Source organism: Pseudomonas sp. B707 (assembly GCF_022496685.1).
GTDB lineage: Bacteria > Pseudomonadota > Gammaproteobacteria > Pseudomonadales > Pseudomonadaceae > Aquipseudomonas > Aquipseudomonas paraglycinae.
Genome location: NZ_WTVE01000023.1, coordinates 57672 through 173014, shown reverse-complemented (window position 1 = coordinate 173014; position 115343 = coordinate 57672). Strand labels below are relative to the sequence as shown.

The following is a 115343-nucleotide window of genomic DNA, read 5'->3' as shown; positions in this document are numbered from 1 at the left end:
TCGGGTTCAGCCAGATAACCAGCAGCGCCCAGAAGAAGCCCAGCAGGGTCTGCGGACCGTGACGCTTGACCGCTTCGCTCCATGGCGTGGAATCGTCGTCACGCTGCGGCGAGTTCCAGGTCGCGGCCCAGCCGAGGAACGCGGCCAGAACGAAACGGGTGTGGAAAATCATCCGCACCGGCGCCAGCAGCATGGAGAACAGCATCTCCAGCAGCATCGACAGGGTCACCTTGAACTTGCCGCCGAACTCTTTCGCGCCCTTGGCCCAGATCAGGATGATGCTCAACAGCTTCGGCAGGAACAGCAGCACGATGGTCGTCGAGAACAGCGCGATCGCCTTGTCCGGGTGCCATTGTGGCCACAGCGGATAGAGCTGACGCGGTTCGAGGAAGTACTGCGGCTCCATCAGCGTGTTCACCGCCAGCAGCGCGGTCGACAACACCAGGAAGAAGAACCACAGCGGCGCCGACAGGTAAGACATCACGCCAGTCAGAAACACCGCGCGGTGCACCGGGTGCATGCCTTTTACCAGGAACAGACGGAAGTTCATCAGGTTGCCGTGGCACCAGCGACGGTCACGCTTGAGTTCATCGAGCAGGTTCGGCGGCAGTTCTTCGTAGCTGCCCGGCAGATCGTAGGCAATCCACACGCCCCAGCCGGCACGGCGCATCAGCGCCGCTTCAACGAAGTCGTGAGAGAGGATCGCACCGGAGAACGCACCCTTGCCCGGCAACGGCGCCAGGGCGCAGTGGTCGATGAACGGCTTCATGCGGATGATCGCGTTGTGACCCCAGTAGTGGGATTCACCCAGCTGCCAGAAGTGCAGGCCGGCGGTGAACAGCGGACCGTATACACGGGTGGCGAATTGCTGCATGCGTGCATACAGCGTGTCCATGCCCGAAGCGCGCGGCGCGGTCTGGATGATGCCGGCGTCCGGAGTGGCCTCCATCAGGCGCACCAGACTGGTCAGGCACTCGCCGCTCATGACCGAGTCGGCGTCGAGTACGACCATGTACTTGTAGTCACCGCCCCAGCGACGGCAGAAGTCGTCGAGGTTGCCGCTCTTGCGTTTGACGCGGCGGCGACGGCGGCGATAGAAGATCTTGCCGAAGCCCTTGGCTTCGCGGCAGACGTCCAGCCAGGCCTGCTGCTCGGCAACGCAGATGTCGGTGTCGTTACTGTCGCTGAGGACGAAGAAGTCGAAACGGTCCAGGTCACCGGTAGCGGCGACCGACTCGAAGGTCGCGCGCAGACCGGCGAACACCCGAGGCACGTCTTCGTTGCAGATCGGCATCACCAGTGCGGTGCGCGCGTCTTTCGGAATCGGCTCGTTGCCGGCACTTTTACCGGAGATCCGGTATTTATCGTGGCCGGTAAGCAATTCGAGGAAGCCCATCAGCGCGGTCCAGAAACCGGCCGACACCCAGCAGAACAGAATCCCGAACATGATCAGGATGCTGGTCTGCAGCGCATATGGCAGCACTTGCGTGGCGGTTTGCAGCAGCGGTTGATGCAGGACTTCTTCCAGATCGACGAACGACCAGCCCTGGTACGGCATGATGCCTTTCATGTACCAGCCGGCGACGATGGTCTGACCCAGCATCAGCACCAGCAGAATGTAGCGACGGATCGAACCGACCGTGCGCCACCGCGCCGCCGGCAGCACATTGGCGTCCTTCGGCGGTTGCGGCGGGTTGGTCCGGCCGGTCAGGCGGCGCCAGCCACGCACCAGAATGTTGGTGCGCCACGGCTCCGGCACGACCTTGGTCCGACGGATCGGCGGCGTGGCCTTCATGCTGACCCGGCCGCTGGCGTCGAGCACCAGCATTTCCGCGTCTTGAAGCTCTTCGGCGGTGCTCAGGATCAGGCGCTGGCCGACCGAAGCCTGGGCGGCTTCGGTCGGCGCGTCAAAGGTCTTGGACGACAGGCGTTCATGCAATTCGCTGAAGGACTGGCAGCCCGCGAGTTCCGCGCGCTGCTCGTCGGTCATCGGCAGATGCGCCAGGTACTCGGACAGAGTCTCTGGCTGTACTTGAGAGTTACTCATCGGCAGGCAACTGATAGCTCCAGGTCTCGGTCAGGACTTCTTCAGTCGGTGCCGATTCCGGTGTGGCTGGGGCCGCGTCCGCAGCGGCTGGCTGCTTGGCGTCTTTGTTGGCCTTGTCCTTGGCATCTGCAACCGGCTTGGCGTCGGCCTGTTTGGCCTCGGCGGCCTTGGCTTCCTTGTCGGCTTTCTCTTGTTGCTTGGCGGCAACCTTGTCGGCCTTGGCTACCGACGAATTGGACGTCGGTACCGAAGACTTGGCCAGATCAGCGGTGACCACTGGCTGCACCAGGGCTGCGCGCATCTCGGTGGACTTGCTCGCGTCCTTGATCTTCATCCGCAGGGTCAGGCGCCAGCCCTTGGTTTCCGGGTTGTAGCGCACGCTGTTCTCGACCAGTTCGGCGTTGTCGCCGACGCTGACCTGGCTGCGAACGTCTGCATCCGGGGCCAGGGCGGCCAGGGACGGGCCCTCGAAGTCGACCAGGTAGGCAACGCTGCCATCCGGCTGACGGATCAGGTTCGATTGCTTGACGTCACCGGTCGAACGCAGGGTCTGGTTGACCCAGGCGCTGTCCGGCGCGTGCAGCGCGGCTTCGTCGATGGTCCAGTGCATGCGGTAGGCGAAGTCCAGCGGCTGGCCTGGCTCCGGCAGTTTTTCCGGGTTCCAGAACGCAACGATGTTGTCGTTGGTTTCGTCGGCGGTCGGGATCTCGACCAGATCGACGGTGCCTTTGCCCCAGTCGCCCTTCGGCTCGATCCAGGCGCTTGGGCGCTTGTCGTAGCGGTCGTCGAGGTCTTCGTAGTGGCTGAAGTCACGGCCACGTTGCAGCAGACCGAAACCACGCGGGTTTTCGACGCTGAACTGGCTGACAGCCAAATGTTTCGGGTTGTTCAGTGGGCGCCAGATCCACTCGCCGTTGCCGGCATGGATCGACAGACCGCTGGAGTCGTGCAGTTCACGACGGTAGTTGAGCACTTTCGACGGCTGGTTGGCGCCGAACAGGAACATGCTGGTCAGCGGCGCGATGCCGAGCTTGCCGACCTTGTCACGCAGGTACATCTGGCCCTTGACGTCGACGATGGTGTCGCTGCCCGGGCGCAGGATCAGACGGTAGGCGCCGGTCGCACGTGGCGAATCCAGCAGGGCGAAGATCACCAGGTGCTTGTCGCCCGGCTTCGGCTGCTGAATCCAGAACTCGCGAAAACGCGGGAATTCTTCGCCGGACGGCAAAGCGGTATCGATCGCCAGACCACGGGCCGACAGACCGTAGGTGTGACCCTTGCCGACAACGCGGAAGTAGCTCGCGCCCAGCATGGTCATGATTTCGTCTTGCTTGTCAGCCTTGTTGATCGGGTACAGGACACGGAAACCGGCGTAGCCCAGTTGTTCGGTGGCCTTAGGATCGAACTGCAGGTCGCCGAAATCGAAACGGCTAGGATCGTATTTGATCTCTTCGACGGTGTTCGCGGTGATTTCGTTGATTTTCACCGGCGTATCGAAGTGCATGCCCTGATGATAGAAGGACAGCTTGAACGGGGTCTTCTGGTCGGCCCATTCGGCTTTTTCGGTGCGGAAACGAATCTTTTGATAGTCCGCGAATTTCATTTCACGGAATTCGTTTGGCAGGTTGCTGCGCGGGGCTTCGAACTTCTGCCCGGCCAGCTCTTTGGCCTTGGCCGACACATCGTCAAGATTGAATGCCCAAAGCTGGCCGGCGCTGAGCAGGCAGAGTACTGCCGAGCCCGCTACCAGAGCGCTGCGCAAGCGTTTGGCAGACAATTTTGCTGCATTACAGGGACTAACAATCACGAGCAACCCTCGCCGAAAACAGATCAATAAACCAACGGCCAGATGAAGTGCCTGTGAGGGATTCGGTACAAAAAAACCGACCTTTCAGGGCACCCTTGCCAAGTTGGCGAGCATTGTTCCGACTCCGCTGGGTCAAAATGATTCCCCAATCGGATCCGGACAAGTCTCTACCTAAGTCAAAATGGACCAACGAACGCTGATCCCCGTAGCGCGCGATTATCTAGTAGCCCGCGTGACAACGCATCAGGGGTAACAAAGTATTTATCGCGAAAATTCCCTGTTTTCAGTCGAAAAGCCCTTAAAAAGATGTTTCAAGCGCTTTCATGTCTGTAACAGGAAGGTTACCGGGCCATCGTTGACCAGGTGCACCTGCATATCCGCGCCGAATCTACCTGATGCCACTGTGCCATGCATCTGTTTCGCTTTGCTTAATAGATAGTCGAATAATTCTTCGCCCAGCGCCGGAGGGGCGGCGGTCGAGAAACTCGGGCGCAACCCGCTTTTGGTGTCGGCAGCGAGGGTGAACTGAGAGACCAGCAGCAACCCGCCGCCCACATCCGCCAGGGACAGATTCATCTTGCCCTCGGCGTCACTGAACACTCGATAGTTAAGCAGCTTATGCAGAAGTTTGTCGGCGCTGGCCGGCGTGTCGTCGGGTTCGACCGCCACCAGCACCAGCAAACCCTGATCGACACTGCCAACCACCTCGCCCGCCACTTCGACCCGCGCGCCTTTCACGCGCTGCAAAAGACCCTTCATGCTTCTTCGGGCGGCAGGTCGAGCAGGCGACGGGCCATTTTGCTGGCGGCGCGCACCAGTGCATCGGTGATGCCCGGTTCGGACGCGGCGTGGCCGGCATCGCGGATCACCTGCAGCTCGCTGTTCGGCCAGGCCTGATGCAGTTCCCAGGCGTTGTCGAGCGGGCAGATCACGTCGTAGCGGCCATGGATGATCACGCCCGGCAGATGGGCGATCTTGCCCATGTCGCGGATCAGCTGGTTCGGCTCAAGAAACGCATTGTTGGTGAAGTAGTGGCATTCGATCCGCGCGATCGACAAGGCGCGCTGCGGTTCGGAGAAACGGTCGACCACCAGCGGGTTCGGCCGCAGGGTCGCGGTGCGCCCTTCCCAGGTCGACCAGGCCTTGGCCGCGTGCATCTGGGCGATCTGGTCGTTGCCAGTCAGGCGTTTGTGGAAAGCGCTGAGCAGGTCGTCACGCTCGTCCAGCGGAATCGGCGCGAGGTAGTCCTGCCAGTAATCGGGGAACAGACGGCTGGCGCCGGCCTGGTAGAACCATTCGATTTCCTGCGGACGGCAGAGAAAGATCCCGCGCAGGATCAGCCCATGCACGCGTTCCGGGTGGGTCTGCGCGTAGGCCAGCGCCAGGGTCGAACCCCAGGAGCCGCCGAACAGCACCCATTTGTCGATGCCCAGGTGTTTACGAATACGCTCGAGGTCTTCGACCAGATCCCAGGTGGTGTTGTTTTCCAGACTGGCGTGGGGCGTGGAGCGACCGCAACCGCGCTGGTCGAAGGTGACAATGCGATACAGGTTCGGATCAAAATAGCGGCGACTCTGGGCGTCGCACCCGGCGCCGGGACCTCCGTGGATGAACACCACCGGCAAACCTTCCGGTGAACCGCTTTCGTCGACGTACAGCGTGTGGGTGTCATCGACGGCCAGATCGTGCCGTGCGTGAGGTTTGATCTGCGGAAACAAAGTCTGCATTGCGCGCTCCGTAAGGGGTCGAGGTCATCCCTGGGGGGACTTCTATTATTCTGCCGTCCGGCATCATAAACCCGATTTACGTCAATGAGCATGCCCGTGCGCTGTCACAATTTGTCAGCCATGAACCCCAGCAGGTTCTCAAAGAGACGATCGACCTCGGCGACCTGATGCCGCGCCCGCAGGCAGCCGTGAACCAGCCCTTCGCCGTAGTACAGCACCGCGTCGACTCCCGCCGCGTTCAGCCGTTCGGCGTAGCACACGCCGTCGTCACGCAATGGATCGAACTGCGCCACGGCAATCCAGGCCGGGGGCAAACCGCTGAAGTCCCCGGCCAGCAACGGCATCGCATAGGCGTTCGGCTTCGCGGTGCCGCGCAGATACAAGGCGTGATAGCAATCGACATCGCTGCTGGCGAGCAACGGCGCATCGGCGCATTCGCTGCGTGACGCTAACTGTGCGTCGCCTCCCATCCCCGGATAGATCAAGACCTGCGCGCCCGGCAGCGGCTCGCCGGCATCGCGCAGCGCCAGGCACAGCGCCGCCGCCAGATTGCCGCCGGCGCTGTCGCCCGCCACCAGCATCCGTCCGGGATCGAACCAGAACGGCCCGCTGCGCAACGCGCGCCAGACGCTCAGGCAATCCTCGAAACCGGCCGGGAACGGATGCTCCGGCGCCAGACGGTAATCCACCGCCACCACCATTGCCCCGAGCGCCATCGCCAGCTCGCAGCAGATGAAGTCATGGGAATCCAACCCGCCGACCACCCAACCGCCGCCGTGCAGATACAACACGCACGGCCAGCCACTGGCCGATGGCCGGACAGGCGGGCGATACGAACGCACCGCCACCCCGTTCAACTGAAAATCCACCACCTCAAGGCCCGCCGGCCGTCCGGGCGAGAAGGCGCGGCACATGTCGTCATAGGATTTGCGCAATCCGCCGAGGCTGCTGTCATCGCTGGCGAAGCTTTCGGTGCTGGCGACGAACGCCGCCATCGCCGGTGAAAGTGGATAGGTACTCATCAGTTTTTCAGGCTGGCCTGAACCGTGGCCACGCCGTCCTTGCCGTCAAAACTGCTGACACCCGCCAGCCAGCGTTGCAGGTCTTCGGGATGCTCGCGCAGCCAGGTTTTCGCCACTTCCTGCGGTGTCTTGCGCTCCATGATCGGCACCATCAACTGGCTTTCCTGGGCGGCGGTGAAGGTCAGGTTTTCCAGCAGTCGATGGACGTTCGGGCAGCGCTCGGCGTAGTCCGGCGCGGTGACCGTGGAAACGGTGGCGGCGCCTTCGTTGGGGCCGTAGACGTCTTCGCTGCCGGTCAGGTAGGTGATCTTCATGTTGATGTTCATCGGGTGCGGGGTCCAGCCGACGAATACCACGAACTCTTTGCGGTTCACCGCTCGCTGCACGGCGGCGAGCATGCCGGCCTCACCGGATTCGATGATCTTGAAATCCTTCAGGCCGAAGTGGTTGGTTTCGATCATGGTCTTGATCGTGGTGTTGGCGCCGCTGCCGGGCTCGATGCCGTAGATCTTGCCGCCGAGTTGATCCTTGAATTTCGCGATGTCGCCAAAGGTCTTCAGCCCCGCCGCCGCCACGTAATCCGGAACCGCCAGCGTCGCCTGGGCGTCGGCCAGGCTTGGTTTGTCCATGACTTTGACCTGATTGGCGGCGAGGAACGGCGCGATGTTCTTGTCCATCGCCGGTTTCCAGTAGCCGAGGAAGATATCCAGACGTTTGTCGCGGATGCCGGCGAAGATGATTTGCTGCACGGCGCTGGTCTGCTTGCTTTCGTAGCCGAGGCCGTTGAGCAACACGTCGGCCATGCCGCTGGTGGCGATCACGTCGGTCCAGTTGACCACGCCCATGCGCACGGTTTTGCAGGAAGCATCGTCGGAAGCCATGGCGCCGGCGCTGAGCAGCGCACTGCCGGTCAGGATTAACGCACAACGAGTGAACAGTTTTTTCATGTGGGATCGTCTCGTGCGGCAGCGGGTTATTGTTCGGATCGGTGTCTTCTTGCACCGTGGTCGAAACATTACGCAGCGGACGAGCGGGAAAAGCGAACTGTGGCGACCGGGATTTGCACGGTGGCGACTTCTCCCGATCGTTCCCACGTCGAGGCGTCGAACCGTCTGCGTGGGAACGATCAGAGCAGACTCAGTTGTAGTGGTTTTTGCCCCAGGCGAGCAGCCCTTCCAGCAGCTCCTTCAACACAACCCGCGTCGGCTCCGCCAGATCGGCGCGGTAGCGGAACGGCTCGAACTCTTCCATGTAGGTGCACTGGCCCAGCTCCAGTTGCACGGCGTGGATGTTCTCGGTCGGGTTGCCGTAGTGACGGGTGATGTGGCCGCCCTTGAAGCGTCCGTTCAGCACATGACTGTAATCGGCGTGGCGGGCGCAGATCGCTTCCAGTTGCGTGGCCAGTTGTGGATCGCAGCTGGCGCCATTGAAGGTGCCGAGGTTGAAATCCGGCAGCTTGCCGTCGAACAGGTGCGGGATGATCGAACGGATCGAATGCGCATCGAACAGCAGCGCATAACCGAACTCGGCCTTCAGCCGCGCCAGCTCTTCCTGCAAGGTGCGGTGGTACGGCGTCCAGATCTGCTCCAGGTACGTCGCGCGCTCTTCTTTCGACGGTTCCTTGCCTTCCTTGAACAACGGAATGCCATCGAACAGCGTCGCCGGGAACAGACCGGTGGTGGCGCCGGCGTACAGCGGTTTGTCGTCGGACGGCCGGTTGAGGTCGATGACGAACCGCGAGTACTCGGCCGCCAGGGTGCTGGCGCCCAGTTCGGCGGCGAAGTCGTAGAGCTGCGGAATGTGCCAGTCGGTGTCCGGCAGGCTTTTCGCGTCCGGGATCAACCCGGCCTCGACCGCCGGAGTCAGGCGCACACCGGCGTGGGGCATGCTGATCAGCAGCGGCACGCGACCTTGTTTGAAGTTCAGAACCTTATCCACAACCGCTCTCCTACAGACTTGATTCAACGCCGTGACGGACGACGCGTTTATCCAGTTCACCACCCAGCCAGTACGCCAGATCCGCCGGGCGGTCGATCTGCCAGGCGACAAAATCCGCGACCTTGCCGACTTCCAGCGAACCGTGGGTATCGGCCATGCCCAAGGCTTGCGCCGCGTGAATCGTGGCGCCGGCCAGGGCTTCTTCCGGGGTCATGCGGAAACAAGTGCAGGCCATGTTCAGCATCAGGCGCAACGACAACGCTGGCGAGGTGCCGGGGTTGAGGTCGCTGGCGATGGCGATTTTCACTTTGTGTTTGCGCAGGGCGTCCATCGGCGGCAACTGGGTTTCGCGCAGGAAGTAGAACGCGCCCGGCAACAGCACTGCGACGGTGTCGGATTCGGCCATGGCGATGGCGTCGGCTTCGTCCATGAACTCCAGGTGATCGGCGGACAATGCGTGATAGCGCGCGGCCAGGCTGGAGCCATGCAGCGACGACAATTGTTCGGCGTGCAGCTTCACCGGCAGACCGAGTTCTTGCGCGGCGATGAACACCCGCTCGACCTGCTCCGGGGAGAACGCCAGGTATTCGCAGAACGCATCCACCGCATCCACCAGGCCTTCGGCGGCCAGCGCTGGCAGCATTTCGGCGCAGATGTGATCGATGTAATCGTCGGCGCGATCTTTATATTCCGGCGGCAATGCGTGAGCAGCCAGACAAGTGCTGCGCACGCTGATCGGCAGTTCGTCGGCGAGGCGACGGATGACCCGCAGGATCTTGCGCTCGCTGGCCAGATCGAGGCCGTAGCCGGACTTCATTTCGACCGTGGTCACGCCGTCGCGCATTAGGCTTTTCAGACGTTTGGCGGCGCTGGCGAACAGCTCGTCTTCCGAGGCCTCACGCGTGGCACGCACGGTGCTGGCGATGCCGCCGCCGGCCGCTGCGATTTCGGCATAGCTGACGCCTTGCAGGCGCTTCTCGAACTCGCCGCTGCGGTTGCCGCCGAACACGGTGTGAGTGTGGCAATCGATCAGGCCGGGGGTGACCCACGCGCCTTGCAGGTCATTGACCGCCGGGTATTCGCCTGACGGCAATTGGCTGCGCGGGCCAATCCACTCGATGAGTGCACCGGACGTCACGATGGCCGCATCCTCGATGATCGAGTAGACGCCTTGCGCCATGGTTGCGACGTGGCAGTGTTGCCAGAGGGTTTTCACTGTGAGCCTCCGTTGGATTCTGTTTGGTGGGCAGCCTTCAAAAGCCCCCTCACCCTAACCCTCTCCCGGAGGGAGAGGGGACTGACCGGGTTGCTCTTTCGAGGTACATCGACCTGAAATTCTTGAGTCGAACTCAGGTTCTGAAAACGATGAAGATCTGCTCCCTTTCCCCCTCTCCCCCTTGGGGGAGAGGGCTGGGGTGAGGGGGATCGGTTTCCCGGACGACAAAAATCCCCCTCGAAAAACGCTTACAAACTAGGCAGCAGTTTCGCCGGAACCAGCTCAGTCAGAACCCGCGACGCCAGCAACTCGGTCGCTGCATTGATATCCGGCGCGAAGAAGCGGTCCTTCTCGTAGAACGGCACTTCGCGACGCAGAATCCCTCGGGCCAGTTCCAGTTTGGCCGAAGTTTTCAGGCCGTTGCGCAGATCAAGCCCCTGCACCGCCGCCAGCCACTCCACCGCAAGAATCCCGCGGGTATTCTCAGCCATTTCCCACAGGCGCTTGCCAGCGGCCGGGGCCATCGACACGTGGTCTTCCTGGTTGGCAGAAGTCGGCAGGCTGTCCACCGAATGCGGATGGGACAGCGCCTTGTTCTCGCTGGCCAGGGCCGCAGCGGTCACCTGGGCGATCATGAAGCCGGAGTTCACGCCGCCATTGGCCACCAGGAACGGCGGCAGTTGCGACATGTGCTTGTCCATCATCAGCGAGATACGACGCTCGCTCAGGGAACCGATTTCGGCAATGGCCAGGGCCATGTTGTCAGCGGCCATGGCTACCGGCTCGGCGTGGAAGTTGCCGCCGGAAATCACGTCGCCTTCGGCCGCGAACACCAGCGGGTTGTCGGATACGGCGTTGGCTTCGACAGCCAGCACTTCGGCGGCCTGGCGGAACTGGGTCAGGCACGCACCCATGACTTGCGGCTGGCAACGCAGCGAGTACGGGTCCTGCACCTTTTCACAGTTCTGGTGCGAGTCGGAGACTTCGCTGCGTTCGCCCAGCAGATCGCGGTAAGCGGCAGCGGCGTCGATCTGGCCTTTCTGGCCACGGGCGGCGTGGATGCGAGCATCGAACGGCGAACGCGAGCCGAGCACCGCTTCCACCGTCAGACCGCCCAGCGCCAGTGCGCCAGCGAACAGGTCTTCACCTTCGAACAGACCACGCAACGCGAATGCGGTGGACACCTGAGTGCCGTTGAGCAGCGCCAGACCCTCTTTCGCCGCCAGGGTCAGCGGGGTCAGACCGGCGACTTTCAGCGCTTCGGTCGCTTCCATCCACTCGCCCTTGTAACGCGCCTTGCCCTCACCCAGCAGCACCAACGACATGTGCGCCAATGGCGCCAGGTCGCCGGAGGCACCGACCGAACCTTTCAGCGGAATGTGTGGGTAAACCTCGGCGTTGATCAGGGCGATCAGCGCATCGATCACCACGCGACGGATGCCGGAGAAACCACGGCTGAGGCTGTTGACCTTGAGTACCATGATCAGGCGCACCAGCTCATCGCTGATCGGCTGGCCGACGCCGGCGGCGTGGGACAGCACCAGCGAGCGCTGGAGGTTTTCCAGGTCTTCGCTGGCGATGCGGGTGGAGGCCAGCAGGCCGAAACCGGTGTTGATGCCGTAGGCGGTGCGGTTTTCCGCGAGGATCTGCTCGACGCAGGCCACGCTGGCTTCGATCTGCGCGCTGGCGCTGTTGTCGAGGGTCAGCTTGACCGGGTTCTGATAAACGTCACGCAGTTGGGCCAGGCTCAGTTGGCCGGGGATCAGGTTCAGCGCAGTCATTTAAATGCTCCTTTTGAGGCATTGTTATTAACTACCAGTCGCTCCGGAGCATTCCGTTATCCGTCGCCTCTCGTCTTTTGGACGATCCGCGCCTTGGCACGCTGGTATGGGTAGTTGTCAGTGCAGATTGGGTAATGCGTTGTGCAGCAGATCCGGGTCTTTCAGAACGCCTGCAGCAGCGGCGATGTCCGGCGCCAGCCAGCGGTCCTGATCGTAGGCCGGGACTTTTTCGCGCAGCAGTCGCCAGGCGGTATCGGTGCCGGCGCCGAATCGCTGTTCCTTGAGGAATTCAAACGCCTGGGCCGCCAGCAGGTATTCGATGGCGAGGATCTGCGTGCAGTTTTCCAGCGCGCGGTGCAGCTTCAGCGCGGCGTTGGTGCCCATGCTCAAGTGGTCTTCCTGCAGGCCCGAGGTGACATAGTTGTCGAGCACCGCCGGTTGCGCCAACTGGCGGTTTTCCGCGCACAGCGACGCGGCGACGTATTGCACGATCATCATCCCGGAGTTCACCCCCGGATTGGCCACCAGAAACGCCGGCAGACCGCTGACGTGCGGGTTGATCAGGCGATCCAGACGCCGCTCGGCAATCGAGCCGATTTCGGCCATCGCAATCGCCAGCAGATCCGCCGCCAGCGCCACCGATTGCCCGTGCGGATTGGCCTGGGACATCACCCGGAAGTCATCCGGCGTGCCCAGCAGCAACGGGTTGTCGGTGCAGCCGTTGAGTTCGGTTTCGATCTGCTTGATCGCGTGTTCCAGCTGATCGCGGGCGGCGCCGTGCACCTGCGGGATCGAACGGATGCTCAGTGCATCCTGAGTGCGAATGCCTTTGCTCGACGCAATCACTTCACTGCCATCGAGCAAGGCGCGCAAATTGACGCCGACCTGCTGCATGCCCGGATGCGGCTTGAGCGCAATGATCTCGGCATCGAACGCGGCGATCTGGCCGCGCTGGGCCTCGAAGCTCATGGCGCCGATCACGTCGGCCCATTGCAGCAGACGCGTGGAGTCGGCGATCGCCAGGCAACCGAGGCCGGTCATGCACGGCGTACCGTTGACCAGACACAGACCGTCCTTCGCCCCGAGCTGAACCGGTTGCAGGCCCTCTTCGGCCAGCGCCTGCTGCGCAGAAACCACCTGCCCGCGATAGCTGACATTGCCCACGCCCAGCAGCGCGATGCCGATGTGCGCCATGTGGGTCAGGTAACCCACCGAACCCTGCGACGGCACTTGCGGGGTGATGCCGCGATTGAGCAGCGCCAGCAGCGCTTCGACCACCCGACGATGAATGCCGGATTTGCCGTGGCTGTAGTTGCGGATCGCGGCGCACATGATTGCGCGGGTCTGCTCGTCGGCCAGTACCGGACCAACGCCGCAGGCATGGCTGAGCAAGGTGTTGCGCGACAGCTGACTGAGCTGCTCGTCTTTCAGCGAAACGTTGCACAGCGCACCGAGACCGGTGTTCACACCATAGGCGCGCTCGCCGCTGGCAACGATACGCTGGACGATGCCCTGCGCGTTTTCAATGCGCGCCCAGGTCTGCGCCGACAGCTCGAGCTGCGCTCCGTGACGGGCGACTGCGACCACATCCTGCCAACGCATCGTAGCGTCGGCGATAACGACTTTTTCAGCCTGGGACATCACTTACCTCAACCATAATTTTGATGCAGCTTCACCGGCCTCATCGCTGGCAAGCCAGCTCCCACAGAATCTCCGCTGCTCACACAATCCCTGTGGGAGCGGGCTTGCCCGCGATGAGGCCAGTCTGTGCACTGCAAAACTCAGATCAGACCACCGCCGCCCGCCGCTGCACGAAGCGGTCGACATATTCGTCCGCCGGCGAGTGCAGGATCTCTTTCGGCGTGCCGACCTGGATCAGGCGGCCGTCCTTGAGGATCGCGATGCGGTTGCCGATGCGCACGGCCTCGTCGAGGTCGTGGGTGATGAAGACGATGGTCTTGTGCAGGGTCTTTTGCAGCTCCAGCAACTGGTCCTGCATCTCGGCGCGGATCAGCGGATCCAGCGCACTGAACGCTTCGTCCATCAGGATGATGTCGGTGTCCGCCGCCAATGCCCGGGCCAGACCCACACGCTGGCGCATGCCGCCGGAGAGCTGGTGCGGGTATTTGTTTTCGTAGCCCTTGAGGCCCACGGTGTTGATCCAGTGCAACGCACGTTCGGCGCACAGCTGCTTGCTCTCGCCGCGCACTTTCAGGCCGTAGGCGACGTTGTCGAGGACGGTCTTGTGCGGCAGCAGGCCGAAGCTCTGGAACACCATGCTGATCTTGTGCCGGCGAAATTCGCGCAGGGCTTCCATGTCGTATTGCAGGATGTCCACGCCGTCCACCAGGATCGCGCCGCTGGTCGGGTCGATCAGGCGGTTGAAGTGGCGCACCAGCGTCGATTTTCCGGAGCCGGACAGGCCCATGATCACGAAGATCTCGCCGGTACCGATGCTCAGGGACAAGTCGTTGACCCCGACCACGCAACCGGTTTCGTTCAGCACCTGATCCTTGGTCTTGCCCTGGCCGACCATCGCCAGGGCGTCCTTGGCGCGGTTGCCGAAAATCTTGAAGACGTTTTTGACTTCGATCTTGCTCACGGTTGCGTTGCTCATTTGCTCACCTCATGCCGTGGCCGACCATACGCCTGGGTAATGCGGTCGATGACCACTGCGAGAATCACGATCGCCAGACCGGCTTCCAGGCCACGTCCGACGTTGAGGGTCTGAATGCCCACCAGCACATCTTCACCCAGGCCACGGGCGCCGATCATCGAGGCGATCACCACCATCGACAGGGCCATCATGGTGGTCTGGTTGATCCCGGCCATGATGCTCGGCAGGGCCAGCGGCAGTTGCACGCCGAACAGTTGCTGCCAGCGGTTGGCGCCGAAGGCGTTGATCGCTTCCATCACTTCACCATCGACCTGGCGGATGCCCAGATCGGTCAGGCGGATCAGCGGCGGCGCGGCGTAGATCACGGTGGCGAAAATCGCCGGCACCTTGCCCAGGCCGAACAGCATCAGCACCGGAATCAGGTACACGAAGCTGGGCATGGTCTGCATGATGTCGAGCAGCGGCATCAGCACCGAACGCAGGCGATTGCTGCGCGCCGAGAGAATCCCCAGCGGTACGCCGATCAGCACCGAAATGACCGTCGCCACCATCATCAGCGCGAGGGTCTGCATCAACTTGTCCCACAGGCCGACGGCGCCGACCAGGAACAACAGACCGACGATCACGGCGGTGGTCACGACTTTGCGCGTCGCATGCCAGGCCACGACGCCGACGATGGCCAGCATCAACCACCACGGCGCGGCGCGCAGCAGGCCTTCAAGATTGACGATGGCCCACAGCAGGGTGTCGGAGATATGGCGGAACACATCGCCGTAGTTGGTGACCAGCGCATCGACCCAACCGTTGACCCAGTCGGCGATGGAAAAGGTAAAGCTTTCGGGAAACATAAGCGGCTCTCAATCAGGAAACTCAATCAAGCGATTGCGGCGAACACCCCGGCCAGCCTCTCGGTTGGCCGGGAGGAATTCGACCTACAGCGCCGCGTCGATTTTCTTGGCAGCGTCTTCACTCACCCACGCATGCCAGACTTCAGGATGTTCCTTGAGGAAGATTTTCGCCAGTTTTGGCGACTCGATACGTTCCTTCGCCATGCGGCCCAGGTTCTGGTTCAGCAGGTCGATCGGCAGGTTGACCTTTTCCAGCACGGCCACCAGTTCCGGCGCTTGCTCGTGGAAGGTCTTGGACAGACCGACCTTGATGGTCACGGTCTTGTCGACGCCCGGTTTCTCTTCCAGTTTCACTGCGTCGATCTGGCCCATCAGCGGGGTTGGCGACCAGTAGTAGAACAGGATCGGCTCGCCACGCTTGTAGCTCGACAGCACCGCCGCATCCAGCGCCGGACCTGTGCCCGGGCGGAAGTTGGTGTAGCTGTTTTCCAGGCCGTAGCTTTTCAGCATTTCGCTGTTGTCCAGCTCGCAGGTCCAGCCGGCCGGGCAGTTGTAGAAGCGGCCTTTGGAAGGCTCTTCGGCGTCCTTGAAGACAGCAGCGTATTTGCCCAGGTCGGCAATGTTTTTCAGGTCCGGCGCCTTGGCTTCGAGTTTGCGCTTGGCGTCGCCTTCGATCACGTAGCGCGGTACGTACCAGCCTTCGATCGCACCCACCACCGGGGCGCCGACACCGACGACCTTGCCGGCCTTCTCGGCCTTGTTCCAGACCTCGCTGCGGCCGACCCATTCTTCGGCAAAGATCTGGATGTCGTTGCTGCTCAGGGCGTTTTCCATGGTGATGGAATTGCCTGGCAGGCTGTCGGTCTTGCAGTCGTAACCTTTCTCCAGCACCACTTGCAGAACGTCGGTCAGCAGCATGCCGCTTTCCCAGTTCAGGCCGGCGAATTTCACCGGTTTGCCGGACTCGCACCAGCCAGCGGCCTGGGTCGCGCCGGCGCTGGCCAGCAGGCCCATGGAAAGCAAGGTGGTCAGCAGGGTCTTGTTCGATTTCATTGTTGTGACGCTCCTAATCATGAATTGGCTTACGGCAGTCAAGAGGCATCCAGCCCTGTCCACGTCCAAATCAGGCCTGCGCCGCAGCGCGACCGGCCCCGCTTGTTTTAGGTTGTACAACGCTGTCCTGCTCGACGGGCAGAATCAGTCGATCGGGTACGGTGCCGTGCCATTTTTTCGCGCAGACGTAGTACAGCGCTGCGGGCAGCACGAGACCGATGATCCACGAAATATCCACATCCCCCAGGGCCGCTACCAATGGACCGGTATAGAACTTGGTGGAAATGAACGGCAGTTGCACCAGCACCCCGAACACGTAAACGCTGATACCGAGGATGTTCCAGCGGCCGTAGCGACCGTTCGGATCCGCCAGCGCCGGTACGTCATAGCGCTCGCGGGTGATGCAGTAGTAGTCCACTAGGTTGATCGCGCTCCACGGCGTGAAAAACGCCAGCAGGAACAGGATGAAGGACTTGAACGCACCGAGGAATGAATGCTGGCCGAGCAGCGCGATCAGGGTCGCCGCGCCGACGATCACCAGCACGAACACCAGACGCTGCATGCGGGTAACCGTCAGGTGGCCACGGAAGCCGCTGATGATGGTCGCGATGCACATGAAGCTGCCGTAGGAGTTCAGGGTGGAGATGGTGACCTTGCCGAACGCGATGCTGAAATACAGCAGCGCGGCGGTGGCACCGGTCCCGCCCAGACCGACGATGTAAGCGACTTCATGACCGGCGAATTGCCCGTTGGCCGAAGCGGCCGCGAACACACCGAGGATCATCGCCACCTGCGCACCAATTACCGAACCGGCACCGGCGGCGAAGAAGGTTTTCACCGAAGACACCTTGCTCGGCAGGTAACGCGAGTAGTCCGCCACGTACGGGCCGAAAGCGATCTGCCAGGAGGCCGCGAGCGACACCGCCAGCAGGAAACTGCTCCAGCTGAAGTGACGGATTTCCAGAAGTGCGCCGACGTCCACCTGACTCATCAGACGGCTGAACAGGTAAACGAAAGCAATCACGCCAATGGCACTGGCGATGCGGCCGATCCAGTGAATCACCCGATAGCCGAGCACCGTGACCACCACGATGACGCTGGCGAAAAGCAGGATGCCGACGGTGTCGCTGACCCCGAACAACTGGCCCAGCGCCTGACCGGACAACACAGTCCCGGTGGCGGTGAAGCCGAGGTACATCAGGCACACCAGCACGATCGGAATCGCCGCGCCGTAAACGCCGAACTGCACCCGGCTGGAAATCATCTGCGGCAGGCCAAGCTTCGGCCCTTGCGCCGCGTGCAGCGCCATCACCCCGCCGCCCAGCAGTTGACCGATCAGCAGACCGATCAACGACCAGAACACATCGCCGCCCAGCACCACGGCCAGGGCCCCGGTGACAATCGCGGTGATTTGCAGGTTGGCACCCATCCACAGGGTGAACTGACTGAACAGACGACCGTGTCTTTCCGCTTCCGGGATATAGTCGATCGAACGCCTTTCGATCAACGGTTTACTGCCTGCACGATCGGTGTTGCCCGCCATGATTCAACCTCTGTGGATTGTTCTGGTTATTGTTGTTGTGGCCCTGCGGGAGCGAGGGTGCCCGCTCCCGCAGATGTTCACTTGCCGGTGATCATCGGCAGGTTCAGCCCTTGTTCCTTGGCGCAGTCGATGGCGATCTGGTAACCGGCATCGGCGTGACGCATGACGCCGGTGCCCGGGTCGTTGTGCAGCACGCGAGCGATACGCTCGGCCGCTTCGTCAGTACCGTCGCAGACAATCACCATGCCCGAGTGCTGGGAGAAGCCCATGCCGACGCCGCCGCCGTGGTGCAGGGAAACCCAGGTCGCGCCGCTCGCGGTGTTCAGCAGCGCGTTGAGCAGCGGCCAGTCGGAGACTGCATCGGAGCCGTCCTGCATCGATTCGGTTTCGCGGTTCGGGCTGGAGACCGAGCCGGAGTCGAGGTGGTCGCGACCGATCACGATCGGTGCCGACAGCTCGCCGCTGCGGACCATTTCGTTGAACGCCAGACCGAGCTTGGCGCGCAGGCCCAGGCCAACCCAGCAGATACGCGCCGGCAGACCCTGGAAGCTGATGCGCTCGCGGGCCATGTCCAGCCAGTTGTGCAGGTGGGCGTCATCCGGGATCAGCTCTTTGACTTTGGCGTCGGTCTTGTAGATGTCCTGCGGGTCACCGGACAGCGCAGCCCAGCGGAACGGGCCGATGCCACGGCAGAACAGTGGACGGATGTAGGCCGGTACGAAGCCAGGGAAATCGAATGCGTTTTCGACGCCTTCTTCCTGAGCCATCTGACGGATGTTGTTGCCGTAGTCAAAGGTCGGCACGCCCATTTTCTGGAAGTCGAGCATGGCTTTGACGTGGACGGCCATTGATTGCTTGGCGGCCTTGACCACAGCAGCTGGCTCGGTCTTGGCGCGGGCGCGGTATTCGTCCCAGGTCCAGCCGGCCGGCAGGTAACCGTTGAGCGGATCGTGGGCGCTGGTCTGGTCGGTGACCATGTCCGGGCGCACGCCGCGCTTGACCAGTTCCGGAAGGATTTCAGCGGCGTTACCGCACAGGGCGATGGAAACGGCCTTGCCTTCGGAGGTGTATTTGGCGATGCGGGCCAGCGCGTCGTCGAGGTCTTTGGCCTGCTCGTCGACGTAACGGGTCTTGAGGCGGAAATCGATGCTGATCTGCTGGCATTCGATGTTCAGCGAGCAGGCACCGGCGAGGGTCGCTGCCAGTGGCTGGGCGCCGCCCATGCCACCGAGGCCGGCGGTCAGGACCCACTTGCCGGTGAGGTTGTCGTTGTAGTGCTGGCGACCGGCTTCAACGAAGGTTTCGTAGGTGCCCTGGACGATGCCTTGGCTGCCGATGTAGATCCAGCTGCCGGCGGTCATCTGGCCGTACATGGCCAGGCCTTTGGCGTCGAGTTCGTTGAAGTGTTCCCAGGTCGCCCAGTGTGGCACCAGGTTGGAGTTGGCGATCAGTACGCGCGGGGCGTTGCTGTGGGTCTTGAACACGCCGACCGGCTTGCCCGATTGCACCAGCAGGGTTTCGTCTTCGTTGAGGTTGGTCAGGCTCTCGACGATCTTGTCGTAGCACTCCCAGTTACGCGCAGCGCGACCGATGCCACCGTAGACCACCAGCTCTTTCGGATTCTCGGCGACTTCCGGGTCGAGGTTGTTCATCAGCATGCGCAGCGGCGCTTCGGTCAGCCAGCTCTTGGCGGTCAGCTTGTTGCCGCGGGCGGCACGGATTTCGACGTCACGAAACTTAGTGGTTTTGTTGTCAGTCACGAAAAAGACTCCTCAGCGATCAATTCAAACCAACCCTGGCAGTGGGCAAGCAGCCTGTGCGCATCAGTGCGCGACAAGCGAATCAGTGGACGCTGCGGAGAGTCTCGATCGACTCATACGCATACGTCTTTACTTGTACATACAAGCATATGCAATCAAGCGGCCAACTTGTTGGAGGGTCGTTCAACAAAAATCCCGGACAGGGCTGGAAAGCGCCTGAATCAAGGGCTCTGGCATTCATGAAATTTTTCGCGGGGTGGATTGAGGGTAGCGAGAGGTTGTTACGAAAGCGTGGTTTTGCGCCACACTGGGGCGTTAGGTAACAAGTTGGTGCGCATTTCGGGAACGTCGGGACGAAAAAAAACCGCTGCGTTCAAAGCAGCGGTTTTTGATCGTTCCCACACAGAGCGTGTGAAGGAATCAGCGTGAGGACAGTTCGATCACGCAGCAGCCGGCATTGACGGCAATCTCGGTCAGCCCGGTGTTACCGTCCAGTTGCAGGCAGTCATGGCGGCCGAGTTGCGAGGCGCTGTCACCGACCGTGACCTCCAGCAGTTCACTGACGCTGAAGACCAGCACGGTGCTCGCCGAACTGAAAAACCGCTGTTCGCCGTCCAGCCATTGCAGGCGTGCGCTGTAACGCTGGGGTGAGTAGATCAGGTTGAAGTCGCGGATTGCGCCACCGAGCAAGGTGCAGGACACCTGGCTCTCGCCGCTGAAGGCAAACGGGTCGAGGGGTAACAACGGCCGGGTATCGTCGCCATCGACACACAGGGTCATGCCGTCGCCCTGCAATACCGTGATCACTCGCTGGTAACCGGCGAAGGTCGAAAAGCCGCCGGATTCGGCGATGTCGGCAATCGACAGACGCCAGCCAAAACCGTCGAGACCGGCGCCGGCGTCACGGGTGATTTCCTCGGTGCTGCCGCCGCCGTTTTTCCACGGCATGCGCGGGTAGCCTTCGGCGCGTAATACCTTCAACTCTTTCATTTATGAAACCGACCTTCCAGACGATGACGAGAACCGGGGTGGATCAGGCGCGCCGCCGTCACCGGCTGACGACCCGACCACGTACGACGGCGGATCAGCAGGCACGGCTCGCCTTTTTCGATCTGCAGCAATTTGCATTCGGACGCTTCGGCAAGGATCGCTTCGACCACGTGCTCGCCTTCGGTCAGCGGCGCGACCTGGTTCAGATAGGCGTAAGGCGTTTGCAGGGTGAAGTCCTGCTTGAGGTATTCCGGGGCGACCAGCGCGTTGACGAAGCGGTCTTCGATCTGCACCGGAATGTCGTTTTCGTAATGCACGATCAGCGAGTGAAAGACCTTCTGCCCTTCGCGCATGTCCAGCGCCAGCGCGCGCTCGGAACCGGCGGCCTCTTCTTCCAGGGTGATTACCTGACAGGTGTGGCGATGGCCACGGGAGGCGATTTCGTCCGCGATGTTGTGCACTTCGAACAGCGCGGACTGGCTCTTCGGCTCAGCAACGAAAGTGCCGACGCCTTGCATGCGTACCAGCAGGCCGTCGGCGGTCATTTCCCGCAGCGCGCGGTTGATGGTCATGCGGCTGAAACCCAACTGGCTGACCAGCTCGCTTTCCGACGGCACGCGGTAATGCGGCGGCCAGTTACCGCTGTCGATCTGCTGGGTGATCATCTGTTTGACGCGGGCGTACAAGGGCGCCGGACTGTCGCCCATGTTCGCGGCCAACGGGGAGACTGGAGGCGGAGTCGGCACGGTGGATCCCTGTTCATTGGATGAAAGTTGCTAGCTTGCCGGAGTTTACCGGGCAGGCAAACGTCTGTATATGTATATACAAATAACACACGATGGGGTGCTGAACCATGTCCGCCTTCTTTGCCGAACGCGCGCTGCTGCCTAACGGATGGGCCAACAATGTACGTCTCGAGGTCAGCGCCGATGGCGTGCTGACCCGAATCCAGGCCGATTCCACTGCAGACGGCGCCGAGCGGTTGAGCGGTCCGCTGCTGCCGGGGATGCCGAATCTGCACTCCCACGCGTTTCAGCGAGCGATGGCCGGACTTGCAGAAGTGGCCGGCAATCCCAACGACAGTTTCTGGACCTGGCGCGATCTGATGTACCGGCTCGTCGGAAAAATCAGCCCCGACCAGCTCGGTGTGATTGCCCGTCAGCTGTACATCGAAATGCTCAAGGCCGGTTACACCTCGGTCGCCGAATTCCATTATGTCCACCACGATCACAACGGCCAGCCTTACGCCGACCCGGCCGAACTGGCGTTACGCATCAGCCAGGCGGCCAGCTCGGCCGGCATCGGCCTGACCTTGCTGCCCGTGCTCTACAGCCACAGCGGTTTCGGCGGCCAGACCCCGAACGAAGGCCAGCGCCGCTTCATCAACAGCACCGAAAATTACCTGAAGCTGCAATCGCGTCTGCAACCCCTGCTGGCGCAGCAAAAGGCGCAGTCGCTGGGCCTGTGCTTCCACTCGTTGCGCGCGGTCACGCCGCAGCAGATCAGCGAAGTGCTGGCGGCCAGCGACCAGCAATGCCCGGTGCACATCCACATCGCCGAGCAGCAGAAGGAAGTCGATGACTGCCTGAGCTGGAGCGGTCGTCGTCCGCTGCAATGGCTGTACGAAAACACCGAAGTCGATCAGCGCTGGTGCCTGGTGCACGCGACCCACGCCAATCCGGAAGAAGTCACGCTGATGGCCAAAAGTCGCGCCATCGCCGGCCTGTGCCTGACCACCGAGGCCAACCTCGGCGACGGGATTTTCCCGGCGGTGGATTTCATCGCTCAGGGCGGGCGCATGGGAATTGGTTCCGACAGCCATGTGTCGTTGAGCGTGGTGGAAGAACTGCGCTGGCTGGAATACGGCCAGCGTCTGCGCGATCAGCGGCGCAATCGCTTGTATGGCGCGGATCAGCCGATGGTCGGCCGTACGCTGTATGACGCGGCGCTGGACGGTGGCGCTCAGGCGCTGGGCCAGCCGATCGGCGCGCTGGAAGTCGGCAAGCGGGCCGACTGGATTGTGCTCGATGGCAGCGATCCCTATCTGGCCACGGCCAGCGGTGACGGGATTCTCAATCGCTGGCTGTTTGCCGGTGGCGATCGCCAGGTGCGCGACGTGCTGGTCAACGGTCAGTGGGTCGTGCGCGAGGGGCGACATGCCGGGGAAGAGGACAGCAATCGCGCCTTTACCCAGGTCCTGCGAGACCTTTTGGGCTGACACAAAAAAACCTGTGGGATTGTCCTCCACAGGTTTTTTTCACCTCTGTTACTGATCGTTCCCACGCTCTGCGTGGGAATGCAGCCCGGGACGCTCCGCGTCCCAAAAGCGGACGCAGAGCGTCCATTGAGGCATTCCCACGCGGAGCGTGGGAACGATCAGAACAGGAGAAGTCAGTTGGACGTCTTGGCCATCTGCTGATCCGAAGTACGCCAGATCAGGCGCGTGGTGTCATAACCCTGCTGACGCGCCTTGCTCAGCAGTTCCTCACGCACCACACCGTTGACGGTCGGCGTGCGGGACAACAGCCACAGGTAGCGACGACTCGGGTCGCCCACGAGGGCGGTCTTGTAGTCATCGCTGACGTACAGCACCCAGTATTGACCCTTCGCCACACCCGGAATCAGACGCGAGAACCAGGTATCAAATTCGACCCACAGCTTGTCGGTCTTGCCCGGCACCTGTGGATAAGCCGTGCCTTTGACTTCTTCCCACTTCCAGTCTGCCGTCAGACAGCGGTTGTACACCGCGATATTACCGTCGGGCTTGAGGGAGTAACGGGCTTCTGATTGCGCGCAATTGCGCTGGAAATACATCGGCAGACGCGCCAGTTCGTACCAGGTGCCCTGGTAACGCTTGAGATTGACACTGTTGACCGTCTTCGGCGCCAGCGGATCTTCACCGGACGTGGCGCAGCCGGCCAATACCAGGCCGGCCAAAAGGACAAGCAATAACCGCTTCATTGTTTTTCTCCCGTGGGCGCGTAGCCCCGGTTTACTTCAGGCCTTGGCCGGAAAACATCAGCACTTTGTCACCGGCGTACTGCACGCTGATAAAGCTGTTCTTGTCGCCCCAGGTGCAACTGGACATGCCGAGCGCGCCCGAGCAATCGGTGGGCTTGCCAAGCAGCGTCTCCACTTCGGCCTTGGCCATGCCGGCCGAGAGCTTCGAATAGTTTTCCTGATTGACCTTGCTGCATGCGGCCAACAGCACGCAAAACGATAGCAGGGCGATAGATCGCAGCGACATGGTGTAACTCCTGGAACGGAAGGGGGATGGCATGGCGCCAACCAGAAGCTTAGAAGAGAAAACCCCTGTCTGGTTCCCTGGGAGACTGGCTATTTGTTAGCCCGCTCGTCCGGCTTTCGCCGGTAAATCAGACAGTTTGTAAGGCTATCGAGCATTTCGTCGCTTTTAGCAAAAAGCGCCTAATCTTTGGCGCGCGGCGGTCGAAATAAGAGCAGCGCAAAGCCCCAGAGTGTGGCAAATTGCCGCCCTTTCTTGACCAGCCCCTTCGCGGTAGCTCACTTAATGACCAGAAACATGAAATTCAGCCACAAGATCTTGTTGGCTGCCGCCCTCGTGGTGGCCGTTGCGTTCGCCTGTTTCATTTTGTTCAACGACTATCGCCAGCGCGAAGCCCTGCAAAGCAGCACCGAAGCGTCGATGCAGGAACTGGGCAGCCTGACCACCAGCAACATCCAGACCTGGCTGGAAAGCCGCATCCAGTTGCTGCAATCGATGGCGCAACAGGTTGTCGCCGACGGCAACGCCCCGGCCAGCCTGAAACGCATCATCGACCTGCCCGCCTACACCGGCAATTTCCAGCTCAGCTACTTCGGCGGCGCCGACGGCGTGATGTTCTCGGTCCCGGCCGGCAACCGCGCGCCGGATTACGATCCGCGCGCCCGTGGCTGGTACAAGGCAGCCAACGCTGCGCAACAGACCATCGTCACCGAACCGTACATCGCCGCCTCGTCGGGCAAACTGGTGATCACCGTCGCCACCCCGGTGCAGCGCCAGGGCCAGATGATCGGTGTGGCCGGCGCCGACATTGACCTGTCGAGCGTCAGTGCGATCATCAACTCGCTGAACTTCGGCGGCCATGGTCACGCCTTCATCGTCGGTGCCGACGGCAAAATCCTGATCCACCCGGACAGCAAGCTGGTGCTCAAGACCCTGGCCGAGGCCTACCCCAACGGCGCGCCGAAAGTCAGCCCGGGTCTGAAAGAAGTCGAGTTCGACGGCAAGACCCAACTGATCTCCTTCACCCGCGTCAACGGCGTGCCGTCGGCCGACTGGTACGTGGCGCTGGTGCTGGACAAGGACACCGCGTTCTCGATGCTCAGCGAATTTCGCACCTCGGCGCTGATCGCCATGGTCATTGCGGTAGTGATCATCATCGCGCTGCTCGGCATGCTGATCCGCGTGCTGATGCAGCCGCTGCTGACCATGGGCCGCGCCATGCACGACATCGCCGAAGGCGAAGGTGACCTGACCAAACGCCTGACCATCCACGGCCACGATGAATTTGGTGCGCTGGGGCTGTCGTTCAACCGTTTCGTCGAGCGCATCCACACCTCGATCCGCGAAGTCTCCTCGGCCACCGGCCAGGTCAACGAAGTCGCCCTGCGCGTGGTCGCGGCGTCCAACTCGTCGATGTTCAACTCCGACCAGCAGGCCTCGCGCACCAACAGCGTGGCCGCCGCGATCAACCAGCTCGGCGCCGCCGCCCAGGAAATCGCCCAGAACGCTGCCCTCGCCTCGCAACACTCAAGCGACGCGCGCAGCCTGGCCGAAGACGGCCAGCAGGTTGTGGATAAAACCATCCACGCGATGCAGCAGCTGTCGGCGAAGATCAGCGACTCCTGCGGCAACATCGAAACCCTGAACAGCAACACCGTGAACATCGGGCAGATTCTGGAAGTGATCACCAGCATCTCCCAGCAGACCAACCTGCTGGCGCTCAACGCCGCCATCGAAGCGGCCCGTGCCGGTGAAGCCGGTCGCGGATTCGCCGTGGTCGCCGACGAAGTGCGCAACCTGGCACACCGCACCCAGGATTCGGCGCAGCAAGTGCAGAAGATGATTGAAGAGCTGCAAGTCGGCGCGCGTCAGGCGGTCGGCATCATGACCGAGAGCCAGCGTGAGAGCGAAAGCAGCGTCGGCATCGCCAACCAGGCCGGCGAACGTCTGGGCAGCGTGACCCAGCGCATCGGCGAGATCGACGGCATGAACCAGTCGGTGGCGACGGCGACGGAAGAGCAGACGGCGGTGGTGGAGTCGATCAACGTGGATATCAACGAGATCAACACGCTGAACCAGGAAGGCGTGGAGAACTTGCAGGCGACTTTGCGGGCTTGTGCGGATCTTGAGCAGCAGGCTGCTCGGCTGAAGCAGTTGGTGGGTAGCTTCAGAATCTGAAGATCAAGAGCTTACCCCCTCATCGGAACGCCGCCCGCCCATCCCTCTCCCCCAAGGGGGCGAGGGGAAAGGGAGCCGATCTCTGTCGCTTTCCAGACCTGAGTTCAACTCGGTATTTCAAGTCAGCGTAACTCGAACATGCAACTCGGTCAGTCCCCTCTCCCTCCGGGAGAGGGTTAGGGTGAGGGCTGGTTTTTCAGGTTGCCGAAAATCGCCCTAAAACCGCGAACCCGGCTCTTTCAAAAACTTCAGTTCCTCAACCGTAGACTCCCGCCCCAACACCGCATTGCGATGCGGAAACCGTCCAAACCGCGCAATCACCTTCTGATGCCGCTCGGCATAATCCAGGTTGTCGGCAAACACCCCGCGCTCCGCTTCCGGCTGTTCCGCCACCAGTTCGATGAATCGCGAGACCGCTTCATTCTGCACCGCGAGGTTTTCGCAGTGTTCGAAGACGAGGTAGATGAAGAGTCGCTGGATCGGTTTCAACTGCCGATCGAAGTCTGCAGCAATCCCCTGGGCAACCAGTTTCTGGGCCCGTAGATCACCGGAAAAAGCCTTGGGCGTATCGCGAAAGATCATTCGCGGGAGTTGGTCGAGCAACAGCACCACCGCCAGCCAACCATCGGGACGTTGCGTCCACTCGGTCAATTCGCCAGCGAGGGCCTGATCGACAAAGACCCCGAAACGCTCACGCGCTTCGAGGTCCTGGCTGTCTTTCTTGCCGAACCACAACCCGCCCTGTTGCGCCGAAACTTCACTGGCTGATTCGGCATGACCGAACCACCAATCGAGCAACGGCTGCCAGGGCGCGGTCATGGTTTATTCCTTGTGGTAAGCCGTGGCGCGGGCGACTTCTTCTTTCGAGCCGAGGAACACTGCTACGCGCTGGTGCAGGCCTTCAGGCTTGATGTCGAGGATGCGCTGGTGACCGTCGGTGGAAGCGCCGCCCGCCTGTTCCACGAGGAACGACATCGGGTTGGCTTCGTACATCAGACGCAGTTTGCCCGGCTTGGACGGCTCGCGGCTGTCGCGCGGGTACATGAACAGACCGCCACGGGTCAGGATGCGGTGTACGTCGGCAACCATCGCCGCGACCCAACGCATGTTGTAGTTCTTCTTCAGCGGGCCCTCTTCACCGGCCAGCAGTTCCGAAACGTAGCGCTGTACCGGGGCTTCCCAGTGACGCTGGTTGGACATGTTGATGGCGAATTCCTGGGTGGATTCAGGAATGGTGATGTCTTCGTGGGTCAGCACGAAGCTGCCCATTTCGCGGTCCAGGGTGAAGCCTTTGACACCGTGGCCCAGGGTCAGCACCAGCATGGTTTGCGGGCCGTAGATCGCATAACCGGCGGCAACCTGCTGAGTGCCTGGCTGCAGGAAGGCCTTTTCATCCAGCGCTTCGTTCTGGCTCAGGTATTCGTTCGGGCAACGCAGCACGGAGAAGATAGTGCCGACCGGGGCGTTGATGTCGATGTTCGACGAACCGTCCAGCGGGTCGAATACCAGCAGGTAGGCGCCTTTCGGGTATTTGCCCGGGATCTGGTAGGCGTTGTCCATTTCTTCGGACGCCATGCCGGCCAGGTGACCGCCCCACTCGTTGGCTTCGAGCAGGATTTCGTTCGACAGCACGTCGAGCTTCTTCTGCACTTCGCCTTGCACGTTTTCCGTGCCCATGCTGCCCAGAACACCGCCCAGGGCGCCTTTGGACACGGCGTGGCTGATCTCTTTACAGGCACGCGCCACCACTTCGATCAGGAAGCGCAGATCGGCAGGAGTGTTGTTGCTGCGGGTCTGCTCAATCAAATAGCGACTCAGGGTAACGCGGGACATGGACGGCTCCGGTGGAATGGGGGGCTAAAAACCCGCGCAGTTTACAGGGAGTCTGAAACCGTAGCGAGCAATGACGCCCGGTAACGTGCGTCGGGTGCAATTCCTGCAATCAGACGTGATCGAACCGAGAGAGTTCAGGCACCGGATTCAGCGTAGTTGGAAACCCGACGGGTGTAGAGGCCACACCCGTCCTATTCAGGACTTGGCCGGCGGCTTGCGCAGCAGACTGAAAGCCATTGCCGCCAGAAACAGCACGCTGAGCAGCAACACCGCCCACAGGCCGAATTTCTTCCAGTTGGTATCCGCCGTGGCCGAGGTGGTGGCCGTCGAAGTCTGGGTCGCCAGCGCTTCGCCCTGCACCGTGGCCTTGCCCAGCGTGGCCAGTTTCTCCGGTTTGAAATCGGGGATCAGCGTGGTCAGCGGCAGGTTCGCCGTCTTCACGGTCGGATTGCCCAGCGCCAGGCTGTACGGCCCGTCACCCCGGGCGAGGAAGATAACCTGAGTGGCGCGCATCGCGTATTTCACGCTCGGCGCCTGCTCGCCGAGACCGCCGCCGCGTTCGTCGACCGTCAGTTTCAACTGCTGCACGGTCTGCCCGTACAGCTGCAATTCGTTCTGCACCACGTCCTGGCCGTTCTGGGTCAGGCGATAGAGCAAGCCGCTGCTCAGCGGTTGCCACGGCAGACTGTTTTCGCGACGCCCCGACAACGTCACCGGTGCCAGGCTGTTGGCCTGTTTCAGTTCGACCTGCACCCGCTCGATGTTCAGCCCCATCGGCAACTGCCAGGTGTATTCGCCGGGCTTGCCGCTGCTGCCGGCCAGCGCCGGCGACCAGACCAATGGCAGCGGCAGGTTGCGCGGGTCGCTGCTTTTCAGTTGCACCGACGTCAGGACCGGCGCCGAGGCCGGTGAATCCCACAGCAGACGCAGATACCGCGCCGATTGCCCCGGCAGCGCCACTTCATGCTGCTCGACCCGTTCGTCGGCAAAGGTCAGGCGCGCGACCTGGCCTTCGCCCCAGGCCTGCCAGTGCTGCAAGTCGTCGCTGGCCTCGATGCTGAAACGCTGGAAGCCGTCGCGCTCGCTGGTCCAGTCGAGGATCAATTGCTGCAACGGCGCCTTGATCGCGCTGGCATCGAGCAGCCAACCGCGCAGCACTTCCTCGCCCGCTTCCAGTTGGCTGGACGGCTGCACTTCCACCAGCGTACCGGTGGTGGTGGATTGCACGCGGACGCTTGGCGCGCGCTCGGTGGCATCCGCCGAGTTGTACAGCGGGAACCACTTCACCTCATGCAACTGACCGTCGTCGCGGGTCTGGGCTGATTCCCGGGCCAGCGCATAGGCCTGCGGTTCTCCGGCGGCGTTGAACACTCGCAGGTCGCTGAGATCAGTCTGGCGCGCCTGCAACTGCACGCTCAGCGGCAGTTCGAGGCGATACCAAGGGCCGGAACCACTGACCGCCAACGGCACCTGCGCGGCGAAGTCCGCCGGTTTTTCCTGGGCGCCGGCCGTCATGGCCACGCCCAGCAACAGCCACCCGAGATTAAGCTTGCGACTCAAGACGACACTCCTTCGGTTTCCGGGGCCGGTTTGTCCGCCGCCGGTACAGCTTCGACGCGTTTGGGCGGCAGCGGCGCAAAATAGCCCACAACCAGCAGCAACACGCCGACGCCGATGAACGAGACAATCCGGGCCAGTCCGCCACGGTTGCTCAATTCGACAAAAATCAGTTTGGCCACCACCAGCGCAATCAGCGCTGCGCCGATCAACCACACTTCGCGGCGATGACGCAGGTGCCCGCCGATCATCAGTCCGAGCGCCATCAGCGTCCAGACGATGGACAGACCGGCCTGCACCAGCATCGATTCGAGCAGCAGATCGAGCTCGAACGGAATCCCCGCCCAATGGTGCGCGGCGCGGGTGACCAGCGCAGTGCAGAACGCAAACAGCGAAACACCGGCGATCAGTTGCGTCGCATAAGCCGCGTAGTCCTGGCGGATCAACAGCTCGGCCACGGCGCTACGCGACCAGACGTAGACACCGAACAACGCAAACAGCAGACCCAATTCCAGCGGGTTGAGCAGCGGCACAAAAGGCAGCGGCTCGGCATTGCCATCGCTGACGCCATTGGCCAGCCAGAACCAGACCAGCATCAGCACCGTCAGCGGCGCCGCCGCGTACAGGCGATATTCACGAGGGAACGCTGCCACCGGCCATGGCCATTGACGCGGTGCAGCCATCAGCAACAGATACACGCTCGGCAGAATCGCCCAGCCCAGCCAGCGCCAGGCGTTGTACTGCTCGGACAACAGCAGCAGGCCGTAGCGCAACTCCAGCGCCAGCACGCCGATCAGCAGCCAGCAACCGAGCACATGGGCCGTGCTCAAGGCCCGCGCCGGCAGCATCGGTGCCAGACGCCGCAGGCTGATGAAATGCACGACGAACACCGCAGCCCAGGCCAGCCAGCCGAAATCCGCCGCCGGGTGATAACGCAAGTGCCACGCGCCGAGCAACACCAGTCCAGCCGCCGGAATCAGCACGGTGCAGAGCAACCCGAGCGAAGGCCATTTCAGACGCAAGACCAACAACGTCCACAACGCGACGCTCAGCGCGGCGACCAGCAGCAACAGCGTCGCTTGCAGATTCAGCGGCGCAAACCGCATCACTTCGCTGAACCACGCCAGCGCCCACCAACCGGCGCCCCACACCAGCAACACTTCGGACAGGCGATGCAGGCTCAGCACATCGAACGCCGAGGCGTGATTGCCCAGTTGCAGGCGCCACGCTCCGATCATCGCCGCCAGGCCCAGCACCAGTGGCGTCCAGAATCCGCCATGGGCCAGCGGTCGCAGCCCCTCGCTGGACAGCGGCCCGAGCAACTCGGGGCCGGCCAGCAAAAACGCTGCGCCGCCGATCAGTTGCAACAGCAGACCGAACACAAAACTCACGCGCTGCTTGAGGTACAGACTGAGCCAGATGATCAGCAAGCCACTGGCCGCCCACACCGCGCTCGCGGTCTGCCACGGCAGCACAAACAACACCGCCAGATTGATCAGCACCAGACCCGCCAGCAGCACCACCGACAAACCGCGCAGCAGGCGAACATCGCTGCGCACCATCTCGTCGCGCGCCGCCAGCAGCATGCCGGCGATCAGCGCCAGACCGATCAACGAGGCGCTGAGCAAACCGCTCCAGCCAGCGCTGAACACGGCCGCCGAATCCTCGCCCGCCCCTTGCAGGCGCAACAGGAACAACGCTCCGCCGAGCAGTTGCACGGCAAACGCGGTGAACAGGAACGTGCGCGATTGCAGGCGCAAGCCGACGAACAAGGTCGCCAGCCCGGCCAATGCCCAACTGATCGCCGTGCCCTGAATGAAGAAGAACAGCGGCGCCAGCAGATACAGGAAGGTCAGCCCCAGACTCGCCAGCACTGGCAGCCCTTGGCGCTCCCACGGCGAGGTTTGCTCCGGCAACGCCTTGCGCAATTGGTAGAAGCTGAACAGCAACGCCGCGCCGAGCATCAATGCGCCCAGCGGCGCTCCGTCGAGCAGGCTGCTTTCGCCAACGCGCAACTGACTGAGAAACGCCAGCGCCGAACCGAGTTGCAGCAGTAATGCGAAGGCCCGGGCCAACGGCCGTTGCTGACGCAAGCCCAGCCAGAAAATCCCCGCACCCTCCACCGCCCAGGCCGCGGACGTCCAGCGCGCATCCAGCCCCAGCGGAATCGCCAGGCTGGCGAAAATCACCCCGAGCGCCAGGCAAGTCTCGCCCAGCAACATCGCCCGACCGCCCATCAGCACTTTGGCCAGGGCCATGTAGATCATGCCCAGCGCCAGCGCACTGTACGCGGCAGCGAATTCCAGATGCTGGACCAGCGCGAATTGCAGGCCGAAACCCACCAGCGGCGGACCGAACAGCATCGTCCCGTCGACGTAGTCGCCCTTGCGCGCCGACCAGTGCAGCAGCGCCTCGCGATCGTCATCCGCCGGGGCGTCCGGCATGTCCAGCAACTTGCGCCGGGCGAACAGCAGACCGATGGCCAGGTACATCAGGAAGAACAGAATGAGGAACGGTTCGGTGCTCCACAGCAGTTCCGGCGTGTACGAACGCAGGCCCCAGGCGAAACCGATGCCGAAGGTGCCCACGAAGCCGATCAGGTTGAGCAGGCGCCAGGCCTTGAACCAGGCGATGGCCAGAATGCCGGCGTTGAGCAGCGCGAAATAACTGAACAGCGCGACGTGGTTGCCGGCCCCGGTGGAGGTCAGGATCGGCGCGGCGAAACCGCCCAGTGCGGCGACGCAGGCCAGGGCCAGGGAATCCTGGGTGATGGCCAGAATGGCCGAAAACACCGTCACCGCCACCAGCAAGCCCAGCGCGGCAGACGGATCGAGCAGCGGATGCAGACGCATCGCCGCAAACACCGTCAGGTACAGCACCGCGATCCCCGTGCCTTGGAGCATCAAGGCGTAGCTGTTGTTGCGATGGCGCAACCACCAGCCCAGCGCCAGCAAGCCCAACGCTGCTGCCGCAACTCCGGCGTAACGCAATTCGATCGGCACCACCATGCCTTCGGTGGCGTAGCGCAGCAGGAACGCCAGACCGAAGAACAACAGCACCACGCCGACCCGCAGCACGGTGTTGCCACCGAACAGCCAGTTGCGCGCAGCGCTGATGCCGCGCTCGATGAGATTCGGGCCACGGGGCTCGGCGGGTTGTCGGGGTTCAGGTTCAGGCGTAACGGCGTCCAGACGCCAGACATCGACCGGCAGCGGCTGGCCGGGTTCGCTGGCGGCGACCGCAACAGGTTCGAGTTCGGGTGGCAGTTCCCAGACCAGCTCGGGTTCTGCGGCAGCGGGTTGTTCAAATACCGTGACGGGTTCAATGATCGTTTCGCTGGCCGGCGCGACGCTCGGCGGCGCTGGCGAATGCGCCGGAGCGCCCTCCAGCAGAAACAGTCGCTGTTCGACGCCCTGCAACGCAATCTTCGCGTGATCCAGCTGACGCTGTTGCTCGACAGCCTGTGAACCGAGCCGCGCGATACGCATCGCCTGCCCGATGGCGAGCCCCAGCAACGCGCCCAACAGCGCATCGCTGAACGACTCGTCGAGCAGCCAGCCGAGCAGCAGCCCGATCAACATGAACATCCATTGCATGGTCGATATCCCTGAGCAGCCCCGTGGCGGGGCGGAACCAAGGCTCAGTATATCGGCCCGACCCAACAATCGTGGGGCCGGGCGCACATTTGTCGCTAAAAGTTACTCCAGTGCCTTCCAGATATCCGTGGCGTACTCGCGGATCGTCCGGTCGGAGGAGAACCAGCCCATGCGCGAAGTATTCAGCACCGCCGAACGCCACCAGTTATTGGCGTCGTGCCAGAGCGCATCGACGCGCATCTGCGCCTCCCAGTAGGAGTCGAAATCGGCGCAGACGAAGAACCGGTCGTAATCCACCAGCGAATCGATCAGCCCGGTGTAGCGCGACGTGTCGTCCGGCGAGAACACCCCGCTGCGAATCGCCTGCAACACATCATTGAGGCGATGGGACGCGGCAATGTCCGGCACCGCGCTGAACTCGTGGTTCTGCTTGCGCGCTTCGACCTGTTGAGCGCTCAGGCCAAAGATGAACATGTGCTCGGCGCCGATGCTCTCGCACATTTCCACGTTGGCGCCGTCGAGGGTGCCGATGGTCAGCGCGCCGTTCAGGCCGAACTTCATGTTGCTGGTGCCCGAGGCTTCGAAACCGGCGGTGGAGATCTGCTCCGACAGGTCCGCCGCCGGAATGATGCTCTCCGCCAGGCTGACGTTGTAGTTGGGCAGGAACACCACTTTGAGCAGGCCACGCACGGTCGGGTCGTTATTCACCACCCGGGCGATGTCGTTGGTCAGCTTGATGATCAGCTTGGCCTGGTGATAACTCGCCGCGGCTTTGCCGGCGAAGATTTTCACCCGCGGCACCCAGTCGATTTCCGGCTCGGCGCGGATCGCCTGATACAGCGCGACGGTGTGCATCAAATTGAGCAACTGACGTTTGTATTCATGGATCCGTTTGACCTGCACGTCGAACATCGCCGCCGGGTTGACCGCGATCCCCAGCCGTTCATGGATCAGATAGGCGAGGGCTTTTTTGCTGTGCAACCGTTGCTCGGCGAAGGCTTTGCGGAAGGCGGGTTTCTCGGCGAACGGTTCAAGATCGAGCAGACGCTGTTCGGGGTTATCCAGAACATCCGCGCCGAGGGAATCGACCAGCATCGACGTCAATTCCGGGTTCGCTTGGTACAGCCAGCGGCGGAAGGTGATGCCGTTGGTTTTGTTGTTGATCCGCTCCGGATACAGCTTGTGCAGTTCGGCGAACACGGTTTTGCGCATCAGCTGCGTGTGCAGCCCGGACACGCCGTTGACGCTGTGGGAACCGAGAAACGCGAGATTGCCCATGCGCACCCGGCGGCCGTTGTCTTCCTCGATCAGCGACACCGCGCGCAGCACGTCGAAATCGTGGATGCCCTTGGCCCGCAGCGAATCGATGTGCTGGGCGTTGATCAGATAAATGATCTGCATGTGCCGCGGCAGCATGCGTTCCATCAGCCCCACCGGCCAGGTTTCCAGCGCTTCGGGCAGCAGCGTGTGGTTGGTGTACGACAGCGTATCGACGGTGACTTGCCACGCCGCGTCCCAGGCCACGTCGTAGACGTCGACCAGTTGGCGCATCAGTTCGGCGACAGCGATCGAAGGGTGGGTGTCGTTGAGCTGGATCGCCGCGTGATCGCCGAGGGTCAGCACCGAGGTGTGCATGTTGCGATGACGGCGCAGCAAATCCTGAAGCGACGCGGCGACGAAGAAGTATTCCTGACGCAGGCGCAGTTCCTGCCCGGCTTCGGTGCTGTCCGCCGGGTAGAGCACGCGGGAGATACTCTCGGCCCGGGCCACTTCGGCGACGGCGCCCAGGTGGTCACCGGCGTTGAAGCGCTCCAGATGCAGGTCCTCCATCGCCCGCGCCCGCCACAGGCGCAAGGTGTTGACGCTCGCCCCGCGCCAGCCGACCACCGGGGTGTCGTAGGCAATCGCCCGGACGGTTTCCGCCGGGTGCCAGACTTGCCGGGACTTGCCGCTGGCGTCGGTGACGGTCTCGACGCTGCCGCCAAAGCCGATCGGATAGACCACCTCTGGCCGCTCGAACTCCCAGGGGTTGCCGAAATCCAGCCAGTGCTCGGTCTGTTCCTGTTGCCAACCGTCGACAATCGCCTGACGGAACAACCCGTGCTCATAACGAATGCCGTAGCCGTGGCCAGCGATACCGAGGGTCGACATGCTTTCCATGAAGCACGCCGCCAATCGTCCGAGGCCACCGTTGCCCAGCGCCGCATCCGGCTCCAGGATACGGATGCGCTCCAGATCGACGCCCAGCTCGGTCAAGGCTTCACGGGCGACGTCCAGCAAACCGAGGTTGCTCAGGCTGTCGTAGAGCAAACGGCCGATGAGAAATTCCAGCGAGAGGTAATACACCCGCTTCTGGCCTTTGCGGTAGATCTGCCGGGTATGGTCCATCCAGTGCTCGACCATGTGATCGCGCGCCGCCAGGGCGATGGCTTCGAACCAGTCATGGTCGAAGGCGTGATCCGGGTCTTTGCCCACCGCGTAGGTGAGTTTGGTCAGGACGGCGTCGCGGAATGCGGCCACCTCTGCTTCGCGAACTAGTGGTTCTTGAGTCATCGATAGGACCTCGAGCGAGCGGGGAGTTGTCAGAGCCTAGACGGTCTGACCGACGGTAAGGGCTCTGGTTCGGCAGTTTTTACCGAGAGTGTGAGATCGACCGGCAATACTCTGGCGAATGCCTCAATGAATGCAGGGGCCGTGCCGAATTGTCGGACGATGTGCGCGCATGAAGAAAAAATCTGGCGAAAGGTTGTTCAAAAATCCACCAGTCCCGGTATGATCGCGCGCCCTGACGCACACGCCTGGTAAACACCGATGATGAAGCCCAACCTGATCGCCGCAGCCGAGATCGACCGTCTCGATACCTGGGCCAAATATTCGGCCCCGATGTGCGGCTCGTGCGTTTCCAGCTGCTGCACGCTGCCGGTCGAGGTCAAGATCAAGGATCTGGTGCGCATCGGTGTGGTCGACGAGTTCGAACTGGGCGACCCGCCGAAGAACATCGCCAAGCGTCTGCAAAAGGAAGGTCTGGTCGAGCGCTTCAATCAGAAGTCGGGGATCTTCACCCTGCAGCGCATGAGCAACAACGATTGCTACTACCTGGATCGTAAGAGCCGCCTGTGCACCATTTATGACAAGCGCCCGGACACCTGCCGCAACCACCCGAAGATCGGCCCGCGCCCTGGCTATTGCGCGTACAAGCCGAAGGAAGTGGAACGGGTGCAGAATTCGCGGTCGATCGAGAAGTTCTGATCTGCCCTGAGATGTTCGGCGGCTGATCGGCCGCCTTCGCTGGCAAGCCAGCTCCCACAAAGGTTACTGGTGATCAAGTAACTTGTGTTCCCCCCAAAACCCTGTGGGAGCTGGCTTGCCAGCGATGGGGCCCGCACAAACACCGCATAAATCCCGGACAAACAAAAACGCCCCCGGTCTCTCGACCGGGGGCGTTTTTTCAAGCCTGGGCTAAATTACGCCTTGGCTTTCTTGGCAGCGCGGGTACGCTCGCTTTCGTCCAGGATCTTCTTGCGAAGACGGATGGACTTAGGCGTAACTTCGCACAGCTCGTCTTCCTGGATGTATTCCAGAGCCTGTTCCAGGGTGAAGCGAACAGGTGGGACCAGAGCGATGGTTTCGTCTTTACCCGAAGCACGCATGTTGTCGAGCTTCTTGCCTTTGGTCGGGTTCACACCCAGGTCGTTGTCGCGGGAGTTCTGACCAACGATCTGACCGTTGTAGATCTCCTGGCCGTGTTCTACGAACAGCTTGCCACGAGCCTGCAGGGTTTCCAGGGAGTAGGTCAGTGCCTTGCCGGTTTCAACCGAAACCAGAACGCCGTTCTGACGGCCGGACATGTGGCCCGACTTCACTGGAGCGTAACGGTCGAAGATCGAGGTCAGGATGCCAGCACCGTTGGTCAGGGTCAGGAACTGGTTACGGAAACCGATCAGACCGCGAGCAGGGATGTTGTATTCCAGACGAACACGGCCTTTGCCATCCGGCACCATGTTGCTCAGGTCGCCTTTACGCAGACCCATTTCTTCCATGACCTTGCCCTGGGATTCTTCAGGGATGTCGATGGTTACGTTTTCGAACGGTTCCTGCTTCACGCCGTCAACTTCACGGATGATCACTTCAGGACGGCCCAGCGCCAGCTCGAAGCCTTCGCGACGCATGGTTTCGATCAGTACCGAGAGGTGCAGCTCACCACGGCCGGATACCTTGAACTTGTCAGCCGAGTCGCCTTCTTCAACGCGCAGTGCAACGTTGTACAGCAGCTCTTTGTCCAGACGATCCTTGATGTTACGGGAGGTCACGAACTTGCCTTCTTTACCGCAGAATGGCGAGTCGTTTACCTGGAAGGTCATGGAAACGGTTGGCTCGTCAACGGTCAGAGGCTTCATCGCCTCGACGTTGTTGATGTCGCACAGGGTGTCGGAGATGAACAGCTCGTCGAAACCGCTGATGCAGACGATGTCGCCGGCTGCTGCTTCTTCAACGTCAACGCGGTGCAGACCGTGGTGACCCATCAGCTTCAGGATACGACCGTTGCGGCGCTTGCCGTCGGCGCTGATAGCAACAACCGGAGTGTTCGGCTTGACGCGACCACGAGCGATACGGCCAACACCGATAACACCCAGGAAGCTGTTGTAGTCCAGAGCGGAGATCTGCATCTGGAACGGACCGTCACGGTCAACAGCCGGAGGCGGAACGTGGTCGACTACCGCCTGGTACAGCGCGGTCATGTCTTCGCCCATGGCGGTGTGGTCCAGACCGGCGATGCCGTTCAGGGCAGAAGCGTAAACAACCTGGAAGTCCAGTTGTTCTTCGGTAGCGCCCAGGTTGTCGAACAGATCGAAGATCTGGTCCAGAACCCAGTCAGGACGCGCGCCCGGACGGTCAACCTTGTTGATGACCACGATTGGACGCAGGCCGGCTTCGAAAGCCTTCTTGGTCACGAAACGGGTTTGCGGCATAGGGCCGTCCTGGGCGTCGACCAGCAGCAGCACGGAGTCAACCATGGACATTACGCGCTCGACTTCGCCGCCGAAGTCGGCGTGGCCCGGGGTGTCCACGATGTTGATGTGGTAGCCGTTCCAGTTGATGGCGGTGTTTTTCGCCAGAATGGTAATGCCGCGCTCTTTTTCCTGGTCGTTGGAGTCCATCACGCGCTCGTCGTTGAGCTCGTTGCGCTCCAGAGTGCCGGATTGACGCAGGAGTTTGTCTACCAGGGTGGTCTTACCATGGTCAACGTGGGCAATGATGGCGATGTTGCGTAGATTTTCGATCACTTGTGTATCTCGATCAGAGGATTCGGTTTGCTGACAAGTCTTGGCAGCGATTGACAGTAGTGTCCGGCATGGCCGTTACAGCTTGACGGCGGTGTCGGGGGGCCGGTGACGCAGGCCACAGGCAAACAGCCCCGGGCACTTAGCTCGGTCGATAAACGCGCACATTGGCATGCCCCTCACTGAGCAAATGGTGGGCATGCAGGCGACTCATCACGCCTTTGTCGCAATACAGCAGGTACTGGCGAGTAGGGTCCAGTTCCTTGAAACGAGCGTTCACTGCGTAGAACGGCATCGTCTGTACCTCTATGCCGGCGAGTTCCAGCGGGTCATCCTCGGCGGCATCCGGGTGGCGGATGTCGATGACGATCTGACCGGCCAGCGCTTCGCTGACTTCTTCGATCTGCAAATCCTGGCCCAATTCGTCGATCACCCGATCGATCGGCACCAGTCTGGCGTTTGCGAGCGCACGCTCGAGCACCGCCATGTCGAATTCCTGCTCTTCGTGCTCGACCCGGCCACGCTTGGCGGCGGTCTTCGGGTTGACCGAGATGACGCCGCAGTATTCCGGCATGTGCCGGGCGAAATCACCGGTACCGATCTGGTCGGCCGTGTCGATGATGTCCTGCTTGTGGGCGACGATCAGCGGTCGCAGCACCAGCTTGTCGGTGACGCAATCGATGACCGACAGGTTCGGCAGCGTCTGGCTCGACACCTGGGAAATCGCTTCACCGGTGACCAGCGCATCGATGTGCAGGCGTTCGGCAATGTTCGACGCCGCGCGCAACATCATACGCTTCAATACGACGCCCATATGACTGTCGTCGACCTTGCCGAGAATTTCGCCCAAGACTTCTTCGAACGGAACACTGACAAATAGCACGCGTTGCGAGCTGCCGTACTTCTTCCAGATGAAATGCGCGACTTCCATTACGCCCAATTCGTGGGCACGACCGCCCAGGTTGAAGAAGCAGAAGTGCGTCATCAGACCCCGACGAAGGATCTGGTACGCGGCAACCGTCGAGTCAAAACCGCCGGACATCAATACCAGCGTCTGCTCCAGCGCACCGAGCGGGTAGCCGCCGATGCCATTGTGCTGGCTGTGGATCACGAACAACCGTTTGTCGCGAACTTCGATGCGGACTTCGATTTCCGGCTGTTTCAGGTCGATTCCGGCAGCGCCGCACTCACGGCGCAGCTTGCTGCCGACGTATTTTTCGACGTCCATCGAGCTGAACGCATGCTTGCCCGCACGCTTGCAGCGCACCGAAAAAATCTTCCCGGCCAGCGCATCGCCGTAGTGCTGCTTGCACTTCTCGGTGATGTCGTCGAAGTCGCCCAGCGGGTACTCGTCGATCTGCAGAAAATGCGCGATGCCCGGCATGCAGGTCAGGCGTTCGCCCATCTCTTTCAGGGCCTTGGGGTCGGTGACGCGGGTTTCCAGCTCGAGATTGTCCCACACACCGTTCACCACCACGGCCGGGTCCAGGTCGCGGAGCACGGTGCGGATGTTCTTGGCCAGCTGGCGGATGAATTTCGTCCGGACAGGTCGGCTTTTGATGGTGATCTCGGGGAAGACTTTTACGATTAGTTTCATGAAAACAGCGCGCGCAGGGCCAGCCGAAAAAGGGGGGCGCGGATTATAGCGGAAATTGCTCAAGGTTTAACCAGTTAATGTGCAGAAGGTTTTGCGCGCACCAAAACGGGTCATTTTTCGATTTGAGCGCTACATTAAAGGGCGAGATTTTCGCCTTTAAGGCGCTTTCGACCTTTAGAAGCGTGAATTTGGGGCAAAAAACCCATGCTGGGGCACTGGCATGCAATTTGCTCCCTTGTGAGGCAGGTTGCCTTGGCAGAGTATTCGCGCCGGCATCACCACTATTAAGGGCATCCACTACCCGCCCTAATTCACCCGGAGGACACTATGTCGAAGTCGGTTCAACTCATCAAAGATCATGACGTCAAGTGGATTGATCTGCGCTTCACGGACACCAAAGGCACTCAGCACCACGTGACCATGCCGGCTCGCGATGCGCTGGAAGACGACTTCTTCGAAGTTGGCAAGATGTTCGACGGTTCCTCCATCGCTGGCTGGAAAGGCATCGAAGCCTCCGACATGATCCTGCTGCCGGACGACGAAACCGCCGTTCTGGACCCGTTCACCGAAGAGCCGACCCTGATTCTGGTCTGCGACATCATCGAACCTTCGACCATGCAAGGTTACGATCGCGACCCGCGCGCCATCGCCCGCCGCGCCGAGGAATACCTGAAGACCACCGGTATCGGTGACACCGTATTCGCCGGTCCAGAGCCAGAGTTCTTCATCTTCGACGAAGTGAAGTTCAAGTCCGACATCTCCGGTTCGATGTTCAAGATCTACTCCGAGCAAGGCTCGTGGATGTCCGACCAGGACGTGGAAGGCGGCAACAAAGGCCACCGTCCAGGCGTGAAAGGCGGCTACTTCCCGGTTCCGCCGTTCGACCACGACCACGAAATCCGTACCTCCATGTGCAACGCACTGGAAGAAATGGGCCTGACCGTTGAAGTTCACCACCACGAAGTGGCAACTGCCGGCCAGAACGAAATCGGCGTCAAGTTCAACACCCTGGTGAAGAAAGCCGACGAAACCCAGACCCTGAAGTACGTTGTGCACAACGTTGCCGACGCCTACGGCCGCACCGCGACCTTCATGCCGAAGCCGCTGTACGGCGACAACGGTTCGGGCATGCACGTTCACATGTCCATCTCCAAAGATGGCAAGAACACCTTCGCGGGTGAAGGTTATGCCGGCCTGTCCGACACCGCCCTGTACTTCATCGGCGGCATCATCAAGCACGGTAAGGCCCTGAACGGCTTCACCAACCCGGCCACCAACTCGTACAAGCGTCTGGTGCCAGGCTTCGAAGCTCCGGTAATGCTGGCCTACTCGGCTCGCAACCGTTCCGCCTCGATCCGTATTCCTTACGTCAACAGCCCTAAAGGCCGTCGTATCGAAGCCCGTTTCCCGGATCCGGCTGCCAACCCGTACCTGGCTTTCGCAGCACTGCTGATGGCCGGTCTGGACGGTATCCAGAACAAGATCCACCCAGGCGATGCTGCCGACAAGAACCTGTACGACCTGCCGCCTGAAGAGGCGAAAGAGATCCCGCAAGTTTGCGGCAGCCTGAAAGAAGCCCTGGAAGAGCTGGACAAGGGCCGCGCGTTCCTGACCAAGGGCGGCGTGTTCTCCGACGACTTCATCGACGCTTACATCGCGCTGAAATCCGAAGAAGAAATCAAGGTCCGCACCTTCGTGCACCCACTGGAATATGAGCTGTACTACAGCTGCTGATCCGGTAGCGCCGCGCTACGCGGCGTGACAAAAAGAGGCCTCCTTCGGGAGGCCTTTTTTGTGCCCGCTCATCCGTGGATAATCCGCCGCTTTCGCGCCATGACCGGCGCCTTGACGAAGGGATTCGCATGAAGTGGTTACGGGCTATCGCCCTGATGGCCGGCCTCACCTGCTCGACAGTCGGCGCAGCCGAGTTCTATGAAAACAAGCCGCTGGCTCACCCGCTGATCCAGGGCTTGCAGGAGAGCTCGATGACTCTGGCGTTCATCAAGGAAACGAACGGCGTCAAAGGCTATTACTGCCGTTGCGACACGCCGGGCGAACGTCCGCAATTGCTTGATGACTTCGGCCAGGCGAGCATCGAGTCGGTTTTTCTCATGTCGCTCGACAGTGAAGATCCGACCCGCTTCGTGCTTTTTCGGCAAAACGACCGCTACAAAATCTACGCCTACAAATACAACGCCAACGACCACCTCTACAGCCGCGTCACGCGATTGCAGCTGGCGCTGGACCGCATCGCCGAAGGTCGCAAACACCTCGACGCCCTGACCATCAAGAAGGCTCTGAGCCAAATCACCCCGCTCAACTACAGCCTCTTCCTTGAAGCGTCCGGCATACCGGAATTCGACCAGCTCGATTTCAGCCAAGGAAAACTGGTGAGCTTTTACGGCCAGTACTACGACCCACTGAGCGACCCGACGCCAGATGACGAACCTTACTTCTTCAAGAAGACCTATCAGGAAAAAAACGGCCGGTTCCTTACCGTTACTTTCTGGCGATGGCTCGACGAGACGCTCGCCGAGGGCAAGCGCACGCTCTACAACTATCGGGTGAGGCGTATTGCCTGGGAAACCGAACCGGCTAAATTCACCGGCAGCGAAGACGGCCAATCGGTGTCTTATGATTCCGGCTCGCTCTCGGCCCAAGGTGCCTACACGCAGGGTGTGCGGATCGGCCCGTGGTCTTCTTCCAAAGACGAGAAATATTCGGAGTCCGGCAATTTCGTAGAGGGCAAACGAGAGGGCCAGTGGACGCTGTACCAGGATGGGCAAACGTTGGAGGGCGAATTCCACAATGATTTGCGCGAGGGTCGTTGGCAGCTTCTCAACCACGACGACATGGAATGGGTCGCCACCGGATTCCAGACCTATGCCCACGGCCAACTCAACGGCCTCAGCGAATTGACTGTCCGTGGCACTACCGAGCGCGGTGAATATCGCGATGACAAACGCCAAGGCCTCTGGGTGACCAGGCTCGACAATGGCCACATCCTCAACGTCAACTTTGTTGACGACGTAAAGGAAGGCGAGTTGCGCGAAGTCGACACCAAGGGTGCGCCGGTCCTGATCGAGCACTACAAGGCAGGCGTCCTGTCCGGCGCCCGCGAGAATGCCGTTACGCCTGGCGCCGCACAATAAATCCTGAACGGTTTGTGTGAGCGGATATTGTCCCGATTGGGCTTACCGCCGCCCCTGGCCTATGCTGCAAGCCAATTTCATTGTTGATCGGTCGAATCCATGGGTCGTGGTTTTTTCTTCCTGCTGCTGATCGCCCTGCCCGCCGCCGCGCAGATCTACAAGTACACCGACGCCAGCGGCAACACGGTGTACAGCGATCACGCGCCGGATGGTGTGCAGGCGCAGCCGGTGGAGTTGCCGCCGCTCAACAGCGTGCAGCCGCAGGCACCGAGTGCGCCCTCTTCAGACACGCCCAGTCGCGAGCCTGCGCGCAATGCCTATGAAGTGCTGGAGCTGACCGGCCTGCCCACCGAGGAGGCCCTGCGCGCCAACAACGGCACGTTCACGGTCAGCGTGCTGATCAAGCCGCGCCTGCAACCGCCGCATCAATTGCGTCTGCTGCTGGACGACGCGCCTTATGGCCAGCCGAGCAACGTGCCGATCCTGCAACTGGTAAACGTTGACCGGGGCGAGCATCGGCTGGCGGTGCAGGTGATCAACGGCGAGGCGATCATTCAGCAGAGTCCTGCGGTGGTGTTCACCGTGCAGCGGGTGCACAAGCCATGACGCAGGGATTGATTGCCCTGTGCCTGTTTCTGATCGCGTTTGGCGCATCGGCCGAGGTGTTCACTTACATCGACGCCCAGGGCAATCGTGTCTATACGGACCAACCGCACGGCAACGCCAAGCGTGTGCCGCTGGCCACCAGCAATCGCATGGCCTCGAATCCGACCGCCGCTGCACCGGTCACACCGTCGAAGAAATCAGCAGAGCCGCCACTGTTCCACTACGACATGCTGCGCGTGCTGATCCCCGAGCCTGATGCGACCATTCGCAGCAGCGCCGGTGAGCTGATCGTCAGCGTCACCAGCGAACCGGGCCTGCAAAGAGGTCACCTGTATCGCCTGCTGCTGGATGGTCAGGCCGTCGGCGAACCCGGTCTGAGCCCGGTGTTCCCGCTGAGCAACATTGATCGCGGCAGCCACAACCTGTCGGTGGAGATCCTCGATGCCCAGGGCCGAACCGTGGAGAAAACCGCCAACCAGCCGTTCCACATGCAGCGCATTTCCCTGGTGCAGAAACGTCAGGTCAAACCGTGCGTCAGCGCCGACTATGGCGTGCGCCCGGAATGCCCGCTGAAAGACAAACCCGCCGAACCGAAAAATCCTTTCCTGCGTTTCTTCTGACGTCGTTCAGCTTTGCGCACTATATTGGTGCAATACACTGCACCGTTCTCACATTCCAACCCATTTTGGTTCGAAAGTACCCGCCAGAGCGGTTTGACTGCCACGCAAACGAGCGTCAAACGCCCGTTTCAGGGGTTGAACGCTTCTTTTCGGAGCCTTGGTTTGGTTTTTGCATTTTCCTCGCATCAGCGCTGTATCCCTGCGCGCGCCATGCTCCAAAAGAGGTCCTCATGACCATCAGTGACGCACTGCATCGCTTGCTACTCGACAACCTGACCACCGCCACCATCCTGCTCGACAGCGAATTGCGCCTCGAGTACATGAACCCGGCGGCGGAGATGCTGCTGGCCATCAGCGGCCAGCGCAGCCATGGGCAGTTCATCAGTGAGCTGTTCACCGAGTCCACCGAAGCGCTCAACTCGTTGCGCCAGGCGGTGGAGCAGGCGCACCCGTTCACCAAGCGCGAAGCGATGCTCACCGCCCTCACCGGCCAGACCCTGACCGTGGATTACGCGGTGACGCCAATCCTCAGCAACGGCGCGACCCTGCTTTTGCTGGAAGTCCATCCTCGTGACCGCCTGTTGCGGATCACCAAGGAAGAGGCCCAGTTGTCGAAGCAGGAAACCAGCAAGATGCTGGTGCGCGGCTTGGCCCACGAGATCAAGAACCCGCTCGGCGGCATCCGCGGTGCCGCACAACTGCTGGCCCGGGAGCTGCCGGAAGACAGCCTGCGCGACTACACCAACGTGATCATCGAAGAGGCCGACCGCCTGCGCAATCTGGTCGACCGCATGCTCGGCTCGAACAAACTGCCATCGCTGGCCCTGTGCAACGTCCACGAAGTGCTGGAGCGCGTCTGTCAACTGGTCGAGGCCGAAAGCCAGGGCTGCATCACGCTGGTGCGCGATTACGACCCAAGCATTCCCGACGTCCTGATCGACCGCGAACAAATGATTCAGGCGGTGTTGAACATCGTGCGCAACGCGATGCAGGCCATCAGCAGCCAGAACGAGCTGCGCCTGGGCCGCATCAGCCTGCGCACCCGCGCCATGCGCCAGTTCACCATCGGCCACGTCCGTCATCGCTTGGTGACCAAGATCGAGATCATCGACAACGGTCCGGGCATTCCGGCGGAACTGCAGGAAACCATCTTCTTTCCCATGGTCAGCGGCCGTCCGGACGGTACCGGGCTGGGCCTGGCCATCACCCAGAACATCATCAGCCAGCACCAGGGCCTGATCGAGTGTGACAGCCATCCAGGCCACACCACGTTCTCGATCTTTCTGCCACTGGAACAAGGAGCCACATCGACATGAGCCGTAGTGAAACCGTGTGGATCGTCGATGACGACCGTTCTATCCGTTGGGTTCTGGAAAAAGCCCTGCAACAGGAAGGCATGACCACCCAGAGCTTCGACAGCGCCGATGGTGTGATGAGCCGCCTCGCGCGCCAGCAGCCGGACGTGATCATCTCCGACATCCGCATGCCCGGCGCCAGCGGCCTGGACCTGCTGGCGCGGATCCGCGAGCAGCACCCGCGGCTGCCGGTGATCATCATGACCGCTCACTCCGATCTGGATAGCGCTGTCGCCTCCTACCAGGGCGGCGCGTTCGAGTACCTGCCCAAGCCGTTCGACGTTGACGAGGCGGTTTCGCTGGTCAAACGCGCAAATCAGCATGCTCAGGAACAACAGGGCCTGGAAGTCGCCCCGACCCTGACTCGCACCCCGGAAATCATCGGCGAAGCGCCGGCGATGCAGGAAGTGTTTCGCGCCATCGGGCGCTTGAGCCACTCCAACATCACCGTGCTGATCAACGGCGAATCCGGCACCGGTAAAGAATTGGTGGCTCACGCCCTGCACCGCCACAGCCCGCGCGCGGCCTCGCCGTTCATCGCGCTGAACATGGCGGCGATCCCGAAAGACCTGATGGAATCCGAGCTGTTCGGCCACGAGAAAGGCGCGTTCACCGGCGCGGCCAACCTGCGTCGCGGCCGTTTCGAGCAGGCCGACGGCGGCACGCTGTTCCTCGATGAAATTGGCGACATGCCGGCGGACACCCAGACCCGACTGCTGCGGGTGCTGGCCGATGGCGAGTTCTATCGCGTTGGCGGGCACGTGCCGGTCAAAGTCGATGTGCGGATCATCGCCGCAACGCACCAGAATCTGGAAACCCTGGTTCACGCCGGGAAATTCCGTGAGGACTTGTTCCACCGCCTCAACGTGATCCGTATACATATTCCGCGCCTGTCGGACCGTCGCGAAGACATCCCGACCCTGGCCAAGCACTTCCTCAGCCGCGCCGCGCAAGAACTGGCGGTGGAGCCGAAGCTGCTGAAAAGCGAGACCGAGGAATACCTGAAGAATCTGCCGTGGCCGGGCAACGTGCGCCAGCTGGAAAATACCTGCCGCTGGATCACCGTGATGGCGTCCGGGCGCGAGGTGCACATCAGCGACCTGCCGCCGGAACTGCTGAGCCTGCCGCAGGACTCGGCGCCAGTGACCAACTGGGAACAGGCGCTGCGTCAGTGGGCCGATCAGGCCCTGGCGCGCGGTCAGTCGAGCCTGCTCGACAGCGCGGTACCGGCGTTCGAGCGGATCATGATCGAGACAGCACTGAAGCACACTGCCGGGCGTCGTCGTGACGCTGCGGTGCTGCTGGGCTGGGGCCGCAACACCTTGACCCGCAAGATCAAGGAGCTCGGCATGAAGGTCGATGGCGGGGATGACGATGAGGGCGATGAAGGCTGAGATTCAGCGCCAGCCTGCACCGCCGCAAGGCACCGTGACCCTTAATCGGGCACAGCCACTGGCTCAGGCTTGCACTGTAAACCGCTGAAAATCCCATCCTGTGAAAAGACGAAGGCCCCGTATTACGGGGCCTTCGTCGTTGTGCCGGGCTTTTTTGTTTCAAAACGCGAAAACCTGGCACGCCCCCTGCAATAACTCCTACAGGTGATTCGATTCACCCACCCTTTCGGGGGCCTTGGTACAGGCAGGCCGGGGATTCCCCTCTTTACACAGGACTCGATGAGTCCACCCTTTTGGGGCCCTTGATACAGGCAGGTCAGGGGTTCCTTCTTTACACCGGCTCAGAACGCGATGCGATGAGCCCGCCCGTTTCGGGAACCTTGGTACAGGCAGGCCGGGGATTCCCTCTTTTATTGCTCCCGGAGATGGATCTCCAGCCGCCAGCGGTCATCGATCGCCTGGCCGGCCCAGTCGCCCTGCAGCGGCCGCGCCGCCACCAGCGTCAGCAACAATCCCCCGTCACTCAACCGCGTCCGCCAGTTCACGTCCTTGCCGTTGAACTTGAGCTGGCCTTTCTGCGCCTGGCCTTCGGCCTCGAACAGCAGCGCGATGCTGCCATCGACGATCTCGCCATGCAGCTTCGGCTCGTTGTTGAACCAGACCGCAAGACCGCCATCGATCACCTCGACCTGCTGCAAGACGGTCGGGTCAGGCGTGGTCAAACGACCGATCATCATCCCGACCATCACACCGACGATCGCCAGCGATGCCATCACCCGCGGGAATAGTTTCGAACGCGGATCCGCTTGCGGCGTAGAATGCGCGTCATCTTTACCTTCGGAGCCGTGCATGTTTCACGTCATCCTTTTTCAACCGGAAATTCCGCCGAACACCGGTAACGTTATCAGGCTGTGCGCCAACAGCGGCTGCCACCTGCATTTGATCGAACCGCTGGGCTTCGAGATGGACGACAAGCGCCTGCGCCGCGCCGGTCTCGACTACCACGAGTATGCCACTTTGCAGCGCCATGCCGACCTCGCCAGCTGCCTGGAAAGCCTCGGTCATCCACGGCTGTTCGCCTTCACCACCAAGGGCTCGCGGCCGTTTCACGATGCCGCGTTCGTCCCCGGCGATGCGTTCATCTTCGGCCCGGAAAGCCGTGGCCTGCCGCCGGAAGTGCTCGACGCCCTGCCCGGCGAACAGCGCCTGCGCCTGCCGATGCGCGAAGGCTGCCGCAGCCTGAACCTGTCCAACACCGTAGCAGTGGCCGTGTACGAAGCGTGGCGGCAGAACGACTTCAAGTAATGCCACTCGATCGCCCAAGAAAAAAGCGCCTGTAACGGCGCTTTTTTTCGTTGTTGCATCGACCGCTTACTGAACGGTCGGGGTCTCGCCGGATTCCTGCATGCGCTGCAGCTCTTGCGCGTACAGGGCGTCGAAGTTCACCGGGGCCAGCATCAGGGCCGGGAACGAACCGCGGGTCACCAGGCTGTCCAGGGTTTCGCGAGCGTACGGGAACAGGATGTTCGGGCAGAACGCACCCAGGGTGTGGCTCATCGAAGCCGCGTCCAGGTTCTTGATCAGGAAGATGCCAGCCTGCTGCACTTCAGCGATGAAGGCCACTTCTTCACCGTTTTTCACGGTGACGGACAGGGTCAGCACGACTTCGTAGAAATCACCTTCCAAGGCTTTCTGGCGGGTGTTCAGATCCAGAGCGACCGCCGGATCCCACTGCTGGCGGAAAATCGCCGGGCTTTTCGGGGCTTCGAAGGACAGGTCGCGTACGTAGATGCGCTGCAAGGAGAATTGCGGTGCGGTTTCTTCTTCGCTGGCTGCAGTGTTCTGTTGGTCAGTCATCTCAGATCCTTTCTGATCTTGGGTCTTTTAGGGTTCTTGGTTTGCAGGTGCAGCAGTTCAGGCCTTGAGCAGCGCGTCGAGCTTGCCGGCGCGCTCCAGGGCATACAAATCATCACATCCGCCGACGTGGGTATCGCCGATCCAGATCTGCGGCACGGACGTGCGTCCGGCCTTCTGGGCCATGGCGGCGCGCACCTGCGGCTTGCCATCGACCTTGATCTCTTCGAAGGCCACGCCTTTGTTCGCGAGCAGGTACTTGGCGCGCGAGCAGTAAGGGCAGTAATCGCTGGAGTAGACGATGACGTCGCTCATGTCACTTCACCAACGGCAGGTTGTCGCCTTTCCAGCTGGAAATCCCGCCGGACAGCTTGGCGGCGGTGAAGCCGGCCTTCATCAGTTCGCGGGCGTGGGTGCCGGCGGTCTGGCCCAGGGCGTCGACCAGAATGATGGTCTTGGCCTTGTGTTTTTCCAGCTCGCCGATGCGGGCAGCCAGTTTGTCCTGGGGAATGTTCACCGCGCCAACAATGTGACCGGCGGCGTAGTCCTTGCTCGGACGGATGTCCACCACCACGCCGGCTTCCTTGTTGACCAGTGCGGTCAGCTCGCCCGTGCTCAGGCTTTTACCGCCGCCCTGCACCGTATGCGCCAGCAGCAAAGCCAGCAGTACGACGAAGATACCGACAAGAATGTAGTGGTTAGTGGCAAATTCAATCAGGTGAGCAACCATCGAAGGAGGTTCCAGGGCGTTAAAATGTCGGCCAGTATACACAGCCACTATGGTCGGCCAAACCCCGTCCGGCGGTGACGCCGCCGGAACTTCGCTTTAAACTCCAACTCCCTTTTCCATCGCCCTCTTCTTATTAGCCACGAGTGGATTCCATGACTACCACGCCTAAACCTTTGGTCCTGATGATTCTCGACGGCTTCGGTCACAGCGACAGCCCCGAATCCAACGCCGTCTATGCGGCCAAAAAGCCTGTGCTGGATCGCCTGTGGGCCACCGTGCCGAACGGCTTGATCTCGGGCAGCGGCATGGACGTCGGTCTGCCGGACGGCCAGATGGGCAACTCCGAAGTCGGCCACATGAACCTGGGCGCCGGGCGCGTGGTGTATCAGGACTTCACGCGTGTGACCAAAGCGATCCGCGACGGTGAGTTCTTCGAGAACCCGACCATCTGCGCCGCCGTGGACAAGGCCGTGGCCGCCGGCAAGGCCGTGCATTTCATGGGCCTGCTGTCGGACGGCGGCGTCCACAGCCACCAGGATCACCTGATCGCCATGGCCGAACTGGCCTTCAAGCGCGGCGCCGAAAAAATCTACCTGCACGCCTTCCTCGATGGCCGCGACACCCCGCCGAAAAGCGCCGCTTCGTCGATCGAACTGCTCGACGCGACCTTCCAGGCGCTCGGCAAGGGCCGCATCGCCAGCCTGATCGGCCGCTACTACGCCATGGATCGCGACAACCGTTGGGATCGCGTGTCCCAGGCCTACAACCTGATCGTTGATGGCAATGGCGAATTCAACGCTGCCACCGCCCAGGAAGGTCTGGAAGCCGCTTACGCCCGTGGCGAGAGCGACGAATTCGTCAAAGCCACCAGCATCGGTGAGCCGGTGAAGGTCGAAGACGGCGACGCCGTGGTGTTCATGAACTTCCGAGCCGACCGCGCCCGCGAGCTGAGCCGCGTGTTTGTCGAAGACGGTTTCAAGGAATTCGAGCGCGCGCGCCAGCCGCAAGTGCAGTACGTGGGCCTGACCCAATATGCCGCCAGCATCCCGGCCCCCGCCGCCTTTGCCCCGGGCAGCCTGGAAAACGTGCTCGGCGACTATCTGGCGAAAAACGGCAAGACCCAGCTGCGCATCGCCGAAACCGAGAAATACGCCCACGTGACCTTCTTCTTCTCCGGCGGTCGTGAAGAGCCGTTCCCGGGCGAAGAGCGCATCCTGATCCCGTCGCCGAAAGTCGCCACCTATGACTTGCAGCCGGAAATGAGCGCGCCGGAAGTCACCGACCGCATCGTCGAGGCCATCGAGAACCAGCGCTACGACGTGATCGTGGTCAACTACGCCAACGGCGACATGGTCGGCCATAGCGGCGTGTTCGAAGCCGCGGTGAAAGCCGTGGAGTGCCTGGACACCTGCGTGGGTCGCATCGTCGAAGCACTGGAAAAAGTCGGCGGCGAAGCGCTGATCACCGCCGACCACGGCAACGTCGAGCAGATGGCCGACGAATCCACCGGGCAAGCCCACACCGCGCACACCACCGAGCCGGTGCCGTTCATCTATGTCGGCAAGCGTGACCTGAAAGTCCGCGAAGGTGGCGTGCTGGCGGACGTGGCGCCGACCATGCTGAAACTGCTGGGTCTGGAAAAACCGGCGGAAATGACTGGCACTTCGATTCTGGTCTGATATCAAAAACGCCCTGTAATCAGCCTGAAACGGCTTTTTATGACGAACGCCTCAAAGCAGTTGGCTTTGAGGCGTTTTTTTTGCCGCGTCGGGCGGGCATACTAGGCCGTCCCTTACCCTGGTGCCGCCCGCCTCTATGCTTCGCGTCCTGATCGCCCTCGCTCTGACATGCCTGCTCCAACCGGCCTTCGCGGATGAGCGCGCGCAAACCCAACAGCAACTGGACGCCACGCGCCAGGACATCGCCGAGCTGAAAAAACTGCTGGGCAAGCTCCAGGAAGAAAAATCCGGCGTGCAAAAGGAGCTCAAGGGCACCGAAACCGAGATGGGCAAGCTCGAGAAACAGGTCGAAGCCCTGCAGAAAGAGCTGAAGAAGAGCGAATCCGAGCTGCAGCGGCTCGATGCGGAGAAAAAAAAACTCCAGAGCGCGCGCACTGAACAGCAGCGACTGATCGCCATCCAGGCCCGCGCCGCCTACCAGAACGGTCGCCAGGAATACCTCAAGCTGCTGCTCAACCAGCAGAATCCCGAGAAATTCGCCCGCACCCTCACCTATTACGACTACCTGAGCCAGGCTCGCCTGGAGCAGCTTAAAAGCTTCAACGAAACCCTGCGCCAACTGGCCAACGTCGAAAAAGACATCGGCGTGCAGCAGGCGCAGTTGCTGGCGCAGCAAAGCGATCTCGACACTCAGCGCGAAGCGCTCGACAAGGTCCGCAAGGAGCGCCAGCAGGCCCTTGCCAAACTCAATGACGACGTGAAAGCCCGGGACCAGAAACTGGCCGCCCGCGAGCAGGATCAGGCAGACCTGTCTAAAGTCCTTAAAACCATTGAAGAAACCCTGGCCCGCCAGGCTCGTGAGGCAGAAGAAGCGCGGCAGAAAGCGCTCATCGCCCAGCAGGAAGCCGAAAAAAAGCGCTTGCGTGAGGCCCAAGCCCGCGCCGATGCGGACTCGGACACCAGCGACGCCCCGCGAAAACAAGCCAGACCCACACCTGGCGCGCTGGTTTCCAGCAGCGGCGAGACCTTCGGTGGCCCTTTTGCGTCAAGTCGGGGAAAACTTCCATGGCCGGTTGATGGTCGACTGCTGGCACGCTTCGGTGAAACCCGTGGCGACGATGCCCGCACCAAGTGGGACGGCGTGATGATCAGCGCCTCCGCCGGCAGCCAGGTGCATGCCGTACACGGCGGGCGCGTGGTGTTTGCCGACTGGCTGCGCGGTGCCGGGCTGCTGGTGATCCTTGATCACGGCAACGGTTTTCTGAGTCTTTACGGTCACAACCAGACGCTGCTCAAGTCGGCGGGTGACGTGGTAAAAGCCGGTGAGTCCATCTCCACTGTGGGTAACAGTGGCGGTCAGGACACACCAGCGCTGTATTTCGCAATTCGTCAGCAGGGTCACCCGAGTGATCCGGCGCAATGGTGCCGCGCGCAAGGATAAGCGCGCCGCCTAATTCAGGAGTTCGTTCGACATGCTGCATTTGTCCCGCCTTACCTCGCTGGCCCTGACGATCGCCCTGGTGATCGGCGCGCCTCTGGCGTTTGCCGCTCAACCGGCCCCGGCTGTCGCTCCGGCAGGCACTGCCGCCACCAGCAAGGCGCCGTTGCCGCTGGAAGAGCTGCGCACCTTTGCCGAGGTCATGGACCGGATCAAGGCGGCCTACGTCGAGCCGGTGGACGACAAGACCCTGCTGGAAAACGCGATCAAGGGCATGCTCAGCAACCTCGATCCGCACTCCGCCTACCTCGGCCCTGAAGACTTTGCCGAGTTGCAGGAAAGCACCAGCGGCGAGTTCGGCGGCCTGGGCATCGAAGTCGGCGCCGAAGACGGCTTCATCAAGGTCGTGTCGCCGATCGACGATACGCCAGCATCGAAGGCCGGCATCCAGGCAGGCGACTTCATCGTCAAGATCAACGGCGCGCCGACCCGTGGCCAGACCATGACCGAAGCCGTGGACAAGATGCGCGGCAAGATCGGCCAGAAGATCACCCTGACCCTGGTCCGCGACGGCGGTACGCCGTTCGATGTAACCCTGGCTCGCGCCGTGATCCAGGTGAAGAGCGTCAAGGCGCAACTGCTGGAATCGGGCTACGGCCTGATCCGCATCACCCAGTTCCAGGTCAAGACCGGCGAAGAGGTCTCCAAAGCCCTGGCCAAGCTGCGCAAGGACAACGGCAAGAAGCTCAACGGCATCATCCTTGACCTGCGCAACAACCCGGGCGGCGTGTTGCAGGCAGCGGTCGAAGTGGTCGACCACTTCATCACCAAAGGCCTGATCGTCTACACCAAGGGCCGGATCGCCAATTCCGAACTGCGCTTCTCCGCCACCGGCAAGGACGAAAGCGAAGCGGTGCCGATGGTCGTGCTGATCAACGGTGGCAGTGCCTCGGCCTCGGAAATCGTCGCCGGCGCCCTGCAGGACCAGAAACGCGCCGTGGTCATGGGCACCACCAGTTTCGGCAAGGGCTCGGTGCAGACCGTGCTGCCGCTGAACAACGACCGCGCGCTGAAGATCACCACGGCGCTGTACTTCACGCCGAACGGCCGCTCGATCCAGGCCCAGGGCATTGTTCCGGACATCGAAGTACGCAAGGCCAAGATCACCAACGAAGCGGACGGCGACTACTTCAAGGAAGCCGACCTGCAAGGTCACCTGGGCAACGGCAACGGCGGCGCGGACAAACCGACCGGTTCCGGCGGCAAGGCCAAAGCGATGCCGCAGGATGACGATTACCAGCTGGCCCAGGCCCTGAGCCTGCTCAAAGGCCTGAGCATCACGTCCGGCCGTTGAGGATGTCTTTGCGTTTCGTCTTTGTCCTGCTGTGCTGTCTGGCGGTTGCTGCTCACGCAGAACCTGCCAGACCAACACCTCAAAAAGCCTACCTGACGCTGATCATCGACGACCTGGGGCAGAACCTGCCCCGGGATCGCCGCGTGCTGGCCCTCCCCGGGCCGGTGACTACAGCGATCATGCCCGACACCCCGCACGCCACCGAATTCGCCCGCGAAGCCCATCGCGCCGGCAAAGTCGTGATCCTGCACATGCCGATGGACCCGGCCACCGGCCCGTTCGCCTGGCATCCCGAGCTGCCCATCGAAGAACTCGAGAAACGCCTGAACGCCGCGTTCAAAATGGTCCCCTACACCGCCGGCATCAACAACCACATGGGCAGCCGCATGACTGCGCAGCCGGTGGCGATGGCGTGGTTGATGGGCGAGTTGCAGCGGCGCCACAAGTTCTTCGTCGACAGCCGCACCAGCGCCCAGACCGTCGCTGCGCAACAGGCACAGAAGATTGATCTGGCGAGTGTTTCGCGGGATGTGTTTCTCGATGACGAGCGCACAGAAGCGGCGATCCTGACTCAATTGCAGACAGCGATCAGTCTGGCGCACAAACAGGGTTCGGCCGTGATGATCGGCCACCCTTATCCGCAGACACTGGCGGTGCTGGAGCGCGAACTACCCAAATTGAAGGCTCAGGGCATCGAGTGGATCGACATCAAGCAGATGATCAGTGTGCGCAGCAATCGCGCTACAGCCGCTCACGGCCACAACGGCATTTACCGGTAGCACCCCGCCATACCCGATAAATAGTTACCGCCCGTCCCCTTGGCCAATTCCGGATATTGAGACCTGCAACAGGTCGCGACCACGAGTCGCCTTTCACTATCAGGAATGACCATGAACAGCGAAAACAGTGAAACCACGGCCGACAGGCCAATGGAGTCGATCCAGGTCGATAACCTGCTGATCAACTTCACCACCGAATTCCAGCGGATCTGGAACTGCAATGGCTCGGGCTCGACACCCTGCGCGCTCTGGCGTCCGGTGCCATCCCCCGACTCGCTGCCTGGCTTTTACCCCCTCGGGGACGTCGCCATCTCCGGCAACGGCAATATCAATGGCAGCAAGATCGTGGCCGTTGTCCGCGAAGGCCCAGCCGCAAACGGCAAAACCGCGCAAACAAATGCACTCAGTCCACCGGATGATTTCGAAGAAATCTGGAGCGATGCAACCTCGACGCCGGCGGGGGGGACGCTATGGCGGCCGATCGCGCCTGAGGGGTATGTGGCACTGGGAACGGTGTGCTCCATCAACCACGAAAAGCCTTTACTGAGCTCGGTACGTTGCGTGCGCGAAGATCTGGTGATTGAGGCCAGTGTCGCCGAGTTGATCTGGAATGATCGGGGAGATCGTTCCCGCCAGTATTTCAGCGCCTGGAGCATCGCGCCTCCGGTTGCCGATGCAGGTGCGATCAACTTCACTGCAGGCACGTTCATCGCTTCCGGCAACCCTGACAGCCCCGAGAATGAAGCCGAAGCCTATTCATTGCGAATGCAGATTACGGTACAGAGCAATCCAGCGCCTGAACTTCCGGAACTGTCAGGATTCGAAGCGCCGGAACCGCTCGAACCCTCGCAACCGACCCACACTGCCAGGCTGCCCTGGTTTGCGGTGGAAGACCACGGTCAGCCATCACTGAAGAGATTCCGCCAATCGCCCTACTATTACCTGCAAAGGACTGACCGGTATGTGCTCATCGGCTCCAGCCATAATACGACTGACAAGAGCAGCCTGTTTCACTGGACGTTGCCTCGTGTTCTGAGCCGCCGCGATCTGCGGCTTTTCAACCGCATCAGTGCAATACAGGTCCCGGGGGTTTGGCCAGCGAGCGACTCAACGGTTGAACGGCCGATAAGGTTCTCGGCAAGGCTGGGCGAAACCTTCACCCACACCGAAACCTCGAGCATCGGATGGACCACGCCGGACATCGTGGCGGTCGCCGCCAACGTGACGAAACACAAGATGATGGCGCTGTATCAACTGCAGAGTAACTACGATCTCTGGCGGGACAACCGAACGGAAACCGCCATCAACTTCAGGTACTCCGACAGAAACAGCCTGCACTGGCTCGAATACCCGCCAGAAGTCGCGAGTGACGCCATGGTGCCACTCCCGTCAGTGCCGGAACAGCCGGAATCTCCCGAGTTACCAGAGTCGCCAGAAATTACAGATACCGCCCCATGATCTCGTCGACCACGCCGTCCTTGCGCATCTGTTCGAGCGCCGCCTGAAGCTTGGCAACGGCTTCGTCCGGCACGTCCTTGTTCAGCGCCAGATACAGTTCGGCGCTGTTGAAACGCAGTACGGTTTTCAGGCCGGTCACGCCATCCTGCCGCGCCAGATAACGCCCGGCAGGATCGCCGGTGGCCCAGAGGTCGATCTGGCCGCTGACGAGTTTCTTGGCGTTGTCCTGATCGCGCAGCACCACCACCGGCTTCAGACCCTGCTTGGTCAGAGTCTCGGCAATCGCATCGCCCTTGTAGGCGCCGATCTTGTATTTGCGCGCGTCATTGAGGGTTTCGAGAGTGATCTTGCTGTCGGCCCTGGCCAGCATGACCCAGTCGTCCGGGCCGATCGGGCCGACCCACTTGAAGAGCTTTTCGCGATCCGGCAGGCGCGCCATGACGAACGCACCGTAGCCGGGATTCTCCAGCGCCAGCTTGTAGACCCGCTCCCATGGGAAACGCAGGGTCAGGCTGTAAGTGATGCCGGCACGCTTGAACATCTCGCGCACGATGTCCGTGGCGATGCCGTTGATGTTTTCGTCCTGGGCGAAATTCTTGCCGTTCTTCGCCATGTTGTACGGCGGGAAGTTTTCGGTGAGGAGCACCAGATCGGTGTCGGGACTTTCCTCGGCGTGGCCGGTGTTGATCAACAACACGGAGGCACTGGCGAGGGCGAGAAGCAGGCGTTTGATCATGTCGGGCTACCGAAATCCATGGCGTGCCCAAGAGTGCCTTGGGTACGCCATGCTGTCTACTGGCGTTATGACTTCATACCGATCAGGTCTTCCATTCTGGAAAACCAATCCTTGGGTAGTAGATAACTACCACCGCGCCGCTCTTGATCCCTGGTTTATTGGCGTAATCCAGCACCACCGTTGTGCTTTAACCAATAAACCCAAGAGCGTTAACGATGTATTCAATCAAATTACTGTTGTTCTGCACATTAGGACTCTTCTTTTCCACCTGCATCGCGGCCAGTCACGACTATGGCGAAGGCGTTAAGCGTCTGTTACCTGCAATCCCCCTGGATAACCGCGATGGCTCACGCGATCACTGGCAGGGTATCGGTCGCCTGACGACCGGCTCCACTTGCACCGCTACCTTGCTTGATACGCTGGAAACAACAGGCGTCCAGCGCCCTCCGGCTTATGTTCTGACTGCTGGCCATTGCATCAACCTGTCCAACGGCCAGATCATGCAAAACCAACCCATACAAGGAACCATGACCTTTAATTACTTTGACGATGTCGAAAAACATAAAACCTACAACCTGAAAAACGTGAAATGGCGCAGCATGCAAGGTGTCGACATCGCCATCGTCCAACTTGATGTCAGCCTGAAAACACTTATGGAGGACGGGATAAAACCTCTGAAGCTGGCCACGGGCACACCCGCCCTCAATTCGGACGTTCTGGTTGTGGGAGCGCCACAGTATCGAACGCTTGAAATGACAGCCTGCACGCTCAAATCCTCTCCGGACATCATTGAAGGAGATTGGGTGTGGCGTAATAACTTCAAGACTCGTTGCAAGAGTAATAAAGGAGGTGTCTCAGGAGCACCGCTGCTTGATCGCTACACCAATGAAATCATCGGTGTCGTGGGTACTGGTAACGAGCATCCGCCCATAGCTCCTTGCGACCTGAACGAACCCTGTATACCAACGAGAAAAGGTTACTCTGCAATCCAAGGCAATCTTTACGGAAGTCTCGTACCCCACCTGAGAAGTTGCTTCCGATCTGGCTTTCTATTTGAAAACTACTGCGAACTCTATCCGACATTCAATGTAGAAACAGACAAGCCAACCTCCGCCAAATACAAGAAAATCAAGATATCGGAAAGCGGCCATGCCATAGCACCGACTTGGGATTACCGGTTCTCGATCGACACAGCGTTCTATCGTCACAAGACAGTACGCGTGGCAAAACAATGCGAAAACCCCTTGCACTATTCCGCCGCGATCAGTGCCGAAAACTCCATCATCAATACCAAGATAGGTTCCAGAACCGGGCGTTATTTCCTTTGCATCATTGGCACAAACTCTTCCAGGTCAGAGTTACCGCCAGGACTCTTACGAAATGCCTTGTCGCTGCCTATCGTTCTGATTGAGGACGAAATCGTTCCGCTTCCTGATCTCAGCCTGAAAAAAAGACCCGCTTATATTTTGGTGACTTCGGAAGGGGCAAGCAAAATGTACTCCTACAAAGTCGGTCCATCCGACAGCACTGACTGTCAAGCCCCCGATGGATTCAGCCCAAAGTCGGAGTATATGGAAGTCTATCTTCTCAAAAAGGATTTGCCTGCCACACTATGCAGTGTTGCGTATGACCGATCAGATGACAGGTCAGAGGTAAGGGTTGACCAGCTCAACACGCTTTAACTCACCAGACCTGCAGCCCCTTTGAAGCTACTCCTCCAAAGGGGATGCTTGCTAGCGCATCACGATGCCGCGGTGCGCCATGTAGGCCTTGGCTTCTTGAACGGTGTATTCGCCGAAGTGGAAAATACTCGCCGCCAGTACTGCACTGGCGTGGCCTTCAAGAATGCCGTCAGCCAGATGCTGCAGGTTGCCGACGCCGCCGGAAGCGATCACCGGAATGCCCAGCGCATCGCTGATGGCGCGGGTCACGCCGAGGTCAAAGCCGTTTTTCATGCCGTCCTGATCCATGCTGGTCAGGAGGATTTCACCGGCACCCAGGCCTTCCATTTTCTTCGCCCACTCGACGGCGTCGAGGCCGGTCGGTTTGCGACCGCCGTGGGTGAAGATCTCCCAGCGCGGGGTTTCGCCCGGGCCCGAAACCTTCTTTGCGTCGATGGCGACGACAATGCATTGCGAGCCGAAATGCTGCGCCGCTTCGCCGACGAATTCCGGGTTGAACACAGCAGCGGTGTTGATCGACACCTTGTCCGCACCGGCGTTGAGCAGGTTGCGGATGTCCTGCACGGTCCGCACGCCACCGCCGACGGTCAGCGGAATGAACACCTGACTGGCCATGCGCTCGACGGTGTGCAGCGTGGTGTCACGGCCATCGACGCTGGCGGTGATGTCGAGAAAGGTAATCTCGTCGGCACCCTGCTCGTCGTAGCGACGGGCGATTTCCACCGGGTCGCCGGCGTCACGGATGTTCTCGAACTTCACACCTTTGACGACCCGGCCGTTGTCCACGTCCAGGCAAGGGATGATGCGTTTGGCCAGCGCCATGGTCAGTCCTCAGCCTTGGTACGAATCGCAGAAAGCTTGCGCTTCGGCGACGTCGAGAGTGCCTTCGTAGATCGCCCGGCCGGTGATGGCGCCGATGATGCCCGGTGCCTTGGCGTCGAGCAGCGACTTGATGTCACCCAGGTTGTGAATGCCGCCGGAAGCGATCACCGGGATCTTGGTGGCAGCCGCCAGCGCGGCGGTGAACGGAACGTTGCAGCCCTGCATCATGCCGTCTTTGGCGATGTCGGTATAAACGATCGAGGACACGCCGTCGGCTTCAAACTGCTTGGCCAGGTCGATGACTTGCACGGTGCTGATTTCAGCCCAGCCATCGGTGGCGACAAAACCGTCCTTGGCATCCAGACCGACGATGATCTTGCCCGGGAACGCGCGGCAGGCTTCAGCGACGAACGCCGGATCCTTCACCGCTTTGGTGCCGATGATCACGTAGCTGACGCCCGCCTTGACGTAGTGCTCGATGGTTTCCAGCGAACGGATGCCGCCGCCGATCTGGATCGGCAGGGTCGGGTAGCGCTTGGCGATCGCGGTCACCACTTCGCCGTTGACCGGCTGGCCTTCGAAAGCGCCGTTCAGGTCGACCAGATGCAGACGGCGGCAGCCGCCCTCCACCCACTTGGCAGCCATGCTCACCGGGTCATCGGAGAACACTGTGGAATCTTCCATGCGGCCCTGGCGCAGACGTACGCAGGCACCGTCTTTAAGATCGATAGCGGGAATAATCAGCATGCTTTTTCCTTCGTCAAAAGAGCTGCAAGCTGCAAGCCATAAGCTGCAAGCGCGCACGCGTGTGTACTTCTTGCAGCTTGCAGCTTGAAGCTTGCCGCTGCCCTAATTCTTCTCGAGCGCCCACAGGTCGCTTTCGATGCTTTCAAACCGCTCCTTGAGGTGGGTCTGCACATCGAAAATCGCCCTGTTGTAATAGTGCGGAGCAATTTCGCGGGTAAACAGCTCAAGAATTTCCGCCGCCTCGAACGAACCCAGGTCCAGTTCGAAACGATCCTCCATGAACCGCTGAATCTTGCGGTTGGCTTCACTCTCCTGCTCGGGAGTGAGGGTCAGGATCGGCGGCTTGGATTTCTTGACGGCCATTTACCAGCGACCGTCCCACGCCGCGAAGTTCTGCAGCAATTGCAGGCCATGGGTATGGCTCTTCTCCGGGTGGAACTGCACGGCGAAACGCGAACCTTCGGCCAGCGCCGCGGCGAAATCGACGCCGTAATGACCGCTGCCAACCACCTGCCGCGGGTTACCGGCGGCGATGTAATAGCTGTGCACGAAGTAGAAACGCGCCAGGTCCGGAATGTTGTGCCACAGCGGGTGATCCACCGCCTGCTTCACTTCGTTCCAGCCCATGTGCGGGACTTTCAGGTGCTCGCCGTCTTCATGCAGGTCTTTGCCGAAGAACTTCACCGCGCCCGGGAACAGGCCGATGCAGTCGACGCCGTCGTTCTCTTCGCTGCTGTCGAGCAAGGCTTGCATGCCGACGCAGATGCCGAGGAACGGACGATCCTGACTGACTTCACGCACCAGCGAATCGAAACCGAGGCGACGGATCTCCGCCATGCAATCGCGAATCGCGCCGACGCCGGGGAAAACCACCCGGTCGGCTTCGCGGATCACTGCCGCATCGCTGGTGATCAGCACCTTGCCGGCACCGACGTGCTCGAGGGCCTTGGCCACCGAGTGCAGGTTGCCCATGCCGTAGTCGATAACTGCAACCGTCTGCATTACAGGACGCCCTTGGTCGAAGGCATCTGGCCGGCCATGCGGTCATCCAGCTCGACGGCCATGCGCAGTGCGCGGCCGAAAGCCTTGAACACGGTTTCGATCTGGTGGTGGGTGTTGGTGCCGCGCAGGTTGTCGATGTGCAGGCTGACCAGTGCGTGGTTGACGAAGCCCTGGAAGAATTCCTGGAACAGGTCGACGTCGAAGCCGCCAACGGTGGCGCGGGTGTACGGCACGTGCATCTGCAGGCCCGGACGGCCGGAGAAGTCGATCACCACGCGCGACAGCGCTTCATCGAGCGGCACGTAGGCGTGGCCGTAGCGACGGATGCCTTTCTTGTCGCCAATGGCTTGCGCGAAGGCCTGGCCGAGGGTGATACCGACGTCTTCCACCGTATGGTGGTCGTCGATATGCAGATCGCCCTTGCATTCGATATCCAGGTCGATCAACCCGTGACGGGCGATCTGATCCAGCATGTGCTCAAGAAAAGGAACACCGATATTGAATCGGGCCTTTCCGGTGCCATCAAGGTTGATCGAGGCTTTGATCTGGGTTTCCAGAGTGTCGCGCTCGACAGACGCCTTACGTTCGGCCATCACCAGCTCCGCAAAATCATTGGGCGAAAAAGGCAGCCATTATAGGGGCGCGGGGCCGAAACAGAAACACGAGAGGTGGAATGACTGACGGATAGAACCCCGTGCTGTCGGGGATAGACATGTCCATACAAGCATCGAAAGGCGCTGATCGCTCCCACGCTCTGCGTGGGAGTGCAGCCCCGGACGCTCTGCGTCCACTTCGAATGTGACGCAGAGCGTCACAGGGAGACATTCCCACGCAGAGCGTGGGAACGATCAGGTGTAAACGAACTTAGTGAAACAGAACCGCCGTCTTCTGCAGGGTCACCCAAACACCCCACGCCAACGGAATCCCCACCACCAGCCACGCAGCGATCGCCAATGGCTTGCTGCCCGGCGCGGCTTTCCACTCCAGAACGGTGCTGCCGTCAGCACCCTTGTCGTGGCCCAGCGCCTGTTCGGCGGCCAGTTCGGCGTCGGTCATGAAGTACTTGTCCGCCACCGGGCGCACCAGCAAGTTGCACAGGAAGCCCAGTACCAGCAGGCCGGCGAGGATGTACAGCGTGATGTCGTAAGCGGCGGCGCGTTCAACGCCGATGCTCAGCTGATACTCACGCAGGTAGTTCACCAGCACCGGACCCAGCACGCCAGCGGCGGCCCAGGCCGTCAGCAGACGACCGTGGATCGCGCCCACCATCTGCGTACCGAACAGGTCGGCCAGATAAGCCGGAACGGTCGCGAAACCACCGCCGTACATCGACAGGATGATGCAGAACGCCGCCACGAACAGCGCAACGTTGCCCAGGTGACCGAGGTTCGGGATCAGTGCGTACAGCGCAAAACCCAGTGCGAAGAACACGAAGTAAGTGTTCTTGCGACCCAGGTAGTCCGAGAACGACGCCCAGAAGAAACGACCGCCGATGTTGAACAGGCTCAGCAGACCGGTGAAACCGGCCGCAATCGCTGCGATGGAAGCCAGTTGACCGGCATCCAGCTGACCGAACGGCAGATCGTTGCCCAGCAGCTTGCCACCGAACACTTCCTGCAACAGTGGCGAAGCCATGCCGAGGATGCCGATACCGGCAGACACGTTCAGGCACAGCACCAGCCACACCAGGCGGAATTGCGGGGTCTTCCACGCCACATTCACGTGAACGTGACGGTGGGTGATCATCGCGTTCGAGGCTTTCTTCGCCGGCGCGGTCCAGCCTTCAGGCTTCCAGCCGGTTGGCGGTACGCGGTAAGCCAGCGCGCCACCGATCATGAACACGAAGTAGATCGCAGCCATGGCCACGAAGCTCTGCCACACGCCCACGCCAGTCGGCGAAGCGAAATGGCTCATCAGAGCGGTCGCCAGTGGTGCACCAACCATCGCGCCACCACCGAAACCCATGATCGCCATGCCGGTCGCCATGCCGCGCTTGTCCGGGAACCACTTGATCAGGGTCGAGACCGGCGAGATATAGCCCAGGCCCAGACCGATACCGCCGATCACGCCGGAACCGATCCACATCAGCCAGATCTGGTGGGTATAGATCCCCAGTGCGGAAATCAGCAGGCCGCCGCACCAGCACAGTGCCGATACAACACCGGCCTTGCGTGGACCTGCGTGTTCGAGCCAGCCACCCCAGATCGCTGCCGAGCAGCCGAGGAAGATGAAGAACAGGGTGTAGATCCAGCCGAGCATGGAGATCGGCCAGTCGCATTGCGACGAGAACACTTGTGCGATGAAGCTCATGTCCGGTGCGCAAGCCACCGGCGCGGTGACGCCCAGCGCCTTGGACAGCGGCAACCAGAACACCGAGAAGCCGTAGGCCATGCCGATGCACAGGTGAATGGCCAGAGCGGCCGGCGGGACCAGCCAACGGTTGAAACCGGGCTTGGCGATGATGCGTTCCTTGGACAGGAACCCGGGCTGATCGGCTTTGAAGCCGTCCGCCGTAATGGTCGTGCTCATTGTGTATCCCCCAATTATTAGTATGGTTCGCCAGCCACTGCCCACCCCGGCCTTTATGCACGCAGGCATGACCGTTTTTTTGCGGGTGAAGCTCCTTGAAAGCGCGACGTTAAGTCGCAGATGGGCGTACGAACGGGCGAAGGTTACCATTTGCACGTGACAGAAAAACCAAACTGATATCACCTTTTTTGAGTCATCTGATCTCCTGATGCCGGGGAACCCCGATGCCGATCGTTGTCGAAGCGCTGTACATCAAGGTTCAGCAGGCTGCACGGGACACCGCAACAGCGCGGGTTGATGCAGCGCTATACTCCCCGGCTAAATTACGAATTCGACTACTTACAAGGACTCGCCCATGAAAGCGTTCGGCAAAATCCTGGGTCTGGTACTTCTCGGGCTGTTGCTGATCATTGTGGCGGCGGGCTTCGCCCTGACCCACCTGTTTGATCCCAACGACTACAAAGACGAGATCCGCCAGATTGCCCGCGACAAGGCCCACATCGAGCTGACGCTCAATGGCGACATCGGCTGGAGCCTGTTCCCGTGGCTCGGCCTGGAACTGCACGAGGCCAGCGTCGCGACCCTGGCCAAGCCTGCCGAACCGTTCGCCGACCTGCAGATGCTCGGCCTGTCCGTTCGCGTGCTGCCGCTGCTGCGCCGAGAAGTGCAGATGAGCGACGTGCGCGTCGAAGGCCTGAACCTGCGCCTGAACCGTGACAAGAATGGTCATGGCAACTGGGAAGACATCGGCAAGGTGCCGCCCAAGGCCGGCAGCGCCCCGGCGCCAACCACCACGGCCGAAACCGCCCCCGAGGCCCCTGCGCAACCGGAAAAACCGGCCCAGCCGATCCGCCTCGACATCGACAGCCTGACCGTCAACAACGCCCGCGTGGAATACAACGACGAGCTGACCGGCAAGCAATTCAGCGCCGAAAGCATCCAGCTGAGCACCGGCGCGGTTCACGATTCGACCAACATCCCGGTCAAAGCCACCGCGTTCCTCGGCACCAACCAGCCAGTGCTGCGGGTGCGCACCGAGCTCAACGGCGAGCTGCGCTTCGAGCGCGCCCTGCAACGCTACAAGTTCGAAGACCTGAAGCTGTCCGGCGAGGTCGCCGGCGATCCGTTGCAAGGCAAGACCGTGACCTTCGCCGCTCAAGGCCAACTGTTGCTGGACAAGGCCGCCAACGTCGCCGAATGGACTGGCATCAAGCTCTCGGTCAATCAGCTGCGCGCCCTGGGCGAACTGAAGGCCAACGACCTGGACAAGACGCCACAGATCACCGGCGGGATTTCCATCGCCCAGTTCGACCTGGCGAAATTCGTCGACAGCATCGGCCAGACCCTGCCGGCCATGGCCGAAGGCAGCCTGAGCAAGGTTGAACTGGTCAGCCGTGTCGCCGCGACGCCGACCAGCGTGTCGCTGGACAACATCAACCTGAAACTCGACGACAGCAGCTTCAGCGGCCGCATCGCCGTCGAAGATTTCGCCAAGCAATCGCTGCGAGCGGTCCTCAAGGCCGACACCTTCAACGTCGACCGCTACCTGCCGCCGAAATCGGAAAAAGCCAATAACGCTACCCAGGTCCGTCAGGCCGAAGTCGCCAGCACCGAGGCCGATGCGATGGCCGGGGCCGGCAGCACACCGCTGCCGGAGAAACCGAGCAAAAGCGCCTGGAGCACCGAGCGCCTGTTTCCTGTCGAGCGCCTGAGCAAGCTCGACGTGAACGCCGATCTGACCTTCGGCCAGTTGACCCTCGACAAGCTGCCAATCCAGAACGCCGCACTGAAAGCCACCGGCCAGGGCGGCCTGCTGACCCTGGAGAACCTGCGCGGCGAGCTGTACAACGGCGACTTCGATGCCAAGGGCACACTCGACGTGCGCCAGACCGCGCCAGTGCTGAACCTGCAAACCCGGATCAACCGGGTGCCGGTAGAGAAAATCCTCGAAAGCCAGGGCAAGAATCCGCCGGTCAAGGGTCTGGTCAATCTCACCAGCACCGTCACCGGCAGCGGCAACAGCCAGCAGGCGCTGATCGAAACCCTCAACGGCAACGCCAGCTTCGTGATCAACAACGGCGTGCTGCTCAACGCCAATCTTGAACAGCAACTATGCAAAGGCATCGCCACCCTCAACCGCAAATCCCTGAGCGGCGAGCCGCGCGGCAAGGACACACCGTTCCAGGAGCTCAAGGGCAACCTGACCTTCCGCAACGGCGTGGCCAGCAACCCGGACCTGAAAGTGCGCATCCCCGGCATGAGCGTCAACGGTGACGGCGATATCGACCTCAAAGTGCTGGGCATGGACTATCGCGTCGGCATCATCGTCGAAGGTGACACCAGCGCCATGCCGGACCCGGCCTGCCAGGTCGGCGACAAATTCGTCGGCATCGAATGGCCGCTGCGTTGCCGTGGCCCGCTGGAACTGGGCGCCAAGGCCTGCCGCGTGGACAACGAACGCATGGGCCAGGTCGCGAGCAAACTGGCCGGCGACAAGATCAGCGAAAAAATCGACGAGAAACTGGGTGACAAAGTCAGCCCGGAACTGAAAAACGCATTGAAGGGGCTGTTCAAGCGATGAGAGCGGAGCAGTTTTCCACGGCGGTGCTGGAATGGTTCGACCGCCACGGACGCCATGATTTGCCCTGGCAACAGAACATCAACCCGTATCGGGTGTGGGTGTCCGAGATCATGTTGCAGCAGACTCAGGTCAGCACCGTGCTCAATTACTTCGACCGGTTCATGGCGGCACTGCCGACGGTCGAAGCCCTGGCCGAAGCGCCGGAGGACGAGGTGCTGCACCTGTGGACGGGCCTGGGTTACTACACCCGCGCGCGCAACTTGCAGAAGACCGCGAAGATCGTCGTCAGCCAGTATGGCGGCGAGTTTCCGCGCGATGTCGAGAAGCTTACCGAGCTGCCGGGCATCGGCCTGTCCACCGCTGGCGCGATCGCCAGCATCAGCATGGGCCTGCGCGCGCCAATCCTCGACGGCAACGTCAAACGGGTGCTGGCGCGCTTTACCGCGCAGGAGGGCTACCCCGGCGAGCCAAAGGTCGCCAAACAGCTGTGGGCCAACGCCGAGCGCTTTACGCCGCAGGATCGGGTCAACGCCTACACCCAGGCGATGATGGATCTGGGCGCCACGCTCTGCACCCGCAGCAAGCCGAGCTGCCTCCTGTGTCCGCTGGAAAAGGGCTGCGAAGCGCACATGCTCGGCCTGGAGACGCGTTACCCGATCCCCAAACCGCGCAAGGCTATCCCGCAGAAACGCACGCTGATGCCGCTGCTGGCCAACGAGGACGGCGCGATTCTGCTTTATCGCCGCCCGTCCAGCGGATTGTGGGGCGGTTTGTGGAGCCTGCCGGAACTCGATGGCCTCGACGACCTGCAACACCTCGCTGTGCAGCACTCGCTGGAACTGGGCGAGCAGCAGGCGCTGCCGAGCCTTGTCCACACCTTCAGCCACTTTCAGCTGTCCATCGAACCCTGGCTGGTTCAGGTGCAGGAGGCCGGCGGTCACGTGGCCGAGGCCGACTGGCTCTGGTATAACCTCGCCACCCCGCCGCGCCTGGGCCTCGCCGCCCCGGTCAAGACCTTGCTCGAACGCGCGGCCACCGTCTTGAATGCAGGAGAGTCGACATGACCCGCACCGTAATGTGCCGCAAGTACAAAGAACAACTCGAAGGTCTGGAGCGCCCGCCGTACCCGGGCGCCAAGGGCCAGGACATTTTCGAACACGTCTCGGCCAAGGCCTGGGCCGACTGGCAGAAACACCAGACCCTGCTGATCAACGAAAAACGCCTGAACATGATGAACGCCGAAGACCGCAAATTTCTTCAGGGCGAAATGGACAAGTACTTCTCCGGCGAGGAATACGCTCAAGCGGAAGGCTACGTTCCGCCTGCAGAGTAAACCCCGCGAAATCGGGGGTCGGATCGTAAGCGACGGAATTAATTTAAGAAATTTTAAAAAAGTCGTTGACGTAAATCCGAAAAACCCTTTTAATGCGCCCCGTTGCCCAGATAGCTCAGTCGGTAGAGCAGGGGATTGAAAATCCCCGTGTCGGCGGTTCGATTCCGTCTCTGGGCACCAAATACCGAAAACCCTGAATCGCAAGATTCAGGGTTTTTTTATGCCTGCGATTTGATGACGGCCCGATCCCGCCCTTCTTGCAGGCCGGAATTGGCGATACGTTGCTCAACCCTTACGGAAGAGGGTCATCACCGCGATGAACCAGAAAAGAACCCGCGTCCCCCTGCCCCATCCTGCGCCACCCGTAAAACGCACCGACTGGTTGATGATCGCTCTCGGCACCGTACTGACCCTCTGCTTAGGCCTGATCACTTATGAAACGGTGAACGGCCTGATTCAGGGACGCATCAGCAACATGGCTCGGGGGAAACACTTCGCCGTGTATTCACAGGCCGAACAGTCCTTCGACTTCTGGTTCACTGTTGCCACGCACTGCCTCTTCGCACTCTTCCTGTCGGGCGCTGCCTGGCTTCTGATCTGGATGGGACGCACCGCGACGGTCACGCCACCCGGGCGTGACCGTCGGCGACGTTAGGTGTTGTCGCTCCAGTGGAACACCAGATTGCGCGCAGCACCGCCGCCTACTTGCGCCACATCCCGACGCGTTTCACCCTTGCGGGTGGCGACGACCGTGTACTTGCCTGGCGGTAACTGAACGTACACCAATGGCCCGGTCTGATTCAGCGTCAGCACGGTTTGACCGGGGGCTTTCTGGATCGCCACGTCGACATCGGCGGTGTATTCGTTTTGCGTACCGACAGCGAAGGTCATGTGCAGGTTGTAGCCCGCGGATTGCTGAATGGCTTTCGACTCATCTTCACCAATCCCGCCGGCCAGATAACGAACACCGTTTTGCTCTTGCTGCTGAACCTGCACAGCGGAACTGTCGATCGGCTCCAGACTCGCAGCCTGCGCCATGATCGGAAACAGCAGCACCGCCGCAGCGGCAACGGGCAGCACGAAGGAAAGAATGCGTTTCATGAGGACGACTCCCGGGCTCTCGCGGAACCCAATCGTTACCTCTTTTTAGATTTTGTCTTGCGGGGTGGGTTTTAGAACGATTGGGAGTTGCCTTGAATGCGAAAAGGACTACAGAAGTATCTTCCGGCCAATTCATGACGCACTGCGTCACGGATTGGCGACCGCCTAATCGAACCGTCAATCCGGTACGCACTGCGTACCAAGTCATTGCATTACATCCCGCGTGAAGTTCATTCTCGACCCGTTCTAGCCAGGCTCGAAACCCATGAACCTACAAACTGCGCCACCTCCACTTGGCCAAGCTTCCGACATTGAAAGCGAGCCCTTCCAAGAGCCCGCCGCCGACGGCTATCTGCTCGGCGGCTTCACCTGGCGCCAAGCTTCGCCCGACCCACAACGCCCGGTGGTGATCATCAACGCCGCCACGTCCGTGCGCTGCCGCCACTACTCGCGCTTCGCGGCGTATCTGTTCGCCAACGGCTTCGACGTGATCATTTACGACTACCGGGGCATTGGCGAATCGCGGCCGAAGTCGATGAAGCGTTTGCAGGCTTCGTGGACGGATTGGGGCGCGCGGGATTTCGAGGCGATGCTCAAACGTGCGCAGCGGGAGTTTCCCGGGCAGCCGATCGATGTGGTCGGGCACAGCTTCGGCGGCTGCGCAGCAGGCCTGGGGGCGTCCGGACAGGTAATCCGACGACTGGTGACGGTCGGCGCGCAATTCGCTTACTGGCGCGATTACGCGCCCGAGCACCGCTGGCGAATGTTCGGCAAATGGCACCTGCTGATGCCGCTGGTCACGCTGTTCTGTGGCTACTTCCCGGGCAAACGAATTGGCTGGCTGGAAGACACGCCTGCCGGTGTGGTGCGCGACTGGAGCACGCCTGCCGCGCGTTACGAGCGGCGCCCGAGCGGGAGAACCATGGCGGACTTGCCCTTCGCCAACGTCCGGGCCAAAGCCCTGGCAATCAGCATCAGCGATGATCCCTACGGCACGATTCCCGCCATCGAACGCCTGCTCGCCTACTTCCACAACGCGCAAAAGACCCACCTGCGAATCGAGCCGCAGGACATCGGCGAACAGCAAGTCGGACATTTCGCCTTTTTTCGCAGCGCATACCAAGCCACACTATGGCCCATCGCTCTGACCTGGCTGCAGACTGGCGAACTGGCCTCCGACACACCGGGGCGCAAAATCCCACGCAGCCAAGCCCTTTAACGCACCACGGAACACACACCATGGCTTCCGCCAACAAGCAGCAAAAACGCGCCGCCCGGGCCAAGACCAAGGCCAAGCAGAACCGCACCAAACGTGCGGAAGCGCCGGTCGAGCTGGACCCGAACGACGACCGCATCGATTTTGAGTCGGTGGACCTGACCGAACTGTTCAAGAAAATGATCGACGCCGAAAAGATCAGCCAGCAGGCCCTGTGCACCGCGTTCCTCGAAGACCCGCTGCTGGAGCTGGTGTACGAGCAGGAAGGCGAAGAAGGCGCGATGGACTTCATCCTCGCCGCGCTGATCGAGTACCGCCAGTGGGCCACCGAGACTGACGAGGCTGGCGCTCTGGCGTGGATCGAATCGCCGGATTTCCAGAAAGACTATGTGGCCGCGTCCGACGCAATCGCCGCACAAACCCAACAGAAAAACTGAGTTCCCATGGCATCCCTGAACAAGCAACAGAAACGCGCCAAACGCGCCAAGGCCAAAGCCAAGCAAATCCGCATGGTCGGTCGCAAACCGCTGGCCCAGGACGATGACCTCGGTCACCTCGCCGAGCCGATCCCGGAATACACCCTGGCGATGTTCAGCAAAATGCGCGACGCCGAAGCCGTCAGCCGCAACGAAATGCTCCTGACGCTGCTGCGTGAACTGGCGTTCATCATCGTCGACCATCCTGAACTGCTGGACATGGAAAACGCCGAGAACGAAGGCATGGCCGCCACTCACCTGGCCGCCGACATGCTGATCGACTACCGCATGTGGGCCGATGGCATGGATCGCGAGACCGCCCAGGCGTGGCTGAGCGAACCGCAGTTCATCAGCGATTTCGGGATTGCGCTGGACACCTACGGTCAGTCGGTGGAAGCGCAGGAAGAAAAGAGCGAATAAACCGCTCGCAGTAACAAAAACGGCCGCTTGTCATCACTGACAGCGGCCGTTTTGCGTTACGTGTTGCGGATCAGTTCAGAACCGCTGCGCCACGCTTTTCCAGATTGCGGCGGCGAGCCACCAGCAGGCCGGCAGCAACCACCAGCAGGCTGAGCAGGCCGGTCGCGAGGATTTCCACGCGGTGGGCGTCCTGGAACAGCATGATGGTCAGGGCCGCGACGATGAATACGATCACCGCGTAGGTCAGGCCCGGGAACAGCCACATGCTGAAGACGATTTTCTCGCCGCGAGCCATGCGTTGTTTACGCATGCGCAGTTGCGAAATCGCGATCACCAGGTACACCAGCAGCGCGATGGCGCCGGAGCTGGCCAGCAGGAACTCGAACACTGCAGCCGGGGCCACGTAGTTGGCGAAGGTGCACAGGAACGCCGCGCCGGTGGACAGCATCACTGCCCAGTAAGGGGTGCCGCTCTTGTTGGTGCGGGTCGACATGGCCGGTGCATCGCCGCGCTTGCCGAGGGAGAACAGCATGCGCGAAGAGGTGTACAGCGCCGAGTTCAGGCAACTGGTCACCGCAACCAGAACCACGATGTCGACGATCATCTTGGCGTTCGGGATGCCCATGCGCTCAAGCACGGTCTGGTAGGAACCAACGCTGGCCAGAACCGGGTCGTTCCATGGCACCAGGGCCACAACGATGAAGATCGAAACGAGGTAGAACAGGCCGATCCGCCAGATCACCGAGTTGGTCGCCTTGGAGATCTGCTTGCCAGGGTTCTTCGATTCCGCGGCCGCGATGGTCACGATCTCGGTACCCATGAAGGAGAACATGGTGGTCAGGATCGCGCCCAATACTGCGCCCATGCCGTTTGGCAGGAAGCCCTGGGTGTCGAAGATGTGCGAAACACCGCTGACCTGGCTGTTCGGCAGGAAGCCGAAAATGGCCGCAACGCCAAGAATGATGAAACCGATGATCGCCACGACTTTGAGCAGGGCGAACCAGAATTCGAACTCACCGTAGTTTTTCACGCTGAACAGGTTGGTCACCGTCAGCAGCATGGTGATGATCAGCGCGAAGGCCCAGATATCCACACCAGGGAACCATGCGTGCAGGATGGTTGCGGCGGCGTTGGCTTCCAGCGGAATTACCAAGACCCAGAACCACCAGTACAGCCAGCCGATGGTGAAACCGGCCCAGTGACCGATAGCGCGGTCGGCGTAAGTCGAGAAGGAGCCGGTGTCAGGCGAGGCAACCGCCATTTCGCCGAGCATGCGCATGACCAGCACAACCAGCGCGCCAGCAGCGGCGTAAGCCAGCAGAACAGCGGGACCGGCGGCGGCGATGGCGTGGCCGGAGCCGACGAACAGACCTGCACCGATCACCCCGGCGATCGACAGCATGGTCACATGACGCGGTTTGAGCCCCTGTTCGAGGCCATTGGAGCTTTGGGTACTGCTCATTGGAACTACCTTTGCGAGGAAAGCGATTGCGTCCGGCCCGTCTGGCGTTCCTTCTCGTAAAAAGAATCCAACGGGGCGTTCCGGATTCTGCACGCAATAAATGCGCCAAAATGTTTCAAACTCTTCTGGCCTGCGGTTTTCAGCGCGACCGGACAGTCACCGCAAGTCCTTGAGAATAATGGCCTTTCGCCAAAGCGTTACCCTGCGACTCACTTTCTAAACGAATCGGCGCACCAGAAACACACTGAAAAAGTACGGGATGCACAATAAAAGGGCGAATGAGGAACGTTCGGCCGGATAGCGCTTCCAACACCCCGCCAAAGGTGGCAACATCGCGCCTTTTTTTACGCGACACCCACGGGAATTCACGTTCAAACACCCGTTCGGTTGTTGATGGGGCGACAGTCTGCTGCGCCGATGCGACAACCTGCCACAGGCCATCCGTTTACCACTCGTAGCGCTGTTGGCTGCCATTGAAACGCTATGCTAGCTTGGCCGCCTCGCCAGGAAGGCCGGCCAACAGCAGGAGCGCAACATATATGAGGAACGCACATGGCTGAGGCCACGCCCGCGCTTGAAATCCGCAACTTGCACAAACGCTACGGACAGCTTGAGGTGCTCAAAGGCATCTCGCTGACCGCCCGCGACGGCGATGTGATCTCGATCCTGGGTTCCTCCGGTTCCGGCAAGTCCACGTTCCTGCGATGCATCAACCTGTTGGAAAACCCGCATCAGGGCCAGATCCTGGTGGCCGGGGAAGAACTCAAGCTCAAGGCCGCCAAGAATGGCGAACTGGTTGCCGCCGACGGCAAGCAGATCAATCGCCTGCGCTCCGAGATTGGTTTTGTGTTTCAAAACTTTAATCTGTGGCCGCACATGAGCGTGCTCGACAACATCATTGAAGCCCCACGCCGCGTGCTCGGCCAGAGCAAGGCCGAAGCCATCGAAGTCGCCGAAGCGCTGCTGGCCAAGGTCGGCATCGCCGACAAGCGCCACGCCTATCCGGCGCAACTGTCCGGCGGCCAGCAACAGCGCGCGGCGATTGCCCGCACGCTGGCGATGCAGCCCAAGGTGATCCTGTTCGACGAGCCCACCTCCGCCCTTGACCCGGAAATGGTCCAGGAAGTACTTAATGTCATCCGCGCATTGGCCGAAGAAGGCCGCACCATGCTGCTCGTGACCCATGAAATGGGCTTCGCCCGTCAGGTCTCCAGCGAAGTGGTGTTCCTCCACCAGGGCCTGGTAGAAGAGCAAGGATCGCCACAGCAGGTGTTCGAAAACCCGCTTTCGGCGCGCTGCAAACAATTCATGTCCAGCAACCGCTAACGGAGCTACCCGCATGCAGAACTACAAAAAGGTCTTCCTGGCCGCCGCCGTCACCCTCGCGTTCAGCGCCGGTGCAATGGCCGAGACCCTGAAGATGGGCATCGAAGCGGCTTACCCGCCGTTCAACAATAAAGACGCCAGCGGCAACGTCGTCGGCTTCGACAAAGACATCGGCGACGCCCTGTGCGCCAAGATGAAAGTTGAATGCTCCGTGGTCACCTCCGACTGGGACGGCATCATCCCGGCCCTGAACGCCAAGAAGTTCGACTTTCTGATCTCCTCGATGTCGATCACCGACGAGCGCAAGCAAGCGGTGGACTTCACCGACCCGTACTACTCCAACAAGCTGCAATTCATCGCGCCGAAGGATAAAGAGTTCAAGACCGACAAGGACTCCCTCAAAGGCAAAGTGATCGGCGCCCAGCGCGCGACCCTCGCCGGCACCTTCATGGAAGACAACACGCCGGGCGTCGAAGTGAAACTCTACGACACCCAGGAAAACGCCTACCTCGACCTGACCTCCGGTCGTCTGGACGGCATCCTCGCCGACAAATACGTCAACTACGAGTGGCTGAAAAGCGACGCCGGCAAAGCCTATGAATTCAAGGGCGATCCGGTGGAAGAAAGCGACAAGATCGGTATCGCTGTACGTAAAGGCGACCCGATCCGCGAGAAGCTGAACGCTGCGCTGAAGGAAATCGTTGCCGACGGCACCTACAAGAAGATCAACGACAAGTACTTCCCGTTCAGCATCTACTGATCCTGACCTGCCGGATCGGCGCCGCCACATGACGGCGCCGATCCCCGGCCTTGCCTGCCGCGATTTGAAAAGAAATCCATGATTATCGACCTCTACGGATTCGGCCCGGCGCTATTCGCCGGCGCGCTGATGACCGTCAAACTGGCACTCTCGGCCCTGTGCCTGGGGCTGGTGCTCGGTCTGCTCGGCGCCTTGGCCAAGACTTCCCCGTACAAGCCGCTGCAGTGGCTTGGCGGAACCTATTCGACCCTGGTGCGCGGCGTCCCGGAATTGCTCTGGGTGCTGTTGATCTACTTCGGTACGGTCAACGCGATGCGCGCGTTCGGTGAATTCCTCGGCAACCCCGAACTGGAACTCAGCGCCTTCGCCGCCGGCGTCATTGCGCTGGGTCTGTGCTTCGGCGCCTACGCCACGGAAGTGTTTCGTGGCGCGATCCTCGCCATTCCCAAAGGCCACCGCGAGGCTGGCGTGGCCCTGGGCCTGTCGAAATCGCGGATCTTCACCAGACTGATCATGCCGCAAATGTGGCGCATCGCCCTGCCCGGCCTGGGCAACCTGTTCATGATCCTGATGAAAGACACCGCGCTGGTGTCGGTCATCGGCCTGGAAGAAATCATGCGCCACGCGCAGATCGGCGTGACCGTGTCCAAGCAGCCATTCACCTTCTATATGGTGGCGGCGCTTATGTACCTGTGCCTGACCGTGCTGGCGATGATCGGCATGCACCTGCTGGAAAAACGCGCCGCACGCGGCTTCGCGAGGAGCGCTCAATGAATTGGGAAGTCATCATCAAGTGGCTGCCGAAACTGGCCCAGGGCGCAACGCTGACCCTGGAACTGGTGGCCATCGCCGTGATCGCCGGTTTGCTGCTGGCGATTCCGCTGGGCATCGCCCGTTCTTCGAAGCTGTGGTACGTGCGCGCTGTGCCCTACGCCTACATCTTCTTTTTCCGTGGCACGCCGTTGCTGGTTCAACTGTTCCTGGTCTACTACGGCCTGGCGCAGTTCGACGCGGTGCGTAACAGCTCGATGTGGCCGTACCTGCGCGATCCGTTCTGGTGCGCTACCGCGACCATGACCCTGCACACCGCGGCGTACATCGCCGAGATCCTGCGCGGGGCGATCCAGGCGATTCCGCCGGGCGAGATCGAAGCGGCGCGGGCGCTGGGCATGTCCCGGCCGAAAGCGCTGTTCTACATCATCCTGCCGCGCGCCGCGCGCATCGGCCTGCCGGCCTATAGCAACGAAGTGATCCTGATGCTCAAGGCCAGTGCCCTGGCCAGCACCGTGACCCTGCTGGAATTGACCGGCATGGCGCGCACGATCATTGCCCGCACTTACCTGCCGGTGGAGATTTTCTTCGCCGCTGGCGTGTTCTATCTGGTGATGGCCTACGTGCTGGTTCGCGGCTTCAAACTGCTGGAACGCTGGCTGCGCGTCGATGCGTGCCAGGGACGCTGATTCTTCCGACGTGCTGACGGGCGAGGCCCTACTCGCCCGCTTCACGGCACTGGATACATTTCTCACAACGCATCAGGCGCTGTGGAAACCCCGCCCGTTCACTCATCTGCAACTGCCATGGGAAGCGTCCTACCCTGAATTGTCCTCGTGGCTACGCGGGCGGTCGCTGGAAGATGCGGAAAACGCCCACAACCAACCTGCCGAAATCTTGAATGCGCCGGAGCCATTTGCTTCGTTGGCGGCGTTGTCGCTTGAACTGAGTGCGGTGGGTGAACTGCCTGCACATTCGCTGGAAGCCGCCGGGCATCGTCTGAATGTCGATGTGCCGGGGCGCAAATGGCAGCAGATTGAGGCCTTCGCCAGCCGTTTGTCGTTTGCCGCGCAACCGAAGCACTGGCTGGACTGGTGTTCGGGAAAAGGGCATTTGGGACGGCGTCTGCTCGGCGCTGGCCAGCAACTCACCTGTCTGGAATACGACCCGGCGCTGGTTGCCAGCGGTCAGGCGCTGAGTCAGCGGCATCACCTGCATGCGCTGCATGTGGAGCAGGATGTGCTCGCGGCGAACACCGCTTTATTGCTGAACGCCGAACACACGCCTGTTGCCCTGCACGCTTGCGGTGATCTGCATGTTCGATTGATGCAACTGGCCTCTGCCGCTGGCTGCCGACAATTGGCGATCGCCCCGTGCTGCTACAACCGGATCAGTCGCACTGAATATCAAGCGTTGTCCTCCGCAGGTGCGCGATCAGACCTACAGCTCTCGCTGGAAGATCTTTCACTGCCAATGAGCGAAACCGTCACCGCTGGTGCCCGCGTCCGACGTCAGCGTGACACCTCCATGGCCCGGCGACTGGCCTTCGACCTCCTGCAACGGCAAGTGCGCGGCGTCGACGAATATCTGCCAACGCCTTCTCTGCCAACCGCCTGGCTGGACAAACCGTTTACTGATTACTGCCGCGACCTGGCAGCGCTGAAAGAGTTATCCACAATCGGCTCGCCAGATTGGGTAGCACTGGAAGCCGCCGGTTGGCAGCGGTTAGCCGAAGTTCGCAATCTGGAATTGCTGCGCGGACTGTTCCGACGGCCGCTGGAGCTTTGGCTGAATCTGGATCGGGCACTTTTCCTCACCGAACAAGGATACGTCGTACGTCTCGGCACCTTCTGCGAAGCGCCGCTCACACCGCGCAATTTGCTGTTGCTGGGCGAGCGCGTTTAATCTTCCACAGCCTGTGGATAACTCTGTTGATGGAATTATCGTGGATCCAATATCCACGGCTGTTTCAGGCCACTATCAGCGCTGGTCATTTTTTGTTCATATGAATAAAAAACCGGCAAAACAGGGATTTGCGATTCAAATGAGAACCCGTCCACAAAAACCTGCCTAAGCGCGCCCTCTTCAGAGCCTGTTGTGCATAAGCCCTCGACCAAAAGGACATAACCGCCGAATCGCGGACGCCGCGAACGGGCAATTGCGCCTGCCATCCGCCCTTGCTATACAGACCTACGCCGTGCAGGTAGCGCAGGCCCGAACAAGAAAAATCTGACCGACAGGAAGCGACCGTGACGTTCATTTCTTACGCACAGAATTTCGAGGACGTTCGCCTTTGGCGCGCCCTGCAGTATTTTGAAAACGGTTTTTATATCGACGTCGGCGCCAATGACCCGATCCACGACTCGGTCACCAAGGCCTTTTACGATCGCGGCTGGCAAGGCATCAATGTCGAACCGATGCAGAACTACCACGACGCACTTCGCAAACATCGCCCCCGCGACACCACGCTGCAATGCGTAGCCAGCGACCAGGCGGGCGAACTGACCTTCTACGGCATTCCCGACACCGGGCTGTCCACCGCTGACCCGGTCGTTGCGCAAGAACGCAAAAACCTCGGCATGGACGTGCAAAGCCTCACCGTCAACGCACGCACACTGACCTCGATCTGCGAAGAACACGCCGCCGAGCGGCCAATCCACTTCCTGAAAATCGACGTCGAAGGCCACGAAGAAACCGTCCTGCGCGGCATGGACTTCAGTCGCTTCCGCCCCTGGATCATCCTCATCGAAACCCCATGGGAGCGCGACCACACCTGGGAACACCTGGTGACCGACGCCGGCTACACCAACGTCTTGTTCGACGGCCTCAACAGCTTCTTCCTGGCCAACGAACACATCGCCCTCAAACCCGCGTTCGACCTGCCACCGTGCAACCTCGACAACTTCCAGCTGTGCAAAGGCCACAACCTCGCCCACCCGATCAACCCTGCACTGGAAACCGCCCTGCAACGCGCCGAACAAGCCGAAGCCGAACTGCGCGCCATGCAAAACAGCCGCGCCTGGCGCACTGTACAAAAACTGCGCAACGTCCTGCGCCGGGCGTGAATCGCAGGGGGCGCAAAAATAGTCTGAATTCAGGGGTTTACAGAAGCACCCGAGTCGCTATAATCGTCGCCCACACGCCGGTATAGCTCAGATGGTAGAGCAACTGACTTGTAATCAGTAGGTCCCGGGTTCGATTCCTGGTGCCGGCACCATACAAAACAAAGCCTCTGCAGAAATGCAGGGGCTTTGTTGTTTCTGGGGTTTGGAGAATGCTCTTGCCGCAATGGGGGAGATTTTTTCACTGAGAATAAGTGACTCGTTTGCTCCTCGCTCAAGTAGCAATCCACAGAGACAGAAGATCTGTCACGCTTTCCGGAATCACCTTTTCTACATAAATGAACGAAATTGGTCACTCGAAACTGCAACTCAACCCAGTTTCGAAACCACACGCGAATACCTCTCAAGAGTGGTTGAAGAAAATAAAACCAGAGCTAGAAATCCTTAACTTATTGATTATGAAAGACTTTCTATACAAACGTTATCAATGGATACTATTTCTGATCCTCGATTGAATTTCTGCGGGGACCTCTCTAGACAAAACAGGTTTTATCTGAGGTTGTACACCTGTCGCACATAGTGGCACACTAACACTAGAGAGTTAGTGGAAAAATTCCACTCCTAGCCATATCACCAAACTATAGAAATTTTAGTTTATTCAAAAAGGAGAGGATGCCGCCATGAATTATAAGGATTTCCCGAAAGAGCACTCTCTCTTAATACAAATACCTTCATTAACGGTCAGCTCTTCGCCAACAGCACCGAATTCTCCTACAAGATCCAGAGTAGCAACATCAAAAACAACTTTAAAAATATTAGTAATTTTTATGATCTTTGGCTTCTCCATTTCTGCGAATTCACTAAAAGCAGAAAGTGAGATACATGATTCAAAAAAACAAAATTTTACGCCGCACAATAACCTAGAAGACTATCTTTTCATTCAGCATGTTGTTCAATCAATCATTTCCAAACCCAACTCCAAAACACAAGCTCTCGAACTAGAAGTAAAAATCCAAGCTGAAAAAATAAAGAATTTGGAAAAAGAAATATTACAACTCAGACAACCCGAAGAAAACAGTGTAGCGACTATCCTGCTGACTGCTGTGTCCGTAATTATAACTACACTTGCCGTTTTGATCGCAGTCCTTGCAATACCTGGCTATCGCAATATAAAAAACAAAGCGATTAAAGAGGCTCAGAAAACTGCGAAGGAAACTGTAAAAAATGTAGCAAAAGAAGAAATCCCAAAAGCAACCGAAGAAAATATAATAAAATTAATCAACGAAAATAGATTTGATAAACTTATTGAAAACGCTGTGGAAAACATTGTTTATCGAGATACTACTATGTTGGATGACATGATAGACGAGGAGAACCCAAATTGAGAACTTCGTCAGAGTGGAATTTCCTGAGCGACGACCAGAAAGCCATTATATCTTCGCATCAAATAAATCTACCAGTGCCTGTTGGAGCAATTGCTAAGGATCTTGGCTTGGTCATTTTGAAATCTACTATGCCTGGATCAATATCAGGTGAAATTAGAGAAGCCGAGGGTATTGTTACGATAAAAGTTAACCGCCACGATGTAAAAGAGCGCCAGCGGTTTACTATCGCGCATGAAATTGCTCACTTTTTATTACATCGCGAACGTCTCGCTGGTGGAATTACAGACGATGTACTTTATCGCTCAAGGCTTTCGGATGATCTGGAGAGAGAGGCAAATAGACTAGCCGCAGATATAATAATGCCTACCACATTAATTCAAGAGGCGTTGATTACACACAGTACTTTAAAGCCAGAAGACAGATACAAAAAAATTGCAGAATTAGCTCAGGTATCACTTGCAGCGATAAAAATCAGAACAGGGAAGAAATAAGCTATGCAAGGACCATTTCAAAATTTCAATTATATACCGATTCTTGCGATAAGCCCGGCCGAGATGGCTGCTATCGGACAACTCCCTGATAAGGAAAAAGATAGAATCATTCCTGTTTTCCCCCTAAGGGGATGGGTTACTGCTCATCGTTTAGAAAACACTCTCAAGAAAATTGAGGAATCCATAGGAAACCGCCTCTGGATCTCCGACATTGATGAAAAATTCCTCTCCGAGAATAAAGTTTTTCTATTTACTGGGGAGTATCCCGACAAGCCAGTTTATCAGGAGCTCGCAGAATTATTAGACTCCAACAATAGTTACGAAAACTGGTATCAATTTATAAAACACCAAACGAACGCAATCCCTTGCATTCGACACGAAAGCCTAGATGGCCTTGAGGATCAGATAGAAAAACTTTCATCCCTTGGAAGGGGGATTGTTTTAAGAATCCAGCCAAATGAAAAAAACATCGGCAAGCATGACCACCTAATCACCGCTCTGAACAAAGCCAAGGTTAAAAACATTTTAATCGTCTACGATTTAGGCGGAATAGATGTAAACTTCCATGAAAGGTTGCCACTTCTAAAATCATTAATGCTAAAGGCAAAGCGCGAGATTGAAGATGTCACCCTATCAATAAGTTCATCATCTTTTCCTTCCGGCTTTGCAGGACAACATAGAGGAAGCAATTCTATATATGAGAGAATCCTGTTCAACTCGATAACGGATAATCATAATTTCAGTCCAGTTATATATTCCGACAGGGGAAGTGCGCGTGCAGAAAAACAAGAGGGTGGCTCGGGAGTTCCACCTCCAAGGATCGACTATCCATTAAAAAAAGACTGGAAATTCGTTAGGCGTGAAGTTGATGAAAATGCACCCGATTCAAAAACAAAGCGCAAAGCCGCGTATATAGAAATTGCAAAAGAGATAGTCAACAGCGATTATTGGATTCCGGAGCTAAGGCTTTGGGGAACACAGCAGATTGAAATCACCGCTGAGAATAGCGATTTTGGAATCTACAGCGCTCAAAAAGCCACCGCAGCACGTATTAACATCCATCTTTTCAACCAGCTACACTACAACTCTGTTGATAGCGAAATCAATACAGATGAAGAATGGATAGATTAATCCTCCTCAGAAAACATTGGCCACATGCTTTACATATGGACTTAGCAGAGTTATATCACATGGCCTTATGTTTTCGATGGAACAGACCTTATCCAAAAAACGATGCGACGGCATACTAAATCTTTTAGATATGCCCTCGATAAGCGTTTTCTTAACGTCAGACTTGGAGATTTTATCTAAACTTGATATAACTGCTAATTTCAGTTCATACATTGCCAGATCAGCGGAAATTATGCCTGCACGCCTAGCTAAAAATGACACCTCTCGCTTGGTCATTAGCTCGACGTAATTTTGCTTTGATATATTTTTTATTAATCGGCCCTTACGAACAACCCGTATTCCGTTAGAATCAACCTCCCATACAGCAACATCATCGTCAGCAAGAGCCAAAACCCCCTCTACATATTTTCCCGCAACAGCAACTATTACACGATCAAAATACTTTCTGTACTCCTCAAGCTGCCCAGCCAATCGAAATAGTGAGTCTTTTTCGCTCTTAATTTCAATCGCAACCATTTCCTGCCCGCGAATATAGCCAAGATCAATTCGACGAGACTTTCTAGCCAAGTTCATCTCGCTAAAAACAATGGACGAAATATCAATCTGCCCTATTTTTAGAAGCCTGTTAAGAACTGCAGCCTTAATTTCTTTCTCACCCATTCCCAAATACCACTTTAATATATTAGATCAGTAAAACAGAACAATCATCGAGGGCTACGATCTCAATCTACATGGCTTACTTAATCTGAACTTTGATTGGCTGACAGATTATTATTAATTTCCATGCTGAGGTTCTAATAAGCAGGCTGTAGATCCCGCAATGCTTCCGGATGCTGGCTAGCAACACGTAACAATGTCTGTGCCGCGCCTGTCGGCTGCCTGCGACCCTGCTCCCAATCCTGCAACGTCCGCAAACTCACGCCGATCAACTTGGCAAATGCGCTCTGTGAAACGCCCACCTTGGCCCGCGCTTCAGCGGCCGCCGAGAGTGGCACCTCTGTCACACGAGCAGCTTTTCCCGCCTTCATCTGGCGGACAGAGTCCAGCAAGTCCTGCTGAAATTGCTCCAGTTCATTGACCATCGCTGATTTACTCCTTCAGTTGCTTAAACTGTGGGCAGGTTGTCGAATTTGACCCTTGGTGTAGGCAATCAGCAACCAAATTGAGCCTTCGGAAAGCGTGTGTAATAGATGACACGTGTACCAACTCGCTTGCCCATGCCGCTACGAGACCAGCGAACCTTGCGCAGGCCTCCGCTACTAGGAACGACGTCACCGACCAGCGGGTTTGCGGCAAGCCAGGTTATGAATTCATGCCGCTCACCATCGGCCCAGATACCGTCAGCATAGCGCTTGAAAATTTCGGTTTCGATAATGATATATATGGGCGGAACTATACGGCATTGCCGTATAGTTAAGCAATGCGCGTTTGTCTAATACAGAATCTAGCAGCTTCGGAAGAATGGTGTTTAGGCGACTTGTCCGGGCCGATGCACGTTGCTCAAACCAAATTTAACGCACGGGAGGCTTGCCAGTATCGAGTATTCGAAAAATGGATCTGTCACCTTGTCAAAAACTACAAGTGAAAGATAAATAGATCTGCATTAATTAATTACCCCCCCTCAAACTATTAACTTTCTTACAAACAAGCTACGGGAAGACCTTTTCTATTTGACAGAAATCCTGGAGTCAACTCTCAATGAATAATCAAAAAAGAGAATCAACCTTATGCAAGTCACTTCCATCGCAAAAAGCAACACGACCAACACTCTTACCGAACAGTAAAAACCTATCAACTTCTGGCACGGGTGGTAAAACTTCAAAAAACTGTCCACCCTGCCTAACAGTTTCTCGCAACTCCATCAACAGCCTGCCGAGGACGTTCGCACCCACTAACTTCCCTTCAACGGGCACTGCTCCCCAAAATCTATCCTTACGCGACTGTTCGACAATTGGTAGATCTCCTGTATTTAACAACAGCTCAGAAAATCGAGTCCAATTCTGCACTAGCTTACACGCGATACACCATCGCATAACCCGGACACGAACCTGTAGCCAGTCCTCTCTAGACTCGTTTAACATTGGCTTGATTCTCATTTTTGCAGTCATGGGACTTGTCTGAGAAACTATGAGTCTCTGAAGCTCAGGGAGATGAGGAAAGCGGCACGACTGGTAGAGAGCTTCCGAAGTCAAAAAAACAACATCATTGACTATAATTGGATACCCCCCTGCCATATTCGACAGCCCCCCAAAAACTTCTTTAGTTTTCAAAAAAACTAAACTTTCTGACGGAGCATAAACACGGATAGCCACCTTCCTCATTCCCATCACTCCCTACCCCTTACAGCTCACCAATTCTCAAACATTCTACGAATTTTAGCATCATTATTGGTGGCCCGTGGCAAGAGAGGATACCAAGGATCGCCCACCCACAATGCCAAGGGGGCATTGTTTGGGCAATTACGGTAGGTCACAATCATGGATCCAAAACCTAATGTCTCGAGACCGCTATATCCCAGCGGGCGGTGCTGATCTTTCAGACTTGTACATTTACTTCGAATATCGACACCTTTTACAAGAAACTCTTGCTCTAACAAGTTACGCGCTGCCTCGGAAGAGAAAATATCCAGCTCCCCCTTACCTCCCGCAACACGATATACCGGCTTATGCACCATTGATTCAATATAGTCATTTACAGCTTCGCTATCTGGAGCCGATACTGGCCGCAGCACATCCGCATTGTAATTACATGACTTTCGATCTTCAGGCTGTATACACCAAGCCCATTCAACCTTAATATTCTTACCACAACTAGCTATTACTGACTTAATTTTCTCACTTACGCGCCAATACCCATATGTATGCAGCACGACAAAATACAAATTTAGCTGACACTCACTAGGGGCCACCCCTTCAATCCAAGCAGTCAAATCTTGGATAGCTCGACTTCCAGAGCATAAATTATCGTCAATATAATAGAACCGTAGATTGTCCATCTTATTGATAGATACTTCCACACCATATTTTTCATTTACTACGTTCTTTAGCAACTGTGCGAGCTCGTGCTGACTATTACCACCTTTTTGAATATCTAATACCGTAGCGGTACTCCAGTGATTCCTTGGCGTATCGCCCACAAACGGCTTAAACTCAGCAACAGAACTTAGAGCCCCGATCATAGAGGTTCTTGAAATATAAGTCTTTTTAAATACATGCAAAACTTCAGAAAGTACCGCTTCTTGCTTATCAGAATCAAACTGCGCGAGCCAGGTATCAACATGCTTAGAGTCTGGCTTATTTATCTCACCTGTTCTGTAATCAGAGATAATATTCACAAGTTCCAGAACAAGCTCATCACGTGTTGACATACGGTTCTCCCTTACCTATGTGAGTGAATTGGCAGAGTGCCACTATTCTGGCCCGCCCATCAAGCCACAAAAATTTTCTGTTTTGCATTAATACCTTTGGAATCGCTGCATCTGCTACACCTCGGGATACACTCATGTTCTTTTCATCTCCCCTCAGCACCTAACGCCCAGAATCACCGCTGACACATAACGGCAGCTGTGGGGGGACTGTTCGAGTGCAGCATGGCAGGAGGCAGAAGACTGCTGGATATGGGCCAGATTATCTCTACATGGGGCGGCCAATGCTGTGTTGACCTAGGTTGCTGAATCGCCACCAGCTAGCCACGATTGCGCCCAACCCTCCCCTACGCTACCGTCGAACCCGTCGCTGCCAATCCAGCGACCGGGCCTGATAACCCGCGTAAGATACAGGCGCACCAGCGCCCCAACCCACGTTTGTCGGCGCTTTTTCATGCCTGCAATTCCGTGTAATGGCGGCCGTGCGTGGGAGACCTTCGGGTCTGCCGGGTTCCTGTATCTCCGGTTTATCAGCCTGCGCATAGCTGCCACCCCATTCGCCTGATAACGAATTGGCAGCCCTCATTTGATACAGGGAGTTTCACAAATGATTAGCATCGATCCGTCCAAAGTCTGCCCTTTCCACCTCCCAGCAAACGGTAGGTGAAGCCATGACCCATCCCCACGATCTGAAAACCCTCGGCCTTACCCATTTCTCCTTCCAGTCCAGCCACGCACTGTTCCGCACCAACTCCGGCGTCCCGGTCGTTACCGCCCTCTCCCACGCATCCCACCTGCTGCACATTTCCAAACTGCTCACATCAGATACTTCTGCCGCCAACGACCCGGAACTCCACGCCTGCGCCTCGCAATACTTGCAGGAGTTGAGCAAGGCGCTGGTCGATGACGCGGTCAAAGTGCTGAGCCCCGATCCGTAAACCGTCGCCCGTAAAAAAGCCCTCGCATCGCTGCAAGGGCTTTGAGTTACCACATCAATCAGTGCCCAGCACTCTGCCCACCATCCACATGCAGAATCTCGCCGGTCACAAACTTCGCGTTATCGAGATACACCACCGCCTGCGCAATGTCGTCGATCTCGCCCATGTGCCCAACCGGATGCAGCGCACCCAGCGCCGCGTGGGTTTCCTCGCCGTGCATCGGTGTCTTGATGATGCCCGGCGATACCGCGTTCACCCGGATTCCGCGCTTGGCGTATTCGATGGCCAGGGATTTGGTGGCGGCGTTGAGGCCGCCCTTGGTCAGGGAAGCGAGGACCGAGGGCACGCCGTCGATGGCGTGGTCGACGAGGCTGGTGGTGATGTTGACCACGTGGCCCTTGCCCTGTTTTTCCATCTCGGCGATGGCCAGTTGGGTTATGTAGAAGAAGCCGTTGAGGTTGACCGACAGCACCGCTGCGTAATCTTCCGGGGTGTAGGCGGTGAACGGTTTGGCGACGAAGATGCCGGCGTTGTTGACCAGGGTGTCGATGCGGCCGAAGCGGGCCACGCCTTCGCTGATCACGCGTTGAGCGGTGGCCGGGTCGCCGATGTCACCGGCGATGGTCAGGATCTGCGGGTCGTTCGACGGTTTGATCGAGCGCGAAGTAGCGATGATGTTGTAGCCCAGCTCACGGAAGGCCTTGACCATGCCTTCGCCCAGACCTTGAGAGGCGCCAGTGATGACGACGGTTTTTTTCGAATTGCTCATGATGAAATCCTCAATCAATAAGTGGGTGTTGAATCAGGCGCTAGCCAGTTGTTTCAGCATTTGTTCGTAGTACTCGACCGATTGCGAACCGGACACCAGGTGCTTGCCGTTCAGGATCAGCGCGGGCACCGAGTTGATCCCGTGCTGCCGGTAGAACGCCTGCAGTTGCCGCACTTCGCTGGCGAATTCGTCGTTGGCCAGCACCTTGCGGGCCCTCGCCGCATCCAGTCCTGCTTCGGTCGCCAGACGGATCAGCGTCGGGTGATCGTTGGGGTTGTCGCCGTCGCGGAAGTAAGCGCGCAGCAGGATCTTTTTCAGCGCGATCTGCCGCCCTTCCTGCGCCGCCCACATCAGCAATCGATGGGCGTCGAAGGTGTTGTGAAAGTGCGTGCGTTTCTCCAGATCGAACTCGAAACCGATGGCCTTGCCGCGTTCGATCTGCATCTTCTTGCCGGCGGCGACGTCTTCGGCGGTGCGGCCGTATTTACGCATCAGGTGCTGCACGGCCGGTTCGCCTTCAGCGGGCATGTCCGGGTTGAGTTCGAAGGGCTTGTAGGTCAGCTCCACCGAAACCTCGCCGGCCAGATTGCCGATCGCCTGCTCCAGCGCTGTCGCCCCGAGTGCGCACCAGGGGCACACCACGTCGGAGACGAAATCGATGGTCACGGTCGGGGTCATGACTGGCCCCGTTCCGCCAGTTGTCGGCGGTATTCGGTGGTGGTGATGCCGGCGTAACCCCAGTTATCGGTGTCGACTTCTTCGATCACGATGTGGGTCAGGTCCGGGCGTTTGTTGAGGACGCGTTCCAGGGTTTCGGTGATTTCGGCGATCACCTGAGCTTTCTGCTCACGGGTAACACCGTCGCGGGTGATGCGTACGCTGACAAATGGCATGACGACTACTCCAGTGACCTGCCCTCGGGATGATGGTCAGGTGTTGGAGCTCAATTTAGGCGTGTGCCGGGAGGGGAAAAAGTAGGGGTGGGGTACTTCATTTGTGAGGTGGTGTAATGAATAGCCTGTAAAAATCGCGGCAAAACTCCTTTGAAAAAACCCGCAGACGCACCCAAACCGTGCACTTTTTTTGACCCCAATCACCCCCACGTCACCAAAAAACCCGATCCTGTGTCAGCCTCCAGCCATCGGCGGGGACATCAATTCGCTACTAATTGCGCGACAACTATGCTCAGGTGCAGGAATATAGCCGGCAAATGGCGCCGTTCAGGTCGTCACGTACACAACAATACCCAGCCCACTTCAGAGGGCATTACCCATGGATAGCAGAACCTTACGCAACCTCATGCGCATCGTGCAGACCGGCTCGTTGTCGGCCGCAGCCGAGCATTCGTGCCTGACCGTGCAGGCCCTGGCCGCACAGTTGAACAAGGTCGAAGAGCAGTTCGGTTTCCGCTTGTTTAGACGATCCAACAAGGGGCTGACGCTGACGCCGCAAGGCACCGAGCTGACGCCCTATATGGACAGAGTGCTGATTGCCACGCGGCAGATGGAAGAGAAAGTCGAAGCCTTGAAGGTGCCGGGGCAGCGCACGTTGAAAGTGGCGTTGAACACCACGCTGGACCCGGACTTCAACCGGCGATTGATCGGACGCCTGATCGATGTGTTTCCCGACTACCAGATGGAATTCAGTTACGCCGAGTCGATGGAAAATCTCAGCAAGCTGAAGAACGAGGACTTCGACCTTGCGGTGTTGATCGGCCCGCAGCGTCCGGGTTTGCCGAGCATTGTCCTGCCTGAAGTGCAGGTGCAGGTGGTCGGCGCGCACTGTGGTCAGGAGAACGATCCGCTGACGTTGCTTGGTAACAAGTTTCAGGTGCGTCCCGCAGAAGATTGTCCGTATTCCCACAGCTTTTTACGTTTTCTCGACGCCGGGCTGGGCAATCACGAGAACAGTCAGCGGACGATCTACTCCTGCAGCGAAACGCTGACTTTGTCGCTCATCACCCAGATGGACGCGGTCGGCATGGTCTCCCGCGAGGCCGCGCAGAAGAACGGCCTGACGATTTTCCCCGGGTTCGAGGATTTCCTCGAAGTGCGCCTGGCGGTGAACAACCCGGATCTGTCCGGCCAGGCGTTGAACGACGTGGTCGATCTGCCGCTACATGAACGAGCCGAGCGCAATGTACGCAGCCGTCCCAACCGCCACACTGAGAAAGAGGTTTTTGCTGAAATACGCACATAACAGCGTCGGAATCGCGGCATAGAATTCCGGGCGATCGAGCTGTATGTGCTGATCCTTGATCAACAAGGGTGTCAGGCTGATCGCAGCGACGATCGCCACCGGCAAGTATTCCAGCGCCCGGGCGACGAAGGGCGGCCAGTGCTCGGTGTTGACCTGCAGCGGCAAGGCCCGTGGCAGGAAGGTCACGGCCATCATCAGCGCGACCACCAGAATCAGGAACGTTTGGTCAGGCATACACCCACTCCGCAGCCCACAAACGTGGCGATGAAAACGTTGAATGGCGAGCTGCCCACCAGACTCAGTGCGCCCATGCAGACCACTGCAGCCATAGCGGCGATGAGTTTGTTGCGGGTATTGCAGAGCGAAACCAGCACGTAGAGCATCATCGCGGTCAGCGCGTAGTCGAGCTGGTATTTGATCAGGTGCGACGCGTACTGCGCACACAGGGCGCCGAGCAATCCGCCGATCACCCAGGAGGTGTGGCAGAACAGGTTGAAGCCGATCAGATAGCGAATGTTCACCGGCGCACCAGTGCCCAGTTTGACGCTGTGGAAGGCGAACGATTCATCGGTCAGACCGCCGGCGTAGCACCAACGCTCCATGCGGCTCAGGCCCAGCGCCCGCAGGGCCTTCGCCATGTAGACCGACATCAGCATGTGCCGCGCGTTGATCAGAAACGTGGTCAGCACGATGGTGGTCAGCGATGCCCCGCTGCTGATCAGCGCCAGCGCCGCGAATTGCGAAGCCCCGGCATACACGAACAGACACATGGCCACCGGCAGCCACAGCGGTAGCCCGGCGTTGACGGCCATCAGCCCGAACACGAACGACACGGTGAAGTAACCGGCCACCACCGGGCTGGCTTCGGCAAAGGTGCGCGATGGCTGACGGTCGACCATCAGCGGCGCACTGCCGGATGTTTCATTCATAGATCCCTCTCAAATGTCCGCTCGCCGTGAGGTTCGCAAAAACCCTGGGCCGTCCAGAAACGCTTGCCCGCGAGGTTAGCATCGTCGACGAACAGAAACATCCGCAGCACACCGACCCGTTTCATGTCGGCCGACGCCGCTTCCACCAGCCGCTGGCCGACACCCTGGCTGCGATAGCGCAGGCTGACCGCCAGATGGTTGATCGTGCCGCGACTGCCCAGCATGCCGCCCAGTACCGCACCGACGATCTCGCCTTCGACGTCGAAGGCGAGATAGGCCGTGGTGGTTTTCTGGATCAACACGCCGCGCAGGCATTTGGCGTCCTGCCATTCACAGAACGACACTTCGTCGAACTGGCGGAAGAAGCGCTCCATGCGCTGCGCGTCCTTGGCCGTTGCGCGCCGCAGCACCACCGGCGTCGAGCATTCGACGCCGTCGATTGGGGTGATCTGATTAGCGAACAATGTCGAAAGCGGTCCCGGGCCGCGAGAAGGAAATCGCCAGGATCTGCCGGTACGCCATGGCATGGGTATGGGTATTGCGCGCCGGGGTCACGTAGTGGCGCATGTCGCGGTCGAGGAAGTAAGTTGTGTCGAGGATTTCCTGGTAGGTGGTCGACGCCAGTTGATGCTCGTGGATGTCGTACAGACGACTCTCCGCACCCTCGACATTGTTGCGGCCCCAGAAGTGCACGCCGCTGAACGGATAACCGTCGCAGTGAATCCCTTCCGGGGTGATTTCCAGTTGTTTGCCGGGTTTGATCTCGATGCGGATCTGATGGATCTGGCACTGCCAGATTTCATCGTGCAGTTCTTCCGGCAACACGCTTTTGTACACTTCAAAATCGGTGTCGATCAGGCTGCGCATTACCGGCGAGCTGATGACTTCGTCCGAGAAGTCCTGGAAGTGCCGCACCACGCCGCCCACATAGCTGTTGTTGGCCTTGGACTGCACGTACGCGCGATGTTCCAGTTGCTTCAGTTCGCGAGTCTTGGGGTTGTATTCAAAGTCGCTGTAACGACGGTAACGCATGCCGGCTTCGGCCTGACCGTAGTAACTGTCAGGCTCCATGTTTTCCCAACTTTTGGTCAGTCTGACGAAGTCGGCGAAATGACCGTAGAGATTGAAGTCAGCACCCTGCACATTGGCGTACTTGTCGCGCCGTAGCGATTCGCCCACTTCTCTGGTTAAAACGATCATTACCAAATTCTCCGCTGCATTGAGCGGCCTAATCTATTAGGTGGAGAATTTGCGTCCATGAGAAAGAATTTCAGGCATTTAAAGCCCTGTTTGAAACGCGATTTGAAACGGCTTGAAAGTGCATTTCAAATGACAAAAACACGGGTTTTTATGCTGTTTTTTCAAAAAGCGTCAAAAAAAAACCCCGAACCAGTCGGGGTTTTTCTGTCGCGTTTCGCGGGTTCAATCGATCATCAGAAGATGTTGATCGGGTAATCCACGAACACACGCAGCTCATTGCCGCTGACGTTGTATTCGCTGGATTTCTGCGAAACACGCAGGATCGAGCTGCGCAGCTTGATGCTCAGATCTTTGGCCGGGCCACTTTGCACGACGTACTTGAACTGGTTGAAGATCTCACGCTCGGTGCCGCCTTCGCTGGTGGACGTGGTGATGTTGTCGCCACGCACGTACGCGAAGTTGTAGCTCAGACCCGGTACGCCGAATGCGCTGAAGTCCAGGCCGTAGCCCAACTGCCAGCTGCGCTCGTCTTCAGCGTTGAAGTCGGACCAGTAGGAGTTGGCCAGGTAGATGGTGTTGCCACCGTCCCCGACACGATGTTGATCTTTCTGGTAGCCGCCGTAGGCGTAGCCCAGGTTACTGTCGCCGGTGGAACGCTGGTGCGCCACGGTGAACGAGTGCGGACCAGTGGCGAAGGTTGCTGCCAGGCTCCAGATTTTGTTGTCGTCACCAGTGACGATACTTTTACCCGGTACAGTGTTCTCGCGGATGTAGGAGTCTTCCAGCTTGGTGCGGTAGCCGTTGAAGTCCAGGGTCAGGGACTGATCCTTGTTGAACGGCAACACGTAGTTGGCGTTCACGTATTGCTTCTTCAGCACGTCTTCGACATCGGAAGCGTACAGCGCGCCCTTGAAGTTTTCGGTGAACTGGTAGCTACCGCCCAACACGTTGATCGACTTCAGACCACCGCTGTCACGGCCTTCATCGCTCTTGCGCGATTCCGCGGTGAAACGGCCAGCATCCAGCTGCAGACCTTTGATCTCTTTGGAAGTGATCAAGGTACCGGTGTAGCTCTCTGGGAGCAGACGGGAGTTGTCGTAGTTCAGCACCGGCAGGGCCGGCATCTGGTCACCGTAGGTCAGCACGGTGTTGGAGAAACGGAATTTGACTGCCGCGCCGCCCTTGGCCAGATCGTCAGCCGGGTTGCCGTTGTTGTCTTGCTTGAAAAAGTCGATACCGCCGGCGCCGCTGCGGCCCTTGCCGCCGTCCAGACGCAGCGCGTACAGACCGAACGCGTCCACACCCACACCGACGGTGCCCTGGGTGAAACCGGACGAGAACGTACCGATGGCCGCTTGGCCCCACTCGGCTTTATCGTCGTTACCGTTTTTGTAATCACGATTGATGTAGGCATTGCGCAGCAGCACTTTGAGGCTGCTGTCTTCCACAAAACCCTTGGACTCGGCCTGGTCGTTAGCCATGGCCGAAGTGGCACTCAACATCCCCAGTGCGATCAGACTGATTCGCTTGTTCAACATTTTGTTTTCCTTATTACGGGTTGAAACGCGCTGTGTCGAACGGCTGAAACGGCGCTTATTGCACTCTTTTATTCACCCCGAAACAAAAAGACCCGCTCAAGACAATGTCATGGCGGGCCTGCTCCTAATTTTGAGTCATGGCGGTTAGCCACAGGCGTTGGGCCGAATCGTAGCCGCGCCCTCAACAATGTGTCAATTTCAAGAATCGTCTTTAAATAGGCGAAAAACGTCTAAAAAAAGTAAATTTTGCGATGGCTTCGTGCACGGAATTGCTCGCAGTCAGGGATTTTGATGCGGGATTACGCGCAACCATCTAGGCCACAGACCTGCAAGGTTTCAGTCCCTGGCGCAGGCGTAAACGACTCACTCAACCATTGGGCGAAGGCTTCTGGCTTGCCCAGCCACGGCCCGATATCTACCAGTGTGAACTGACCGTCCTGTTCCAGTGCGAAAGTTGGAAAACCCTGCCCACCCAGTTTTGCCAACAGGGCACGGCTGTTCTTTATATGTTGTTCGGTGTCGACGGACTTCACGGCGTTCAAGAACATATCGGCGTTGTAGCCCTGCTCTACCGCGTATTCCACAAGCACACTTTCGTCGGCAATTCGCCGCCCTTCGACATAGTGCGCAGTCTGCAAACGGCCAAGCAGCTCCAAGCCACGACCGTCGATTTTTTCCGCTGCCATCACAGCGGCAATCGGTGGTGCCGAATCAAACACCGCCGAGTGATCGCGCAACAGGCCTTCGAAATAAGCTTCGCCGAAGGGCTGACCGGTGTATTCGGCAATGCGTCGGTCGTGAGGCATCACGTAATTGCGCAGTTGCGGTGAAACGTTCTGGCGGTTGGCGCCGGTCATCATGCCGCCGGCGTGGGCGATCACGGGCAGCACTTGCTGGGCGGCCTGCACCAGTGGTTTGGCGCCATAGCACCAGCCGCACAGCGGGTCGTAGATGTAATGAAGAGTCATCGGAAAGCTCCGCTCAGAAGGTGGGAAAAACGATGTCGGCACATTAGTCCCTCGGTCGTTGCGGAAAAACGCCGGAATGGCTTTCAGTCTGTTTCGGCAATCGGTCAAATGCGCTTGTTGTCCGCTCCGACACAAACATGAAATAAATTGACACAATCAAACCACGGAACCTTTCAGGAATAATTAACGGGAGTAAATGCAAAGCATTACCATTCGCGCGCTCGAATTCTTTCACCCTTTCGGATGCGCTTTTCAATGCCTGCCCCGTTCCGTCTCACGCCCGTCACGCTTGGGCTTTCTGCCTTTTTGTCCTCCGGTTTCGCTTACTCCGCGACCGAGCTTCCCGCCACGTCGATCAGCGCAGAAGCGCAGGTTGATGATCCGCGCGTAAAGGTCAGCAACACCGCGACCCGCACCTCCACCCCGGTGCGTTACGTGCCGCAGGCGATCGATTCGATCAAGACCGCCAATGTCGCGGATTACGGCATCAATGACATCGAAGATGCCCTGAGCGGTATTCCCAACGTCAGCAGCGGCGGCGACACGCGCTTCGACAGCCTGCGCATCCGCGGCTTCGACGCCAGCAACGACTTCTATCTGGACGGCATCCGCGACGACAGCCAGTACAAGCGCGACCTGCACAACATCGAACGCGTCGAAGTGCTCAAGGGCCCCGCCGCTGTGTTGTATGGCCGTGGCAGCCAGGGCGGGATCGTCAACCGCGTCAGCAAGGCACCCGAATTCGGTCGCCGCTCGACCATCGAGGCCCAGGGTGGCAGCGAAGACCTGCGCAGCCTGTACGCCGATCTCAGCACTGACCCGAGCGACAACATCAGCCTGCGCCTGAACATGGGCAACATGGACGAAAACAGCTTCCGCGACGGCGTCAGCGGCAATCGCCAGCTGTTTGCACCGTCGATGAGCTGGCAGCTCACGCCTGACCTGAACTGGCTGGTGCAATACGAATACAGCCGCTACAACCGCACGCCGGATCGCGGCATTCCCGGGGTCGGTGGACGTCCGGCAGATGTCGGCCGGGACACGACCTACGGCAACGATCACGATTTCATCGACGACAAAACGCAATCCCTGCGCTCGAAACTGGCTTATGAAATCAACGACAACTGGCAGCTGCGCCACACGCTCGGTGTGTTCAAGCTCGACAGCGATTTCGACAACACCTACCTCACCGGTTACACCCCGGCGACGCAGAAGGTCACCCGCCAGCACTGGCAGCAGGACCTGACCACCCGTAACGTGTTCAACAACGTTGAGCTGGAAGGCGGATTCGAAACTTTCGGCCTCGAGCACCGCCTGCTGACCGGCCTCGAAACCGGCAGCCAGCGCCGCGACCCGACGCTCTACAACGCCGCCACGTCCGGGCGCGGCAGTTCCGCCGTGCCGTCGCTGGATCTGTACAACCCCAACCGCGACCTGCGCCACACCGGGCGCATGCAGGTGTCGAGCAGCAGCCACACCGAAGTCGAAAGCCGCGCGGTCTATGTTCAGGATCAACTGCGCCTGAACGATCAATGGCAATTGCTGGCCGGCCTGCGCTACGACACCTTCGATATCGAGTCGACCAACAAGCTGCGCAACATCTCCGAAGACCGTGACAGCCACAGTACCAGCCCGCGTTTCGGCGTGGTCTGGACGCCGCTGCAGAATCATTCGTTCTACGCCTCGTGGACCAAGACTTTCTCGCCGGTAGGCGGTGGTCTGATCGGTATCACCCCGGGCGCGGCCGGTAACACCAATGACCTGAGCCCGGAGCTGACCAAGCAGAAAGAAATCGGCGTGAAGAGCGACTGGCTCGACGATCGCCTGAGCACCACCCTCGCCGTCTATGAGCTGGAACTCTACAACCGCCGCACCACCGATCCGAACGACCCGACCCTGACCGTGCTCAGCGGTCTGCAACGCTCGCGCGGGATCGAGCTGACCGGTACCGGCAAGATCGTCGGCAACTGGTATGTGCGCGGTGGTGTCGGCGTGCAGGACGCGACCATCGAGAAGGACAACAACGGCCTGGAAGGCAAACGCGTGAACAACGTGGCCAAGCGCAACGGCAGCCTGTTCCTGACCTGGAAACCGGAAATGGGCTGGTACGCCGAAACCGGCCTGACCCTGGTCGGCCAGCGTTATGCCGACAACGCCAACACCACCGTGCTGCCGGGGTATGGCCGTTGGGACGCACTGGTCGGCTACCGCCACAAGGACTGGGACCTGCGCGGGGCCCTGAACAATATCACCGACCGCGAGTATTACTCGTCGGCCACCAGCGCGTTCCAGATCCAGCCGGGCGCACCGCGCAGCCTGGTAGTCACCGGCACCTACAGCTTCTGATTCGCGCCCATAAAAAAAGCGCTGCCATCCCGGCAGCGCTTTTTACAATCCTTGTTTGTTCTTCTTATCCTTCCATCACATCCCACAGTGCTTCCAGTTCGGCCTCGCTGAACAGGCCAGCGGGGTAACGCTCGATCATCATCCGGCGCGGATCAGGTTCCCTGATCTGACGCGTTCCATTGGACTTCAACCAGTGCGCGACAATCTGGAGCGACTCACTATTTACCGTCATGGGATGCAACGTCCGCTCGCTGATTACGTTCACTTCGGCGTTCATTTCAGCGCTCTCTCCCCGTTCGTGAGCGGCTACGTTATCCAAGGTTTATGACAGAACTGTTGAAGTTCTCCCCCCTCCCTAGTGCGTAATGAGCGATACAAGAGCTATGCCAACGTCATGAAATAGTCGACCAGCGGACATAAAGAAACCCGCAGTCCTGACGGGCTGCGGGTTTCTCTTCAAGCGTGGGCAACGAATGACTGACCGGTCGATTTTTCAATCAACTCAAGCTGTTACATCCGCACTCACTCTTTGTGCGGCGCGGGTTGCTGTTGGGTAAGGCAGTGAATGTTGCCGCCGCCCAGTAACAGTTCGCGGCCCGGCACCATCACCACTTCATGTTGCGGGAACAGGTTCTGCAGGATCTCCCGCGCCGGCGCGTCCATCGGATCGTCGAAGCTCGGCGCGATGATGCCGCCGTTGACGATCAGGAAGTTCACGTAGGAACCGGCCAGACGCACGCTCGGGTTACGTTCCTGAGTGCCGTCCACCGGATCCACGCCCGCGCACTCTTCTTCGGTGGCAAACAGCGGCCCCGGAATCGGCATCTTGTGCACCGTGAACGGGCGGCCCTTGGCGTCGGTGCTGCTTTCCAGCACTTTCATCGCGGCCTGGCAGCGCGGGTAGTTCGGATCCTGCGGATCGTCGGTCCACGCCAGCAGCACTTCGCCCGGACGCACGTAGCAGCAGAAGTTATCCACATGGCCGTCGGTTTCGTCGTTGAACAGGCCATCCGGCAGCCAGATGATCTTGTCCACCGACAGGTTTTCGCTGAGCACCGCTTCGATCTCTTCGCGACGCAGGTGAGGGTTGCGATTGCGGTTGAGCAGACATTCTTCGGTGGTGATCAGGGTGCCTTCGCCGTCGACGTGAATCGAGCCGCCTTCGAGCACGAAGCCTTCGGTGCGATAGCGCGGGCTGCGCTCGATTTCGAGGATCTTGCCGCCGACCTGAGAATCACGGTTCCACGGCGAATACAGGCCGCCGTCAAAACCACCCCAGGCGTTGAAGTCCCAGTTCACGCCGCGCACTTCGCCGCTGTTGTTGATCACGAAGGTCGGACCACTGTCGCGAACCCAGGCGTCATCGCTGGACATCTCGACCACGCGGATATTCGGCACGTCGAGGCGAGCGCGAGCGTTTTCGTACTGGCCGGCGGAGACCGCCACGGTGACCGGTTCGAAACGCGCGATGGCCTTGGCCACGGCGGCGTGAGCGGCCTGCGCCGGCTTGCCGCCCAGACGCCAGTTGTCCGGACGCTCGGGCCAGATCATCCAGGTCTGGGTTTGCGGTGCCCATTCGGCCGGCATGTAGAAGCCATCGGCGCGTGGTGTGCTTTTCAATGTGGTCATGTCGATCAGACTCCAGGGAACCGTCGAGGGTTTTCAACACGCCGTACAGGGTTGGACGACGGACTATGGCGACTTTATAAACGATAAATATCGGCTTTAGAAGCCATAAATAAAAAACAATCTCGTTTTAACCCGACAAATACCGATACAAATCGGTATTTGCCCGTTCCGGATCGCCTCAGAGCCCTTCTTCCAGCACCTTCGCCAGCATGTCGACAAAGAAATCCACGCTCTGACGCGAGGTGACCATCGGCGGCTTGATCTTCAGGACGTTCAGATAATCGCCGGTTGGCTGCATGAAAATCCCCAGCTCCCGCAGGCGATCACACAACCGCGTGGTTTCCTCGGTCGCCGGTTCCAGGGTTTCCCGATTGCGGATCAGCTCGACCCCCAGATAGAACCCGGAACCGTGCACCGCGCCGACCAACGGATATTGATCGATCAACGCCTCCAGCCGGGCCTTGAAATGAGCGCCGACCACCTGGGCGTTTTCCCAGAGTTTTTCTTCTTCCATGACGTCGAGCACCGCCATGCCGATCTGGCAGCTCACCGGACTGCCGCCAGCGGACGAGAAGAAATAGCCCTCGGCCTCCAGCGCCTCGGCGATTTCCCGGCGGGTGATCACCGCGCCCAGCGGCTGGCCGTTGCCCATGCCTTTGGCCATGGTGATGATGTCCGGCACCACGCCTTGCTCTTCGAAGCCCCAGAAGAAGTGGCCCATGCGCCCGTAACCGACCTGCACCTCATCGGCGATGCACACGCCGCCCCGGGCGCGCACCAGTTCATAGACTTTCTTGAGGTAGCCCGGCGGTAGCGAGATCCCGCCCGCATTGCCGTAGACCGGCTCGCAGATGAACCCGGCGAGTTGGCGTTTCTGCTCGTCGATCTTCGCCAGATGATGTTCGACACTGCGCACATAATCCGGCGCCGAATCCGGGCCGCGAAATTCGCCGCGATAGGTGTTGGGCGCGGTCACCGCATGCACCCAGTCCGGGCGACTGCTCAGGGCCTTCGGGTTATCGGCAATCGAGGTCGACACTGCGTCCGCGCCCACCGTCCAGCCGTGATAGGCCTCCAGCACGCTGATCATGTCGCGCCCACCGCTGGCGGCCCACGCCAGGCGGATCGCCAGATCGTTAGCCTCGCTGCCGCTGTTGACCAGGAACACCCGATCCATGCCCTCCGGCGCCAGTTTCAGCAAGCGCTCGGAAAACTCGGCGACCGCCGCATAGTTGAATCGCGAGTTGGTATTGAGCAGCGACCACTGCCGGCTCGCGACCGCCGCCATGCGCGGGTGACCGTGGCCGAGCACCGCGACGTTGTTGAGCATGTCGAGGTAGGAACGGCCCTGCATGTCGATCAGGTGATTGCGCCAGCCGCGCTCGATGCGCGGCGGGTCGACGTAATAGTGCTTTTGGGTGCGGGCAAAACTGGCGTCGCGGCGCGCAAGCAAGGTAGCTGCGTCCAGCTCGGGTTCGGCGTCGCAGGCCAGGCCCAGCAGTGCGGCCGGCGAGGGGGACAACGCCTGCCACGCCAACGCGCGTGATGGTGTACAGAACAGCGGCGCTTCCAGCTGTGCGCCGCGAATCAATTGCACGATCAAGGGACCGTCCACCGAACCCAGTACCTGGCCTTTGACCAGCGCTGCGCCACTGTGCAATGAAGGTTTCACGCCCAGCAAGTGCAGGCTCAATTGCGGGCCATCGAGTCGCAGCGCGCCGTCGGCCGACAGGTGAAGTATGCCAGCAAACGGCGCTTCCACCGTCGAACCCTGGGGCACATGCAATTCAACGTGCAGCGGGAATGTCTCTGGCTCATCGGCGCTGTCGGGCCGGGTGCGCGACAACCGGTATTGCCCGTATCGACTGGCCGCCAGACCGTGAATGGCCGCTGCTTCACTCAACAGGCGCTGATCGATGCCAGGCTGCTCCCAATTGCCCGCCTCGAAGTGCGCGCTCAACACACCCAGATCGATCAACGCGAATTCGCGCCCGACCAGACCGGGCAACAACGGCGCAAAGCCTTCACTGTCGATGGTCGGCAAGGTCTGGCCGACCGCCGTGAGAATCGCCGCCTCCATCAAGGCCAGAGGCACAGAGGTGGCGACCCGGAAGATCTCCCACTCGTGGTTCAGATTATCGCGGCTGTAGGTATTGCCCGGATCGATGCTGACCTGTTGCTCGCCACTGAGCACCAGCACCGCCGCCCGCGCCACGATCAGCGGCCACAGCGCCAGCAGTTCTTCGTGTTGCAGCGGATTGACCGCGTGATAGGCCTGCACGGCCGGCAGGATCACAAACGGATCGCCGGCGGCATGATGCAGCAACGCGGCGCAGGTGACCGACAGATCGGTGATACGCCAGGTGCGCACCAGATCGCCGAAATCGATGACGCCCTGTAACTGCCAGTGCCGCCGGGCATCACGCTGCCAGACTACGTTGTCGTCGGTGATGTCCATGTGGATCGCCTGCACCGGCAGCTTTTCCAGCAGCGGCTGCAAACGAAGCCTGGCCTGTGCGGCAGCCTCGGCGATCAGCGCGCGTTGGCGTTCGTCTTCGATGACCGGCAGCAGGTGCTCGATCAGTGCGCTGGCATGGCGCGCGTCCCATTGCAACGTGCGCTCGAGTCCCGGATGGTCGAACCCGGCCAGGGCCAGATCCATTTCGCCGCAGAGCCGGCCGAAACCGGCGACGACATCGTGGCCAAGGTGATCGAGAGCTGTCAGCGGCTGGCCCTCGATGTAATCGAGCAGACGTACATGCACCGCTTCGCCGCCGATCTCCAGCGACAACAGGTCCTGGCCGTCGTTGGCCGGGATCACCCGAGGAACCTGCACAGCGCCATGATCGGCCAGGTACCTCAGCCCCGCGTGCTGGGCCTGCAGTTCCACCAGCGAATAGTCGCCCCGGCAGATCTTCAGCACGAATCGCCCGCGTTCGCTGTCCACGCGATAATTGAGGTCCTGCTGGCTGCCCAGCGCCTGCAACTTGCCGCTCAGCCCGTAATGCTGCGTCAGAACCTGCAAGGCCTGCTCTGCAGTGACCTGTGGGCCCGGAAGACTGGCGCGATGAATCAACGTGGCGAACGACATGGAACGACCCCTGAAATTTTATTAGGCGCCTATATCGCCACTGCACCGATGGATAATCAACCCCCCGTAAACCCCGCGCCGATCACTGCCCTGTTTCACTCGGCCGCCGCTGCTCCATTGGATGGAGTGCGCCCGGCTTCCGTACGTCGAATACCCGCCGGCACAGAGCTGCGCGGACAAAATACCGCGGGCAACCCTCTTGTGCCGCCCCTCCCCTGCCGACAAGCTATGCTCCACTCGCTTTATAGTCTTACGGAAAAAGGCCAACCTGCATGCGTATTCTCGTCACCGGTGGTGCCGGCTTCATTGGCTCCGCACTGGTTCGCCACCTGATTTGCAACACGGCTCACGAGGTGTTGAACCTCGACAAACTGACTTACGCCGGCAATCTCGAATCGCTTACGAGCATCGCCGACAACAGCCGTTACGAATTTGTGCAAGCCGATATCGTCGATCAGTCCACAGTGAGCACCCTGCTCAAGCGCTTCCAGCCTCATGCGATCATGCATCTGGCTGCCGAATCCCATGTCGACCGATCCATCGATGGGCCGTCGGACTTCATTCAGACCAATATCGTCGGTACTTACAGCCTGCTGGAAGCGGCCCGTGCCTACTGGCAGGGCCTGGCCGAGCCGGAAAAAAGTGCCTTCCGCTTTCACCATATATCGACCGACGAGGTCTACGGCGACCTGCATGGCATCGACGATCTGTTCACCGAAACAACTCCCTACGCCCCCAGCTCGCCCTATTCCGCAAGCAAGGCGGCGTCCGATCATCTTGTCCGGGCGTGGCACCGCACTTATGGACTGCCCGTCCTGCTGACCAATTGCTCGAACAATTACGGGCCCTACCACTTTCCGGAAAAGCTGATCCCGCTGGTGATTCTCAACGCACTGGCCGGCAAGCCACTGCCGGTGTATGGCAACGGTCAGCAAGTCCGTGACTGGCTGTTCGTCGACGATCATGCCCGGGCGCTGTTGAAAGTGGTCACCGAAGGCGCGGTGGGTGAAACCTACAATATTGGCGGACACAACGAACAAAAGAACATTGAGGTGGTGCACGCCATCTGCTCATTGCTCGAAGAGTTGGCACCGAACAACAAGCCTCAGGGCTTCGCTCGATTCGCTGACCTGATCACTTTCGTCAAGGACCGTCCCGGTCACGACCTGCGTTACGCCATTGACGCCGGCAAGATCGAACGCGAACTGGGTTGGGTCCCTGAAGAAACGTTCGAGACCGGCCTGCGCAAAACCGTTCAGTGGTATCTGGACAACCGTCAATGGTGCCGACGCGTTCAGGACGGCAGCTATCAGGGCGAACGCCTGGGTTCCACCGACATCAAGGATCTGCTCGCATGATGAAGGGCATAGTTCTCGCCGGAGGTTCCGGCACACGTTTGCATCCAATCACGCTCGGCGTATCCAAACAGCTGTTGCCGGTCTACGACAAACCGATGATCTACTACCCGATCTCGGTGCTGATGCTGGCCGGGATCAAGGACATCCTGATCATCTCCACCCCGCAGGATCTTCCGCAATACCGCAACCTGCTGGGCGATGGAAGCCAGTTCGGGGTCTCGTTCAGCTATGCCGAGCAGCCATCCCCCGACGGACTGGCCCAGGCCTTTCTGATCGGCGAGCAGTTCATTGGTAATGATCCGGTGTGCCTGATTCTCGGCGACAACATTTTCCACGGCCAATCCTTCAGCGAACAGTTGAAGAAAGCCGCCCGCAAACCTCACGGCGCAACAGTGTTCGGCTATTGGGTCAAGGATCCAGAGCGCTTCGGCGTGATCGACTTCGACCGCGAAGGGCGCGCCCTGTCCATCGAAGAGAAACCCGCAAAGCCCAAGTCCAGCTACGCGGTGACGGGTCTGTACTTCTACGATAACGACGTGATCAGGATCGCCAAGGCAGTCAAACCATCGCAGCGTGGCGAACTGGAAATCACCGACGTCAACAACGCGTATTTGCAGCGTGGCGATCTGCAGGTCGAGCGTTTCGGACGCGGGTTCGCCTGGCTCGACACCGGTACTCACGACAGCCTGCTTGAAGCCTCCCAGTATGTGCAGACCATCGAACACCGCCAGGGCCTCAAAGTCGCGTGCCTGGAAGAGATTGCCTATCTGAACAGGTGGATCAGCCGCGAACATCTGCTCGAGCGCGCGCAGTACTTCGGCAAGACCGGCTATGGCCAGTACCTGTATTCGATTGCCGGAGAAAACCAATGAACGTGATCGAAACCGATCTGCCCGGCGTCATGGTCATCGAACCCAAAGTGTTTGGTGACGAACGCGGCTTTTTCTACGAGAGCTTTAATTCCAAGGCGTTTGCCGAAGCGACGGGCGTGAATGCGCAGTTCGTACAGGACAACCATTCGCGCTCGCAGAAAGGCGTATTGCGTGGTCTGCACTATCAGTTGGAAAACACCCAGGGGAAACTGGTGCGAGTGACCGTCGGTGAAGTGCTCGACGTTGTCGTGGATATCCGGCGCAGCTCGCCGCACTTCGGCAAATCGCTCACCCTGCGCCTGTCGGCAGACAATCGTCGCCAACTCTGGATACCCGAAGGCTTCGCCCACGGTTTTGTCGTGCTGAGCGAGGTTGCCGAATTTCTCTACAAGACCACCGACTATTACACGCCGTCTGCCGAGCGATGTATTCGCTGGGACGACCCGACGCTGGACATCGACTGGCAACTCGAATCTGCTCCGCAGCTCTCGGCCAAGGATCAGAACGGTAAAAGCCTGAACGAGGCTGACCTGTTCCCATGAAAATCCTCATCTGTGGACAGCAGGGTCAGGTCTCGAAAGAGCTGCAGTTGCGCCTGGCCGATACAGGCGATCTGATCGTGCTCGGGCGTGACCGGCTTGACCTGGCTCAGCCCGCGCAAATCCGCCAGCAGGTCAGACAGATCGCTCCCGATCTGATTATCAACGCTGCGGCCCATACTGCAGTCGACCAGGCAGAAAGCGAGCCCGAGCTGGCTTTCGCCATCAATGCGACAGGGCCCGGTGTCTTGGCCGAGGAAGCAGCACGGCTTGGTGCGCCGCTGATTCATTACTCCACCGATTACGTCTTTGACGGCAGCCAGCCAGAGCCCTACAACGAATCCGATGTACCAGCCCCGCTGAGTGTCTATGGCAAAAGCAAGCTGGCAGGCGAGCAAGCCATCGCCGACGTTCAGGGGCAACACCTGATTCTGCGAACCAGTTGGGTTTACTCCACCCATGGCCGGAACTTCCTGTTGACCATGCAGCGATTGCTCCAGGAAAAACCACAATTGCGGGTCGTCGCCGATCAGGTCGGAGCCCCCACCTGGGCGGGCACCATTGCCCAGAGCACCCTGGCACTTATCGAACGCTGGCAGTCAGGGCAACCCGGGGTCTGGGGCACCTACCACCTGACGGCCGGCGGGCATACCTCGTGGTTCGGTTTCGCCCAGGCTATTGGCGCAGCGCTGCGTGAACAGGGCAAACCGTGCGCAGAACTGATACCGATCCCTTCCAGCGACTATCCGACGCCTGCTGCACGTCCCTTGAATTCGCGTCTGGACTGCAGTCGCCTGCAGCGTGAGTGGGGCGTCAGTCTGCCGGACTGGCAAACCGCGCTGCACGAGTGTCTTGCCGGGCAAGCCTAGGCATAATGCGCCTGTACCCACAGGCGCCCGATGCTCATGACTCCGACTCTTCCCCGTCGCCCCCGCTGGCGCAGCCTCGCCCTGCTGGCCCTGTGTCTGGCTCCGCTGCTGTGGCCGCTGGAGCATCTCGCCGAGCGCTATTACCGCAGCGAACTGGCCGGCCAGAACCGCCAGACCCTCGACCTCTACGTCGCCAACCTGCTGGGCACCCTGCATCGCTACGAAGTGCTGCCGCAAATCCTCGGCGACCTGCCGGCCCTGCGCGCGGTGCTCGGGGCGCCGGACGACGGTGTGACCCAGGGCAACGCCAACCGCCTGTTGAAGAACATCGCTGCGCAGACCGGCGCCGAAGTCATGTACCTGATGGACACCAACGGTCAAACGCTCGCTGCATCGAACTGGGACAAGCACGACAGCTTCGTCGGGCGCAATTTCTCTTTCCGGCCGTACTTCAGCGAAGCGATGGCCGGCCGCCTCGGGCGCTTCTTCGGGTTGGGCACCACTTCCGCCAAACGCGGCTATTTCTTCGCCGCAGCGGTGCGCAACGGCGAAAAAATCATCGGCGTGCTGGTGATCAAGGTTGACCTCGACCACACCGAAAGCCTGTGGGGCAAAACCCCGGAACAACTGCTGGTGACCGACCACAACGGCGTGGTCATCCTCACCTCGCGCCCGGAATGGCGTTTTCGCGCGACCCGCACCCTGAGTGATACCGAGCGCGCGGCGATCACCGCAATCCAGCCCTACCCGACCCGCGAGCCACGCCCGCTGAACCTGAGCCCGACCGCGTGGTTGCCGCAAACCCAGGAGATCGCGGAAACCGGCTGGAGCGTGAGCATTCTTGCCCCGCGTACCTTGATCGACCGACCGGTGCGCACGGTGGTGGCGATCGGCGGCGCCACCTTGCTGGTAGTCATGTTGTTGCTGGGCCTGATGATGCAGCGTCGTCGTCATTACCTGGAACGGATCGCCTTCGAAGCCAAGGCCCGGCGGGAACTTGAGGGCCGGGTTGCCGAACGCACCAGCGATCTCGAAGGCCTCAACCGGCGCCTCAAGCAAGAGGTGCTGGAACGCGAACAGGCCCAGCAGGAACTGGTGCGCGCCCAGGACGATCTGGTGCAGGCCGGCAAACTGTCGGCGCTGGGGACGATGTCGGCGAGCATCAGCCACGAACTCAACCAGCCACTGGCGGCGATCCGCAGCTACGCCGAAAACGCCGAAGTGCTGCTCGACCACGAACGCACCGAAGACGCCCGAGGCAACCTCAAACTGATCAGCGAGCTGACCGGGCGCATGGCCTCGATCATCGCTCACCTGCGCGCCTTCGCTCGTCGCGACCGCCACGCCCCGGAAAGTGTCGCCCTGCAACCGGCGCTGGACGACGCACTCGCCTTGCTGGCCAAACGTCGCCGGAGCATGGATGTCGAGCTGATCCGCGACTTGCCCGCCGCAACATTGTGGGTCGAAGCCGGGGAAACCCGACTGCGCCAGGTGCTGGGCAACCTGCTGGCCAACGCTCTCGATGCCCTGACCGAGAAAGGCCCGCCGCGTAAATTGTGGCTGAGTGCCGAATCCACCGATGACGGCGTCAACCTGTACATTCGCGACAATGGCCCGGGTTTCTGCATGGAAGCCCTGGGCCGTGCCAGCGAACCGTTTTACACGACCAAGACCCGCACTCAAGGCCTGGGTCTGGGGTTGGCCATTTGCGAAACCCTGATGCGCGCCTTCGGCGGTGAACTGTCGTTCGCCAACCACAAGCAAGGTGGCGCCTTGATCACCCTGCGGCTGCGCGCCGGCGCGCCCGGGGTCAGCCTGCAACCGTCCGAGGATCGAAGCGCATGACCATCGACAACCGCATTCAGGTGGTGCTGATCGACGACGACCCGCACCTGCGTCAGGCCCTCGGCCAGACTCTGGATCTGGCCGGCCTGAAAATTCTCCCGCTGTCCGAAGCCAAGGGCCTGGCCGCGCAACTGGAGCGCGACTGGCCGGGCGTGGTGGTCAGCGACATCCGCATGCCCGGCATGGATGGCCTGGAGCTGCTGAGCGAACTGCACGCTCAGGATCCGGAATTGCCGGTGCTGCTGATCACCGGCCACGGCGACGTGCCACTGGCCGTGCAGGCCATGCGCGCCGGTGCCTATGACTTTCTGGAAAAACCTTTCGCCAGCGACGCCCTGCTCGACAGCGTGCGCCGCGCCCTGGCCCTGCGGCGTCTGGTGCTGGACAACCGCAGCCTGCGCATGGCCCTGAGTGATCGCAACGAACTGAGCGCGCGGCTGGTCGGCCAGTCCGCGCCGATGTCACGCCTGCGCGAGCAGATCGGCGCGCTGGCGGCGACCAAGGCCGACGTGCTGATCCTCGGCGAAACCGGCGCCGGCAAGGAAGTCGTCGCCCGCGCCCTGCACGATCTGTCGAGCCGGCGTAACGGCCCGTTCGTGGCGATCAACGCCGGCGCGCTGGCCGAATCGGTGGTCGAAAGCGAATTGTTCGGCCATGAGCCCGGCGCCTTCACCGGCGCGCAAAAGCGCCGGATCGGCAAGTTCGAATTTGCCAATGGCGGCACGTTGTTCCTCGATGAAATCGAGAGCATGAGCATGGACGTGCAGGTCAAACTGCTGCGCATGCTGCAGGAGCGCGTGGTCGAGCGTCTGGGCGGCAATCAGTTGATCCCGCTGGACATCCGCGTCATCGCCGCCACCAAGGAAGACCTGCGCCAGGCCGCGGATCAGGGGCGATTCCGGGCGGACTTGTATTACCGCCTCAATGTGGCGCCGCTGCGCATTCCACCACTGCGTGAACGGGGCGAAGACGCGTTGATGCTGTTCCAGCATTACGCCGACGAAGCCAGCGCCCGCCATGGTCTGCCACCGCATGAACTGCAACCGGCGCAACGGGCGTTGCTGCTGCGGCACTCATGGCCGGGCAACGTGCGGGAATTGCAGAACGCGGCGGAGCGTTTTGCCCTCGGTCTGGAACTGGCACTGGACAACACGCAGCCCGATGGCAGCCCCGGCACCACCGTCGAAATCACGGCGGGCGGGCTCAGCGAGCAAGTGGAAAACTTCGAGAAATCCCTGATCGCCGCCGAACTGGCCCGTTCTCACGGTTCCGTGCGCAGTCTCGCCGAAGCCCTGGGCATTCCGCGCAAGACCCTGCACGACAAACTGCGCAAGCACGGTCTGAATTTCGCTGGCAGCGGCGGCCATTCCGACGAATCCGAATGAAGCACGCTCAATTCACTTTTCTGCCGCAAGAGGTCCGGGCATGAAGCACGACAGTCGTTATCTGGAATCGGTCCTTCACCACGATATCCCACTGACCCGGGACATAGGCCTCAAGGTGCTCGACTGGCAGGAACAGCAACTGCGCCTGCATCTGCCGCTGGACGCCAACGTCAATCACAAGAGCACCATGTTCGGTGGCAGCCTGTATTGCGGCGCGGTGCTGGCCGGCTGGGGCTGGCTGCATTTGCGTTTGAAAGAGGAAGGCATCGAAGACGGGCACATCGTGATTCAGGAAGGGCAGATCAGTTATCCACTGCCTGTGACCGGCGATGCCATTGCGATCTGCCCGTCACCGAGTGCAACGCAGTGGAAGAAATTTCTGGCGATGTATCAGCGTTACGGACGGGCGCGATTGACTCTGCATACGCGGGTCATCAATGCCGGTAGCGATGAGGATGCAGTGACCTTCAGCGGGCAGTACGTCCTGCACCGCTGAAGACTGAGCGCGCTTACGAGCGGGCGAGTTCGAGCAGCTTCGCCCGCCATGCTGCTTTCGCCGGCAACGCCAGGAAGAAACTGTTCAACAAAGACTCCCGAGCTGGATAACAGAACGCTGCGCCACTCAGATCGAGCACTTCACCGCCCGCCCCTTCCAGAACGCCCTGCGCCGCCGCCGTGTCCCACTGCGAAGTCGGCGCCAGACGCGGGTAGCAATCGGCAGCACCTTCGGCCAGCAGACAGAACTTCAGCGAACTGCCGATGTTGGCCAGTTGCAACTCTCCAAGGCTGGCACTCAATCCGGCGAGCAAGCGTTCCTGCTCCGGGCTCGAATGACGGCGGCTGGCAACCACGGTAAACGCTTCGCCAGGTCCCGGCACGTCACGAACCTGAATTGCCACCGGCGTGCCGCCCGTGTCGCCGCGCCAGGCACCAAGCCCGGCTCCGCCGACGTAGAAGCGACCGTTGGTCGGCATCGTCACCACACCGAACACCACCCGGCCGTTCTCGATCAGCGCGATGTTGACGGTGAACTCTTCGCTGCCGCTGATGAACTCCTTGGTGCCATCCAGCGGGTCCACCAGCCACCAGCGCTGCCAGCCGGCGCGCACGCTCTGCGGGATGTTGGCGTCCTCTTCGGACAGCACCGGAATGCTCGGATCCAGCGCTGTCAGGCCGGCCACGATCACGTGATGCGCGGCCATGTCCGCCGCCGTCACCGGCGAATCATCGGACTTGGCGGTGACGGCCACACCGGCACGCCAGAACGGCAGGATCGCCTCGCCGGCCCGCAGTGCCAGCTCGACCACCGGCGCCATCAACGGATGGGGAAAATTCATCGATATCTCACTCATGCCTGAAAAAATCCGCGCTGGGTAAGCAGGTCGCGGGTCAGGTATAACGCCGCCAGGGCGCGGCCCTCACTGAAATTCGGATTCTGCGCCAGCGCCGACAGTTCCCGCAGGTTGACCTTGTCCACACGCATCGGCTCGGGCTCATCGCCTTCGAGGCGCTCTTCGTACAAATCGGTGGCCAGCACCACCTGAATTTTCTGGCTCATGTAACCGGGGGACAACGACAGCTCGGTCAGATGCTCCAGTTGTCGCGCGCCATAACCGGCTTCTTCCTTGAGTTCGCGTTCGGCGGCAGCCAGCACGTCTTCGCCGGGTTCGATCAGGCCTTTGGGCAGCGACAGTTCATATTCGTCGGTGCCGCCGCAGTATTCCTCGACCAGCACCGCGTGCTCGGCATCGAGCATCGCTACTATCATCACCGCGCCATAGCCGGCGCCCTTGCCTACCAGTCGCTCGTAGGTACGTTCAACGCCGTTGGAGAAACGCAGCTTCAGCTCTTCGACGCAGAACAGCCGGCTGGTGGCGACGATCTCGCGGGCAAGTACGGTGGGTTTCTGGCGCATGCAAAGCTCCTTGGCGTGAACGCGCTACTATAACGCGGCTTTTCCGATTGTTTGCGTCGGATATCTTTCTACCGTTCGAGACGTTGCCATGCCTTCATTACCGTGGTCCGACATCGATACCGTTCTGCTGGACATGGACGGAACGTTGCTCGACCTGCACTTTGACAACCACTTCTGGCTGGAACACCTGCCGCAGCGCTACGCCGAACTGCACGGCGTGAGCCGGGCGATGGCGGAAATGGAATTGCAGCCGCTGTTCGAGCGCCATGCCGGTCAGTTGCAGTGGTACTGCCTGGACTTCTGGAGCGCGGAGCTGAAGCTGTCGGTGCGTGAACTGAAACTGGAAACCGCCCACCTGATCGCCCTGCGTCCGGACGCCGACACCTTTCTGGAAGCGATCAAACGAGCCGGCAAACGCGTGGTGATGATCACCAACGCGCACCGCGATTCACTGTCGCTGAAACTGGAACGAATCGAACTGGCGCCGTACTTTGAAAGGCTGATCAGCTCTCACGATTACGGTTTTCCCAAGGAGAATCCGCAGTTCTGGGACGCGTTGCAGGCCGATATCGGTTTTGACCCGGCACGCAGCCTGTTCATCGACGACACCTTGCCGATCCTGCGCAGTGCGCGGAATTTCGGCGTGACGCATTTGTTGGCCGTGAAGGAGCCGGACAGCCGCAAAGGGCCGAAGGACACCGGGGAATTTGCGGCGGTCGAGGATTATCGGGATTTGATTGCGGGCCTGTAGACCGCATCGTCCCCATCGCGAGCAGGCTCGCTCCCACAATAGAAATGCATTCCAATGTGGGAGCGAGCCTGCTCGCGATTGCGATATCTGCGGTTATTCAGGAATACGCAGCGTCTGCCCCGGATAAATCTTGTCCGGATGTGACAGCAGCGGCTTGTTGGCCTCGAAGATTTTGTTGTACTGGTTGGCGTTGCCATACACCGCCAGGGAAATCGCGCTGAGGGTGTCGCCCTTCTTCACGACCACAAAACGCGCCGCCGCCACAACCGGCCCGGTCACGGTGATCTGGTCATCGACGCTGCCGACACCGGCAATGTTGCCCACTGCCAGAAGAATCTTCTCTTTCTCTTCCTGGCTCGCCACTTCACCGGTGACCGTCACCTTGTCACCGTCCACGGTCGCCTGAACATTCGGGTTACCCAACCCGACCTTGCTGATGTGCTCCTTCAATTGCTCGCTGGCATTGGCGTTGCCAGGGGTCAACAGGTCTAGCAACTTCTCACCGGCCTCTTTCACAAAGCTCAAAAGACTCATAGCGCACACTCCTTGATTTAAGTTCCAGACGCCCAAGCCTAGACCACCCCGGACAAACCCGGTTGCGGCCCGACCAATGACCCTGCCCCCGCGCAAGCGGTAGAATCGCCCACCCTTGCCAGCGCCCCGGAGCGAAGATGGACATCAAGCAGCTGAAATTCCTCATCGCCCTCGACGAAACCCGCCATTTCGGCCAGGCCGCCGCCCGCTGCCACATCACCCAGCCGACCCTGTCGATGCGCCTGCGCAGCCTTGAGGAAGAACTCGACCTGCCACTGGTCAACCGTGGCCAGCGCTTCGAAGGCTTTACCGCGCCGGGCGAACGGGTGCTGGCTTGGGCGCGCACAGTGCTGGCGGCCTACGACGGCTTGCAGGCGGAAGCGGCGGCGTGTCGCGGCAATCTGATCGGCACCCTTCGGCTGGGCGTGGTGCCGTTGTCGAGTTTCGACGCGCTGCCCCTGATGCAACGCCTGCACGCGCAACACCCGAACCTGCGCTTCGAACTGTCTTCGCTGAGCTCGGAACAGGTTCTGGAGCAACTGGCGAACAATCGGATCGACATTGGCGTGTCTTATCTGGACCGCCTCGACGGCGAGCGGTTTGAATCCCTGGCCTTCAGTGAAACGCAGATGGGCCTGCTCTACGACCAGCGGTTCTTCAGCTTTGGCGAAGCGCCGCTGAGTTGGGAATCACTGATCGAACTGCCCCTGGGCATGCTCACCAGCGGCATGCACTTTCGCCAGTCCATCGACCATAACTTCCACAGTCGTGGCCTGACGCCGCAACCGTTGCTGCAAACCGACGCCGTCCACCAATTGTTGCAAGCGGTGCACGGCGGGCTGTGCTGCGCGGTGATGCCACTCGATGGCGGCCTGGAAAACCTCACGGATAACCTGCGTCTGCAACCCATCGAAAACGCCCAGACCCTCGCCCGCCTGGGCCTGATCATGCGTCGCGGCGCCCCACGATCGGCGTTGGCCGAGGCCTGTTTCGCGCTTTATCAGAAATCACCAGCGGAGGCTTGATCGACGGCATCTATCGAAGGATCGACACTAGCGATTAGACGCGACAACTTGCCGCGCCTAGTCTTAACGTTGATCAATCCGTCGGTGATGCCATGAACGCCAAGCGCCCGGCCTGCGCGGCGCCTGCTCTCGAAACGCCCGCGCCTGCCGCCAGTCAGACCTACAGCTACAGCGATCTCCCCCTCGCGGAATCGGCCAGCACCGCGCTGGCCGAAGAAGTCGCGTTGGCGATTGCCTACAACGGCATCAGTCAGGCCGTGATGCTGGTGACGCCGACCGACCTTGAAGACTTCATCGTCGGCTTCAGCCTCGGCAGCGGCATCATCGAAGACGCCTCGGACATCTACGACCTGCAACTGACCGGCTCGGGCTCGGCGCAATACGCACAAGTAACCATCGCCAACCGCGCCTTCTGGAACCTTAAACAGCAGCGCCGGCAACTGGCCGGCACCAGCGGTTGCGGGTTGTGCGGCGTGGAAGCGGTAGAGCAGGCGCTGCCTGACCTCAAGGTTTTGCCCGGCGCCCCCTTGCCGCCCATCGAATGGCTCGACGGTCTGCGCCAGCGCATCGGCGCGTTTCAGCCGCTCGGCCAGCATTGCGGTGCGGTGCACGCGGCGGTGTTCATGAACGCCAGCGGTGAATTGCTGCTGGGCCGCGAAGACATCGGCCGGCACAACGCCCTCGACAAACTGATCGGCGGCCTGATCCGGCAAAAGATATCCACAGCCGGCGGCCTGGCGATTGTCACCAGCCGTTGCAGCCTCGAATTGATCCAGAAAGTTTTGCGGGCCGGGATTCAGACCCTGGTCAGCCTGTCCGCGCCCACCGGCCTCGCCGTGCAATGGGCCCGACGCCATAACCTCAATCTCATTCACCTGCCGCAGAAAAACGCGCCGCGGGTGTATAGCCCAGAAATGGAGAAACACCCGTGAGCCAACATCATCAAGCCGACCAGAAACCCGTTCCGCGCTACAAGCCTTACAAGGGCCCGGCCGGTGGCTGGGGCGCCCTGATCAGCGTGGCCCAGGCCTGGTTGACCAGCGACAACGCCCTGAAAAACCTGCGCATGATGCTCAAGACCAACCAGAACGGCGGCTTCGACTGCCCGGGCTGCGCCTGGGGCGACTCGCCGGAAAGCGGCATGGTCAAATTCTGCGAGAACGGCGCCAAGGCGGTGAACTGGGAAGCGACCAAGCGCCGGGTGGACGGCAAATTCTTCGCCAAGCACAGCGTCACCGCGTTGCTCGAACAGAGCGACTACTGGCTCGAATATCAGGGTCGCCTGACCGAGCCAGTGGTGTATGACGCCGAAACCGATCGCTACAAGCCGATCAGCTGGGACGATGCCTACGCGCTGATCGGCAAACACCTGCGAGCGCTGTCGAGTCCGGATCAGGCCGAGTTCTACACCTCCGGCCGCGCCAGCAATGAAGCGGCGTACCTGTATCAACTGTTCGTGCGCGCCTTCGGCACCAACAACTTCCCCGACTGCTCGAACATGTGCCACGAGGCCAGCGGCGTGGCGCTGGCGCAGAGTGTCGGCGTCGGCAAAGGCACCGTGACCTTCGACGATTTCGAACACGCCGACGCGATTTTCGTCTGGGGCCAGAACCCGGGCACCAACCACCCGCGCATGCTCGAACCCCTGCGTGAAGCGGTGAAACGCGGCGCTCAGGTGGTGTGCATCAACCCGCTGAAAGAGCGGGGTCTGGAACGCTTCCAGCATCCACAGCACCCGATCGAAATGCTCACCAACGGCGACAAGCCGACCAACACCGCGTATTTCCGCCCGGCGCTGGGCGGCGACATGGCGGTGCTGCGCGGCATGGCCAAGTTCCTGCTGCAATGGGAACGCGAGGCGCAGAAGGCCGGCGCACCGGCGGTGTTCGATCACGACTTCCTCAATGAACACAGCGTCAACGTGCTGGAATACCTCGGCGTCGTCGATGACACGCCGTGGGAGCAGATCGTCGCGCAGTCCGGCCTGACCCTGGTGGAAATCGAGCAAGCGGCGCGCATGTACGCCAAAGGCAAGAACGTGATCATGTGCTGGGCGATGGGCATCACCCAGCATCGTCACTCGGTGCCGACCATCCAGGAAATCGCCAACCTGATGCTGCTGCGCGGCAACATCGGCAAACCCGGCGCCGGACTGTGCCCGGTGCGTGGCCACAGTAACGTGCAGGGCGACCGCACCATGGGCATCAACGAGCGTCCGCCGGTGGCGTTCCTCGATTCCCTCGAGCGTCGCTTCCAGTTCAAGGTTCCACGTCACAACGGGCACAACGTGGTCGAAGCGATTCATGCGATGGCCGAAGGTCGCGCCAAGGTGTTCATCGGTCTGGGCGGCAACTTCGCCCGGGCCACGCCGGACAGCCCGCGCACCTTCCAGGCCCTGAGCACCTGCGACCTGACTGTGCAGATCAGCACCAAGCTCAACCGCAGCCACCTGGCTCACGGCAAGGACGCGTTGATCCTGCCGTGCCTGGGCCGTACCGACATCGATATCCAGACCGAAGGCCCGCAGGCCGTCACCGTGGAAGACTCGTTCAGCATGGTGCACGCCTCCAACGGTCAGTTGCAGCCGCTGTCGAACCAGATGCGCTCGGAGCCGTCGATCATCGCCGGCATCGCCGCCGCAACACTGGGCAGCAAACCGGTGGACTGGAACTGGCTGGTGGCCGACTACCGGCGTATCCGCGAACTGATCGCCGATACCATCCCGGGCTTCAAGGATTTCAACGAGAAGGTCAAGAACCCGGGCGGTTTCTACCTCGGCAACAGCGCCGGCGCGCGCAAGTGGAACACCACGTCAGGCCGGGCCAACTTCAAGCCGAACATGCTGCCCAAGGACCTGATCCACGAGCGCACTCGCGCTACCGGCAAACTGCCGGATCTGATCCTGCAATCGATGCGTTCCCACGATCAGTACAACACCACGATTTATGGTCTCGACGATCGTTATCGCGGGGTGAAGGGGCAACGTGATGTGCTGTTCGCCAACGAGGCGGACATCATTCGCCTGGGCTTCAAACCGGGGCAGAAGGCTGACATCGTGTCGCTGTGGGACGATGGTCGCGAGCGTCGGGTGAAGGGCTTCACGCTGCTGGCGTTCGATATCCCGGCGGGGCAGGCGGCGGCTTATTACCCTGAAGTGAACCCGTTGGTGCCGCTGGAGAGTACCGGCGATGGCAGCCATACGCCGACGTCGAAATTCATCGCTATCCGGTTGGAAGCGGCGAGTGAGACGGGGCTGATCATGGCCAAGTCGGCCTGATTCTGATCGCTCCCACGCTCTGCGTGGGAGCGAAGCCGTGGACGCTCCGCGTCCGAAAGTCAGACTCGATAGATCTCGCAGACACTTTTCAAACGCCCACAAAAAAGGCCGCTTTGTGATCAAAGCGGCCTGTCCGAAGTAGCTAAAGACCGGCGAAAATCGGTTAAGTTCCGCCCAAAAATCAGCAACTTGCAGAATTGTATACAGGTCGTGCTATTCGTCGGATTTTGATTGTCACGCCCATTCCAGAGCCTCAGGATCGCGCCGTCATCCCTTTGAGGCTCCTCTATGAAGTTCTCCTCGATTCTCTTGTTGTCCCTTGGCCTGGTCAGTGGCTTCGCTTCTGCCGGAGGCACCACCGAAGCAGGTGTGGGCGGCGCATTGGGCGGGGTTCTTGGCTCGGTCGTCGGTCAATCGCTAGGCGGCAGTACAGGTTCAACCATTGGCGCAGCCCTGGGCGGCGCGGGTGGTAGTGCGGTGGGCGCCGACAAGCGCAGCCGTGGCGAAGCAGCCATCGGCGGTGCGCTGGGCGCAGCCGGCGGCAACGTGGTCGGCCGCAGCATGGGCGGCACCACCGGCAGCCTGATCGGCGCAGCAGCCGGCGGCGGCGCGGGTGGCGCGCTGGGCAACTACATGGGCAACAAGAGCGATGACGACGATCGTCATTACGATCGTCGCCATGATGATCGTCGCTACTACCGTGACCGTCACCCAGGTCGTGGCCATGCCTATGGCCATCGCAAGCACCACCGCTACTATCGCGACTGAGGCCTGGCCTCGTTAGCTGATACCCCCAGATCGCAGCTCCCCCGGGCTGCGATTTTTTTTGTCCGTCACACCGTCAGGCGTTCCAGCGCTTCGCGCAATCGGGCCGGAATCGACACCGGCTGATTGGATGCCCGGTCGACGAATAC

The 115343-nt window shown here is 60.0% G+C and carries 106 protein-coding genes and 2 tRNA genes (2 of these 108 cut by a window edge); 49 read left to right on the top strand and 59 right to left on the bottom strand.

Features of this window, described 5'->3' with window-relative positions:
- The 17 genes from mdoH to hutC form a co-directional block, all read right to left on the bottom strand.
- Window positions 1-2047 carry the 5' portion of a glucans biosynthesis glucosyltransferase MdoH gene (gene mdoH, locus GQX66_RS11210; RefSeq protein WP_085746402.1) on the bottom strand. 524 nt of this gene lie to the left of the window's left edge, so only the first 2047 of its 2571 coding nucleotides appear in the window; the start codon lies at window positions 2045-2047; its stop codon lies beyond the left edge, outside the window.
- A complete protein-coding gene (locus GQX66_RS11205; protein ID WP_085611241.1) occupies window positions 2040-3854 on the bottom strand; it encodes a glucan biosynthesis protein G in 1815 nt (604 codons plus the stop codon). The genes mdoH and GQX66_RS11205 overlap by 8 nt, the downstream gene beginning before the upstream one ends.
- 321 nt (window positions 3855-4175) lie before the next feature.
- Window positions 4176-4613 (bottom strand): D-aminoacyl-tRNA deacylase, encoded by a 438-nt coding sequence (gene dtd / locus GQX66_RS11200; RefSeq protein ID WP_064592873.1) that lies wholly within the window; start codon window positions 4611-4613, stop codon window positions 4176-4178.
- Entirely contained in the window at window positions 4610-5581 is a 972-nt protein-coding gene (gene pip, locus GQX66_RS11195; protein WP_007952436.1) for a prolyl aminopeptidase, read from the bottom strand. The genes dtd and pip overlap by 4 nt, the downstream gene beginning before the upstream one ends.
- A 104-nt stretch (window positions 5582-5685) precedes the next feature.
- Window positions 5686-6603 (bottom strand): alpha/beta hydrolase, encoded by a 918-nt coding sequence (locus GQX66_RS11190; RefSeq protein WP_240868920.1) that lies wholly within the window; start codon window positions 6601-6603, stop codon window positions 5686-5688.
- On the bottom strand, window positions 6603-7550 hold the full coding sequence (locus tag GQX66_RS11185; protein WP_041475116.1) for a choline ABC transporter substrate-binding protein: 948 nt from the start codon (window positions 7548-7550) through the stop codon (window positions 6603-6605). Before GQX66_RS11185 ends, GQX66_RS11190 begins: the two co-directional genes overlap by 1 nt.
- Window positions 7551-7740: 190 nt before the next feature.
- On the bottom strand, window positions 7741-8541 hold the full coding sequence (hutG, locus tag GQX66_RS11180) for an N-formylglutamate deformylase (protein WP_240868917.1): 801 nt from the start codon (window positions 8539-8541) through the stop codon (window positions 7741-7743).
- Window positions 8542-8551: 10 nt separating this feature from the next.
- Window positions 8552-9757, bottom strand: coding sequence for an imidazolonepropionase (gene hutI / locus GQX66_RS11175; RefSeq protein ID WP_129972277.1), 1206 nt, complete (start codon window positions 9755-9757; stop codon window positions 8552-8554).
- Window positions 9758-10005: 248 nt separating this feature from the next.
- A complete protein-coding gene (gene hutH, locus GQX66_RS11170) occupies window positions 10006-11538 on the bottom strand; it encodes a histidine ammonia-lyase (RefSeq protein WP_085746396.1) in 1533 nt (510 codons plus the stop codon).
- A gap of 117 nt (window positions 11539-11655) precedes the next feature.
- On the bottom strand, window positions 11656-13179 hold the full coding sequence (hutH, locus tag GQX66_RS11165) for a histidine ammonia-lyase (protein WP_129972275.1): 1524 nt from the start codon (window positions 13177-13179) through the stop codon (window positions 11656-11658).
- 145 nt (window positions 13180-13324) lie between these two features.
- Window positions 13325-14155: a glycine betaine/L-proline ABC transporter ATP-binding protein gene (locus tag GQX66_RS11160; RefSeq protein WP_052266509.1), complete on the bottom strand. Its 831-nt coding sequence runs from the start codon at window positions 14153-14155 to the stop codon at window positions 13325-13327.
- Window positions 14152-15003: a proline/glycine betaine ABC transporter permease gene (locus tag GQX66_RS11155; protein WP_007952475.1), complete on the bottom strand. Its 852-nt coding sequence runs from the start codon at window positions 15001-15003 to the stop codon at window positions 14152-14154. Before GQX66_RS11155 ends, GQX66_RS11160 begins: the two co-directional genes overlap by 4 nt.
- A gap of 84 nt (window positions 15004-15087) precedes the next feature.
- Window positions 15088-16056, bottom strand: coding sequence for an ABC transporter substrate-binding protein (locus GQX66_RS11150; RefSeq protein WP_230734829.1), 969 nt, complete (start codon window positions 16054-16056; stop codon window positions 15088-15090).
- Between the two features lie 70 nt (window positions 16057-16126).
- Window positions 16127-17599: a cytosine permease gene (locus GQX66_RS11145; RefSeq protein ID WP_074689534.1), complete on the bottom strand. Its 1473-nt coding sequence runs from the start codon at window positions 17597-17599 to the stop codon at window positions 16127-16129.
- A gap of 77 nt (window positions 17600-17676) precedes the next feature.
- Window positions 17677-19359: a urocanate hydratase gene (gene hutU / locus GQX66_RS11140; protein WP_039764719.1), complete on the bottom strand. Its 1683-nt coding sequence runs from the start codon at window positions 19357-19359 to the stop codon at window positions 17677-17679.
- 420 nt (window positions 19360-19779) lie between these two features.
- Window positions 19780-20349, bottom strand: a complete 570-nt coding sequence (locus tag GQX66_RS11135) for a HutD family protein (RefSeq protein WP_085746393.1) — start codon at window positions 20347-20349, stop codon at window positions 19780-19782.
- The gene (gene hutC / locus GQX66_RS11130) at window positions 20346-21056 is read right to left on the bottom strand and encodes a histidine utilization repressor (RefSeq protein WP_170844914.1); all 711 of its coding nucleotides are present in this window, start codon (window positions 21054-21056) and stop codon (window positions 20346-20348) included. Before hutC ends, GQX66_RS11135 begins: the two co-directional genes overlap by 4 nt.
- Before the next feature lie 146 nt (window positions 21057-21202).
- Between hutC and GQX66_RS11125 the strand changes: the two genes are divergently transcribed.
- Window positions 21203-22567 (top strand): formimidoylglutamate deiminase, encoded by a 1365-nt coding sequence (locus tag GQX66_RS11125; protein ID WP_236187867.1) that lies wholly within the window; start codon window positions 21203-21205, stop codon window positions 22565-22567.
- Window positions 22568-22740: 173 nt separating this feature from the next.
- On the opposite strand, the gene GQX66_RS11120 is transcribed toward GQX66_RS11125, so the two are convergent.
- Both GQX66_RS11120 and GQX66_RS11115 read right to left on the bottom strand, forming a co-directional pair.
- Window positions 22741-23310, bottom strand: a complete 570-nt coding sequence (locus GQX66_RS11120) for a lipocalin family protein (RefSeq protein ID WP_102687875.1) — start codon at window positions 23308-23310, stop codon at window positions 22741-22743.
- A gap of 31 nt (window positions 23311-23341) precedes the next feature.
- Window positions 23342-23596: a hypothetical protein gene (locus GQX66_RS11115; protein WP_007952486.1), complete on the bottom strand. Its 255-nt coding sequence runs from the start codon at window positions 23594-23596 to the stop codon at window positions 23342-23344.
- Between the two features lie 282 nt (window positions 23597-23878).
- On the opposite strand from GQX66_RS11115, the gene GQX66_RS11110 reads away from it, so the two are divergent.
- Entirely contained in the window at window positions 23879-25771 is a 1893-nt protein-coding gene (locus GQX66_RS11110; protein WP_203546252.1) for a methyl-accepting chemotaxis protein, read from the top strand.
- 216 nt (window positions 25772-25987) lie between these two features.
- Here the strand turns inward: GQX66_RS11110 and GQX66_RS11105 are convergent, their stop codons facing one another.
- From GQX66_RS11105 to GQX66_RS11085, 5 genes are all read right to left on the bottom strand, one after another.
- On the bottom strand, window positions 25988-26590 hold the full coding sequence (locus GQX66_RS11105; RefSeq protein ID WP_240868914.1) for a DUF924 family protein: 603 nt from the start codon (window positions 26588-26590) through the stop codon (window positions 25988-25990).
- 3 nt (window positions 26591-26593) lie between these two features.
- Window positions 26594-27604, bottom strand: coding sequence for a class 1 fructose-bisphosphatase (locus GQX66_RS11100; RefSeq protein WP_007952492.1), 1011 nt, complete (start codon window positions 27602-27604; stop codon window positions 26594-26596).
- Between the two features lie 195 nt (window positions 27605-27799).
- Window positions 27800-29164 carry a DUF3999 domain-containing protein gene (locus GQX66_RS11095; protein ID WP_240868909.1) on the bottom strand — a complete coding sequence of 455 codons (1365 nt, stop codon included), beginning with the start codon at window positions 29162-29164 and terminating at the stop codon, window positions 27800-27802.
- The gene (locus tag GQX66_RS11090; protein WP_240868906.1) at window positions 29161-32757 is read right to left on the bottom strand and encodes a DUF2339 domain-containing protein; all 3597 of its coding nucleotides are present in this window, start codon (window positions 32755-32757) and stop codon (window positions 29161-29163) included. The genes GQX66_RS11095 and GQX66_RS11090 overlap by 4 nt, the downstream gene beginning before the upstream one ends.
- A gap of 102 nt (window positions 32758-32859) precedes the next feature.
- Window positions 32860-35310 (bottom strand): glycogen/starch/alpha-glucan phosphorylase, encoded by a 2451-nt coding sequence (locus GQX66_RS11085; protein ID WP_240868904.1) that lies wholly within the window; start codon window positions 35308-35310, stop codon window positions 32860-32862.
- Between the two features lie 258 nt (window positions 35311-35568).
- On the opposite strand from GQX66_RS11085, the gene GQX66_RS11080 reads away from it, so the two are divergent.
- Window positions 35569-36006 (top strand): YkgJ family cysteine cluster protein, encoded by a 438-nt coding sequence (locus tag GQX66_RS11080; protein ID WP_007961740.1) that lies wholly within the window; start codon window positions 35569-35571, stop codon window positions 36004-36006.
- Between the two features lie 215 nt (window positions 36007-36221).
- Here GQX66_RS11080 and typA read toward each other — a convergent pair whose 3' ends face one another.
- On the bottom strand, window positions 36222-38042 hold the full coding sequence (gene typA, locus GQX66_RS11075) for a translational GTPase TypA (RefSeq protein ID WP_007952502.1): 1821 nt from the start codon (window positions 38040-38042) through the stop codon (window positions 36222-36224).
- A 139-nt stretch (window positions 38043-38181) separates the two neighbouring features.
- Window positions 38182-39636 (bottom strand): tRNA uracil 4-sulfurtransferase ThiI, encoded by a 1455-nt coding sequence (gene thiI, locus GQX66_RS11070; protein ID WP_085746385.1) that lies wholly within the window; start codon window positions 39634-39636, stop codon window positions 38182-38184.
- Between the two features lie 327 nt (window positions 39637-39963).
- On the opposite strand from thiI, the gene glnA reads away from it, so the two are divergent.
- The 6 genes from glnA to ntrC all read left to right on the top strand — a co-directional run bounded on the left by glnA (window position 39964) and on the right by ntrC (window position 46763).
- The gene (gene glnA / locus GQX66_RS11065) at window positions 39964-41370 is read left to right on the top strand and encodes a glutamate--ammonia ligase (RefSeq protein WP_011332032.1); all 1407 of its coding nucleotides are present in this window, start codon (window positions 39964-39966) and stop codon (window positions 41368-41370) included.
- 74 nt (window positions 41371-41444) lie between these two features.
- Window positions 41445-42788, top strand: coding sequence for a hypothetical protein (locus GQX66_RS11060; RefSeq protein ID WP_240868899.1), 1344 nt, complete (start codon window positions 41445-41447; stop codon window positions 42786-42788).
- A gap of 99 nt (window positions 42789-42887) precedes the next feature.
- Window positions 42888-43394 carry a DUF4124 domain-containing protein gene (locus tag GQX66_RS11055; protein WP_129973485.1) on the top strand — a complete coding sequence of 169 codons (507 nt, stop codon included), beginning with the start codon at window positions 42888-42890 and terminating at the stop codon, window positions 43392-43394.
- On the top strand, window positions 43391-44014 hold the full coding sequence (locus tag GQX66_RS11050) for a DUF4124 domain-containing protein (RefSeq protein WP_240868898.1): 624 nt from the start codon (window positions 43391-43393) through the stop codon (window positions 44012-44014). Before GQX66_RS11055 ends, GQX66_RS11050 begins: the two co-directional genes overlap by 4 nt.
- A 230-nt stretch (window positions 44015-44244) precedes the next feature.
- Complete coding sequence (glnL, locus tag GQX66_RS11045; RefSeq protein ID WP_007952516.1) at window positions 44245-45330, top strand: nitrogen regulation protein NR(II); 1086 nt, start codon at window positions 44245-44247, stop codon at window positions 45328-45330.
- Window positions 45327-46763, top strand: coding sequence for a nitrogen regulation protein NR(I) (gene ntrC, locus GQX66_RS11040; protein ID WP_007952518.1), 1437 nt, complete (start codon window positions 45327-45329; stop codon window positions 46761-46763). Before glnL ends, ntrC begins: the two co-directional genes overlap by 4 nt.
- A gap of 410 nt (window positions 46764-47173) precedes the next feature.
- Here ntrC and GQX66_RS11035 read toward each other — a convergent pair whose 3' ends face one another.
- On the bottom strand, window positions 47174-47614 hold the full coding sequence (locus tag GQX66_RS11035) for a hypothetical protein (protein ID WP_134022008.1): 441 nt from the start codon (window positions 47612-47614) through the stop codon (window positions 47174-47176).
- Here GQX66_RS11035 and GQX66_RS11030 point away from each other — a divergent pair.
- A complete protein-coding gene (locus GQX66_RS11030; RefSeq protein ID WP_007952520.1) occupies window positions 47613-48068 on the top strand; it encodes a tRNA (cytidine(34)-2'-O)-methyltransferase in 456 nt (151 codons plus the stop codon). The two genes, GQX66_RS11035 and GQX66_RS11030, sit on opposite strands and share 2 nt — an antisense overlap.
- A gap of 66 nt (window positions 48069-48134) precedes the next feature.
- On the opposite strand, the gene secB is transcribed toward GQX66_RS11030, so the two are convergent.
- Genes secB through GQX66_RS11015 form a run of 3 tightly spaced genes read right to left on the bottom strand, consistent with a single transcriptional unit; the run spans window position 48135 to window position 49347 of the window.
- Window positions 48135-48620, bottom strand: coding sequence for a protein-export chaperone SecB (gene secB / locus GQX66_RS11025; protein ID WP_007909233.1), 486 nt, complete (start codon window positions 48618-48620; stop codon window positions 48135-48137).
- Window positions 48621-48677: 57 nt separating this feature from the next.
- Window positions 48678-48932, bottom strand: coding sequence for a glutaredoxin 3 (gene grxC, locus GQX66_RS11020; RefSeq protein ID WP_007952522.1), 255 nt, complete (start codon window positions 48930-48932; stop codon window positions 48678-48680).
- A 1-nt stretch (window position 48933) separates the two neighbouring features.
- Entirely contained in the window at window positions 48934-49347 is a 414-nt protein-coding gene (locus tag GQX66_RS11015) for a rhodanese-like domain-containing protein (RefSeq protein WP_007952524.1), read from the bottom strand.
- Between the two features lie 152 nt (window positions 49348-49499).
- Between GQX66_RS11015 and gpmI the strand changes: the two genes are divergently transcribed.
- The 5 genes from gpmI to GQX66_RS10990 all read left to right on the top strand — a co-directional run bounded on the left by gpmI (window position 49500) and on the right by GQX66_RS10990 (window position 56055).
- Window positions 49500-51026: a 2,3-bisphosphoglycerate-independent phosphoglycerate mutase gene (gene gpmI / locus GQX66_RS11010; protein WP_085746380.1), complete on the top strand. Its 1527-nt coding sequence runs from the start codon at window positions 49500-49502 to the stop codon at window positions 51024-51026.
- A gap of 136 nt (window positions 51027-51162) precedes the next feature.
- Window positions 51163-52467, top strand: coding sequence for a murein hydrolase activator EnvC (locus tag GQX66_RS11005; protein WP_085746379.1), 1305 nt, complete (start codon window positions 51163-51165; stop codon window positions 52465-52467).
- A gap of 31 nt (window positions 52468-52498) precedes the next feature.
- Window positions 52499-53818, top strand: coding sequence for a S41 family peptidase (locus tag GQX66_RS11000; RefSeq protein ID WP_085654441.1), 1320 nt, complete (start codon window positions 52499-52501; stop codon window positions 53816-53818).
- A gap of 2 nt (window positions 53819-53820) precedes the next feature.
- A complete protein-coding gene (locus GQX66_RS10995) occupies window positions 53821-54597 on the top strand; it encodes a divergent polysaccharide deacetylase family protein (RefSeq protein ID WP_134022006.1) in 777 nt (258 codons plus the stop codon).
- 111 nt (window positions 54598-54708) lie between these two features.
- Window positions 54709-56055, top strand: a complete 1347-nt coding sequence (locus GQX66_RS10990) for a Vps62-related protein (protein WP_166673426.1) — start codon at window positions 54709-54711, stop codon at window positions 56053-56055.
- On the opposite strand, the gene GQX66_RS10985 is transcribed toward GQX66_RS10990, so the two are convergent.
- The gene (locus GQX66_RS10985; RefSeq protein WP_085746376.1) at window positions 56036-56791 is read right to left on the bottom strand and encodes an ABC transporter substrate-binding protein; all 756 of its coding nucleotides are present in this window, start codon (window positions 56789-56791) and stop codon (window positions 56036-56038) included. The two genes, GQX66_RS10990 and GQX66_RS10985, sit on opposite strands and share 20 nt — an antisense overlap.
- A 215-nt stretch (window positions 56792-57006) precedes the next feature.
- Here GQX66_RS10985 and GQX66_RS10980 point away from each other — a divergent pair, with 215 nt between their 5' ends.
- Window positions 57007-58473 (top strand): serine protease, encoded by a 1467-nt coding sequence (locus GQX66_RS10980; protein ID WP_134022001.1) that lies wholly within the window; start codon window positions 57007-57009, stop codon window positions 58471-58473.
- A gap of 51 nt (window positions 58474-58524) precedes the next feature.
- Here GQX66_RS10980 and hisF read toward each other — a convergent pair whose 3' ends face one another.
- The 6 genes from hisF to GQX66_RS10950 form a co-directional block, all read right to left on the bottom strand.
- A complete protein-coding gene (gene hisF / locus GQX66_RS10975; protein WP_007897430.1) occupies window positions 58525-59295 on the bottom strand; it encodes an imidazole glycerol phosphate synthase subunit HisF in 771 nt (256 codons plus the stop codon).
- Window positions 59296-59304: 9 nt separating this feature from the next.
- A complete protein-coding gene (gene hisA, locus GQX66_RS10970) occupies window positions 59305-60042 on the bottom strand; it encodes a 1-(5-phosphoribosyl)-5-[(5-phosphoribosylamino)methylideneamino]imidazole-4-carboxamide isomerase (RefSeq protein WP_003220753.1) in 738 nt (245 codons plus the stop codon).
- 102 nt (window positions 60043-60144) lie between these two features.
- The gene (locus GQX66_RS10965; RefSeq protein ID WP_011332018.1) at window positions 60145-60405 is read right to left on the bottom strand and encodes a DUF2164 domain-containing protein; all 261 of its coding nucleotides are present in this window, start codon (window positions 60403-60405) and stop codon (window positions 60145-60147) included.
- Window positions 60406-61044: an imidazole glycerol phosphate synthase subunit HisH gene (gene hisH, locus GQX66_RS10960; protein WP_007952546.1), complete on the bottom strand. Its 639-nt coding sequence runs from the start codon at window positions 61042-61044 to the stop codon at window positions 60406-60408.
- Window positions 61044-61637, bottom strand: coding sequence for an imidazoleglycerol-phosphate dehydratase HisB (hisB, locus tag GQX66_RS10955; RefSeq protein ID WP_007952547.1), 594 nt, complete (start codon window positions 61635-61637; stop codon window positions 61044-61046). Before hisB ends, hisH begins: the two co-directional genes overlap by 1 nt.
- 271 nt (window positions 61638-61908) lie before the next feature.
- A complete protein-coding gene (locus GQX66_RS10950) occupies window positions 61909-63573 on the bottom strand; it encodes an OFA family MFS transporter (RefSeq protein ID WP_039764668.1) in 1665 nt (554 codons plus the stop codon).
- 355 nt (window positions 63574-63928) lie between these two features.
- Here GQX66_RS10950 and GQX66_RS10945 point away from each other — a divergent pair, with 355 nt between their 5' ends.
- The 5 genes from GQX66_RS10945 to GQX66_RS10925 all read left to right on the top strand — a co-directional run bounded on the left by GQX66_RS10945 (window position 63929) and on the right by GQX66_RS10925 (window position 68142).
- Window positions 63929-66154, top strand: coding sequence for an AsmA family protein (locus GQX66_RS10945; protein ID WP_240868895.1), 2226 nt, complete (start codon window positions 63929-63931; stop codon window positions 66152-66154).
- Window positions 66151-67218 carry an A/G-specific adenine glycosylase gene (gene mutY, locus GQX66_RS10940; RefSeq protein ID WP_240868893.1) on the top strand — a complete coding sequence of 356 codons (1068 nt, stop codon included), beginning with the start codon at window positions 66151-66153 and terminating at the stop codon, window positions 67216-67218. The genes GQX66_RS10945 and mutY overlap by 4 nt, the downstream gene beginning before the upstream one ends.
- Window positions 67215-67487 (top strand): oxidative damage protection protein, encoded by a 273-nt coding sequence (locus tag GQX66_RS10935; protein ID WP_007952551.1) that lies wholly within the window; start codon window positions 67215-67217, stop codon window positions 67485-67487. Before mutY ends, GQX66_RS10935 begins: the two co-directional genes overlap by 4 nt.
- A gap of 104 nt (window positions 67488-67591) precedes the next feature.
- A tRNA-Phe gene (locus GQX66_RS10930) sits at window positions 67592-67667 on the top strand.
- A gap of 136 nt (window positions 67668-67803) precedes the next feature.
- Window positions 67804-68142 (top strand): hypothetical protein, encoded by a 339-nt coding sequence (locus GQX66_RS10925; protein ID WP_240868890.1) that lies wholly within the window; start codon window positions 67804-67806, stop codon window positions 68140-68142.
- Here the strand turns inward: GQX66_RS10925 and GQX66_RS10920 are convergent.
- Window positions 68139-68588, bottom strand: coding sequence for a carboxypeptidase regulatory-like domain-containing protein (locus tag GQX66_RS10920; RefSeq protein ID WP_240868880.1), 450 nt, complete (start codon window positions 68586-68588; stop codon window positions 68139-68141). The two genes, GQX66_RS10925 and GQX66_RS10920, sit on opposite strands and share 4 nt — an antisense overlap.
- A gap of 265 nt (window positions 68589-68853) precedes the next feature.
- Between GQX66_RS10920 and GQX66_RS10915 the strand changes: the two genes are divergently transcribed.
- From GQX66_RS10915 to GQX66_RS10905, 3 genes are read left to right on the top strand one after another with little or no spacing between them, the layout of a single operon-like run.
- A complete protein-coding gene (locus GQX66_RS10915) occupies window positions 68854-69807 on the top strand; it encodes an alpha/beta fold hydrolase (protein WP_240868876.1) in 954 nt (317 codons plus the stop codon).
- A 20-nt stretch (window positions 69808-69827) separates the two neighbouring features.
- Window positions 69828-70241 carry a hypothetical protein gene (locus tag GQX66_RS10910; RefSeq protein WP_064592813.1) on the top strand — a complete coding sequence of 138 codons (414 nt, stop codon included), beginning with the start codon at window positions 69828-69830 and terminating at the stop codon, window positions 70239-70241.
- Between the two features lie 6 nt (window positions 70242-70247).
- Window positions 70248-70700, top strand: a complete 453-nt coding sequence (locus tag GQX66_RS10905) for a hypothetical protein (RefSeq protein WP_039764661.1) — start codon at window positions 70248-70250, stop codon at window positions 70698-70700.
- Between the two features lie 70 nt (window positions 70701-70770).
- On the opposite strand, the gene gabP is transcribed toward GQX66_RS10905, so the two are convergent.
- Window positions 70771-72162: a GABA permease gene (gene gabP, locus GQX66_RS10900; RefSeq protein WP_240868873.1), complete on the bottom strand. Its 1392-nt coding sequence runs from the start codon at window positions 72160-72162 to the stop codon at window positions 70771-70773.
- Window positions 72163-72714: 552 nt separating this feature from the next.
- Here gabP and GQX66_RS10895 point away from each other — a divergent pair.
- The 10 genes from GQX66_RS10895 (at window position 72715) to GQX66_RS10850 (ending at window position 81088) form a co-directional block, all read left to right on the top strand.
- Window positions 72715-73488, top strand: a complete 774-nt coding sequence (locus GQX66_RS10895; protein ID WP_007897462.1) for an ABC transporter ATP-binding protein — start codon at window positions 72715-72717, stop codon at window positions 73486-73488.
- Window positions 73489-73501: 13 nt separating this feature from the next.
- A complete protein-coding gene (locus GQX66_RS10890) occupies window positions 73502-74248 on the top strand; it encodes an ABC transporter substrate-binding protein (RefSeq protein ID WP_240868869.1) in 747 nt (248 codons plus the stop codon).
- Window positions 74249-74326: 78 nt separating this feature from the next.
- Window positions 74327-75022 carry an ABC transporter permease gene (locus GQX66_RS10885; RefSeq protein ID WP_240868865.1) on the top strand — a complete coding sequence of 232 codons (696 nt, stop codon included), beginning with the start codon at window positions 74327-74329 and terminating at the stop codon, window positions 75020-75022.
- On the top strand, window positions 75019-75708 hold the full coding sequence (locus GQX66_RS10880) for an ABC transporter permease (protein WP_039764656.1): 690 nt from the start codon (window positions 75019-75021) through the stop codon (window positions 75706-75708). Before GQX66_RS10885 ends, GQX66_RS10880 begins: the two co-directional genes overlap by 4 nt.
- Window positions 75689-76924, top strand: a complete 1236-nt coding sequence (locus tag GQX66_RS10875; protein WP_240868862.1) for a methyltransferase — start codon at window positions 75689-75691, stop codon at window positions 76922-76924. Before GQX66_RS10880 ends, GQX66_RS10875 begins: the two co-directional genes overlap by 20 nt.
- 344 nt (window positions 76925-77268) lie before the next feature.
- Complete coding sequence (locus GQX66_RS10870; RefSeq protein ID WP_240868860.1) at window positions 77269-78084, top strand: FkbM family methyltransferase; 816 nt, start codon at window positions 77269-77271, stop codon at window positions 78082-78084.
- Between the two features lie 76 nt (window positions 78085-78160).
- Window positions 78161-78236, top strand: a tRNA-Thr gene (locus GQX66_RS10865).
- Window positions 78237-78761: 525 nt separating this feature from the next.
- On the top strand, window positions 78762-79466 hold the full coding sequence (locus tag GQX66_RS10860) for a hypothetical protein (RefSeq protein ID WP_240868857.1): 705 nt from the start codon (window positions 78762-78764) through the stop codon (window positions 79464-79466).
- Window positions 79463-79957 (top strand): ImmA/IrrE family metallo-endopeptidase, encoded by a 495-nt coding sequence (locus tag GQX66_RS10855; RefSeq protein WP_240868854.1) that lies wholly within the window; start codon window positions 79463-79465, stop codon window positions 79955-79957. The genes GQX66_RS10860 and GQX66_RS10855 overlap by 4 nt, the downstream gene beginning before the upstream one ends.
- A 3-nt stretch (window positions 79958-79960) precedes the next feature.
- Window positions 79961-81088 (top strand): beta family protein, encoded by a 1128-nt coding sequence (locus tag GQX66_RS10850; RefSeq protein ID WP_240868852.1) that lies wholly within the window; start codon window positions 79961-79963, stop codon window positions 81086-81088.
- A gap of 6 nt (window positions 81089-81094) precedes the next feature.
- Here GQX66_RS10850 and GQX66_RS10845 read toward each other — a convergent pair whose 3' ends face one another.
- The 4 genes from GQX66_RS10845 to GQX66_RS10830 all read right to left on the bottom strand — a co-directional run bounded on the left by GQX66_RS10845 (window position 81095) and on the right by GQX66_RS10830 (window position 84455).
- Window positions 81095-81748 (bottom strand): sce7726 family protein, encoded by a 654-nt coding sequence (locus tag GQX66_RS10845; protein ID WP_240868849.1) that lies wholly within the window; start codon window positions 81746-81748, stop codon window positions 81095-81097.
- A gap of 134 nt (window positions 81749-81882) precedes the next feature.
- On the bottom strand, window positions 81883-82170 hold the full coding sequence (locus GQX66_RS10840) for a helix-turn-helix domain-containing protein (protein ID WP_240868846.1): 288 nt from the start codon (window positions 82168-82170) through the stop codon (window positions 81883-81885).
- A 624-nt stretch (window positions 82171-82794) separates the two neighbouring features.
- The gene (locus GQX66_RS10835) at window positions 82795-83409 is read right to left on the bottom strand and encodes an NADAR family protein (RefSeq protein WP_240868843.1); all 615 of its coding nucleotides are present in this window, start codon (window positions 83407-83409) and stop codon (window positions 82795-82797) included.
- 26 nt (window positions 83410-83435) lie between these two features.
- Complete coding sequence (locus GQX66_RS10830) at window positions 83436-84455, bottom strand: hypothetical protein (protein ID WP_240868840.1); 1020 nt, start codon at window positions 84453-84455, stop codon at window positions 83436-83438.
- Between the two features lie 668 nt (window positions 84456-85123).
- Between GQX66_RS10830 and GQX66_RS10825 the strand changes: the two genes are divergently transcribed.
- Window positions 85124-85390, top strand: a complete 267-nt coding sequence (locus tag GQX66_RS10825; RefSeq protein WP_240868837.1) for a DUF3077 domain-containing protein — start codon at window positions 85124-85126, stop codon at window positions 85388-85390.
- A 58-nt stretch (window positions 85391-85448) separates the two neighbouring features.
- On the opposite strand, the gene GQX66_RS10820 is transcribed toward GQX66_RS10825, so the two are convergent.
- Genes GQX66_RS10820 through GQX66_RS10810 form a run of 3 tightly spaced genes read right to left on the bottom strand, consistent with a single transcriptional unit; the run spans window position 85449 to window position 87052 of the window.
- The gene (locus tag GQX66_RS10820; RefSeq protein ID WP_240868834.1) at window positions 85449-86159 is read right to left on the bottom strand and encodes an SDR family NAD(P)-dependent oxidoreductase; all 711 of its coding nucleotides are present in this window, start codon (window positions 86157-86159) and stop codon (window positions 85449-85451) included.
- Window positions 86160-86192: 33 nt separating this feature from the next.
- Window positions 86193-86837, bottom strand: coding sequence for a DsbA family oxidoreductase (locus GQX66_RS10815; protein ID WP_240868831.1), 645 nt, complete (start codon window positions 86835-86837; stop codon window positions 86193-86195).
- A complete protein-coding gene (locus tag GQX66_RS10810; RefSeq protein ID WP_007952610.1) occupies window positions 86834-87052 on the bottom strand; it encodes a 4-oxalocrotonate tautomerase family protein in 219 nt (72 codons plus the stop codon). The genes GQX66_RS10815 and GQX66_RS10810 overlap by 4 nt, the downstream gene beginning before the upstream one ends.
- A gap of 379 nt (window positions 87053-87431) precedes the next feature.
- On the opposite strand from GQX66_RS10810, the gene GQX66_RS10805 reads away from it, so the two are divergent.
- Window positions 87432-88358 carry a LysR family transcriptional regulator gene (locus GQX66_RS10805; RefSeq protein WP_085712740.1) on the top strand — a complete coding sequence of 309 codons (927 nt, stop codon included), beginning with the start codon at window positions 87432-87434 and terminating at the stop codon, window positions 88356-88358.
- On the opposite strand, the gene GQX66_RS10800 is transcribed toward GQX66_RS10805, so the two are convergent.
- From GQX66_RS10800 to GQX66_RS10775, 6 genes are all read right to left on the bottom strand, one after another.
- Window positions 88275-88592, bottom strand: coding sequence for an AzlD domain-containing protein (locus tag GQX66_RS10800; RefSeq protein ID WP_007952614.1), 318 nt, complete (start codon window positions 88590-88592; stop codon window positions 88275-88277). The two genes, GQX66_RS10805 and GQX66_RS10800, sit on opposite strands and share 84 nt — an antisense overlap.
- Window positions 88571-89287: an AzlC family ABC transporter permease gene (locus tag GQX66_RS10795; protein WP_085702720.1), complete on the bottom strand. Its 717-nt coding sequence runs from the start codon at window positions 89285-89287 to the stop codon at window positions 88571-88573. The genes GQX66_RS10800 and GQX66_RS10795 overlap by 22 nt, the downstream gene beginning before the upstream one ends.
- Window positions 89284-89661, bottom strand: a complete 378-nt coding sequence (locus GQX66_RS10790) for a GNAT family N-acetyltransferase (RefSeq protein WP_007952618.1) — start codon at window positions 89659-89661, stop codon at window positions 89284-89286. Before GQX66_RS10790 ends, GQX66_RS10795 begins: the two co-directional genes overlap by 4 nt.
- A 79-nt stretch (window positions 89662-89740) precedes the next feature.
- Entirely contained in the window at window positions 89741-90487 is a 747-nt protein-coding gene (locus GQX66_RS10785; RefSeq protein WP_085608635.1) for a 2OG-Fe dioxygenase family protein, read from the bottom strand.
- Window positions 90488-90720: 233 nt separating this feature from the next.
- Window positions 90721-92025 carry an OprD family porin gene (locus GQX66_RS10780; RefSeq protein WP_085746362.1) on the bottom strand — a complete coding sequence of 435 codons (1305 nt, stop codon included), beginning with the start codon at window positions 92023-92025 and terminating at the stop codon, window positions 90721-90723.
- Window positions 92026-92324: 299 nt separating this feature from the next.
- On the bottom strand, window positions 92325-92993 hold the full coding sequence (locus GQX66_RS10775; RefSeq protein WP_085746361.1) for a DsbA family protein: 669 nt from the start codon (window positions 92991-92993) through the stop codon (window positions 92325-92327).
- Window positions 92994-93248: 255 nt separating this feature from the next.
- Here GQX66_RS10775 and GQX66_RS10770 point away from each other — a divergent pair, with 255 nt between their 5' ends.
- The gene (locus GQX66_RS10770; RefSeq protein WP_134021977.1) at window positions 93249-95339 is read left to right on the top strand and encodes a TonB-dependent siderophore receptor; all 2091 of its coding nucleotides are present in this window, start codon (window positions 93249-93251) and stop codon (window positions 95337-95339) included.
- Between the two features lie 64 nt (window positions 95340-95403).
- On the opposite strand, the gene GQX66_RS10765 is transcribed toward GQX66_RS10770, so the two are convergent.
- From GQX66_RS10765 to GQX66_RS10755, 3 genes are all read right to left on the bottom strand, one after another.
- Window positions 95404-95616: a hypothetical protein gene (locus tag GQX66_RS10765; protein WP_102687846.1), complete on the bottom strand. Its 213-nt coding sequence runs from the start codon at window positions 95614-95616 to the stop codon at window positions 95404-95406.
- A 245-nt stretch (window positions 95617-95861) separates the two neighbouring features.
- A complete protein-coding gene (gene aguA / locus GQX66_RS10760; protein WP_134021975.1) occupies window positions 95862-96968 on the bottom strand; it encodes an agmatine deiminase in 1107 nt (368 codons plus the stop codon).
- A gap of 178 nt (window positions 96969-97146) precedes the next feature.
- Window positions 97147-100059: an aminotransferase gene (locus GQX66_RS10755; RefSeq protein WP_240868828.1), complete on the bottom strand. Its 2913-nt coding sequence runs from the start codon at window positions 100057-100059 to the stop codon at window positions 97147-97149.
- A gap of 272 nt (window positions 100060-100331) precedes the next feature.
- On the opposite strand from GQX66_RS10755, the gene rfbB reads away from it, so the two are divergent.
- From rfbB to GQX66_RS10720, 7 genes are read left to right on the top strand one after another with little or no spacing between them, the layout of a single operon-like run.
- Window positions 100332-101417, top strand: a complete 1086-nt coding sequence (gene rfbB, locus GQX66_RS10750) for a dTDP-glucose 4,6-dehydratase (protein WP_236187828.1) — start codon at window positions 100332-100334, stop codon at window positions 101415-101417.
- A complete protein-coding gene (gene rfbA, locus GQX66_RS10745) occupies window positions 101414-102289 on the top strand; it encodes a glucose-1-phosphate thymidylyltransferase RfbA (RefSeq protein ID WP_240868825.1) in 876 nt (291 codons plus the stop codon). Before rfbB ends, rfbA begins: the two co-directional genes overlap by 4 nt.
- Window positions 102286-102831: a dTDP-4-dehydrorhamnose 3,5-epimerase gene (gene rfbC, locus GQX66_RS10740; protein ID WP_240868810.1), complete on the top strand. Its 546-nt coding sequence runs from the start codon at window positions 102286-102288 to the stop codon at window positions 102829-102831. Before rfbA ends, rfbC begins: the two co-directional genes overlap by 4 nt.
- The gene (gene rfbD, locus GQX66_RS10735; RefSeq protein WP_085746354.1) at window positions 102828-103697 is read left to right on the top strand and encodes a dTDP-4-dehydrorhamnose reductase; all 870 of its coding nucleotides are present in this window, start codon (window positions 102828-102830) and stop codon (window positions 103695-103697) included. Before rfbC ends, rfbD begins: the two co-directional genes overlap by 4 nt.
- A gap of 36 nt (window positions 103698-103733) precedes the next feature.
- Window positions 103734-105542, top strand: a complete 1809-nt coding sequence (locus GQX66_RS10730) for an ATP-binding protein (RefSeq protein ID WP_240868798.1) — start codon at window positions 103734-103736, stop codon at window positions 105540-105542.
- Window positions 105539-106927 carry a sigma-54 dependent transcriptional regulator gene (locus tag GQX66_RS10725; protein ID WP_007952638.1) on the top strand — a complete coding sequence of 463 codons (1389 nt, stop codon included), beginning with the start codon at window positions 105539-105541 and terminating at the stop codon, window positions 106925-106927. Before GQX66_RS10730 ends, GQX66_RS10725 begins: the two co-directional genes overlap by 4 nt.
- Window positions 106928-106967: 40 nt before the next feature.
- A complete protein-coding gene (locus GQX66_RS10720) occupies window positions 106968-107423 on the top strand; it encodes a YiiD C-terminal domain-containing protein (protein ID WP_240868796.1) in 456 nt (151 codons plus the stop codon).
- 13 nt (window positions 107424-107436) lie between these two features.
- Here the strand turns inward: GQX66_RS10720 and cysQ are convergent, their stop codons facing one another.
- Together cysQ and nudE are read right to left on the bottom strand one after the other, a co-directional pair.
- Window positions 107437-108270, bottom strand: a complete 834-nt coding sequence (gene cysQ, locus GQX66_RS10715) for a 3'(2'),5'-bisphosphate nucleotidase CysQ (protein WP_085746567.1) — start codon at window positions 108268-108270, stop codon at window positions 107437-107439.
- 5 nt (window positions 108271-108275) lie between these two features.
- Entirely contained in the window at window positions 108276-108842 is a 567-nt protein-coding gene (gene nudE, locus GQX66_RS10710; protein ID WP_085746352.1) for an ADP compounds hydrolase NudE, read from the bottom strand.
- A gap of 88 nt (window positions 108843-108930) precedes the next feature.
- Between nudE and yrfG the strand changes: the two genes are divergently transcribed.
- Window positions 108931-109593, top strand: a complete 663-nt coding sequence (gene yrfG / locus GQX66_RS10705; protein ID WP_085746351.1) for a GMP/IMP nucleotidase — start codon at window positions 108931-108933, stop codon at window positions 109591-109593.
- A gap of 93 nt (window positions 109594-109686) precedes the next feature.
- Here yrfG and lysM read toward each other — a convergent pair whose 3' ends face one another.
- Window positions 109687-110127, bottom strand: a complete 441-nt coding sequence (gene lysM / locus GQX66_RS10700) for a peptidoglycan-binding protein LysM (protein ID WP_039764611.1) — start codon at window positions 110125-110127, stop codon at window positions 109687-109689.
- Window positions 110128-110264: 137 nt separating this feature from the next.
- Between lysM and GQX66_RS10695 the strand changes: the two genes are divergently transcribed.
- From GQX66_RS10695 to GQX66_RS10680, 4 genes are all read left to right on the top strand, one after another.
- On the top strand, window positions 110265-111152 hold the full coding sequence (locus GQX66_RS10695; protein WP_085746350.1) for a LysR family transcriptional regulator: 888 nt from the start codon (window positions 110265-110267) through the stop codon (window positions 111150-111152).
- A 92-nt stretch (window positions 111153-111244) separates the two neighbouring features.
- The gene (gene fdhD / locus GQX66_RS10690; protein WP_085684137.1) at window positions 111245-112084 is read left to right on the top strand and encodes a formate dehydrogenase accessory sulfurtransferase FdhD; all 840 of its coding nucleotides are present in this window, start codon (window positions 111245-111247) and stop codon (window positions 112082-112084) included.
- A complete protein-coding gene (locus tag GQX66_RS10685; RefSeq protein WP_240868792.1) occupies window positions 112081-114429 on the top strand; it encodes an FdhF/YdeP family oxidoreductase in 2349 nt (782 codons plus the stop codon). The genes fdhD and GQX66_RS10685 overlap by 4 nt, the downstream gene beginning before the upstream one ends.
- A gap of 288 nt (window positions 114430-114717) precedes the next feature.
- Window positions 114718-115197 (top strand): YMGG-like glycine zipper-containing protein, encoded by a 480-nt coding sequence (locus tag GQX66_RS10680; RefSeq protein ID WP_011331978.1) that lies wholly within the window; start codon window positions 114718-114720, stop codon window positions 115195-115197.
- 65 nt (window positions 115198-115262) lie between these two features.
- Here GQX66_RS10680 and GQX66_RS10675 read toward each other — a convergent pair whose 3' ends face one another.
- Window positions 115263-115343, bottom strand: partial view of a thioesterase family protein gene (locus GQX66_RS10675; RefSeq protein WP_085746347.1) — the 3' end only. Its footprint extends 351 nt past the window's final position; only the last 81 of its 432 coding nucleotides appear in the window; its start codon lies beyond the right edge, outside the window — the gene reads right to left on this strand; it ends in the stop codon at window positions 115263-115265.

Excerpts from the sequence above, each read along its gene's own strand:
- dtd (WP_064592873.1), bottom strand. The coding sequence starts at position 4,613 with ATGAAGGGTCTTTTGCAGCGCGTGAAAGGCGCGCGGGTCGAAGTGGCG.
- pip (WP_007952436.1), bottom strand. The coding sequence starts at position 5,581 with ATGCAGACTTTGTTTCCGCAGATCAAACCTCACGCACGGCACGATCTG.
- GQX66_RS11190 (WP_240868920.1), bottom strand. The coding sequence starts at position 6,603 with ATGAGTACCTATCCACTTTCACCGGCGATGGCGGCGTTCGTCGCCAGC.
- GQX66_RS11185 (WP_041475116.1), bottom strand. The coding sequence starts at position 7,550 with ATGAAAAAACTGTTCACTCGTTGTGCGTTAATCCTGACCGGCAGTGCG.
- hutH (WP_085746396.1), bottom strand. The coding sequence starts at position 11,538 with ATGACTGCGCTGAACCTGATCCCCGGCCAACTGAGCCTGGCCCAACTG.
- hutH (WP_129972275.1), bottom strand. The coding sequence starts at position 13,179 with ATGTCCCAGGCTGAAAAAGTCGTTATCGCCGACGCTACGATGCGTTGG.
- GQX66_RS11160 (WP_052266509.1), bottom strand. The coding sequence starts at position 14,155 with ATGAGCAACGCAACCGTGAGCAAGATCGAAGTCAAAAACGTCTTCAAG.
- GQX66_RS11155 (WP_007952475.1), bottom strand. The coding sequence starts at position 15,003 with ATGTTTCCCGAAAGCTTTACCTTTTCCATCGCCGACTGGGTCAACGGT.
- GQX66_RS11150 (WP_230734829.1), bottom strand. The coding sequence starts at position 16,056 with ATGAAATCGAACAAGACCCTGCTGACCACCTTGCTTTCCATGGGCCTG.
- GQX66_RS11145 (WP_074689534.1), bottom strand. The coding sequence starts at position 17,599 with ATGGCGGGCAACACCGATCGTGCAGGCAGTAAACCGTTGATCGAAAGG.
- GQX66_RS11135 (WP_085746393.1), bottom strand. The coding sequence starts at position 20,349 with ATGAAAGAGTTGAAGGTATTACGCGCCGAAGGCTACCCGCGCATGCCG.
- hutC (WP_170844914.1), bottom strand. The coding sequence starts at position 21,056 with ATGGGCGACAGTCCGGCGCCCTTGTACGCCCGCGTCAAACAGATGATC.
- GQX66_RS11125 (WP_236187867.1), top strand. The coding sequence starts at position 21,203 with ATGTCCGCCTTCTTTGCCGAACGCGCGCTGCTGCCTAACGGATGGGCC.
- GQX66_RS11120 (WP_102687875.1), bottom strand. The coding sequence starts at position 23,310 with ATGAAGCGGTTATTGCTTGTCCTTTTGGCCGGCCTGGTATTGGCCGGC.
- GQX66_RS11115 (WP_007952486.1), bottom strand. The coding sequence starts at position 23,596 with ATGTCGCTGCGATCTATCGCCCTGCTATCGTTTTGCGTGCTGTTGGCC.
- GQX66_RS11110 (WP_203546252.1), top strand. The coding sequence starts at position 23,879 with ATGACCAGAAACATGAAATTCAGCCACAAGATCTTGTTGGCTGCCGCC.
- GQX66_RS11105 (WP_240868914.1), bottom strand. The coding sequence starts at position 26,590 with ATGACCGCGCCCTGGCAGCCGTTGCTCGATTGGTGGTTCGGTCATGCC.
- GQX66_RS11100 (WP_007952492.1), bottom strand. The coding sequence starts at position 27,604 with ATGTCCCGCGTTACCCTGAGTCGCTATTTGATTGAGCAGACCCGCAGC.
- GQX66_RS11090 (WP_240868906.1), bottom strand. The coding sequence starts at position 32,757 with ATGCAATGGATGTTCATGTTGATCGGGCTGCTGCTCGGCTGGCTGCTC.
- GQX66_RS11085 (WP_240868904.1), bottom strand. The coding sequence starts at position 35,310 with ATGACTCAAGAACCACTAGTTCGCGAAGCAGAGGTGGCCGCATTCCGC.
- GQX66_RS11080 (WP_007961740.1), top strand. The coding sequence starts at position 35,569 with ATGATGAAGCCCAACCTGATCGCCGCAGCCGAGATCGACCGTCTCGAT.
- thiI (WP_085746385.1), bottom strand. The coding sequence starts at position 39,636 with ATGAAACTAATCGTAAAAGTCTTCCCCGAGATCACCATCAAAAGCCGA.
- glnA (WP_011332032.1), top strand. The coding sequence starts at position 39,964 with ATGTCGAAGTCGGTTCAACTCATCAAAGATCATGACGTCAAGTGGATT.
- GQX66_RS11055 (WP_129973485.1), top strand. The coding sequence starts at position 42,888 with ATGGGTCGTGGTTTTTTCTTCCTGCTGCTGATCGCCCTGCCCGCCGCC.
- GQX66_RS11050 (WP_240868898.1), top strand. The coding sequence starts at position 43,391 with ATGACGCAGGGATTGATTGCCCTGTGCCTGTTTCTGATCGCGTTTGGC.
- glnL (WP_007952516.1), top strand. The coding sequence starts at position 44,245 with ATGACCATCAGTGACGCACTGCATCGCTTGCTACTCGACAACCTGACC.
- ntrC (WP_007952518.1), top strand. The coding sequence starts at position 45,327 with ATGAGCCGTAGTGAAACCGTGTGGATCGTCGATGACGACCGTTCTATC.
- GQX66_RS11030 (WP_007952520.1), top strand. The coding sequence starts at position 47,613 with ATGTTTCACGTCATCCTTTTTCAACCGGAAATTCCGCCGAACACCGGT.
- GQX66_RS11035 (WP_134022008.1), bottom strand. The coding sequence starts at position 47,614 with ATGCACGGCTCCGAAGGTAAAGATGACGCGCATTCTACGCCGCAAGCG.
- secB (WP_007909233.1), bottom strand. The coding sequence starts at position 48,620 with ATGACTGACCAACAGAACACTGCAGCCAGCGAAGAAGAAACCGCACCG.
- grxC (WP_007952522.1), bottom strand. The coding sequence starts at position 48,932 with ATGAGCGACGTCATCGTCTACTCCAGCGATTACTGCCCTTACTGCTCG.
- GQX66_RS11015 (WP_007952524.1), bottom strand. The coding sequence starts at position 49,347 with ATGGTTGCTCACCTGATTGAATTTGCCACTAACCACTACATTCTTGTC.
- gpmI (WP_085746380.1), top strand. The coding sequence starts at position 49,500 with ATGACTACCACGCCTAAACCTTTGGTCCTGATGATTCTCGACGGCTTC.
- GQX66_RS11005 (WP_085746379.1), top strand. The coding sequence starts at position 51,163 with ATGCTTCGCGTCCTGATCGCCCTCGCTCTGACATGCCTGCTCCAACCG.
- GQX66_RS11000 (WP_085654441.1), top strand. The coding sequence starts at position 52,499 with ATGCTGCATTTGTCCCGCCTTACCTCGCTGGCCCTGACGATCGCCCTG.
- GQX66_RS10995 (WP_134022006.1), top strand. The coding sequence starts at position 53,821 with ATGTCTTTGCGTTTCGTCTTTGTCCTGCTGTGCTGTCTGGCGGTTGCT.
- GQX66_RS10990 (WP_166673426.1), top strand. The coding sequence starts at position 54,709 with ATGAACAGCGAAAACAGTGAAACCACGGCCGACAGGCCAATGGAGTCG.
- GQX66_RS10985 (WP_085746376.1), bottom strand. The coding sequence starts at position 56,791 with ATGATCAAACGCCTGCTTCTCGCCCTCGCCAGTGCCTCCGTGTTGTTG.
- GQX66_RS10980 (WP_134022001.1), top strand. The coding sequence starts at position 57,007 with ATGTATTCAATCAAATTACTGTTGTTCTGCACATTAGGACTCTTCTTT.
- hisF (WP_007897430.1), bottom strand. The coding sequence starts at position 59,295 with ATGGCGCTGGCCAAACGCATCATCCCTTGCCTGGACGTGGACAACGGC.
- hisA (WP_003220753.1), bottom strand. The coding sequence starts at position 60,042 with ATGCTGATTATTCCCGCTATCGATCTTAAAGACGGTGCCTGCGTACGT.
- GQX66_RS10965 (WP_011332018.1), bottom strand. The coding sequence starts at position 60,405 with ATGGCCGTCAAGAAATCCAAGCCGCCGATCCTGACCCTCACTCCCGAG.
- hisH (WP_007952546.1), bottom strand. The coding sequence starts at position 61,044 with ATGCAGACGGTTGCAGTTATCGACTACGGCATGGGCAACCTGCACTCG.
- hisB (WP_007952547.1), bottom strand. The coding sequence starts at position 61,637 with ATGGCCGAACGTAAGGCGTCTGTCGAGCGCGACACTCTGGAAACCCAG.
- GQX66_RS10950 (WP_039764668.1), bottom strand. The coding sequence starts at position 63,573 with ATGAGCACGACCATTACGGCGGACGGCTTCAAAGCCGATCAGCCCGGG.
- GQX66_RS10945 (WP_240868895.1), top strand. The coding sequence starts at position 63,929 with ATGAAAGCGTTCGGCAAAATCCTGGGTCTGGTACTTCTCGGGCTGTTG.
- mutY (WP_240868893.1), top strand. The coding sequence starts at position 66,151 with ATGAGAGCGGAGCAGTTTTCCACGGCGGTGCTGGAATGGTTCGACCGC.
- GQX66_RS10935 (WP_007952551.1), top strand. The coding sequence starts at position 67,215 with ATGACCCGCACCGTAATGTGCCGCAAGTACAAAGAACAACTCGAAGGT.
- GQX66_RS10925 (WP_240868890.1), top strand. The coding sequence starts at position 67,804 with ATGAACCAGAAAAGAACCCGCGTCCCCCTGCCCCATCCTGCGCCACCC.
- GQX66_RS10920 (WP_240868880.1), bottom strand. The coding sequence starts at position 68,588 with ATGAAACGCATTCTTTCCTTCGTGCTGCCCGTTGCCGCTGCGGCGGTG.
- GQX66_RS10915 (WP_240868876.1), top strand. The coding sequence starts at position 68,854 with ATGAACCTACAAACTGCGCCACCTCCACTTGGCCAAGCTTCCGACATT.
- GQX66_RS10910 (WP_064592813.1), top strand. The coding sequence starts at position 69,828 with ATGGCTTCCGCCAACAAGCAGCAAAAACGCGCCGCCCGGGCCAAGACC.
- GQX66_RS10905 (WP_039764661.1), top strand. The coding sequence starts at position 70,248 with ATGGCATCCCTGAACAAGCAACAGAAACGCGCCAAACGCGCCAAGGCC.
- gabP (WP_240868873.1), bottom strand. The coding sequence starts at position 72,162 with ATGAGCAGTACCCAAAGCTCCAATGGCCTCGAACAGGGGCTCAAACCG.
- GQX66_RS10895 (WP_007897462.1), top strand. The coding sequence starts at position 72,715 with ATGGCTGAGGCCACGCCCGCGCTTGAAATCCGCAACTTGCACAAACGC.
- GQX66_RS10890 (WP_240868869.1), top strand. The coding sequence starts at position 73,502 with ATGCAGAACTACAAAAAGGTCTTCCTGGCCGCCGCCGTCACCCTCGCG.
- GQX66_RS10885 (WP_240868865.1), top strand. The coding sequence starts at position 74,327 with ATGATTATCGACCTCTACGGATTCGGCCCGGCGCTATTCGCCGGCGCG.
- GQX66_RS10880 (WP_039764656.1), top strand. The coding sequence starts at position 75,019 with ATGAATTGGGAAGTCATCATCAAGTGGCTGCCGAAACTGGCCCAGGGC.
- GQX66_RS10875 (WP_240868862.1), top strand. The coding sequence starts at position 75,689 with ATGCGTGCCAGGGACGCTGATTCTTCCGACGTGCTGACGGGCGAGGCC.
- GQX66_RS10860 (WP_240868857.1), top strand. The coding sequence starts at position 78,762 with ATGAATTATAAGGATTTCCCGAAAGAGCACTCTCTCTTAATACAAATA.
- GQX66_RS10850 (WP_240868852.1), top strand. The coding sequence starts at position 79,961 with ATGCAAGGACCATTTCAAAATTTCAATTATATACCGATTCTTGCGATA.
- GQX66_RS10845 (WP_240868849.1), bottom strand. The coding sequence starts at position 81,748 with ATGGGTGAGAAAGAAATTAAGGCTGCAGTTCTTAACAGGCTTCTAAAA.
- GQX66_RS10840 (WP_240868846.1), bottom strand. The coding sequence starts at position 82,170 with ATGGTCAATGAACTGGAGCAATTTCAGCAGGACTTGCTGGACTCTGTC.
- GQX66_RS10835 (WP_240868843.1), bottom strand. The coding sequence starts at position 83,409 with ATGAGGAAGGTGGCTATCCGTGTTTATGCTCCGTCAGAAAGTTTAGTT.
- GQX66_RS10830 (WP_240868840.1), bottom strand. The coding sequence starts at position 84,455 with ATGTCAACACGTGATGAGCTTGTTCTGGAACTTGTGAATATTATCTCT.
- GQX66_RS10825 (WP_240868837.1), top strand. The coding sequence starts at position 85,124 with ATGACCCATCCCCACGATCTGAAAACCCTCGGCCTTACCCATTTCTCC.
- GQX66_RS10820 (WP_240868834.1), bottom strand. The coding sequence starts at position 86,159 with ATGAGCAATTCGAAAAAAACCGTCGTCATCACTGGCGCCTCTCAAGGT.
- GQX66_RS10815 (WP_240868831.1), bottom strand. The coding sequence starts at position 86,837 with ATGACCCCGACCGTGACCATCGATTTCGTCTCCGACGTGGTGTGCCCC.
- GQX66_RS10810 (WP_007952610.1), bottom strand. The coding sequence starts at position 87,052 with ATGCCATTTGTCAGCGTACGCATCACCCGCGACGGTGTTACCCGTGAG.
- GQX66_RS10805 (WP_085712740.1), top strand. The coding sequence starts at position 87,432 with ATGGATAGCAGAACCTTACGCAACCTCATGCGCATCGTGCAGACCGGC.
- GQX66_RS10800 (WP_007952614.1), bottom strand. The coding sequence starts at position 88,592 with ATGCCTGACCAAACGTTCCTGATTCTGGTGGTCGCGCTGATGATGGCC.
- GQX66_RS10795 (WP_085702720.1), bottom strand. The coding sequence starts at position 89,287 with ATGAATGAAACATCCGGCAGTGCGCCGCTGATGGTCGACCGTCAGCCA.
- GQX66_RS10790 (WP_007952618.1), bottom strand. The coding sequence starts at position 89,661 with ATGGAGCGCTTCTTCCGCCAGTTCGACGAAGTGTCGTTCTGTGAATGG.
- GQX66_RS10785 (WP_085608635.1), bottom strand. The coding sequence starts at position 90,487 with ATGATCGTTTTAACCAGAGAAGTGGGCGAATCGCTACGGCGCGACAAG.
- GQX66_RS10780 (WP_085746362.1), bottom strand. The coding sequence starts at position 92,025 with ATGTTGAACAAGCGAATCAGTCTGATCGCACTGGGGATGTTGAGTGCC.
- GQX66_RS10775 (WP_085746361.1), bottom strand. The coding sequence starts at position 92,993 with ATGACTCTTCATTACATCTACGACCCGCTGTGCGGCTGGTGCTATGGC.
- GQX66_RS10770 (WP_134021977.1), top strand. The coding sequence starts at position 93,249 with ATGCCTGCCCCGTTCCGTCTCACGCCCGTCACGCTTGGGCTTTCTGCC.
- GQX66_RS10765 (WP_102687846.1), bottom strand. The coding sequence starts at position 95,616 with ATGAACGCCGAAGTGAACGTAATCAGCGAGCGGACGTTGCATCCCATG.
- aguA (WP_134021975.1), bottom strand. The coding sequence starts at position 96,968 with ATGACCACATTGAAAAGCACACCACGCGCCGATGGCTTCTACATGCCG.
- GQX66_RS10755 (WP_240868828.1), bottom strand. The coding sequence starts at position 100,059 with ATGTCGTTCGCCACGTTGATTCATCGCGCCAGTCTTCCGGGCCCACAG.
- rfbB (WP_236187828.1), top strand. The coding sequence starts at position 100,332 with ATGCGTATTCTCGTCACCGGTGGTGCCGGCTTCATTGGCTCCGCACTG.
- rfbA (WP_240868825.1), top strand. The coding sequence starts at position 101,414 with ATGATGAAGGGCATAGTTCTCGCCGGAGGTTCCGGCACACGTTTGCAT.
- rfbC (WP_240868810.1), top strand. The coding sequence starts at position 102,286 with ATGAACGTGATCGAAACCGATCTGCCCGGCGTCATGGTCATCGAACCC.
- rfbD (WP_085746354.1), top strand. The coding sequence starts at position 102,828 with ATGAAAATCCTCATCTGTGGACAGCAGGGTCAGGTCTCGAAAGAGCTG.
- GQX66_RS10730 (WP_240868798.1), top strand. The coding sequence starts at position 103,734 with ATGACTCCGACTCTTCCCCGTCGCCCCCGCTGGCGCAGCCTCGCCCTG.
- GQX66_RS10725 (WP_007952638.1), top strand. The coding sequence starts at position 105,539 with ATGACCATCGACAACCGCATTCAGGTGGTGCTGATCGACGACGACCCG.
- GQX66_RS10720 (WP_240868796.1), top strand. The coding sequence starts at position 106,968 with ATGAAGCACGACAGTCGTTATCTGGAATCGGTCCTTCACCACGATATC.
- nudE (WP_085746352.1), bottom strand. The coding sequence starts at position 108,842 with ATGCGCCAGAAACCCACCGTACTTGCCCGCGAGATCGTCGCCACCAGC.
- yrfG (WP_085746351.1), top strand. The coding sequence starts at position 108,931 with ATGCCTTCATTACCGTGGTCCGACATCGATACCGTTCTGCTGGACATG.
- lysM (WP_039764611.1), bottom strand. The coding sequence starts at position 110,127 with ATGAGTCTTTTGAGCTTTGTGAAAGAGGCCGGTGAGAAGTTGCTAGAC.
- GQX66_RS10695 (WP_085746350.1), top strand. The coding sequence starts at position 110,265 with ATGGACATCAAGCAGCTGAAATTCCTCATCGCCCTCGACGAAACCCGC.
- fdhD (WP_085684137.1), top strand. The coding sequence starts at position 111,245 with ATGAACGCCAAGCGCCCGGCCTGCGCGGCGCCTGCTCTCGAAACGCCC.
- GQX66_RS10680 (WP_011331978.1), top strand. The coding sequence starts at position 114,718 with ATGAAGTTCTCCTCGATTCTCTTGTTGTCCCTTGGCCTGGTCAGTGGC.